This window comes from Pseudomonas sp. NFACC24-1, from assembly GCF_900115235.1.
GTDB lineage: Bacteria > Pseudomonadota > Gammaproteobacteria > Pseudomonadales > Pseudomonadaceae > Aquipseudomonas > Aquipseudomonas fluorescens_AA.
This window is the reverse complement of record NZ_FOVS01000002.1, coordinates 57,672-169,798: the sequence shown is the minus strand read 5'-3', so window position 1 is coordinate 169,798 and position 112,127 is coordinate 57,672. Positions and strand designations below refer to the sequence as shown.

Annotated in this window: 111 protein-coding genes and 3 pseudogenes (2 of these 114 cut by a window edge); 49 read left to right on the top strand and 65 right to left on the bottom strand. The window is 59.8% G+C overall.

All coding sequences use genetic code 11. From position 1 onward, the window contains the following. The 4 genes from gcvP to BM317_RS02955 form a co-directional block, all read right to left on the bottom strand. On the bottom strand, window positions 1-646 hold the 5' end (the start) of the coding sequence (gene gcvP, locus BM317_RS02970) for an aminomethyl-transferring glycine dehydrogenase (RefSeq protein WP_092473024.1). The gene continues 2,204 nt to the left of window position 1, outside the view; only the first 646 of its 2,850 coding nucleotides appear in the window; the start codon lies at window positions 644-646; its stop codon lies off the left edge, out of view. A 10-nt stretch (window positions 647-656) separates the two neighbouring features. Then, entirely contained in the window at window positions 657-1,040 is a 384-nt protein-coding gene (gene gcvH, locus BM317_RS02965; RefSeq protein WP_060740920.1) for a glycine cleavage system protein GcvH, read from the bottom strand. Window positions 1,041-1,468: 428 nt separating this feature from the next. Continuing rightward, on the bottom strand, window positions 1,469-2,977 hold the full coding sequence (locus BM317_RS02960) for a sigma-54-dependent transcriptional regulator (protein WP_092473022.1): 1,509 nt from the start codon (window positions 2,975-2,977) through the stop codon (window positions 1,469-1,471). A 216-nt stretch (window positions 2,978-3,193) separates the two neighbouring features. Beyond that, window positions 3,194-4,099 carry a LysR family transcriptional regulator gene (locus tag BM317_RS02955; RefSeq protein WP_092166449.1) on the bottom strand — a complete coding sequence of 302 codons (906 nt, stop codon included), beginning with the start codon at window positions 4,097-4,099 and terminating at the stop codon, window positions 3,194-3,196. Window positions 4,100-4,212: 113 nt separating this feature from the next. Between BM317_RS02955 and BM317_RS02950 the strand changes: the two genes are divergently transcribed. Further along, window positions 4,213-5,091 (top strand): MBL fold metallo-hydrolase, encoded by an 879-nt coding sequence (locus BM317_RS02950; RefSeq protein ID WP_092166450.1) that lies wholly within the window; start codon window positions 4,213-4,215, stop codon window positions 5,089-5,091. 202 nt (window positions 5,092-5,293) lie between these two features. Next, complete coding sequence (locus tag BM317_RS02945) at window positions 5,294-5,908, top strand: NAD(P)-dependent oxidoreductase (protein WP_092473020.1); 615 nt, start codon at window positions 5,294-5,296, stop codon at window positions 5,906-5,908. Window positions 5,909-5,928: 20 nt separating this feature from the next. Here the strand turns inward: BM317_RS02945 and BM317_RS02940 are convergent, their stop codons facing one another. The 11 genes from BM317_RS02940 to BM317_RS02890 form a co-directional block, all read right to left on the bottom strand. Beyond that, window positions 5,929-6,258 (bottom strand): GlpM family protein, encoded by a 330-nt coding sequence (locus tag BM317_RS02940; protein WP_170842284.1) that lies wholly within the window; start codon window positions 6,256-6,258, stop codon window positions 5,929-5,931. A gap of 24 nt (window positions 6,259-6,282) precedes the next feature. Then, window positions 6,283-7,611, bottom strand: a complete 1,329-nt coding sequence (locus tag BM317_RS02935; protein ID WP_053124572.1) for a two-component response regulator AauR — start codon at window positions 7,609-7,611, stop codon at window positions 6,283-6,285. Further along, window positions 7,608-9,509, bottom strand: coding sequence for a two-component sensor histidine kinase AauS (locus tag BM317_RS02930; RefSeq protein WP_092166455.1), 1,902 nt, complete (start codon window positions 9,507-9,509; stop codon window positions 7,608-7,610). The genes BM317_RS02935 and BM317_RS02930 overlap by 4 nt, the downstream gene beginning before the upstream one ends. 158 nt (window positions 9,510-9,667) lie before the next feature. Continuing rightward, window positions 9,668-10,402 carry an amino acid ABC transporter ATP-binding protein gene (locus BM317_RS02925; RefSeq protein ID WP_003204983.1) on the bottom strand — a complete coding sequence of 245 codons (735 nt, stop codon included), beginning with the start codon at window positions 10,400-10,402 and terminating at the stop codon, window positions 9,668-9,670. Beyond that, entirely contained in the window at window positions 10,399-11,070 is a 672-nt protein-coding gene (locus tag BM317_RS02920) for an amino acid ABC transporter permease (RefSeq protein WP_092166460.1), read from the bottom strand. Before BM317_RS02920 ends, BM317_RS02925 begins: the two co-directional genes overlap by 4 nt. Continuing rightward, window positions 11,070-11,816 (bottom strand): amino acid ABC transporter permease, encoded by a 747-nt coding sequence (locus tag BM317_RS02915; protein WP_014339891.1) that lies wholly within the window; start codon window positions 11,814-11,816, stop codon window positions 11,070-11,072. The genes BM317_RS02920 and BM317_RS02915 overlap by 1 nt, the downstream gene beginning before the upstream one ends. Before the next feature lie 190 nt (window positions 11,817-12,006). After that, window positions 12,007-12,921 carry a glutamate/aspartate ABC transporter substrate-binding protein gene (locus BM317_RS02910; RefSeq protein WP_060740928.1) on the bottom strand — a complete coding sequence of 305 codons (915 nt, stop codon included), beginning with the start codon at window positions 12,919-12,921 and terminating at the stop codon, window positions 12,007-12,009. Window positions 12,922-13,369: 448 nt separating this feature from the next. After that, a complete protein-coding gene (glpD, locus tag BM317_RS02905; protein ID WP_092176290.1) occupies window positions 13,370-14,908 on the bottom strand; it encodes a glycerol-3-phosphate dehydrogenase in 1,539 nt (512 codons plus the stop codon). Window positions 14,909-15,232: 324 nt separating this feature from the next. Further along, window positions 15,233-15,988, bottom strand: coding sequence for a DeoR/GlpR family transcriptional regulator (locus BM317_RS02900; RefSeq protein ID WP_003204973.1), 756 nt, complete (start codon window positions 15,986-15,988; stop codon window positions 15,233-15,235). Window positions 15,989-16,072: 84 nt separating this feature from the next. Beyond that, window positions 16,073-17,578: a glycerol kinase GlpK gene (gene glpK / locus BM317_RS02895; protein ID WP_092176287.1), complete on the bottom strand. Its 1,506-nt coding sequence runs from the start codon at window positions 17,576-17,578 to the stop codon at window positions 16,073-16,075. An 86-nt stretch (window positions 17,579-17,664) separates the two neighbouring features. Then, entirely contained in the window at window positions 17,665-18,516 is an 852-nt protein-coding gene (locus tag BM317_RS02890; RefSeq protein WP_092176283.1) for an MIP/aquaporin family protein, read from the bottom strand. 322 nt (window positions 18,517-18,838) lie between these two features. Between BM317_RS02890 and ybaK the strand changes: the two genes are divergently transcribed. Both ybaK and BM317_RS02880 read left to right on the top strand, forming a co-directional pair. Next, window positions 18,839-19,312, top strand: a complete 474-nt coding sequence (gene ybaK / locus BM317_RS02885; protein ID WP_092473018.1) for a Cys-tRNA(Pro) deacylase — start codon at window positions 18,839-18,841, stop codon at window positions 19,310-19,312. Window positions 19,313-19,424: 112 nt separating this feature from the next. Next, a complete protein-coding gene (locus BM317_RS02880; protein ID WP_092176275.1) occupies window positions 19,425-20,216 on the top strand; it encodes a PhzF family phenazine biosynthesis protein in 792 nt (263 codons plus the stop codon). Between the two features lie 82 nt (window positions 20,217-20,298). Here BM317_RS02880 and BM317_RS02875 read toward each other — a convergent pair whose 3' ends face one another. Together BM317_RS02875 and argF are read right to left on the bottom strand one after the other, a co-directional pair. Continuing rightward, window positions 20,299-21,408 (bottom strand): ABC transporter ATP-binding protein, encoded by a 1,110-nt coding sequence (locus tag BM317_RS02875; RefSeq protein WP_092176271.1) that lies wholly within the window; start codon window positions 21,406-21,408, stop codon window positions 20,299-20,301. Then, entirely contained in the window at window positions 21,405-22,325 is a 921-nt protein-coding gene (gene argF / locus BM317_RS02870) for an ornithine carbamoyltransferase (RefSeq protein ID WP_092176267.1), read from the bottom strand. Before argF ends, BM317_RS02875 begins: the two co-directional genes overlap by 4 nt. A 403-nt stretch (window positions 22,326-22,728) precedes the next feature. Here argF and BM317_RS02865 point away from each other — a divergent pair, with 403 nt between their 5' ends. The 3 genes from BM317_RS02865 (at window position 22,729) to grxD (ending at window position 25,684) form a co-directional block, all read left to right on the top strand. Continuing rightward, a complete protein-coding gene (locus tag BM317_RS02865) occupies window positions 22,729-23,016 on the top strand; it encodes a hypothetical protein (protein ID WP_092176263.1) in 288 nt (95 codons plus the stop codon). Between the two features lie 131 nt (window positions 23,017-23,147). After that, window positions 23,148-25,256 carry a molybdopterin oxidoreductase family protein gene (locus BM317_RS02860; protein ID WP_092473016.1) on the top strand — a complete coding sequence of 703 codons (2,109 nt, stop codon included), beginning with the start codon at window positions 23,148-23,150 and terminating at the stop codon, window positions 25,254-25,256. Between the two features lie 89 nt (window positions 25,257-25,345). Then, window positions 25,346-25,684, top strand: a complete 339-nt coding sequence (gene grxD, locus BM317_RS02855) for a Grx4 family monothiol glutaredoxin (RefSeq protein ID WP_092176255.1) — start codon at window positions 25,346-25,348, stop codon at window positions 25,682-25,684. A 226-nt stretch (window positions 25,685-25,910) separates the two neighbouring features. On the opposite strand, the gene bfr is transcribed toward grxD, so the two are convergent. Both bfr and BM317_RS02845 read right to left on the bottom strand, forming a co-directional pair. Then, entirely contained in the window at window positions 25,911-26,384 is a 474-nt protein-coding gene (gene bfr / locus BM317_RS02850; RefSeq protein WP_003178701.1) for a bacterioferritin, read from the bottom strand. A 198-nt stretch (window positions 26,385-26,582) separates the two neighbouring features. Next, window positions 26,583-26,801, bottom strand: a complete 219-nt coding sequence (locus tag BM317_RS02845) for a bacterioferritin-associated ferredoxin (RefSeq protein WP_003178704.1) — start codon at window positions 26,799-26,801, stop codon at window positions 26,583-26,585. Between the two features lie 316 nt (window positions 26,802-27,117). Between BM317_RS02845 and BM317_RS02840 the strand changes: the two genes are divergently transcribed. Next, on the top strand, window positions 27,118-27,720 hold the full coding sequence (locus BM317_RS02840; protein ID WP_092176252.1) for a peroxiredoxin: 603 nt from the start codon (window positions 27,118-27,120) through the stop codon (window positions 27,718-27,720). Between the two features lie 219 nt (window positions 27,721-27,939). On the opposite strand, the gene rnt is transcribed toward BM317_RS02840, so the two are convergent. Then, window positions 27,940-28,617 carry a ribonuclease T gene (gene rnt, locus BM317_RS02835; protein ID WP_003204947.1) on the bottom strand — a complete coding sequence of 226 codons (678 nt, stop codon included), beginning with the start codon at window positions 28,615-28,617 and terminating at the stop codon, window positions 27,940-27,942. Next, window positions 28,614-29,660 carry a dihydroorotase gene (gene pyrC / locus BM317_RS02830; RefSeq protein WP_060740940.1) on the bottom strand — a complete coding sequence of 349 codons (1,047 nt, stop codon included), beginning with the start codon at window positions 29,658-29,660 and terminating at the stop codon, window positions 28,614-28,616. Before pyrC ends, rnt begins: the two co-directional genes overlap by 4 nt. 181 nt (window positions 29,661-29,841) lie before the next feature. Here pyrC and BM317_RS02825 point away from each other — a divergent pair, with 181 nt between their 5' ends. After that, entirely contained in the window at window positions 29,842-30,831 is a 990-nt protein-coding gene (locus tag BM317_RS02825; RefSeq protein WP_092176243.1) for a flagellar protein MotY, read from the top strand. 128 nt (window positions 30,832-30,959) lie between these two features. Continuing rightward, window positions 30,960-32,177 carry an argininosuccinate synthase gene (locus tag BM317_RS02820; RefSeq protein WP_003204943.1) on the top strand — a complete coding sequence of 406 codons (1,218 nt, stop codon included), beginning with the start codon at window positions 30,960-30,962 and terminating at the stop codon, window positions 32,175-32,177. A 318-nt stretch (window positions 32,178-32,495) separates the two neighbouring features. On the opposite strand, the pseudogene BM317_RS30675 reads toward BM317_RS02820, so the two are convergent. Beyond that, window positions 32,496-32,753: pseudogene (locus BM317_RS30675) on the bottom strand (hypothetical protein); the annotation flags it as partial. Window positions 32,754-33,222: 469 nt separating this feature from the next. Between BM317_RS30675 and BM317_RS02810 the strand changes: the two are divergent. Continuing rightward, entirely contained in the window at window positions 33,223-33,849 is a 627-nt protein-coding gene (locus BM317_RS02810; protein ID WP_053124532.1) for a response regulator transcription factor, read from the top strand. A 54-nt stretch (window positions 33,850-33,903) separates the two neighbouring features. Here the strand turns inward: BM317_RS02810 and BM317_RS02805 are convergent, their stop codons facing one another. The 8 genes from BM317_RS02805 to metG all read right to left on the bottom strand — a co-directional run bounded on the left by BM317_RS02805 (window position 33,904) and on the right by metG (window position 40,688). Beyond that, a complete protein-coding gene (locus tag BM317_RS02805; protein WP_072408699.1) occupies window positions 33,904-34,089 on the bottom strand; it encodes a PA3496 family putative envelope integrity protein in 186 nt (61 codons plus the stop codon). A gap of 107 nt (window positions 34,090-34,196) precedes the next feature. Continuing rightward, entirely contained in the window at window positions 34,197-34,835 is a 639-nt protein-coding gene (gene nth, locus BM317_RS02800; protein WP_053124528.1) for an endonuclease III, read from the bottom strand. Then, window positions 34,832-35,365, bottom strand: a complete 534-nt coding sequence (locus BM317_RS02795) for an Rnf-Nqr domain containing protein (RefSeq protein ID WP_092473014.1) — start codon at window positions 35,363-35,365, stop codon at window positions 34,832-34,834. Before BM317_RS02795 ends, nth begins: the two co-directional genes overlap by 4 nt. Then, window positions 35,358-35,966, bottom strand: coding sequence for an RnfABCDGE type electron transport complex subunit G (locus BM317_RS02790; RefSeq protein WP_092473013.1), 609 nt, complete (start codon window positions 35,964-35,966; stop codon window positions 35,358-35,360). Before BM317_RS02790 ends, BM317_RS02795 begins: the two co-directional genes overlap by 8 nt. Next, a complete protein-coding gene (locus BM317_RS02785) occupies window positions 35,963-36,943 on the bottom strand; it encodes an RnfABCDGE type electron transport complex subunit D (protein WP_092176228.1) in 981 nt (326 codons plus the stop codon). Before BM317_RS02785 ends, BM317_RS02790 begins: the two co-directional genes overlap by 4 nt. Continuing rightward, window positions 36,930-37,943, bottom strand: a complete 1,014-nt coding sequence (rsxB, locus tag BM317_RS02780) for an electron transport complex subunit RsxB (protein WP_092176223.1) — start codon at window positions 37,941-37,943, stop codon at window positions 36,930-36,932. Before rsxB ends, BM317_RS02785 begins: the two co-directional genes overlap by 14 nt. Then, window positions 37,940-38,512, bottom strand: coding sequence for an Rnf-Nqr domain containing protein (locus BM317_RS02775; protein ID WP_092473011.1), 573 nt, complete (start codon window positions 38,510-38,512; stop codon window positions 37,940-37,942). The genes rsxB and BM317_RS02775 overlap by 4 nt, the downstream gene beginning before the upstream one ends. A 130-nt stretch (window positions 38,513-38,642) precedes the next feature. Beyond that, window positions 38,643-40,688, bottom strand: coding sequence for a methionine--tRNA ligase (metG, locus tag BM317_RS02770; protein ID WP_092473009.1), 2,046 nt, complete (start codon window positions 40,686-40,688; stop codon window positions 38,643-38,645). Between the two features lie 353 nt (window positions 40,689-41,041). Here metG and apbC point away from each other — a divergent pair, with 353 nt between their 5' ends. Further along, window positions 41,042-42,136, top strand: a complete 1,095-nt coding sequence (gene apbC, locus BM317_RS02765) for an iron-sulfur cluster carrier protein ApbC (RefSeq protein ID WP_092473007.1) — start codon at window positions 41,042-41,044, stop codon at window positions 42,134-42,136. A 121-nt stretch (window positions 42,137-42,257) separates the two neighbouring features. Here the strand turns inward: apbC and BM317_RS02760 are convergent, their stop codons facing one another. Beyond that, complete coding sequence (locus BM317_RS02760) at window positions 42,258-43,016, bottom strand: SDR family oxidoreductase (protein ID WP_092473005.1); 759 nt, start codon at window positions 43,014-43,016, stop codon at window positions 42,258-42,260. Between the two features lie 167 nt (window positions 43,017-43,183). On the opposite strand from BM317_RS02760, the gene BM317_RS02755 reads away from it, so the two are divergent. The 4 genes from BM317_RS02755 (at window position 43,184) to groL (ending at window position 46,689) form a co-directional block, all read left to right on the top strand. Next, window positions 43,184-43,915, top strand: a complete 732-nt coding sequence (locus BM317_RS02755; RefSeq protein WP_092176202.1) for a HugZ family pyridoxamine 5'-phosphate oxidase — start codon at window positions 43,184-43,186, stop codon at window positions 43,913-43,915. A 66-nt stretch (window positions 43,916-43,981) separates the two neighbouring features. Next, window positions 43,982-44,458: an FxsA family protein gene (locus BM317_RS02750; RefSeq protein WP_060740954.1), complete on the top strand. Its 477-nt coding sequence runs from the start codon at window positions 43,982-43,984 to the stop codon at window positions 44,456-44,458. A gap of 244 nt (window positions 44,459-44,702) precedes the next feature. Then, a complete protein-coding gene (locus tag BM317_RS02745; RefSeq protein WP_024619193.1) occupies window positions 44,703-44,996 on the top strand; it encodes a co-chaperone GroES in 294 nt (97 codons plus the stop codon). Window positions 44,997-45,045: 49 nt separating this feature from the next. Beyond that, entirely contained in the window at window positions 45,046-46,689 is a 1,644-nt protein-coding gene (gene groL / locus BM317_RS02740) for a chaperonin GroEL (protein WP_053124505.1), read from the top strand. Window positions 46,690-46,800: 111 nt separating this feature from the next. On the opposite strand, the gene BM317_RS02735 is transcribed toward groL, so the two are convergent. Further along, window positions 46,801-47,544: a phosphatase PAP2 family protein gene (locus BM317_RS02735; protein ID WP_092175394.1), complete on the bottom strand. Its 744-nt coding sequence runs from the start codon at window positions 47,542-47,544 to the stop codon at window positions 46,801-46,803. Window positions 47,545-47,874: 330 nt separating this feature from the next. Here BM317_RS02735 and colR point away from each other — a divergent pair, with 330 nt between their 5' ends. The 5 genes from colR (at window position 47,875) to BM317_RS02710 (ending at window position 51,552) form a co-directional block, all read left to right on the top strand. Then, a complete protein-coding gene (colR, locus tag BM317_RS02730) occupies window positions 47,875-48,558 on the top strand; it encodes a two-component system response regulator ColR (RefSeq protein WP_025215158.1) in 684 nt (227 codons plus the stop codon). Next, window positions 48,548-49,825, top strand: coding sequence for a sensor histidine kinase (locus BM317_RS02725; protein ID WP_092175397.1), 1,278 nt, complete (start codon window positions 48,548-48,550; stop codon window positions 49,823-49,825). Before colR ends, BM317_RS02725 begins: the two co-directional genes overlap by 11 nt. Before the next feature lie 113 nt (window positions 49,826-49,938). Then, window positions 49,939-50,607, top strand: coding sequence for a class I SAM-dependent methyltransferase (locus BM317_RS02720; RefSeq protein WP_092175401.1), 669 nt, complete (start codon window positions 49,939-49,941; stop codon window positions 50,605-50,607). Window positions 50,608-50,611: 4 nt separating this feature from the next. Continuing rightward, the gene (locus BM317_RS02715) at window positions 50,612-51,322 is read left to right on the top strand and encodes a lipopolysaccharide kinase InaA family protein (protein WP_092473003.1); all 711 of its coding nucleotides are present in this window, start codon (window positions 50,612-50,614) and stop codon (window positions 51,320-51,322) included. Between the two features lie 2 nt (window positions 51,323-51,324). After that, complete coding sequence (locus BM317_RS02710) at window positions 51,325-51,552, top strand: hypothetical protein (protein ID WP_092175409.1); 228 nt, start codon at window positions 51,325-51,327, stop codon at window positions 51,550-51,552. 137 nt (window positions 51,553-51,689) lie between these two features. On the opposite strand, the gene BM317_RS02705 is transcribed toward BM317_RS02710, so the two are convergent. The 11 genes from BM317_RS02705 to BM317_RS02655 form a co-directional block, all read right to left on the bottom strand. After that, window positions 51,690-54,716, bottom strand: a complete 3,027-nt coding sequence (locus tag BM317_RS02705) for a multidrug efflux RND transporter permease subunit (protein WP_092473001.1) — start codon at window positions 54,714-54,716, stop codon at window positions 51,690-51,692. A gap of 13 nt (window positions 54,717-54,729) precedes the next feature. Next, window positions 54,730-55,878 carry an efflux RND transporter periplasmic adaptor subunit gene (locus BM317_RS02700; RefSeq protein ID WP_092472999.1) on the bottom strand — a complete coding sequence of 383 codons (1,149 nt, stop codon included), beginning with the start codon at window positions 55,876-55,878 and terminating at the stop codon, window positions 54,730-54,732. Between the two features lie 157 nt (window positions 55,879-56,035). Beyond that, a complete protein-coding gene (locus BM317_RS02695) occupies window positions 56,036-57,133 on the bottom strand; it encodes a DUF1513 domain-containing protein (RefSeq protein WP_092472997.1) in 1,098 nt (365 codons plus the stop codon). 2 nt (window positions 57,134-57,135) lie between these two features. Next, the gene (locus BM317_RS02690) at window positions 57,136-58,200 is read right to left on the bottom strand and encodes an imelysin family protein (protein WP_072408663.1); all 1,065 of its coding nucleotides are present in this window, start codon (window positions 58,198-58,200) and stop codon (window positions 57,136-57,138) included. Between the two features lie 28 nt (window positions 58,201-58,228). Further along, window positions 58,229-59,620: a di-heme oxidoreductase family protein gene (locus BM317_RS02685; protein ID WP_256574028.1), complete on the bottom strand. Its 1,392-nt coding sequence runs from the start codon at window positions 59,618-59,620 to the stop codon at window positions 58,229-58,231. A gap of 301 nt (window positions 59,621-59,921) precedes the next feature. Beyond that, window positions 59,922-61,262 carry a sensor histidine kinase gene (locus BM317_RS02680; protein ID WP_092175424.1) on the bottom strand — a complete coding sequence of 447 codons (1,341 nt, stop codon included), beginning with the start codon at window positions 61,260-61,262 and terminating at the stop codon, window positions 59,922-59,924. Between the two features lie 67 nt (window positions 61,263-61,329). Next, window positions 61,330-61,767 (bottom strand): Spy/CpxP family protein refolding chaperone, encoded by a 438-nt coding sequence (locus BM317_RS02675; RefSeq protein WP_072408657.1) that lies wholly within the window; start codon window positions 61,765-61,767, stop codon window positions 61,330-61,332. 321 nt (window positions 61,768-62,088) lie between these two features. Next, window positions 62,089-62,766, bottom strand: a complete 678-nt coding sequence (locus BM317_RS02670; protein ID WP_003178772.1) for a response regulator transcription factor — start codon at window positions 62,764-62,766, stop codon at window positions 62,089-62,091. Window positions 62,767-62,773: 7 nt separating this feature from the next. Then, window positions 62,774-63,184: an SH3 domain-containing protein gene (locus tag BM317_RS02665; RefSeq protein ID WP_092175427.1), complete on the bottom strand. Its 411-nt coding sequence runs from the start codon at window positions 63,182-63,184 to the stop codon at window positions 62,774-62,776. Between the two features lie 107 nt (window positions 63,185-63,291). Further along, window positions 63,292-63,591: a YciI family protein gene (locus tag BM317_RS02660; RefSeq protein ID WP_060740968.1), complete on the bottom strand. Its 300-nt coding sequence runs from the start codon at window positions 63,589-63,591 to the stop codon at window positions 63,292-63,294. A gap of 1 nt (window position 63,592) precedes the next feature. Then, window positions 63,593-64,189, bottom strand: a complete 597-nt coding sequence (locus BM317_RS02655) for a septation protein A (protein ID WP_003204874.1) — start codon at window positions 64,187-64,189, stop codon at window positions 63,593-63,595. A gap of 87 nt (window positions 64,190-64,276) precedes the next feature. Here BM317_RS02655 and BM317_RS02650 point away from each other — a divergent pair, with 87 nt between their 5' ends. From BM317_RS02650 to rluB, 5 genes are all read left to right on the top strand, one after another. Then, window positions 64,277-65,140 (top strand): PHP domain-containing protein, encoded by an 864-nt coding sequence (locus BM317_RS02650; protein WP_060740970.1) that lies wholly within the window; start codon window positions 64,277-64,279, stop codon window positions 65,138-65,140. A gap of 13 nt (window positions 65,141-65,153) precedes the next feature. After that, the gene (locus BM317_RS02645) at window positions 65,154-65,783 is read left to right on the top strand and encodes an L-threonylcarbamoyladenylate synthase (protein ID WP_053124883.1); all 630 of its coding nucleotides are present in this window, start codon (window positions 65,154-65,156) and stop codon (window positions 65,781-65,783) included. A gap of 132 nt (window positions 65,784-65,915) precedes the next feature. Next, window positions 65,916-66,614 carry a segregation and condensation protein A gene (locus BM317_RS02640; RefSeq protein ID WP_165826070.1) on the top strand — a complete coding sequence of 233 codons (699 nt, stop codon included), beginning with the start codon at window positions 65,916-65,918 and terminating at the stop codon, window positions 66,612-66,614. Window positions 66,615-66,625: 11 nt separating this feature from the next. Next, on the top strand, window positions 66,626-67,570 hold the full coding sequence (gene scpB / locus BM317_RS02635; RefSeq protein WP_092175433.1) for an SMC-Scp complex subunit ScpB: 945 nt from the start codon (window positions 66,626-66,628) through the stop codon (window positions 67,568-67,570). A 329-nt stretch (window positions 67,571-67,899) separates the two neighbouring features. Next, window positions 67,900-69,135 carry a 23S rRNA pseudouridine(2605) synthase RluB gene (gene rluB / locus BM317_RS02630; RefSeq protein WP_060740973.1) on the top strand — a complete coding sequence of 412 codons (1,236 nt, stop codon included), beginning with the start codon at window positions 67,900-67,902 and terminating at the stop codon, window positions 69,133-69,135. Window positions 69,136-69,316: 181 nt separating this feature from the next. Here rluB and BM317_RS02625 read toward each other — a convergent pair whose 3' ends face one another. Together BM317_RS02625 and BM317_RS30670 are read right to left on the bottom strand one after the other, a co-directional pair. Beyond that, window positions 69,317-70,282 carry a M29 family metallopeptidase gene (locus tag BM317_RS02625; protein ID WP_092175436.1) on the bottom strand — a complete coding sequence of 322 codons (966 nt, stop codon included), beginning with the start codon at window positions 70,280-70,282 and terminating at the stop codon, window positions 69,317-69,319. 93 nt (window positions 70,283-70,375) lie between these two features. Continuing rightward, window positions 70,376-70,513 (bottom strand): hypothetical protein, encoded by a 138-nt coding sequence (locus tag BM317_RS30670; protein WP_003178782.1) that lies wholly within the window; start codon window positions 70,511-70,513, stop codon window positions 70,376-70,378. Between the two features lie 939 nt (window positions 70,514-71,452). Between BM317_RS30670 and BM317_RS02620 the strand changes: the two genes are divergently transcribed. Together BM317_RS02620 and arfB are read left to right on the top strand one after the other, a co-directional pair. Continuing rightward, a complete protein-coding gene (locus BM317_RS02620; RefSeq protein WP_092175438.1) occupies window positions 71,453-72,868 on the top strand; it encodes an amino acid permease in 1,416 nt (471 codons plus the stop codon). A gap of 163 nt (window positions 72,869-73,031) precedes the next feature. Continuing rightward, window positions 73,032-73,445 (top strand): alternative ribosome rescue aminoacyl-tRNA hydrolase ArfB, encoded by a 414-nt coding sequence (gene arfB / locus BM317_RS02615; RefSeq protein ID WP_092472993.1) that lies wholly within the window; start codon window positions 73,032-73,034, stop codon window positions 73,443-73,445. Here arfB and BM317_RS02610 read toward each other — a convergent pair. From BM317_RS02610 to BM317_RS30665, 3 genes are all read right to left on the bottom strand, one after another. After that, complete coding sequence (locus BM317_RS02610; RefSeq protein ID WP_060740977.1) at window positions 73,442-74,641, bottom strand: MFS transporter; 1,200 nt, start codon at window positions 74,639-74,641, stop codon at window positions 73,442-73,444. The genes arfB and BM317_RS02610 overlap by 4 nt on opposite strands. A gap of 102 nt (window positions 74,642-74,743) precedes the next feature. Continuing rightward, window positions 74,744-74,974, bottom strand: a complete 231-nt coding sequence (locus BM317_RS02605) for a hypothetical protein (RefSeq protein WP_092175441.1) — start codon at window positions 74,972-74,974, stop codon at window positions 74,744-74,746. Window positions 74,975-75,011: 37 nt separating this feature from the next. Then, window positions 75,012-75,155 carry a hypothetical protein gene (locus BM317_RS30665; RefSeq protein WP_170842384.1) on the bottom strand — a complete coding sequence of 48 codons (144 nt, stop codon included), beginning with the start codon at window positions 75,153-75,155 and terminating at the stop codon, window positions 75,012-75,014. 344 nt (window positions 75,156-75,499) lie between these two features. On the opposite strand from BM317_RS30665, the gene BM317_RS02600 reads away from it, so the two are divergent. Next, window positions 75,500-77,125, top strand: a complete 1,626-nt coding sequence (locus BM317_RS02600) for a methyl-accepting chemotaxis protein (protein ID WP_092472991.1) — start codon at window positions 75,500-75,502, stop codon at window positions 77,123-77,125. A gap of 66 nt (window positions 77,126-77,191) precedes the next feature. On the opposite strand, the gene BM317_RS02595 is transcribed toward BM317_RS02600, so the two are convergent. From BM317_RS02595 to BM317_RS02585, 3 genes are all read right to left on the bottom strand, one after another. After that, window positions 77,192-78,214, bottom strand: coding sequence for a transporter (locus BM317_RS02595; protein WP_092472989.1), 1,023 nt, complete (start codon window positions 78,212-78,214; stop codon window positions 77,192-77,194). Window positions 78,215-78,408: 194 nt separating this feature from the next. Next, complete coding sequence (locus BM317_RS02590; RefSeq protein ID WP_060740979.1) at window positions 78,409-78,714, bottom strand: PepSY domain-containing protein; 306 nt, start codon at window positions 78,712-78,714, stop codon at window positions 78,409-78,411. A gap of 149 nt (window positions 78,715-78,863) precedes the next feature. Then, window positions 78,864-79,991, bottom strand: coding sequence for a glycerophosphodiester phosphodiesterase (locus tag BM317_RS02585; protein WP_092175449.1), 1,128 nt, complete (start codon window positions 79,989-79,991; stop codon window positions 78,864-78,866). Window positions 79,992-80,232: 241 nt separating this feature from the next. Here BM317_RS02585 and BM317_RS02580 point away from each other — a divergent pair, with 241 nt between their 5' ends. Next, window positions 80,233-80,559 (top strand): DUF2025 family protein, encoded by a 327-nt coding sequence (locus BM317_RS02580; protein ID WP_060740982.1) that lies wholly within the window; start codon window positions 80,233-80,235, stop codon window positions 80,557-80,559. A 190-nt stretch (window positions 80,560-80,749) separates the two neighbouring features. Here BM317_RS02580 and BM317_RS02570 read toward each other — a convergent pair whose 3' ends face one another. After that, complete coding sequence (locus BM317_RS02570) at window positions 80,750-81,064, bottom strand: antibiotic biosynthesis monooxygenase family protein (protein WP_092472987.1); 315 nt, start codon at window positions 81,062-81,064, stop codon at window positions 80,750-80,752. Beyond that, on the bottom strand, window positions 81,061-81,771 hold the full coding sequence (locus tag BM317_RS02565; protein WP_092472985.1) for a CTP synthase C-terminal region-related (seleno)protein: 711 nt from the start codon (window positions 81,769-81,771) through the stop codon (window positions 81,061-81,063). The genes BM317_RS02570 and BM317_RS02565 overlap by 4 nt, the downstream gene beginning before the upstream one ends. Window positions 81,772-81,785: 14 nt before the next feature. Between BM317_RS02565 and BM317_RS02560 the strand changes: the two genes are divergently transcribed. Further along, window positions 81,786-82,733, top strand: coding sequence for a LysR family transcriptional regulator (locus tag BM317_RS02560; RefSeq protein WP_092175464.1), 948 nt, complete (start codon window positions 81,786-81,788; stop codon window positions 82,731-82,733). 94 nt (window positions 82,734-82,827) lie between these two features. Next, complete coding sequence (locus tag BM317_RS02555; protein WP_092472983.1) at window positions 82,828-83,361, top strand: DUF1003 domain-containing protein; 534 nt, start codon at window positions 82,828-82,830, stop codon at window positions 83,359-83,361. Window positions 83,362-83,389: 28 nt separating this feature from the next. Here the strand turns inward: BM317_RS02555 and BM317_RS02550 are convergent, their stop codons facing one another. Beyond that, a complete protein-coding gene (locus BM317_RS02550; protein ID WP_092175469.1) occupies window positions 83,390-83,998 on the bottom strand; it encodes a TetR/AcrR family transcriptional regulator in 609 nt (202 codons plus the stop codon). A 189-nt stretch (window positions 83,999-84,187) separates the two neighbouring features. Here BM317_RS02550 and BM317_RS02545 point away from each other — a divergent pair, with 189 nt between their 5' ends. Then, window positions 84,188-85,246 (top strand): MBL fold metallo-hydrolase, encoded by a 1,059-nt coding sequence (locus BM317_RS02545; RefSeq protein WP_092175473.1) that lies wholly within the window; start codon window positions 84,188-84,190, stop codon window positions 85,244-85,246. 17 nt (window positions 85,247-85,263) lie between these two features. On the opposite strand, the gene BM317_RS02540 is transcribed toward BM317_RS02545, so the two are convergent. Both BM317_RS02540 and BM317_RS02535 read right to left on the bottom strand, forming a co-directional pair. Then, on the bottom strand, window positions 85,264-85,581 hold the full coding sequence (locus BM317_RS02540) for a helix-turn-helix domain-containing protein (RefSeq protein ID WP_060740988.1): 318 nt from the start codon (window positions 85,579-85,581) through the stop codon (window positions 85,264-85,266). Between the two features lie 82 nt (window positions 85,582-85,663). Beyond that, window positions 85,664-86,125, bottom strand: a pseudogene (locus BM317_RS02535) (helix-turn-helix domain-containing protein); the annotation flags it as partial. On the opposite strand from BM317_RS02535, the pseudogene BM317_RS02530 reads away from it, so the two are divergent. The 3 genes and pseudogenes from BM317_RS02530 to BM317_RS02520 all read left to right on the top strand — a co-directional run. After that, a pseudogene (locus BM317_RS02530) lies at window positions 86,094-86,610 on the top strand (TSUP family transporter); the annotation flags it as partial. The pseudogenes BM317_RS02535 and BM317_RS02530 sit on opposite strands and share 32 nt — an antisense overlap. A gap of 39 nt (window positions 86,611-86,649) precedes the next feature. After that, window positions 86,650-87,000, top strand: a complete 351-nt coding sequence (locus tag BM317_RS02525; RefSeq protein ID WP_092175476.1) for a hypothetical protein — start codon at window positions 86,650-86,652, stop codon at window positions 86,998-87,000. Between the two features lie 29 nt (window positions 87,001-87,029). After that, a complete protein-coding gene (locus tag BM317_RS02520) occupies window positions 87,030-87,725 on the top strand; it encodes a DUF6933 domain-containing protein (protein ID WP_092175480.1) in 696 nt (231 codons plus the stop codon). A gap of 34 nt (window positions 87,726-87,759) precedes the next feature. On the opposite strand, the gene BM317_RS02515 is transcribed toward BM317_RS02520, so the two are convergent. Further along, entirely contained in the window at window positions 87,760-88,749 is a 990-nt protein-coding gene (locus BM317_RS02515) for a hypothetical protein (protein ID WP_092472981.1), read from the bottom strand. Window positions 88,750-89,045: 296 nt separating this feature from the next. Here BM317_RS02515 and BM317_RS02510 point away from each other — a divergent pair, with 296 nt between their 5' ends. Beyond that, entirely contained in the window at window positions 89,046-89,396 is a 351-nt protein-coding gene (locus BM317_RS02510; RefSeq protein WP_092472979.1) for a helix-turn-helix domain-containing protein, read from the top strand. A gap of 395 nt (window positions 89,397-89,791) precedes the next feature. Here BM317_RS02510 and BM317_RS02505 read toward each other — a convergent pair whose 3' ends face one another. The 3 genes from BM317_RS02505 to BM317_RS02495 form a co-directional block, all read right to left on the bottom strand. After that, on the bottom strand, window positions 89,792-90,538 hold the full coding sequence (locus BM317_RS02505; protein ID WP_256574027.1) for a DUF5677 domain-containing protein: 747 nt from the start codon (window positions 90,536-90,538) through the stop codon (window positions 89,792-89,794). Window positions 90,539-90,958: 420 nt separating this feature from the next. Next, window positions 90,959-91,468, bottom strand: a complete 510-nt coding sequence (locus tag BM317_RS02500; protein ID WP_092473168.1) for a BRO-N domain-containing protein — start codon at window positions 91,466-91,468, stop codon at window positions 90,959-90,961. 335 nt (window positions 91,469-91,803) lie between these two features. After that, entirely contained in the window at window positions 91,804-92,256 is a 453-nt protein-coding gene (locus tag BM317_RS02495) for a very short patch repair endonuclease (protein ID WP_092472977.1), read from the bottom strand. 28 nt (window positions 92,257-92,284) lie between these two features. On the opposite strand from BM317_RS02495, the gene BM317_RS02490 reads away from it, so the two are divergent. Further along, complete coding sequence (locus BM317_RS02490) at window positions 92,285-93,868, top strand: DNA cytosine methyltransferase (RefSeq protein WP_092472975.1); 1,584 nt, start codon at window positions 92,285-92,287, stop codon at window positions 93,866-93,868. 65 nt (window positions 93,869-93,933) lie between these two features. Here the strand turns inward: BM317_RS02490 and BM317_RS02485 are convergent, their stop codons facing one another. From BM317_RS02485 to BM317_RS02475, 3 genes are all read right to left on the bottom strand, one after another. Further along, the gene (locus BM317_RS02485; protein WP_092472973.1) at window positions 93,934-94,992 is read right to left on the bottom strand and encodes a response regulator; all 1,059 of its coding nucleotides are present in this window, start codon (window positions 94,990-94,992) and stop codon (window positions 93,934-93,936) included. Beyond that, a complete protein-coding gene (locus BM317_RS02480) occupies window positions 94,985-97,171 on the bottom strand; it encodes a sensor histidine kinase (RefSeq protein ID WP_092472971.1) in 2,187 nt (728 codons plus the stop codon). The genes BM317_RS02485 and BM317_RS02480 overlap by 8 nt, the downstream gene beginning before the upstream one ends. A gap of 195 nt (window positions 97,172-97,366) precedes the next feature. After that, window positions 97,367-98,614 (bottom strand): ribonucleotide-diphosphate reductase subunit beta, encoded by a 1,248-nt coding sequence (locus BM317_RS02475; protein WP_092472969.1) that lies wholly within the window; start codon window positions 98,612-98,614, stop codon window positions 97,367-97,369. A 28-nt stretch (window positions 98,615-98,642) separates the two neighbouring features. Here BM317_RS02475 and BM317_RS29800 point away from each other — a divergent pair, with 28 nt between their 5' ends. Continuing rightward, complete coding sequence (locus tag BM317_RS29800) at window positions 98,643-98,984, top strand: hypothetical protein (RefSeq protein ID WP_139197865.1); 342 nt, start codon at window positions 98,643-98,645, stop codon at window positions 98,982-98,984. A 119-nt stretch (window positions 98,985-99,103) separates the two neighbouring features. Here BM317_RS29800 and BM317_RS02470 read toward each other — a convergent pair whose 3' ends face one another. Continuing rightward, entirely contained in the window at window positions 99,104-99,319 is a 216-nt protein-coding gene (locus tag BM317_RS02470) for a hypothetical protein (RefSeq protein WP_092472967.1), read from the bottom strand. Between the two features lie 30 nt (window positions 99,320-99,349). Next, a complete protein-coding gene (locus tag BM317_RS02465) occupies window positions 99,350-99,613 on the bottom strand; it encodes a DUF2790 domain-containing protein (RefSeq protein WP_092472965.1) in 264 nt (87 codons plus the stop codon). A 478-nt stretch (window positions 99,614-100,091) separates the two neighbouring features. Here BM317_RS02465 and acs point away from each other — a divergent pair, with 478 nt between their 5' ends. The 10 genes from acs to astD all read left to right on the top strand — a co-directional run. Further along, window positions 100,092-102,047: an acetate--CoA ligase gene (gene acs / locus BM317_RS02460; protein ID WP_092169829.1), complete on the top strand. Its 1,956-nt coding sequence runs from the start codon at window positions 100,092-100,094 to the stop codon at window positions 102,045-102,047. Between the two features lie 1,002 nt (window positions 102,048-103,049). Further along, window positions 103,050-103,823, top strand: coding sequence for an ABC transporter substrate-binding protein (locus tag BM317_RS02455; protein ID WP_072408612.1), 774 nt, complete (start codon window positions 103,050-103,052; stop codon window positions 103,821-103,823). 90 nt (window positions 103,824-103,913) lie between these two features. Beyond that, window positions 103,914-104,603, top strand: a complete 690-nt coding sequence (locus BM317_RS02450; protein ID WP_060741004.1) for an ABC transporter permease — start codon at window positions 103,914-103,916, stop codon at window positions 104,601-104,603. Further along, window positions 104,600-105,298 (top strand): ABC transporter permease, encoded by a 699-nt coding sequence (locus BM317_RS02445; RefSeq protein ID WP_060741005.1) that lies wholly within the window; start codon window positions 104,600-104,602, stop codon window positions 105,296-105,298. Before BM317_RS02450 ends, BM317_RS02445 begins: the two co-directional genes overlap by 4 nt. Before the next feature lie 56 nt (window positions 105,299-105,354). Continuing rightward, window positions 105,355-106,119: an ABC transporter ATP-binding protein gene (locus tag BM317_RS02440; protein WP_053124413.1), complete on the top strand. Its 765-nt coding sequence runs from the start codon at window positions 105,355-105,357 to the stop codon at window positions 106,117-106,119. Window positions 106,120-106,232: 113 nt separating this feature from the next. Then, window positions 106,233-107,213: a GlxA family transcriptional regulator gene (locus tag BM317_RS02435; protein ID WP_060741007.1), complete on the top strand. Its 981-nt coding sequence runs from the start codon at window positions 106,233-106,235 to the stop codon at window positions 107,211-107,213. A gap of 452 nt (window positions 107,214-107,665) precedes the next feature. Then, window positions 107,666-108,886, top strand: a complete 1,221-nt coding sequence (locus tag BM317_RS02430; protein WP_072346413.1) for an aspartate aminotransferase family protein — start codon at window positions 107,666-107,668, stop codon at window positions 108,884-108,886. A gap of 205 nt (window positions 108,887-109,091) precedes the next feature. Beyond that, entirely contained in the window at window positions 109,092-110,111 is a 1,020-nt protein-coding gene (gene aruF, locus BM317_RS02425) for an arginine/ornithine succinyltransferase subunit alpha (protein ID WP_092472963.1), read from the top strand. Window positions 110,112-110,154: 43 nt separating this feature from the next. Further along, window positions 110,155-111,180: an arginine N-succinyltransferase gene (gene astA / locus BM317_RS02420; RefSeq protein ID WP_092169841.1), complete on the top strand. Its 1,026-nt coding sequence runs from the start codon at window positions 110,155-110,157 to the stop codon at window positions 111,178-111,180. After that, window positions 111,177-112,127 carry the 5' portion of a succinylglutamate-semialdehyde dehydrogenase gene (gene astD, locus BM317_RS02415; RefSeq protein ID WP_170866242.1) on the top strand. The gene runs 519 nt beyond the window's last position, so the window shows 951 of its 1,470 coding nt (coding positions 1-951); it begins with the start codon at window positions 111,177-111,179; the stop codon falls past the right edge of the window. Before astA ends, astD begins: the two co-directional genes overlap by 4 nt.

Here is a 112,127-nt window from a genome sequence, read left to right as displayed (position 1 = left end):
ATTGCAGCAGCGCGCCAAAGAAACCGCTGACGTCGCTCAGTTCGCGCTCATCGCCCACCACCACGTCGATGCCCAGGGGCTCGGCACGGGTGCGCAGCACGTCGAGGGTTTGCGGGTGGCTGTGCACGGAGGCGAAGAAGGCCTTGCTGCCCTTGTTCTTGCTCAGGCGCTTGCAGAAGGTCATGGCTTCGGCGGCGGCGGTGGCTTCGTCGAGCAACGAGGCGTTAGCGATCGGCAGGCCCGTGAGGTCGCTGATCAGGGTCTGGAAGTTCAGCAGCGCTTCGAGACGGCCCTGGGAGATCTCTGGCTGATACGGGGTGTAGGCGGTGTACCAGGCCGGGTTTTCCAGCAGGTTGCGCAGGATCGGTGCCGGCGTGTGGCAGTTGTAGTAGCCCTGGCCGATGTAGGTCTTGAACAGTTGGTTCTTGGCGGCGATGGCCTTGATCGAGGCCAGTGCGTCGGCTTCGCTCTGGCCGTCGCCCATGTCCAGCACGCTGGTGCCCTTGATGCTTTCCGGGATGACGCTGGCGCTCAACGCTTCCAGGGAGTCGTAACCCAGGCGTTCGAGCATGGCTTGCTCGTCGCTGGAACGCGGGCCGATGTGGCGGGCGATGAATTCGTTGGCGGTGCCGAGATTAACGGTCATGGTGCGCTCCTCAGGCTTCGGCGTTGGCTTTGATCAGGCGATCGTAGGCGTCTTGATCCAACAGCTTAGCCACTGCATCGGCGTCAGTCGGTTTAAAGCGGAAGAACCAGCCTTCGCCCAGCGGATCTTCGTTGACCAGTTCCGGGCTGGCGTCGAGTTTGTCGTTCACTTCGAGCACTTCACCGTCCAGGGGCATATACACACCGCTGGCGGCCTTGACCGATTCCACGGTAGAGGCCTCGGCGCCTTTGTCATAGGCCTGCAATTCAGGCAGTTGCACAAAAACCACGTCGCCTAATGCGTTCTGCGCGAAAGCGGTAATGCCTACGGTGACGCTGCCGTCGGCTTCGGTGCGCAGCCATTCGTGATCTTCAGTGAAACGCAACTCGCTCATGGAAACTCCTGGGGCCAGATTCGTCTGGTGGACGCGAAGAAAGGCGCGAGGCTTGGCTCGGCCGAATGGTTATATCCATAGCAAGAATGCGGCCAATGTTATTAATGTCTTATGTATCAATGGCTTGAATGGTTTTGGCGAGTCTTGGATTGACTTGTCTGTAGCGAAATCGCTACAGCTGTGGGCCTGGAAAAAATCGTTGTGGGATCAAAGCCTTGCACGGTGCAGGTTAGCGCAAGGTGTAGCGATATCGTTCCGCTGTAGCGCTTTCAGTACAGGTGGAGGTCGTTTTTGACGCGATTTTGACCACGACGCAGACCCCCCTGTGGGAGCGGGCTTGCTCGCGAAGACGGTGTGCCAGCTAATTAGATGTTGACTGACACACTGCTTTCGCGAGCAAGCCCGCTCCCACAGGGGACCGAGCAAGGCTATGGTTTGTTGGAAATCCCATACTTGCGCAACCGATGGGCAATCGCGGTGTGGGAGGTTTGCAGGCGGCTGGCGAGCTGGCGGGTGGAGGGGTAGTTGGCGTAGAGGCTTTCGAGCAGGTGCTTCTCGAAGGTTTCCACGGCCTGTTCCAGGCTTTCGACTTCCACATCGCCCTGGCGCGCCACGGAGGTGCCGGCGATGTCCAGGTCGCCGATGTCCACCAGGCTGCTTTCGCAGATGGCGGCGGCGCGGAAGATCACGTTCTGCAATTGCCGCACGTTGCCCGGCCAGCGGTTGCCCAGCAGCGCCGGATAAGTACCGGGAGCCAGGCGGCAGACCGGGCGCTGGATCTGCGCGCAGGCCTGCTGCATGAAGTAGCGCGCCAGCAGCAGAATGTCCTGGCCACGCTCACGCAGGGGCGGGACCTCGACGTTGAGCACGTTCAGGCGATAGAACAGGTCTTCGCGGAACGAGCCTTCGCTGACCATTTTCTCCAGGTTGCGGTGGGTGGCGCTGAGGATCCGCACGTTGACCTTGATTTCCCGGTCGCCGCCGACCCGGCGAAAGCTGCCATCATTCAAGAAACGCAGGAGCTTGGCTTGCAGGTACGGCGACATCTCGCCGATTTCATCGAGGAATACCGTGCCCTGGTTCGCCAACTCCATCAGCCCTGGCTTGCCGCCCCGTTGCGCCCCGGTGAAGGCGCCGGGGGCGTAGCCGAACAGCTCGCTTTCCGCCAGGTTCTCCGGCAGCGCGGCGCAGTTCAGGGCCAGGAACGGCGCACTGTGACGGGCGCTGATGGCGTGACAGGCCCGGGCCACCAGTTCCTTGCCGGTGCCGGTTTCGCCCTGGATCAGCAGCGGTGCATCCAGGGCCGCGACCCGCTGGGCCCGGGCCTTGAGGGTGCGGATCGCCGGGGATTCGCCCAGCAGCGCGTCGAAGCCTTCGGCGTGATCGTGATGCAATGCCGACAGGCGCTCGCCGATGCGATTGGGCTGATAGAGCGTCAGCAGCGCGCCGGCGTCGGTGATGGGGGTGGCGTCCAGCAGCAAGGTCTGGCCGTTGAGGGTGACCTCCCGTAAGGGCAGGCGGAAACCATTTTCCAGCAGGGCGCCGAGCAATGCCTCGTCACTGAACAGCTCGGCCACGCTTTCCCCGGCCGGTTCACGACCATACAGGGCGATCAGCGCCGGGTTGGCCAGCAACACCTTGCCGACGCTGTCCAAGGCCAGCACGGGGTCGGTCATGGCGGCGAGCAAGGCATCGAGCTGCAAGTGCCGACGCTGGCCCGGCAAGATGTCCACCACGGTGACCGCCTGCACACCGCGCACGCTGAACAGGGCCTCGCGCAGCTCGTCGAGCACTTGCGGGCTGAGGGTCGGCGCGTCGATGTAGACGTTGGGGGGCACCATCTCCACCGCATCCAGGTTGAGATTGCGCCCACCGAGCAAGGCCAGGACTTCCTGGGTGATGCCGACGCGGTCGATGAAACTGACGTGGATACGCATGGGGCGGTTTTGGGTTCTGGGTTGCGGAGGGTGGCCAGTATGCCTTGGGGCGGGCTGTTGGTGAAATCCTGGTGCAAGGCTTGAGAAATACATCGAACTCCTGTGGGAGCGGGCTTGCTCGCGAAAGCGGTGTATCAATCGACATCTGCTTTGCTGACACTACGTCTTCGCGAGCAAGCCCGCTCCCACAGGGGGGCTCGGTGAGGCCAATACTGGCTACAACCCCACATCCCACTCCGGCGTCTCGGGAAACTTCAGCACCAGAAAATCCAGCAGGCTGCGCAGCGCCGAGGGCATGTGCTTGCGTGAGGCATACACCGCGTACATGTTCATCCGGCGCGGTTCGGCATGGGGCAGTAGGCGGATCAATTCGCCGCGCTTGATGTGGGCGCCGGCCTGGTAGCTGGGCAGCATCGCCACGCCTGCGCCGGCTATCGTGGCTTGAAGCAATGTGCTGGCTTCGTTGGCGCTGATGTTGCCTTGCACTGGCACCGAGACCTGCTCGCCGTCCTGCTCGAAATGCCACAGGCTCTTGCCGACGTAGGAGTGGGTCAGGCAGTTGTGCCGGCTCAGGTCTTCCACGCGCAGCGGTGTCGAATGCTCGTGCAGATACCGCGGCGAGGCGCAGATCACCGAGCGGCAGACCGTCAGGCGGCGGGCGATCAGGTTCGGGTCCAGGTCGTTGCTCATGCGGATCGCCAGGTCGATGCGCTCGTCCACCAGGTTCACGGTGCGGTCGAGCATCTGCAGGTCGATGCTCACCCCTGGGTAGCGCTTGACGTACTCGGCCATGGCGCTCGCCAGTTGGGCCTGGCCGAACGAGGTGCTGGCGCTGATGCGCAACAGGCCCCGTGGCGCGCCGTCCGGGGTGCCGACGGCGGCTTGCATGTCGCCGGACAGCTCCAGCATCTGCCGGCAGCGCGGTAGGATCTCGGAGCCTGCGGCCGTCAGGCTCAGCTTGCGGGTGGTGCGGTGCATCAGCCGGGCGCCGACCCAATCTTCCAGCTCCGCCAGGTAGCGCGATACCACCGGCCGCGACAGGTCCAGATGCTCGGCCGCCGCCGATTGGCTGCCCAGGTCGACCACCGTGACGAACACCCGCATTGCTTGTAGACGATCCATGATTTGCCCGATTTCAGAAACAAACTATGTTCCAGCATCGCATTTTTTGAAACGAGTCAGGTAACTAAGCTCCGTCTCATTCCCCTGGCGGGTTTTTCGACAACGGAGCACACATGACCGGCTTTATCCCACTCAAACGCCTGCTGCTGGCAACTGCCGCCCTGGCTTTCACGGCCCAGAGCTGGGCCGCCGGCTTGACGCTCGACGTCTACAACCCTGGCGCGGCGGCGGTTTTCCCGGTGACTTCGGTGTTAGTCAGCGGTGAAAAAGAGGCGATTCTGGTGGACGCCCAATTCGGCATGTCTCAGGCCGCCGAGGTGGTGGAAAAAATCCGCGCCAGTGGCAAGCGATTGACCACGATCTACATCAGCCATGGCGATCCAGACTACTATTTTGGTCTGGAGACCCTCACCGCCGCGTTCCCTGAGGCCAAGGTGCTGGCGTCGGCGCCGACCGTCGAACACATCAAGCACACCATGGACGGCAAACTGAAATACTGGGGGCCGATCCTGAAAACCGATGCGCCGGCCAAGGCCATCGTGCCCCAGGTGCTCAAGGGCGACAGCCTGACCCTGGAAGGCCAGCGCTTGCAGGTCGTCGGCCTCGATGGTCCGCAGCCGGACCGCAGTTTCGTGTGGATTCCATCGATCAAGGCCGTGGTGGGCGGTGTCGTGGTGGCCGAGAACATTCATGTGTGGATGGCCGATACCCAGACGCCGCAGTCTCACAAGGATTGGCTGGCGACGCTGGACACTATCGAAAAGCTGCAACCGGCCACTGTCATCCCCGGCCATTACCTGGGCGAAAGCGCCCGCTCCCTGGTCCCGGTGAAATTTACCGCCGATTACATCAAGGCCTTCGACGAGGAGGCCGCCAAGGCCAAGGATTCCGCCGCGCTGATCCATGCCATGAAACTACGCTATCCGGACCTGGGTGAAGACAACTCCCTGGAGCTCAGTGCCAAGGTGGCGAAGGGCGAGATGAAGTGGTGAATACCGATCTGTGATCGGAGCACCGTTGTGGCGAGGGGATTTATCCCCGCTGGGCCGCGAAGCGGTCCTAAGAAGGCTGACCAAGTTATATCAGGCCTGTGGCATGTGATGCATTTAGGGGACTGCTTCGCAGTCCAGCGGGGATAAATCCCCTCGCCACAAGAGCATGTATTTCAACATCGCTAATCACTGGAGAGACACCATGAGCAAAATCGCAATCATCGGCGCCACCGGGCGTGCGGGTAGCCAACTGTTGGAAGAGGCCTTGCGCCGCGGTCACAGCGTGACGGCCATTGCCCGCAACACCGCGAAAATCGGCGAAAGGGCCGGGGTGGTCAGCAAACAGTTGGACGTATTGGACAGCGAGGCGCTGATCGCCGCGATCGACGGGCATGACGTGGTGATCAGTGCCACGCACTTTGCCAGCGTGCCGGCCGACAAGGTCATCGCACCGGTGAAAGCCGCCGGGGTCAAGCGCTTGCTGGTGGTCGGCGGGGCCGGTTCGTTGCTGCTGCCGGATAACAGCCGGGTGATCGACAGCGACGGCTTCCCGGAGGAGTACCTGGCCGAAGCCAGCGCCGGTGCCTTGTTCCTGGATGTGCTGCGCAAGGAACAGGACCTGGACTGGACCTTCCTCTCGCCTTCGGCGGAGTTCGTGGAAACCGAGCGCACGGGCCAGTTCCGTGTCGGCAAGGATCATCTGCTGTTCGACGCCGACGGGCGTAGCTGGATCAGCTTTGCCGACTACGCCATTGCGATGATCGATGAAGTGGAAGCGCCGCAGTTTTCGCGGACGCGGTTTACCGTCGGCTATTGAGCCGTAGGTTTTTACAGGGATCAGCCGTGAACACGTACCCAGACGGTGACCAGCACCGTCGCTGCCATCAGCCAGGCGACGGCTGCCACGGCCAATGAGGCTTCGAGGCGCAGGCGGTCGACCATGACGTACAGCGTTGCGAGATAGACGAAGTACGGAATGATCGACCACATGCCAAACACGATGGTGGTCTTCAGATCGTCCACCGAGCGGCCTTTGCCAACTATGTAGTGGGCAATCAGGGCGAAGGTGGGAAACAGCGGCACCAGCCCGGCGATGTAGTAATTCCTGGTCTTGGCCAGCATCGCCAGGATGACCACCACGGCTGCACCCAGCGCCGCCTTGAAAATCAGGTCCACACGTTCACCCTTCGGTTAGTGGCTCAGGCCATATTTTTTGACTTTGTCGAACAGCGTGGTCTTGGCCATGCCCAGTTCCTGGCTGGCCTGGGTCAGGTTGCCGCCGCTGCGCTGCAGGGCGTCCACCAGCAGATTGCGCTCGAACGCTTCCACCGCTTCGGCGAAGGCCAGGCCCTGGCTGCCGCTGCTGGCACCAGACCTCTTGAACGCCGGCAGGCCGAGGGCGTAGCGCTCGGCGACGTTGCGCAGTTCGCGCACGTTGCCCGGCCAGTCGTGGCTCATCAGGTTCGACAGGGTCTGGTTGTCCAGCTCCGGCACCGTGCGGTCGAAGCGCAGGGACGACTGCTGGAGAAAATGCTCGAACAATTGCAGGATGTCTTCGCGCCGCTCGCGCAAGGGCGGCAGTTCCAGGGTCACCACGTTGAGGCGGTAGTACAGGTCGCTGCGGAATTGTCCGGACCGGCCCATTTCGTCCAGGTCGGACTTGGTGGCGGCGATCACCCGACAATCCACCGCCACGCTCTGGTTCGAGCCCAGGCGTTCGAGGGTGCGTTCCTGCAACACGCGCAGCAACTTGATCTGCAAGGGCAGGGGCATGCTTTCCACTTCATCGAGAAACAGCGTACCGCCATCGGCGTGCTCGATCTTGCCGATCCGGCGTTTGCCGGCACCGGTGAAGGCGTTGGCCTCGTGGCCGAAGATCTCGCTTTCGAACAGGTTCTCCGGCAGGCCGCCGCAGTTCAGCGCGACGAACTGCTTGTCGTGGCGTCGGCTGAAATCATGCAGGCAGCGGGCGACCAGTTCCTTGCCGGTGCCGGTTTCGCCTTCGATCAGGACGTTGGCCGAGGTGTCGGCGACGTTGGCGATCAGCGCGCGTAGATGTTGCATGGCTGGCGAGCGGCCAATGATCCGGCCTTCCAGGGAATCGCGTTCGGCCAGTTGCCGACGCAGCGATGACACTTCCCGGGCCAGGCTGCGCTGTTCCAGGGCGCGACGGGCGACGTCCACCAGGCGCTCAGGGGAGAAGGGTTTCTCCATGAAGTCATAGGCGCCTTTTTGCATGGCCCCGACGGCCATGGAAATGTCGCCGTGGCCGGTGATCAGCACCACCGGCAGGCTGCGGTCCCGCGCCTTGAGACGAGTCAACAGTTCCAGGCCGTCGATGCCCGGCAGCCGAATGTCGCTGATGACGATGCCGGCAAAGTTATCGTCGACTCGCTCCAGGGCCTCTTCGGCGCTGCCCACGCCGATGCAGGGAATGTCTTCCAGGCTCAGGGCCTGCTGGCAGCCCAGCAGGACGTGGGGGTCGTCTTCGACGATCAGTACGCTCAGGTCGTGGTTCATAGCGGCTCGGCAGGTGAAAGGCTGACCAACGGTAGATTGAGGACAAACGTAGTGCCACGCTCAAGCGGGTACTCGACGCCCAGGTGTCCACCCGCGGCGGCGGCCAGGCTCGCCGAGAGCGTCAGGCCCAGGCCCAGGCCCTGTTCGCCAGGTTTGGTGGTGAAGAACGGTTCGAACAAGTGCTTGCGGGCTTCGGCATCGATGCCGTGACCATTGTCCCGCACCCGCAGGCGATACTTGCCATCGGCGGCCTGGCCGTCGAGCCACAGTTTCGGCTCGGGTTGCGTTTGCATGGCGTCCAGGGCGTTGCCGATCAGGTTCACCAGGATCTGTTCGAGGCGGGTCTGGTCGATTTGCAATTGGACGTCATCGAAACCGCTGTGGATCTGGATGTCCAGGTTTTCCAGGCGCCCGCCCAGCAATTGCAATGCGGCCTCGACGGCCTTGCCCAGGCTCGCCCGGCCCTGGTCATCGCCGCGCCGGGCGAAGGCGCGCAGGCTGGCGGTGATCCGGCCCATGCGGTCGATCAATTCGTTGATGGTCTTGAGGTTGGTGCTGGCGATGTCCAGCTGGCCGCGCTCCAGGAAACGCACGGTATTGCCGGACAAGGTGCGCAGCGCCGCCAGCGGCTGGTTGAGTTCATGGGCGATGCTGGTGGACATCTGGCCGATGGCCGCCAGTTTACCGGCCTGGACCAGTTCGTCCTGGGCCCGGCGCAAGGTCTCTTCGGCCTGGCGCCGCTCGCGGATCTGGCCCTTGAGTCGTTCGTTGCTGGCGCGCAGGTCAGTGGTGCGTTCGGTAATCCGACGCTCGAGCTGGTTGTTGGCTTCCTGCAAGGCTTCCCGGGCGGCGAGGCGGGTGGCGATGACCTTGCGTCGTTCGTTCCAGGCGATCAGCAGGAACGCCACCAGGGCGAAGGCCACGGCCACCAGGATGCCTTGGTTGATCGCCTGGCGACGCAGGTCTTCAAGGGGCGTCAGCAAGGTGAAATTCCACGGGGTATCGCTCAAGGGCCGGGTCTGCGACAGGTAGCTGATGGCGCGTTCGTCGGACACCAGTTCGGTGTTGGCCGGGAAGGTCAGCTTCTCCATGCCCTCGGCCAGGCGTTCCCGGGCCAGGGGCACCAGTTCATTGAGCGGGAACCAATAATATTGCAGGCTGCGGGCCAGGCGTTCCTTGGTCTCGTCGCTCAGGGGCCGCACCGACTTGAGTCGTCGCGCCGGGTCGCTGGACAGGATGATGATGCCGTTCTCATCACTGACGAACGCCTCCAGCCGCGCTCTCTGCCAGCGCTCTTCCAAGGCTTCTAGGCGCACCTTGACCACGGCCACGCCAATGATCTTGCCCTGTTGCTCCAAGCCATGGGCCAGGTAGTAGCCGGGTTCGCCATTGGTGCTGCCGATGCCGTAGAACCGTCCCGGCTGGCCGCGTACGGCGTTCTGGAAATAGGCGCGGAAGGACAGGTCTTCGCCCAGGTAACTGTCGACATCGCGCCAGTTGCTGGTGGCCATCACCCGACCGGTGGTGTCCATCACGTAGATGGCCCGGCTGCGGCTACGCCGGTTCAGGCCTTCGAGGTATTCGTTGACGGTCTTGCGATGCTCGGGCGTGGGGTCGTCGAGCAATTGCGAGACACTCGATTCAAGCTCCAGCAGGCTGGGCAGGTAGGTGTACTTGCTGATCTCGCTCTCGACCGCACGGGCGTGCAGCTCCAACTGGCGCTCGCCATTCTCGGCGAGGCCACGTACGCCATAGTGCTCGCTGATCCAGAAGCCGAGGTAACCCAGGCCGATCATCAGCGCAATGACCAGGGGCGGCAGGAACAGATGGCGGATCAGGCGGGGTTTCACGGCGAGTGATGGCGGCGCGGCGCGATAGAGGGTGGGGTCGCATTTCATCACAGAAGCCTTGGGTCAACCACAACACAAATCTACAAGCCAACTCCGATCCCTTGTGGGAGCGAGCTTGCTCGCGAAAGCGGTGTGTCAGCCACATTGATGTTGAATGTGCTGCCCTATTCGCGAGCAAGCTCGCTCCCACAGTGGGGAGCGGTGTTTTAGTGCTGCAGGATTTTCTCAAGGAAATGCTGCGCGCGTTCGGAGCGGGCGCTGATGTCGCCGAAGAACTCCTCTTTCTTGCAGTCTTCGATGATCTGGCCCTGGTCCATGAAGATCACCCGGTTCGCCACTTTGCGGGCGAAGCCCATTTCGTGGGTCACGCACATCATGGTCATGCCTTCGTGAGCCAGCTGCACCATCACGTCGAGCACTTCGTTGACCATTTCCGGGTCAAGGGCCGAGGTCGGTTCGTCGAACAGCATCACCACCGGGTCCATCGCCAGGGCACGGGCAATCGCCACCCGTTGCTGCTGGCCGCCGGAGAGCTGGCCCGGGTGCTTGTGGGCGTGGGCCGAGAGGCCGACCCGCTCGAGCAGTTGCAGGCCTTTCTTGGTGGCTTCTTCCTTGCTGCGGCCCAGCACCTTGATCTGCGCGATGGTCAGGTTTTCGGTGATGGTCAGGTGCGGGAACAGTTCGAAATGCTGGAACACCATGCCCACCCGCGAACGCAGCTTCGGCAGGTTGGTCTTCGGGTCGGCGATGGAGGTGCCATCGACCACGATGTCGCCTTTCTGGAACGGTTCCAGGGCGTTCACGCACTTGATCAGCGTGGATTTGCCCGAACCCGATGGCCCGCACACCACCACAACCTCACCCTTGCTGACCTCGGTGCTGCAATTGGTCAGTACCTGGAAGTCCCCATACCACTTGTTGATGTTCTTGATAGAGATCATACGGCGAACCTTTTTTGCAGACGCTTGACCAGCAGCGAGGCGGCAAAGCTGATTGTGAAGTACACGAGACCTGCGATGATCAGGAACTCATTGGAGCGGCCGATGATGTCGCCATTGGCCCGCGAAGCATTGAGGAAGTCCACCAGGCCGACCGTGTAGACCAGCGAGGTGTCCTGAAACAGGATGATGCTCTGTTGCAGCAGCAGCGGGGTCATCTTGCGAAACGCCTGGGGCAGGATGATCAGGCGCATGGTCTGGCCATAGTTCATGCCCAGTGCCTGTGCCGCGCCCATCTGGCCCTTGGGGATCGACTGCACGCCGGCCCGCACGATTTCGCAGAAGTACGCCGCCTCGAACATCATGAACGCCACGACGCAGGAGCCGAACGCCCCGATCGGCGTGTCTTCGCCGGTGATCCAGCGCAGCACGAATGGCACGGCCAGGTAGAACCAGGTAATCACCAGCAGCAGCGGGATCGAACGGAAATAGTTGACGTAGGCGCCGGCGATGTTGGAGACCAGCTTGTTATGGGACAGGCGCATCAGCGCCAGGATCGTCCCCAGGATGATCCCGCCGACGACACCCAGAGCCATCAGCTTGAGGGTCATGACCATGCCGTTCCACAAGCCGGGAATGGCCGGTATGACGCCAGTGAAGTCGAATTCCATTATTTACCCCCCACGGAGATCAGGCCGGGCACCGCGACTTTCTTCTCGACCATGCGCATGAGCAGCATCAGGCTCATGTTCAGGGTGAAGTAGATCAGCGTCGCCAGGGTGAAGGCTTCGAACAGGTTGGCGGAGAACTCGGCGGTCTGCTTGGTCTGCGCGAGCAACTCCATCAGGCCGATCAGCGAGGCCACCGAGGAGTTCTTGAAGACGTTGAGGAATTCCGAGGTAAGCGGCGGAATGATGATCCGATAGGCCTGGGGCAGCAGCACGTTCCAGTAGATCTGCGGCAGCTTGAAGCCCATGGCTCGGGCGGCGGATTCCTGGCCGCGGGGCAGCGCCTGGATGCCGGTGCGCACTTGTTCGCAGACCCGGGCGGCGGTGAACAGGCCCAGGCATACGACGACGCTCAGGTAGGCCGAGGTGGTCGGGTTCAGGTCCTGTTTGTACCACTCCTGCATATCAGCGGGCAGCAGGTCCGGCACCAGGAAGTACCAGATGAACAGCTGAACCAGCAGTGGCACATTACGGAAGAGTTCCACGTAGCAGGTGGCGATCCCCGACACCAGCCGGTTCGGCACGGTGCGCATCACGCCGAGCACCGAGCCCAGCAGCAGGGCGATGATCCAGGCCACGACGGCGATAGCAATGGTCCAGCCCAGGCCGGCTACGTACCAGTCGAGATAGGTCTCGCTGCCCACGCCGGTGGACTTGAAGAACACGCCCCAGTCCCAGTTGTAATTCATTAGGGTCTCCCCTCAGATCGTTCGATATACAAATGCCCGCCTGGGGAAACTCCGTTCCCGCCCGGCTTGGAGGCCAGGCACACGCGATCGGCTCGACAGCCACCGGTTCGAGTGTTTCCAGATTTGCCAGCAGGGAGTGACCATCCCCTGAAAGGGCCGGGCCCCTTCAGGAGATAAGGTTAGTCAGAAATCAGGATTTCTTGTCGTCAGCCGCTTTATCGGTCGGCTTGGCGATCAGTGCCTTGAGTTCGTCGCTCATCGGGAAGTTCAGGTTCAGGCCTTTTGGCGGGATAGGCTGCATGAACCATTTTTCGTAGATCTTGTTGATCTCGCCCGAAGCGTAGGTGGCCTTGATGGCGTCATCCACAGCTTTTTTGAACGGCTCGTCGCCCTTGCGCATCATGCAGCCGTAGATTTCGTAGGACTGTGGTGTACCGGTCACGGCCCAGTCGTCGGCTTTCTTGGCCTTGGCGGCTTCGCCGGCCAGCAGGGCATCGTCCATCATGAAAGCAACGGCGCGGCCGCCTTCGAGCATCTGGAAGGACTCGCCATGGTCCTTGGCGGAGATGACGTTCATGCCCATTTGCTTGTCGGCGTTCATGGACTTGAGGAGGCGCTCGGACGTGGTGCCGGCGGTGGTCACGACGTTCTTGCCCTTGAGGTCGTCGAAATCCTTGTACTTGGAATCTTTCTTGGTCAGCAGCCGAGTGCCGATCTCGAAGATGCCAACGGAGAAGTCAACCTGCTGCTGACGCTCGACGTTGTTGGTGGTGGAGCCGCATTCCAGGTCCACCGTGCCGTTCTGCACCAGCGGGATACGGGTTTGCGAGGTGACCAGGTTGTACTTGACCTGCAGGTTGGGCAGGTCCAGGTCTTTCTTGATCGCTTCGACGACTTTCAGCTGGATGTCGTGGGAGTAGCCGACCGGCTTGCCGGAAGCGTCCGCGATGTAGGAGAACGGAATGGAAGCGTCGCGATGCCCAAGCGTAATGACGCCGGACTCTTTGATCTTTTTCAGTGTGCCGGTCAGTTCGGCTGCGAAAACCGGAGTGCTGATCAGAGCGGCAGCAATGGCTGCGCCCAGGAGATGGGGAACGATACGCATCGATGTTTCCTCGACATTGTTTTTTTTATTTCGGCCGGTTTGTCGGCCCTGAGTACTTCGAGATACCTGGCAGCTCCTGGTGTGTTGGCGTACAGGCATTCGTCTCGAGAAGTGTAGAGCATGACTCGTGCCAGACCAGGTCGGCCTGTTTAACTTGTTGTTTTATATGGTGATTAATGTTTTGTTTCAGGTTTTAGGCGGACTGTTTTATCCGGTTAGCCGAACTGACTGGCGGGTCGTGTTCGGAAAACCGAATGGCTTGAGCTTGCCCCCGATTCATTGTGGGAGCGAGCTTGCTCGCGATAGCGGTGTGTCAGTCCCATGGATGTTGAATGTGCTGGCCTCATCGCGAGCAAGCTCGCTCCCACAGGGGGCAGCGGTGGACGCCAGATAGCAAAAAGCCCCTGAATCGCTGGATTCAGGGGCTTTGGGTTTTGCGGGATATCGGTCAGGCCGCTTCGATCTTGCGACGGTTATGCTCGACCTTATCCAGGTACTGCTGCAGCTTCTCCTGCTCGACCGGGGTGGTGAACAAGCCCAGCTTGCTGCGGCGCCACAGGATGTCCTGGGCATCGACGGCCCACTCGTCGCTGCACAGATAATCGACTTCGCGGGTGTAGAGACCAGCGCCGAGGTGTTCGCCCAGGTCGCCCAGGTCATGCACGCCTTCGAGCATGCGCCAGGTACGGCTGCCGTAGGTGGTGGCCCAGCGGCGGGCGATGTCGGTCGGCAGCCAGTCGAACTTGTCCCGCAACGCCGAGCACAGCGCTTGCGGGGTGGTCATGTTTTCGCCGCCGGGGAGGGCCTCTACGGCGGTCCAGCTTCCGCGCATCTGCGTGAAGTAGGGCGCCAGTTGCGCCATGGCAGATTCGGCCAACTTGCGATAAGTGGTCAGCTTGCCGCCGAACACCGACAGCAAGGGGGCTTCTTCGCCACCACCGGAAAGCGCCAGGGTGTAGTCCCGGGTGACGGCCGATGGGTTGTCGGACTCGTCGTTGCACAGCGGGCGTACGCCGGAATAACTGTGCAGGATATCGTCGCGGCTGATCTGCTTCTTGAAGTGGGCGTTGACCACCTTCAGCAGGTAATCGGTTTCGCCTTCGGTGATCGCTACCTTGGCCGGGTCACCGGTGTATTCCCGATCAGTTGTGCCGATCAAGGTGAACTGGTTCAGATACGGAATAGTGAACACGATGCGTTGGTCTTCATTCTGAAGAATGTGCGCGTGCTCGCCTTCGTAGAGTTTCGGCACGATCAGGTGGCTGCCCTGGATCAGGCGGATACCGTAGGGCGACTCCATCTTCAGATCGTCGCGAATGAACTTGGCAACCCAAGGACCGGCGGCGTTCACCAGCGCCTTGGCGCGGATCGAAAACAGGCTGCCGTCGGCGCGTTCCAGGTGCAAGTGCCACAGGCCTTTGCTACGGCGGGCGTTCACACAGCGGGTGCGGGTGTGGACATGTGCACCTTTTTCCCGGGCGGCCATGGCGTTGAGTACCACCAGTCGCGCATCGTCGACCCAGCAGTCGGAATATTCGAAACCTTTGGTGATTTCGCTTTTCAGTGGGCTGTCGGCACCGAATTTCAGGCTTTTGGAGCCTGCGAGCAGTTCACGTTTGCCCAAGTGATCGTAGAGGAACAGGCCGGCGCGAATCATCCAGGCCGGGCGCAGGTGCGGGCGGTGGGGCAGCACGAAGCGCATTTGCTTGACGATGTGCGGGGCCTTGGTCAGCAGCACTTCGCGTTCGGCCAGTGCTTCGCGCACCAGGCGGAATTCGTAATGTTCAAGGTAGCGCAGGCCACCGTGGATCAGCTTGCTGCTGGCCGACGAGGTATGACTGGCCAGGTCGTCCTTTTCACAAAGGAACACCGAAAGACCGCGCCCGGCAGCGTCTGCGGCAATCCCCACGCCATTGATACCGCCGCCAATGACGGCGACGTCATAGATCTCGGCGAGAGGGGGCGTAGGCAAGGTAGAAGTGGGCATCGGCTGGCCTCGGGTTCTTTTCGTAATATTTGAATTCGAACATAAATGTTCATTTGCGAAAATACTAGCCCATAAATACAGCAACAGCCAGCTGACTTCGATTGAAAATACTGATCAAAAGAAGCTGAAAGGAAAATTTTCGAACACGAAGACGACTTGACGCAGGCAGGAAGGCCATTTGTGGCGAGGGGATTTATCCCCGTTGGGTTGCGAAGCAACCCTAGACTCTGGCGACTCGGTGTATCAGGTAAATTGAGTGGCATTGGGGTTGCTGCGCAACCCAACGGGGATAAATCCCCTCGCCACAGAGGGACTTGGATGCAGTCAGACCACCTCCAACCGAATCTTGTGCTGGCTCAACAGCTGCGCCAGGGCCGGCACCGGTTGCTGGTCGGTCACCAGGCAGTCGATCAAGCTGATGGGGCCCAGGCGGACCATGGCATTGCGTCCGAACTTGCTGGAGTCCGCCGCCAACAGCACTTGCCGGGCGTTGGCGATGATGGCTTGGGAAACCCGCACTTCCTGGTAGTCGAAGTCCAGCAGGCTGCCGTCTTCATCGATCCCGCTGATACCCACCAGGGCGAAGTCGACCTTGAACTGGTTGATGAAGTCGACGCTGGCCTGGCCCACCACGCCGCCGTCACGCCGTACGTTGCCGCCGGCGATCAGGACTTCGAAGTCATCCTTGGCGCTGAGGATCGAAGCCACGTGCAGGTTGTTGGTGATGACCTTCAGGTGGTTGTGGTTGAGCAGGGCTCGGGCGATGGATTCGGTGGTGGTGCCGATGTTGATGAACAGCGAGGCGTGATCGGGGATCTGGGCGGCGATGGCTTCGGCGATGCGTTGTTTTTCGTCGCGCATCTGGTCGGCGCGCATGGCGTAGGCGGTGTTTTCCACGCTTGAATCGTAGGCGGCGCCGCCGTGGTAGCGGCGCAGCAGGTTCACTTCCGCCAGTTGGTTGATGTCGCGGCGGATGGTTTGTGGGGTGACGACGAATAACTGCGCCATTTCCTCGATGCTGACATAGCCGCGTTCGCGGACCAGTTCGAGGATTTGCTGCTGGCGGGGAGGCAGATTCATGGGGCTTCCTTTGGGCTGCCGTACAAAATTTGCCCATGATGCCGCAGGAATCCGATCCCGACCAGTTTCAGAACCTTATCAGGCTTATTCAGCGTCTTCGTGGGGCTCCCAATCGCGGGTGCGGCTGACCGCTTTCTGCCAGCCGGCATAGAGTTTTTCTTTCGCCGCCTCGTCCAGTTGCGGTTCGAATTCGCGCTCGATCACCGCTTTGCCGCGCAGTTCTTCCAGGCTGCCCCAGAAGCCGCACGCCAGGCCGGCCAGGTATGCCGCACCCAGGGCCGTGGTTTCACGCATTTTTGGCCGCTCGACCTGGGTGCCGAGGATGTCGGCCTGGAACTGCATCAGGAAGTTGTTAGCCACCGCGCCACCGTCGACGCGCAGGGCCCTGAGGCGTTCGCCCGAATCCTGTTGCATGGCGTCGAGCACGTCGCGGGTCTGGTAGGCGATCGACTCCAGTGCTGCGCGAATGATGTGATCGACCCGTACGCCGCGGGTCAGGCCAAACAGTGCGCCACGGGCATAGGGGTCCCAGTACGGCGCGCCCAGGCCGGTGAAGGCGGGCACCAGGTACACACCGTTGCTGTCCTTGACCTTGTTGGCAAAGTATTCGGTATCCAGGGCGTCGTTGATGATCTTCAGTTCATCACGCAGCCATTGGACGGTGGAGCCGCCGTTGAATACAGCGCCTTCCAGGGCATAGGCCACTTCGCCACGGGGGCCGCAGGCAATAGTGGTGAGCATGCCGTGATTGGATTTCACGGCCTTTTTCCCGGTGTTCATCAGCAGGAAGCAGCCGGTGCCGTAGGTGTTTTTCGCCTGACCCGGCTCCACGCACATCTGCCCGAACAGGGCTGCCTGCTGGTCGCCGGCGATGCCGCCGATGGCGATACCGCTTTTGGTGCGGCCATAGATTTCCGAGGACGACTTCACTTCCGGGAGCATTTCCCGGGGGATGTCGAGGATCTCGAGCATCTTCGCGTCCCATTCCAACGAGTGAATGTTGAAGAGCAGGGTGCGCGAGGCGTTGGTGTAGTCGGTGACGTGGACCTTGCCGCCGGTGAATTTCCAGATCAGCCAGCTATCGACCGTGCCGAACAGCAGCTCACCGTTGCGCGCACGCTCGCGGCTGCCTTCGACGTTGTCCAGGATCCATTTGAGCTTGGTGCCGGAGAAGTACGGGTCGGTGACCAGGCCGGTGGTCTGGCTGATGTATTGCTCGTGGCCGTCGCGCTTGAGCTGTTGGCAGATCTCGGTGCTGCGGCGGCACTGCCAGACGATGGCGTTGTAGATCGGACGGCCGGTGGTCTTGTCCCAGACCACGGTGGTTTCCCGTTGGTTGGTGATGCCGATGGCGGCCACCTGGTCATGGTGCAGGCCGGCCTGGGCCAAGGCTTCGACCATGACCGCGCTCTGGGTGGCGAAGATTTCCATCGGGTCGTGTTCGACCCAGCCGGCCTGCGGGTAGTGCTGGGCGAATTCGCGTTGGGCGGTGCAGACCACATTGGCATCACGGTCGAAGATGATCGCGCGCGAGCTGGTCGTACCCTGGTCGAGGGCAATGATGTAGTTCTTGTTCTGGGTGTCGGTCATTTCGATTGCCTCGGGTCTTTCATAAAGGGAGACGTAAGAAGAAGCCACGGCGCAGGCTTCGAATGGCAGGGCCTGCGCCGACTGTTTCAGGATGTTCTGGGCTTGCCGTCAATGGCCGGTTCTGCATCCTTTGTAGCTGTTACAGCGCTGGGCAGGTGGCGGGCAATCAGCCCGCGATAGGCCGCAGCACCGAGGCACGCACCCACGATCGGCGCAAAAATCGGAACCAGGAAGTACGGGATGTCGCGTCCACCCGTGAGGGAAATTTCACCCCAGCCTGCGAAGAAAGTCATCAGTTTAGGACCGAAGTCCCGCGCCGGGTTCATCGCAAAACCCGTCAGCGGCCCCATGGAACTGCCAATCACGGCAATCAGCAGGCCGATCAGCAACGGCGCCAGTGGGCCACGGGGCAAGCCGTTGTTGTCATCGGTCAAGGACATGATCACCCCCATCAGGATGGCGGTGATGATCGCTTCCACGAGGAAGGCTTGGCCAGTGGAGAGTGCCGCGTGCGGGTAGGTGGAGAACACCGAAGCCAGTTCGAGGCTCATTTCGGTGCCGCGAACCATGTGCCGGGACTGTTCGAAATCGAAGAATAGATTGCTATACAAGGTGTAGACCAGGAGGGCGCCGCAGAAAGCGCCGGTCACTTGGGACGCTATGTAGAAAGGCAGCTTGCGCTTTTCGAAGTCGGTGAATATGCACAGGGCGATGCTGACGGCGGGGTTGAGATGGGCGCCGGAAATGCCTGCGCTCAGATAGATCGCCATGCTGACGCCGACGCCCCAGATGAGGCTGATTTCCCACAAGCCGAAGCTCGCACCCGCGACCTTGAGCGCCGCGACGCAACCAGTGCCGAAAAAAATCAGCAGCCCAGTTCCCAGGAATTCGGCCAGACATTGGCTGGACAGGGACGGCTGTTGTAAAGCAGTTGTCATTCAAACCTCGGTCTTTTGTTGTTTTGCAGCGCGTTCGATACAGCACGATTGTGCGATTTCCACCGAGGCAGGATCCCATCCTGAACTCGGGTTGCTGCTTGAGACCTGCAATGTTGCTTTCAGTTTCGAAAAAATATAGACAAGAAACGCTGGTGTCAAAGGTCGAAAGTGAACCATTGGTCACATTTCAACTATTCGCGCTGTGAATGACTCTGCCCCAAGAGAGGCAACAGTGGTACGGGCAGTGCAGCCGCAAAGCCTTTTTGCAGACGATGGCTTAGAATCCGCTCACTCTTTTTTGATTTCGTTATCAGGAGCGGTCATGACACCCGCGTTGGATCTGCTTAAGAAAGTGCGCGCCGAACATCGTATCCACAGTTATGAACACGATCCCAAGGCGGCGTCCTATGGCTTGGAGGCGGCGGAAAAGCTCGGGCTGGATCCGGCGCAGGTGTTCAAGACGTTGTTGGCGGCCAGTGAAAAAGGTGAGCTGTTGGTGGCGGTAGTGCCCGTGGCCGGGAGTCTGGATTTGAAAGGCCTGGCCCACGCCGCCGGCGTGAAGAAGGTCGAGATGGCTGACCCGGCCGCCGCGCAGCGTTCGACCGGTTATTTGCTCGGCGGTATCAGCCCGCTGGGGCAGAAGAAGCGTTTACGCACGTTTATCGACAATTCCGCACAGCCACTCGCCAGTATGTTCGTCAGTGCGGGGCGGCGTGGATTGGAAGTCGAGTTGGCGCCTTCGGTATTGAAGGAGCACACCGGGGCAGTGTTTGCTGATATCGGGCGTGCTGGATAGAGCAGGGTGGCCGCTGCGCAGCCTGTAGGGTGAAAATTCTGCTGATCTGTCACTGGATAAGCCATGCCGCTACACCCCATGCTGGCGCATCAGAAAAATAAGGAGAAGTGCCATGCAGCTTGCGTTTCATCAGGTCGATGCGTTCAGTGACCGGCCGTTCGGCGGCAACCCGGCGATGGTCTATCGGCTCGACGGCTGGCTTGCCGACGACCTGATGCAGAAGATCGCCGCCGAGCATAACCTGGCTGAAACCGCGTTCCTGGTGCGTGAAGGTCAGCATTGGCATATCCGCTGGTTCACCCCCACCACCGAAGTCCCGCTGTGTGGCCACGCCACGTTGGCCAGCGCTTATGTGCTGTTCGAGGTCTATCACGAAACTGTCGAGCGCCTGGATTTCATCTGCCGGTCCGGTTCGTTGAGCGTGACGCGCGAGGGGGATCGGCTGTGGTTGGATTTTCCGGCCGTGGTGCCTGCCGAGTTGGGCGTGTCCCTGGCCGTGCAGAGTGCCTTGGGCGTCGAAGCGGTGGATGTGCTGAGTTCCAACGAGTTGTTCGTGGTGCTGGAGTCGGAGCAAGCGGTGCTCGACTGCAAGCCGGACATGGTGGCCCTGGCGAAACTGCCCTGGCCCGGCGCCATCGTCACCGCGCCGGGGAGCAAGCATGATTTTGTCTCGCGCTATTTTGCCCCGGCGATCGGCATCAACGAAGACCCGGTGACCGGCTCGACCCATTGCAGCCTGATTCCCTATTGGTCCAAGCGCCTGGGCAAGCACGGACTGACGGCTTATCAGTGTTCGGCCAGGGGCGGGGCGTTGTTTTGTCGGTTGGAGGGGGAGCGGGTGAAGATCGGCGGGAACGCGACGTTGGTGGCCAGCGGGACGTTGAGGCTGCACTCAAGTCAATGACATCAAAATGTGGGAGCGAGATTGCTCGCGATAGCGGTGGTTCAGCCTGCGTCGATGCCGAATGTGTCCGCTCCCACAATGATCAGTTGGCCGCGCTGTAGCGTCGCACACCGCTGTCCACCGGTGGGATATGTGCCGCGGTGCTGCCCGAAGCCTGGAACAGCACCAGGTGTTCAGCCGCCACGCGGATGCCCACGGCGGCGCCAACCTGATGGTCGGCATGGCTGGGGAAGATCGATTCCAGTTGCGCACCTGTGGGTAACTGCAGGCGGTACAAGGTTGAAGCACCCAGGAAGGTCTTGCCAACGATTCTGGCGGTAAGCGGGCTGTCCGGAGCGTAGACGATATCGTCTGGGCGCAGCAGCACGTCCACCGCGCCGCCGATGGGCCAGGTGTAGGCCCGGTTGCCGCGCAGCAGGCCCAGCTCGGTCCGTACCGATTCCGGGCTGTCCAGCTGGCCGCGAATGAAGTAGCCCTGGCCAACGAAACTGGCGACGAATGGGGTCAGTGGTTCGTGATACAGGTTGTAGGGCGTGTCCCACTGTTCCAGGCGACCTTCCCTGAATACGCCGACATGGTCACTCACGGCGAACGCTTCTTCCTGATCGTGGGTGACCAGGATCGCGCTGGTGCCGCGGGCCTTGAGAATGTCTCGCACTTCATGGCTGAGCTTGCGGCGCAGCTCGCCATCGAGGTTGGAGAACGGTTCATCGAGCAACAGCAGCTGCGGTTCCGGCGCCAGCGCACGGGCCAGGGCCACGCGCTGCTGTTGGCCGCCGGACAGTTCATGGGTAAAACGGCTGCCCAGGTGTTTCAGGTTGACCAGTTCCAGCAATTCTTCGACGACGCGATCCTTGTTCGGATGCTTGCGAATGCCAAAGGCAATGTTCTGGGCCACGCTCAGGTGGGGGAACAGGGCGTAGTCCTGGAACACCATGCCGATGCGGCGTTTTTCCGGGGCGAGGGTGAAGCCGGCGCGGGAGATGGTTTCCCCGGCCAACTGGATTTCACCCTCGTGCACCGGTTCGAAGCCGGCAATGGCGCGCAAGGTCGTGGTCTTGCCGCACCCGGACGAACCGAGCAGGCAACCGATATCACCGGCATTGAGGTGCAGGTTGAGGTTCTGCACGACCCGCTGGTCCTGATAACCGCAGGCCAGGTTGTGCAAGTTCAGCAGCAGGGCGTGGCTCATGCGTGGTGATACGCCGGCTCGACCAGGAACTCGAGCAAGGCCTTTTGCGCATGCAGGCGATTCTCGGCCTGGTCCCAGGCTACCGAACGCGGGTCATCCAGCAGGTCCATGCTGATCTCCTCGCCACGGTGTGCCGGCAGGCAGTGCATGAACAACACCTCGGCATCCGCCAGGTCGAGAAGGGCCCGGTTGACCTGCAGGGGCGCGAACAACTTCAGGCGCCTGGCGGTTTCTTCTTCCTGGCCCATGGAGGTCCAGACGTCGGTGCTCACCAGGTGCGCACCGGCCACGGCCTGTTTCGGGTCACGGACGATGGACACCCGGTCCCCGGCCTTGGCCAGCAACTCGGCATTGGGGTCAAAACCTTCGGGGCAGGCAACGCGAAGTTGGAAGTCGAATTGCATCGCCGCTTCTATATAGCTGTTGCACATGTTGTTGCCATCGCCGATCCAGGCCACGGTCTTGCCCTGGATCGAGCCACGGTGCTCGAGGAAGGTCTGCATGTCGGCCAGCAACTGGCAGGGGTGCAGGTCGTCGGACAGGCCGTTGATCACCGGTACGCGGGAATGGGCCGCGAACTCGGTCAGGGTGCTGTGGGCAAAGGTACGGATCATCACCGCGTCCAGCATGCTCGACATGACGATGGCGCAATCGCCGATGGGTTCGCCACGGCCCAGTTGGGTGTCGCGGGGCGACAGAAAAATCGCCTGGCCGCCCAGTTGGATCATGCCGGCTTCGAAAGAGATGCGGGTGCGGGTCGATGATTTCTCGAAGATCATCCCCAGCACGCGGTTTTTCAAGGGCTCGAACAGTACGCCGCGATTACGCAGGTCCTTGAGCTCCACGCCTCGACGGATCACGCCGAGCAACTCATCGGGCGTGAAATCCATCAGGGAGAGAAAGTGCCTTGCGCTCATGATTGACTACCTTTTTGTAACTGACCGCAGATGCTCAAAGCCTTGTTTAATGAAAAAACGGGCGAGACCTGCGGCAAAAGCCGCACGGGGCGACGAAATAGGGGAAGGCGCGATCTTATAATTAAATGTCGCGTCTTACCAATAGGGCTACGGTTTTTGGGGATTTCAGCGAAGCCATCACGCGAATGCGATGACGTATTTGAGGCCGGTTTCCTGACTGCAGCGGCCCATTTGTACACTGGCGCCGCTCGGCTTGGCAATCAAGCGCGGCCGGGCGCGCCATGGATGGTGGCGGTTTATGCCATGTCCTTCGACTCTTGCGCCTGCCTGCTGGTGGTTGTGAAACATTTCCTAATGCAAAGGCCTGGGTTATAAATGAGCCTCAGCGGCACAGGAGCCCGAAATGGATTCGAAAGAGCGACAATTGATGGAATTGCTGGGGCTGACCGCACGCTCGCTGACCCACCTGACGGCATCGGTGACGTCCATGTCATTCGAATTGCTGCGCAGCGAGGATGAAGTGACCAAGGCCGCCGGCCGCCGGATGATCGATCGCATGGCCACGATCAGCAGCGGCCTCGACGAGCATTGGCGATTGATTGGCGAACTGACCGGCGTGCCCATCGCCCAGGAGCAGGTGGAAACCGTCGAGGAAATCCAACTCCTGGCGCCGCCCCCCGAGGGCCCTTGATCGCACCTCATCGGCGGGCCTGATGCCCGGCAATTCACAGGACGAACGTCGCTGGCGCTGCCGGGAAGCGCGGGCCATAGTTTTGTTCCCGCGGCCGAAAGTGCCCGCCACGAATAAAACAGAGACTGGCCATGACCAAGACTCTCCACCACCGTGCGTGCCATCTGTGTGAAGCCATCTGCGGCTTGACCCTCGAAACCACCGAAACCGACGGCCAGGGCCTGGCGATCACCTCGATCAAGGGCGATGCGCTGGACACCTTCAGTCGCGGTCACATCTGCCCCAAGGCAGTGGCCCTGCAAGATATCCAGAACGATCCGGACCGCTTGCGCCAACCCATGCAGCGCATCGGCAACGAATGGCACCCCATCGCCTGGGACGATGCCTTCGCGTTGGTGGCCGCGCGCCTGGCGGATATCCAGGCGCGCCACGCCCAGAACGCGGTGGCGGTCTACCAGGGCAACCCCAGCGTGCATAACTATGGGCTGATGACCCACAGCAACTACTTCCTGGGCCTGTTGAAGACCCGCAGCCGTTTCTCGGCAACCTCGGTGGACCAACTGCCCCATCACCTGACCAGCCACCTGATGTATGGCCACGGCTTGCTACTGCCGATTCCGGACATCGATCACACCGACTTCATGCTGATCCTGGGCGGCAACCCATTGGCCTCCAACGGCAGCATCATGACCGTGCCGGACGTGGAGAAGCGCCTCAAGGCGATCCAGGCCCGTGGTGGCAAAGTGGTGGTGGTCGATCCGCGCCGCAGCGAAACGGCGGCCATTGCCGACCAGCATGTCTTCGTGCGTCCCGGGGGCGATGCCGCGCTGCTGTTTGGCTTGCTCGATACCCTGTTCAGCGAAGGCCTGACCCGTGACAGCCATCTGCCGGTGGACGGCCTGGACGAGGTGCGCGCGGCCGTTGCTGCTTTCACGGCTGAAGCGATGAGCCCGCTTTGTGCGGTGCCGGCCGCGCAGATCCGGCAATTGGCCCGGGACTTCTCCGCCGCCCCGTCAGCGGTGTGCTACGGGCGGATGGGGGTGTCGACCCAGGCGTTCGGTACGCTGTGCCACTGGCTGATCCAGGTGATCAACCTGGTGACCGGCAATCTGGATCGGGTGGGCGGTGCGCTGTGTACCGAGCCGGCGGTGGACCTGGTGGCGACCACCTCGGGTGGGCATTTCAATCGCTGGCAGAGCCGGGTGTCCGGGCGTCCCGAGTACGCAGGGGAGCTGCCGGTGTCGGCCCTGGCCGAGGAGATGCTGACCGAGGGCGAAGGCCAGATTCGGGCGCTCGTCACCGTGGCCGGCAACCCGGTGTTGTCTACACCCAACGGGCGGCAATTGGAGCAGGCCCTGGATGGGCTGGAGTTCATGGTCAGTGTCGATCTGTACATCAACGAAACCACCCGTTACGCCGACCTGATCCTGCCCTCGACCTCGGCCCTGGAAAACGATCATTACGACACCACTTTCAACCTGTTCGCGGTGCGCAACGTGACCCGCTTCAACCGGGCGATCCTGCCCAAGCCCGAGGGGGCGCTGCACGACTGGGAAATCTTTGTCGGCCTGGCCAAGGCCTTCGCTGCCCGGACCGGCAAAGCGCTCAAGCCGACCATGCCGCCGGCGCAGATGATCGATCTTGGCCTGCGCAGCGGAGCGTATGGCGACGCCTCGCCGCACAAACTGTCTCTGGCGACCTTGTTCGACCATCCCCATGGCATCGACCTCGGCGCACTCAAGCCCAACCTGGCCCCGCGCTTGAAAACCGAAAACCAGCGAGTGCAGGCCGCGCCGGCGGTGATTCTCGCCGACCTTGCGCGCTTTGCCGCGTTACAGGCGCCAGAACCGGATGAGCTGCTGATGATTGGCCGCCGCCATGTGCGCAGCAATAACTCCTGGATGCATAACTTCCATCGACTGGTGAAGGGCAAGCCACGTCATCAATTGCTGATGCACCCGGATGACCTCGCCTCCCGCGGCCTTGCCGACGGGCAGCGTGTGACGGTCAGTTCGCGGGTGGGGGCCATCGAAGTCGAGGTGCTGGGCAGCCTGGACATGATGAAAGGCGTGGTCAGCCTGCCCCACGGTTGGGGTCATGCCCGGCCGGGCGTGCAGATGACCATTGCCAGCGGACAGCCAGGCTCCAGCGCCAATGACCTGACCGATGATTGCCAGCTCGATGAGTTGTCCGGCAACGCGGCGCTCAACGGTGTACCGGTGAAGGTGGCGGCTGCGTAGAATTGTCTCTGAGCAGCACGTTCTGCTTTCCGTTACAATGCGCCACCGTGTCGACAACTGACGTCGCAAAGTTTAAGCCGAGGTGCTCCGTGGATATCATCGAAACGATTAAAGACCAGATTGCCAACAACACCATCCTGCTTTACATGAAAGGCTCGCCGAACGCGCCACAATGCGGTTTCTCGGCCAAGGCTGCTCAGGCTGTGATGGCGTGTGGCGAGAAGTTTGCCTACGTGGACATCCTGCAGAACCCGGAAATCCGCGCCAACCTGCCCAAGTACGCCAACTGGCCAACCTTCCCGCAATTGTGGGTGGGCGGTGAGCTGATCGGCGGTAGTGACATCATGACCGAGATGGCCGCCGACGGTTCCTTGCAGACCACGATCAAGGCAGCGGTAGAAAAAGCGGCGAACAAGACCGAAGCCTGATACGCGATGATCCGTTTGCCACATATGATGGGGTAAACGCGGACGTGTGGGAGCGGGCTTGCTCGCGAATGCGGTGGATCAGCTAGCACTTTTTTACCTGACCCACCGCATTCGCGAGCAAGCCCGCTCCCACAGTGGGTTTTCGGTGGCCTGGGAATCCAGGCAATAAAAAGCCCCGCCTCTCGAAAGAGGGCGGGGCTTTTTAGTGGCCTGCTGCCGGGGAAGGTTACTCTTCGCCCATCTGCGATTGCAGGTAGTTCTCAAGACCGACTTTGTCGATCAGGCCCAGTTGGGTTTCCAGCCAGTCGATGTGCTCTTCCTCGGATTCGAGGATGTCTTCCAGCAGTTCACGGCTACCGAAGTCGCCAACGCTTTCGCAATGGGCAATGGCGGCCTTCAGGTCGGCGTGGCCGGTGCGCTCGATGCGCAGGTCGCACTCGAGCATTTCCCGGGTGTGTTCGCCGATGTGCAGTTTGCCCAGGTCCTGGACGTTCGGCAGGCCTTCGAGGAACAGGATGCGCTTGATCAGTTTGTCCGCGTGTTTCATCTCGTCGATGGACTCGTGGTACTCGTGCTTGCCCAGCTTGTTCAGGCCCCAATCCTCGTACATGCGCGCATGCAGGAAGTATTGGTTGATCGCGACCAGCTCATTGGCAAGGATCTTGTTGAGATGCTGGATGACTGTAATGTCGCCTTTCATGATGAGGCCTGCCCTGTAATAGCTGTGTATAGGGCGGAGTTTGAGCCGCGCATTTACCAGTGTCAAACCTAAGTTATTGAATAATAAATGAAAATTAATCGGAATAAGAATGTTTGTGTTCCGCGTCTGGACGCTAAGCATTTGATTTACAGACATAAAAAAACCGGACATTGAGTCCGGTTCCTTGAAAAGCTGTCTTTACGCGGCAGTAAATTCTACCGGGTAGGGGATCGAGGCCTGTGCCGTTTGCACCTTGGCGAGGGTTTCACGCACCACTTCCTTGGCCAGGCAGGCACATTTGCCGCATTGGCTGGCTACGCCGGTGGCCTGGCGGACTTCGCGATAGCTGCAGCAACCTTCATAGATCGCTTCGCGGATTTGTCCGTCGGTGACGCCAGTGCAGAGGCATACATACATAAGTGAGAACCGTCGCTGGTTGTGACTCAATTGAGACGGATCTTAATGTTAACGAGAATGATTGTCAAAGTGGTTTCTCAAGGTCTTGCGCCTGAGCGATGCCAGGCTGACGAACGGTTTTTTCCTTGGCCAACAAAGGCGGTACGCAGCGGGGCGGCGATTTTTCGATACCACCGAAAAACCGTTGAAGACAGTCCAAATGTGCGGTGTATGATGGTCGGCCCTTGCAAGCGGGTTCGTGTCACAGGGCTGTCGCCTGAGGGTGGCAGGCTGGCCCGGACTTTGTTTTCACGCTAATTACATCAGGAGATATCCAATGAGCGTACTCGTAGGCAAACAAGCCCCTGACTTCACCGTGCCAGCCGTGCTTGGCAACGGCGAAATCGTCGACAGCTTCACCCTGTCCTCGGCCATCAAAGGCAAATACGGCCTGGTGTTCTTCTATCCGCTGGACTTCACCTTTGTCTGCCCGTCCGAGCTGATCGCACTGGATCACCGCATGGAAGACTTCAAGGCGCGCAACGTTGAAGTGATCGCTGTTTCGATCGACTCGCACTTCACCCACAACGCCTGGCGCAACACCCCGATCAACAATGGCGGTATCGGTCAGGTGAAATACACCATGGCTGCCGACATGAAGCACGAAATCGCCAAGGCCTACGACGTTGAGTCCGAAGGTGGTGTGGCCTTCCGTGGCGCCTTCCTGATCGACGACAAGGGCGTTGTCCGTTCGCAGATCATCAACGACCTGCCGCTGGGCCGTAACATGGAAGAGTTGATCCGTCTGGTCGACGCGCTGCAATTCCACGAAGAGCACGGCGAAGTCTGCCCGGCCAACTGGAAAAAAGGCGACAAGGGCATGACCGCATCGCCTGAAGGCGTTGCCGCTTACCTGGGCGAGCACAGCGACAAGCTGTAAGCGCTTCCAGGCATAAAAAAACCGGCCCTCGATGGGCCGGTTTTTTTATGGGTGTTCCAAAGCAGAATACAGTCCTGTGGCGAGGGGATTTATCCCCGCTGGGCCGCGAAGCGGCCCCAAACCTGTCAATTGAGTTTGCCTGGCTCACCTTTCTGGGACTGCTGCGCAGTCCAACGGGGATAAATCCCCTCGCCACAAAAGGCCAAGCTTGGCTCTATGTCAGTCGTCGAAATCCTGCCAGCCGCCCATCTCTTTCCACCGGTTGACGATGCCGCAGAACAGCTCGGCGGTCTTCTCGGTGTCGTAGCGGGCCGAGTGTGCCTCACGGCCATCGAAATCGATGTCGGCTGCCTGGCACGCCTTGGCCAGGACGGTCTGGCCATACGCCAGGCCAGCCAGGGTCGCGGTGTCGAAGCTGGAGAACGGGTGGAACGGGTTGCGCTTCATGTCCAGGCGCGCGACGGCGGCGTTGAGGAAGCCCAGGTCGAAGCTGCTGTTGTGCCCGACCAGGATCGCGCGCTTGCAACCGTTGGCCTTGAGCGCCTTGCGCACACCACGGAAGATGTCGGTCAGGGCCGTTTCTTCGCTGACGGCCATGCGCAGCGGGTGATCGAGCTTGATCCCGGTGAACTCCAAAGCCGCCGCTTCGACGTTGGCGCCTTCGAACGGTTCGACACGGAAGAAATAGGTGTGGTCAGGGAACACAAAGCCTTTTTCGTCCATGCCGATGGTGGTCGCGGCGATTTCCAGCAAGGCGTCGGTGGCGGAATTGAAACCACCGGTTTCTACATCGACGACGACCGGCAGATAACCACGGAACCGCGCGGCCATGGGGTGACGGGCGCCGCCCGAACCACCGTTGCCGTCCAGTTCGTCGTCGAAATGATCTTCACTCACGCGTTTTCCTCCAGCAGGCGCCAGCGCAGTTTTTCACCGGCGCGCAGCGGGATGACGGTCTGCTCGCCGAAAGGCAGGCTGACGGGGGCGGTCCATTCGTCACGGACCAGGGTAATACGGTCGGTGTTCACCGGCAGGCCATAGAAGCGCGGGCCATGCAGGCTGGCGAAGCCTTCGAGTTTTTCCAGCGCATTGCGCTGTTCGAACGCCTCGGCGTACATCTCGATGGCGGCATAGGCGGTGTAGCAGCCGGCACAACCACAGGCCGCTTCCTTGGCGTGACGGGCGTGGGGCGCCGAGTCGGTGCCGAGGAAAAACTTGGCGCTGCCGCTGGTGGCGGCGTCCAGCAAGGCTTCCTGGTGGGTATTGCGCTTGAGGATCGGCAGGCAATAGAAGTGCGGCCGGATCCCGCCCACCAGCATGTGGTTGCGGTTGTACAGCAGGTGGTGGGCGGTAATGGTCGCGCCGACGTTGGCCGGGGCCTCGTTGACGAACTGTACGGCATCGCCGGTGGTGATGTGTTCGAACACCACCTTGAGGGTCGGGAAACGCTCCACGACACGGCGCATGTGCTCGTCGATGAAGATCTTCTCGCGGTCGAACACATCGACGTCGCCCCGGGTAACCTCACCATGGATCAACAACGGCATGCCGACTTCGGCCATGGCCTCCAGTGCCGGGAAGATCTTGTCGATGCTGGTGACACCGGAATCGGAGTTGGTCGTCGCGCCGGCAGGATACAGCTTGGCGGCATGGACAAAACCGCTGGCCTTGGCGTCGCGAATCTCTTCGGGCTGGGTGCGGTCGGTGAGGTAAAGCACCATCAGCGGTTCGAAGCGGCTGCCAGCCGGGCGCGCGGCGAGAATACGCTGGCGATAGCCATCGGCCTCGGCGGCGTTGCGCACGGGCGGAACCAGGTTAGGCATGATGATTGCGCGCCCGAAGGTGCGCGCGACATCGGCGACGGTATGGGTCAACACAGCACCATCGCGAAGATGAATATGCCAGTCGTCGGGACGCAGCAGGGTCAGGCGGTCGGACATTGGGGGGCTTCCAGGCGGGTCAAACTCTGGGGAATGCTACCGGAAAAGACCGATTCAGGCACCCGCTATCAAGTTCTGCCACAACTTACCGATAGCTCCTACAGGTGTGCCACGAATCCGTGCGATGCCCCATGCCCTCAAGCATGCGTCGATCTTTGTATAAAAGTCAGTGGAGCCTCCCGTGCGCCAGCGTTATCTAGCCTTGCTCAGTGTGTTTGCCAGCCTTCCCGCCATGGCGCTCACTTTCCAGACCCGTCTGGAGAGCATCGAGTGGACGGTCGAAGGCGACAAGTTCGAGTGCCGGCTCAGCCAGCCGATCACCGATTTCGGCACTGGCGAGTTCGTGCGCCGGGCGGGCGAGCAGGCCACGTTCCGCCTCAAGAGTTATAACCCGATGCTGGGCGGCGGTTCGGCCACCTTGTTGGCGGCGGCCGCACCGTGGCAACCGGGGCGCGGCGATATCAACCTGGGCTCGGTCAGCATTGGCAGTGGCGATGTATTGTTCAACAGCTCCCAGGTCCAGGCCGGACGCTTGATCAGTGGGCTGATGGACGGTCGTAGCCCTGTGGTACGGCGCAACACCGAGGACGGTCGAGTGTCGGAAGTCCGCTTGCTGCCGGTGCGTTTCAACAAAGCCTTCAGCGATTATCAGAGCTGTGTGGCCAAGTTGTTGCCGAAGAATTTCGAACAGGTGAAGCAGACCCAGATCGGCTTCCCCGGCGAGGAAGTCGAACTCGATGCCCGGGCCAAGGCCCAGTTGCAGGTGATGCTCGACTTCATCAAGGCCGATCCGAGCGTCAATCATGTCGAGCTTGACGGTCACTCCGACAACAGCGGCAATCGCCTGACCAACCGCGAACTGTCGCGCCGCCGGGCCCTGGCAGTCCAGGATTTCTTCAAGGCCAATGGTTTCCAGGAGTCGCAGATTACCCTGCGCTTCCACGGCGAGCGTTATCCCTTGGTGCCCAACACCAACGCCGCCAACCGGGCCAAGAACCGTCGCGTGGTCGTGCGCCTCGAGCGCGTGGCGGCTAGCGAAGCACCGGCACCCCAGGCTCCCGCCGCGCAGCCCGCACCGGCTGCGGCCCCTGCCAAGGTGCCGGCGCCCACCGCGGCGCCGGCCAAGACACCGGCACCCACGCCCGTCGGGACGACTGCGCGGACCTCCTGATTCGATTTTGACCGTCGCGCGTTCGACATAATCTGTCGCTTCGTCGTCATAAGCTGTCGCGCCCCTGTAAATTATTCGCGCTGGACGTTAGACTTCACGGCTTTCCGTACAACCCGTGGAGTGATGGCATGGCGGACGTAAACAAGGTCGTTCTGGCGTATTCCGGCGGCCTGGACACTTCGGTGATCCTGAAGTGGCTGCAGGACACTTATAACTGTGAAGTGGTGACCTTCACCGCTGACCTGGGGCAGGGCGAGGAAGTCGAGCCTGCACGCGCCAAGGCCCAGGCCATGGGCGTCAAAGAGATCTACATCGATGACCTGCGCGAAGAGTTCGTCCGCGACTTCGTGTTCCCGATGTTCCGCGCCAACACCGTTTACGAAGGCGAGTACCTGCTGGGTACGTCCATCGCCCGTCCGTTGATTGCCAAGCGCCTGATCGAAATCGCCAACGAAACCGGCGCCGATGCCATTTCCCACGGCGCTACCGGCAAAGGCAACGACCAGGTGCGTTTCGAGCTGGGCGCCTATGCCCTCAAGCCGGGCGTGAAAGTCATCGCCCCGTGGCGTGAATGGGATTTGCTGTCCCGTGAAAAACTGATGGACTACGCCGAGAAGCACGCGATTCCAATCGAGCGTCACGGCAAGAAGAAATCCCCGTACTCGATGGATGCCAACCTGCTGCACATCTCCTATGAAGGCGGCGTGCTGGAAGACACCTGGACCGAGCACGAAGAAGACATGTGGCGTTGGACCGTCTCCCCGGAGAAGGCCCCCGATACTCCGCAATACCTGGAGCTGACCTATCGCAATGGCGATATCGTCGCGCTGGACGGCGTGGAAATGAGCCCGGCCACTGTGCTGGCGACCCTGAACCGCATTGGCGGCGAACACGGCATCGGTCGTCTGGACATCGTCGAGAACCGCTATGTCGGCATGAAGTCCCGCGGCTGCTACGAAACCCCGGGCGGTACCATCATGCTGCGCGCTCACCGGGCGATCGAATCGATCACCCTGGACCGCGAAGTGGCTCACCTCAAGGACGAGCTGATGCCCAAGTACGCCAGCCTGATCTACACCGGCTACTGGTGGAGCCCTGAGCGTCTGATGCTGCAGCAGATGATCGACGCCTCCCAGGCTCACGTGAATGGCGTGGTACGCCTGAAGCTGTACAAGGGCAACGTGATCGTCACCGGGCGCAAGTCCGACGAGTCGCTGTTCGACGCCAACATCGCGACCTTCGAAGAAGACGGCGGTGCCTACAACCAGGCCGACGCGGCTGGCTTCATCAAGCTCAACGCCCTGCGCATGCGCATCGCGGCGAACAAGGGTCGCAAGCTGTTCTGACCCTGGCGATAAAAAAACGGCCTGCCTTGAGCAGGCCGTTTTTTTTGCCCTCTGTTTTGCGCGGGTAGCCTATTGGCTGCAGCACTGTCTCCTGATGGCTCATCCATCCTGCCCGTGGCTTGCAAGGTCTGTGTGGTGGTAAATGACGTACACGACGGTGCCGGCGTGCTTCAAATGCTCAGGTCGGCAAGTTTCGCTCAGGCGGCGGCATAGCATGCAAAAGGTGTCCGGCGGTTCATGCCTGGGGCGATGAAGACCTATCAGTCGCCGCCGTTGGTCCTTGCCCGCTCGACGCAACATTCGTTTGCGCCGACACGTCGCGTCATCCATGGTCTTTATGAAGTGTTTGCTCTTGCGGAAATCCGAAGGTGAATACAAGGAGCGATAATTGAAGTTGAGGGTGATGAAAAAAAGCAGCAATAAGTAAAAGGGAAAGCTGATCAGGAACCAGAGATAATATTCACGGTCCTGGTCATCGAGAAAAGGCAGGGAAATAGCCGCGGACGTTTCGGATAAAGTTGCGAATATGGCGATAAGGGTCATGGGGTTGGTGATGGTCTTCAAAGGTTTGTTCATGGTTAAGGCTCATGGAATATTCATGCTCGGTGAGTGGGTTGAAAAAATAAATATCATTAGTTGATAGGTTATTGCTGAAACCATCAGGGTATCGATTTTTTTATATCGGATGCCTGAACGTCTCTTATATATGAATTTCCATTGCTGAAGTGAGGGGAGGCAGTTTTAACAGTAAATAATTCAGTTACTCTTTATGAGTGAAGTGCTTTCCGTTGAGCGGTCCGCAGGCAGGCATGGCGACGAAAGAGCGCATTATTCATCGGGGTACCGGATGCTCAAGGGCGGTCGGTCCTTCTCTGTAAAAAATTGAGGACACATTTTTCCCGGCGGGATTTGTAGGAGTTTTCTGTATAGCTTGTAGGATCTGTCTCTCGGTGCGAGCGGTCAGGGGGGGGCGGCATGCCAAGGTAGAAATGACTAGGCTATTGTGCGTGCTCTAAAAATTCGAACAGCGAAGTTGGATTTGCCCATGAATAAAGTGCTGATCGTGGATGATCATCCCGTCATTCGTCTTGCTGTACGTTTGCTGATGGAGCGTCATGGTTATGAGGTCGTTGCCGAAACCGACAACGGCGTCGATGCGTTACAACTTGCTCGTGAACTTATGCCCGATATCGTCATTCTCGATATCGGTATTCCGAAGCTGGACGGGTTGGAGGTCATTGCCCGTTTGACGGCCATACCATCGTCAATGAAGGTATTGGTACTGACTTCCCAGGCGCCTGGACATTTTTCAATGCGCTGCATGCAGACAGGGGCGGCCGGGTATGTCTGCAAGCAACAGGACCTTACTGAATTATTAAGTGCAATCAAGGCAGTGCTGTCCGGCTACAGTTACTTTCCCAACCAGGCATTGCATACGGTGCGATCGAGCCTGGGTAATGCCAGTGAGTCCGATATGGTCGATCGGTTGTCGGGGCGGGAGATGATGGTCTTGCAGCAACTGGCGCGCGGCAAGACCAACAAGGAAATCGCCGATGGAATGTTCTTGAGCAACAAGACCGTCAGTACTTACAAGACCCGTCTGTTATTGAAGCTCAATGCCCGTTCGCTGGTCGACCTGATCGAGCTGGCGCAGCGCAATGGGTTGGTGTGAGGCTGCTGTCACGCGTACTCAGTAAAAAGCCTCCATCAGGGAGGCTTTTACGTGTCAGAGGTCAAAGTCGTAATCGGCCAGTTGCTTCTGTAAACGACGCTCTTCCAGCAGGTTATCGATGGTGCGGCGCTTGCTCAGGTTGGTTTTCGCTACTTCCGGCACGACCGCAGGTTCACCGTCGTCGGCCTCAACGGCGATGAATTCGTCTTCTACATCCAGTTGTTCTTTGCCAGCACTCATGGGTTCGACTCCAGGCTAAGACTGCCATTGGCGCTCCTTATATCGATAAACCACGGGCTGGTAAAAAAGATTTTTTCAATCGATAGATCGATAAAAGCAATAGCGTCTCAATCGTCCGAGGTCTTGTGCTTGTATTCGCATAAATCTTCGATTCGACAGCTGCCGCAGCGGGGCTTGCGCGCCAGGCAGACGTAGCGTCCATGGAGGATGAGCCAGTGATGGGAGTCCAGCAGGTATTCCTTGGGGACAAACTTCATCAGCTTCTTCTCCACCTCCACCACGTTTTTGCCGGGGGCCAGCCCGGTACGGTTGCTGACGCGGAAAATGTGGGTGTCGACCGCCATGGTCAACTGCCGGAAAGCGGTATTGAGCACGACGTTGGCGGTTTTGCGGCCGACGCCTGGAAGGGCTTCCAGCGCTTCACGGGTCTGCGGGATTTCGCTGCCGTGGCGCTCGATCAGCAGGCGGCAGGTTTCGATCACGTTTTTGGCCTTGCTGTTGAACAGACCGATGGTCTTGATGTACTCGGATAACCCTTCGACGCCCAGGGCGTAGATCGCCTCCGGGGTGTTGGCGACCGGGAACAATTTAGCCGTGGCCTTGTTGACGCCGACGTCGGTGGACTGGGCCGACAGGATGACCGCGATCAGCAACTCGAACGGCGAGGAATAGGCCAGTTCGGTTTTCGGTTCCGGGTTGTCCTCGTGAAAGCGACGGAATATTTCCAGGCGTTTTGCGGCGTTCATGGGCTCGGCGTTTCCTCGGTGGTTGAAGGGGATTTGGCTGTCGTCCAGGCCTGTCGAGCCGCCAGCAGCAGCCCGAGCAGAATGAACCCGCCCGGGGCGAGCAAGGCCAGGGGCAGGCCGCTGCCGATCAGCTCCCGCAGGGCGCCCAGGCTGACCATCAAGAGACCGAACACCCCAGCCAGCCTGAGGCGTCCAGGCAAACGAGACTCAACGAAGAAACCCGCATGTTCCAGCGCCACGCAGCTCAAGGCGATCCAGCCCAGGTAAAGGCTCAGCGGTCGATACAGTTCCAATGCCCAGGCCTGGACGACAAAACCTATGCAGGTGGTCAGGGTAGCGGCCAGCACGATGGCGGCGAGCAGTTGTTGCGCGGTTGTCAGGCGTTGTCGGACACACCCCATCGCCAAGCTCTGGCAGAAGAGCATCAAGGCCCAGGCCAGCCATAGCACCAGCGCGGCCATCAGCGAATCGCTGGCGCCCACCAGCGGGACGAGCAGCAGGCCGTGTGTCAGGCCCCATGGCTTATTCATTGGCAGGCACTCCCAACTGAGCCTTGTGCTCGTCGAAGTAACGCAACGCGTCGTGAACCGCTTGGACCACCGCCCGGGACGTCACCGTTGCGCCGGCCAGTTGATCGAACTGTCCCTGGTCCTTCTTCAGGGCCCAGCCGCTGTCGTCAGGCGCCTGGCGTGATTTGCCGATGAAGACCTGCATCCAGGTGTTCGGCCAGCCGGCAATCGCCGCGCCCAACCCGGGTGTTTCGGCTTGGCGCAGCGTCTTGACGCCCAGCAGCCGGCCCTGTGGGTCGATGGCGACCAGCAATTCGATGCTGCCTTCATAGCCCGGCGCCTGGCTACGCAGCAGCACGGCGCTGGGCTGGCCATTGCGGGTCGCCAGATAACCGCCCAGCAGCGAGCTATGGGCCAAGGTCACCGAGGCGGTGAAAACGGGGTGCGCCAATGGCTGATTGTCGTAGAGGTCGGTGGGCAGCACCTCAAGCAAGGTCCTGTTCGCCAACGCTTGCCGCTGGGCCTCGATGCGCCCAGCGGTGCCGAGGTGTGTGAGGTAAGTGGCACTGCTACCGAGGCCGATCAACAGGATCAGGATTGCCACGCCGCGGGGATTCTTCATGTCAGTGGCCGCCGTTGTCGCGCCTCGGCAAACCGGTCCAGTGCCGGCACGCCGAGGTTCATCAGCAACACCGCGAACGCTACGCCATCGGGGTAGCCACCCCAAGTGCGGATCAGGTAGACCAGCAGCCCCATGCCCGCGCCAAACAGCAGGCGGGCGAGAGGGGCCTTGGCGCCCGAGACTGGCTCGGTCGCGATAAAAAACGCGCCAAGCATGGTTGCGCCGCTGAACAGATGAAACAGCGGTGAGCCATGGGAGTCGGACCCCGACCCGTTCCAGCACAGCAGGCTGACGATAAACAGGCTCGCCAGCAGACCCACCGGCGCATGCCAGCTGAACACCCGTTGCTGCAACAGAAACAGACCGCCTGCCAGGAAGGCCAGATTGACCCATTCGGCACCGCGGCCACCGAAACGCCCGAACGCCGGATCGCTGGCGAACAGTTCATCGATGGTCAGGCTCGTGTTCGTCCTCAGGCTGTCCAGCGCGGTGGCCCCGGCCCAGGCGTCGGGCGCCGGATGAGTGCCGAACACCTGTTGCAAGCCTTCAAGCAGGCCCAAGCTGTGGGACGCGGGACTCATATAGGCGGGAAACGCCACCAACACCAAGGCATAGCCGAGCATTGCCGGGTTGAACGGGTTGCTACCGACGCCGCCCCACAGGTGCTTGCCGAACAGCAAGGCGCAGGCGGCCGCGGTGACGGTCAGCCACCAGGGACAATACGCCGGCAAGGCCAGGGCCAACAGCGTGGCACTGACCAGCGCGCTGCCATCGTTCAGCTCGGGTTTGAGCGGTCGGCGGCGCAAACGCAGGACCAACGCCTCGACCGCCAGCGCAGTGAGGCCGGACAACAGCAGGTTGAGCGCCACGCCCCAGCCCTGAAACCACAGTAGCGCCAGTACGCCGGGCAGTGTCGCCAGCAACACCCGCGTCATCGCTGGCCGCAGCCGTTCGTCCATGGGCTCAGGAAGCGGCATGGACGTCCACCTGGCGTTCGGCATCCTTCACCGCTTGCTCCAACGCCTGCAGTTGTTCATCCGATGCCGCTGCCGTACGGGCTTTGCTGAGTTCGGCGCGGCGCATCGCCAGTTGGATCTTGGCCCGCTTCAGTTCGGCGCTTTGTGCCGGAGCCGGGGCTGGAGTGGTCACTGGTGCGGCGTTTTCCAGTTGGCTCAGGGCCTGCTCGGCCGCTTCGAACTGGCGTTGCAGCAGGATCAGTTGCGACTGCTGCTCGAAGGTTGGTGGATGGCCGAACGCTTTCAAGGATTTGTTCAACTGCGCCCGACTCATGGCCAGGTCAACCTTGGCTTTTTTCAAGGCGGCATCGGCGGTGGCGGCTTTTTGCGCGCGCACGCGTTCCAGTGCGGCTTGTACGGGATCGAGCGGCCGCTCCTGTTCCTTGGCCTGGGCCGCGCGCTGGGTACGGGCCAAGCGCTCCGCCTGACGCTGTTCTTCTTCGCGGCGCAGGCGCGCATTGCGCTGTTCGAAGCGGCGCCGGGCGTGGTTGCGCTTGGCCGTTCGCGCCTGTTGCTCGGCGGCGCTGAAGGCCAGGCCGCCGACAATCGGCAACACGTTTGCCGTCGGCAGAGGCCGCATTTCGATGCAGTCGACCGGGCAGGGCGCCACGCACAGGTCACAGCCGGTGCATTCGTCGATGAGGACGGTGTGCATCAGCTTGGCCGCGCCGACAATCGCGTCCACCGGACAGGCCTGGATGCACTTGGTGCAGCCGATGCATTCGGCTTCGCGGATGAAGGCGATTTGCGCCGGAGCCACGCCGCGGCTGGTGTCCAGTTCCAGCACTGGTATTTTCATCAGCTCGGCCAGGGCCGCGATGGTTTCGCGCCCGCCGGGCGGGCATTTGTTGATCGGCTCGCCTTGGGCGATGCCTTCGGCGTAGGGCTTGCACCCGGGGTGGCCGCACTTGCCGCATTGGGTCTGCGGCAACAGGGCGTCGATACGTTGAATCAGGCTCATGTTTTGACCAGCCCGCGCAATCCGAGAAAGGCCACCGCCATCAGTCCGGCACTGATCAACTGAATCGGCAGGCCCCGAAAGGGCAAGGCAATAGCGTGATTGAAGGTGCGCTGGCGCAGATCGTCGAACAGGCCCAGCACCAGCCAGAAGCCTAGCCCGGCCCCCAGGCTCAGCGCCACGGCGTGGCCCAGGCCTCGGTCTTCCTGACCGTTGAGCAGCGTGACGCCCAGGATGCCGGCATTGCCGAGCAACAGCGGCCACAACCCTTCGAATGACCATGCTGGCAGCCAGCGCGCCAGCAGGCGCAGCAAGGGCCCGATCAGCAGCACGCTCAAGGGCAGCCAGACCAACAGGCGCAGGAATGTCAGATTCGCTGGCACGAGCACCCCATGGTCGACCAGATAACCCAGGGTGCCGACGATCAGCATCAGGCACGCCGTTGCCAGGCCCAGGGCGTGCACCTGCCTTCTGCCGTTGGCTGCCAGCAGCGGATCGACGCCCAGCGGCCAATGCAACACCAGGTTGTTGATCAGGGCAGCGCTGAACAGCGTGAGGACGATTTCGGTCATGGGCGTGTGGGCGACAAAGGGCCTGTTACAAGATTAGGCATTATCCGGCACGCCGGGAGTGCGGGCCAGATATGAAAATCCCACAGCCACCTGCAAGGCGACTGTGGGATCGGTGCAGCACGCGGTCGCGTTACTTGATCCGCTGGCCCGGCTTGGCGCCGCTGTCAGGGCTCAACAGGTAGATTTCCTCGCCACCGGGGCCCGCCGCCATCACCATGCCTTCGGAGATACCGAAGCGCATTTTGCGCGGCTTGAGGTTGGCGATCATCATCGTCAACCGACCTTCGAGCTTGGCCGGGTCCGGGTAGGCACTCTTGATACCGGAGAACACATTGCGTTGCTCATCGCCGATGTCCAGGGTCAGGCGCAGCAGCTTGTCGGCCCCTTCGACGGCCTCGGCCTTGACGATCAGCGCCACGCGCAGGTCAACGGCGGCGAAAGCGTCGAAGTCGATTTCCGGCGACAACGGATCCTTGGTCAACTCACCGTTGCCGGTCGGGCCGCCGGTGTCGGTCTGGCTGGCGGCCAGGTCTTCCTTGGACGCGTCGATCATGGCTTGGACCTTGGTGGCATCGATACGGGTCATCAACGGCTTGAACGCGTTCAACTGATGGTTGCTCAGCAGCGTCTGGTGGTCGTTCCAGGTCAGCGGCGCGACGTTCAGGAAGGCTTCGGCATCCGCGGCCAGCAACGGCAGCACCGGCTTGAGGAAGATCACCAACTGGCGGAACAGGTTGATGCCCAAGGCGCAGATGGCCTGGACTTCGTCCTGCTTGCCTTCCTGCTTGGCCAGCGACCATGGAGCCTTGTCGGCGATCCAGGCATTGGCACGGTCGGCCAGGGCCATGATTTCGCGCATGGCGCGGGCAAAGTCGCGGCTCTCGTAGGCATCGGCGATGCTCGGCGCCGCCGCCAGGAAAGCGTCGGTCAGTTCCGGCGCAGCGTTACCGGCGACCAGGACCCCTGCATTCCCCTTGTGGATGAACCCGGCGCAACGGCTGGCAATGTTGACAACCTTGCCCACCAGGTCGGAGTTGACCTTCTGCACGAAGTCTTCGAGGTTCAGGTCCAGGTCGTCGACGCCGCGGCCGAGCTTGGCCGCGTAGTAGTAGCGCAGGTATTCCGGCGACAGGTGGTCCAGGTAGGTCCGGGCCTTGATGAAGGTGCCGCGGGACTTGGACATCTTCTGGCCATTGACGGTCAGGTAGCCGTGGACGTTGATGCCGGTGGGCTTGCGGAAACCGGCGCCTTCGAGCATGGCGGGCCAGAACAGCGCGTGGAAGTTGACGATGTCCTTGCCGATGAAGTGATACACCTCGGCCGTGGAGTCCTTGCCCCAGAACGCGTCGAAGTCCAGTTCAGGCGTGCGGTCGCAAAGGTTCTTGAAGCTCGCCATGTAGCCGATGGGCGCATCCAGCCACACGTAGAAATACTTGCCGGGCTCGCCGGGGATTTCGAAGCCGAAGTACGGCGCATCGCGGGAAATGTCCCACTCTTGCAGGCCGGAATCGAGCCATTCGGCGAGCTTGTTGGCCACCGCGTCGTGCAACGTGCCGCTGCGGGTCCAGGTTTGCAGCATCTCCTGGAAATCCGGCAGCTTGAAGAAGAAGTGCTGGGAGTCCCTGAGCACCGGGGTGGCGCCGGAAATCGCCGATTTCGGGTCCTTCAGGTCGGTCGGTGCGTAGGTGGCGCCGCATTTTTCACAGTTGTCGCCGTACTGGTCTTCGGTGCCGCATTTCGGGCAGGTGCCCTTGATGAAGCGGTCGGCCAGGAACATGTTCTTTTCCGGGTCGAAATACTGGGTGACCGAACGGGTAGCGATGTGCCCGGCGTCACGCAGCTTCAGGTAGATCTGGCTCGACAGCTCACGGTTTTCTTCGGCGTGAGTGGAGTGGAAGTTGTCGAAGTCCACCAGGAACTCGGCAAAGTCGGCGCTGTGTTCGGCCTGGACGTTGGCGATCAGTTGTTCCGGGGTGATGCCTTCCTTTTCCGCACGCAGCATGATGGCCGAACCGTGGGCGTCGTCGGCGCAGACATAGATGCACTGGTTGCCGCGATGTTTCTGGAAGCGCGTCCACATATCGGTCTGGATGTATTCCAGCATATGGCCGAGGTGAATCGAACCATTGGCATAGGGCAGGGCGCTGGTGACGAGAATCTTGCGTGGCTCGGACATGGGGCTCGGCTACTTGATGAAACGGAGGTCGGCCACTATAAAGCGCTGGGAAATATATTTCACCCCACTGGCCTGTTTCCGCATGCATCGGTTGGGAACGGCGAAAGGCCTGAGCCAGGCACAATCTGTGGCGAGGGGATTCATCCCCGCTGGGTTGCGAAGCAACCCCAAGACCCGGCACCTCGGTGAGTCAGGCTCGTCAGGTTCGAATGTTTTGGGACTGCTGCGCAGTCCAGCGGGGATGAATCCCCTCGCCACAAAAGGTGTTCGCCCTGCTGTAATCGGGTCGCCACGCGCAAGCGCGGGGCGTAGGATAGCGGCCTGTTTTTCAAGTCTTGCTATCGGAGTTGCCCATGAGCGCCGTCAACCGCGCAGCGGTGGAAACCGTCCTTCGCCAGTACACCGACCCCTACCTGAACCAGGACCCGGTCAGCGCCGGATGCGTGCGCGCCATCGACATCCAGGGCGATCGCGTCAGTGTCCAGCTGGAAATCGGCTACGCCGCCGACCTCTTCAAGAGCGGCTGGGCGCAGATGCTGCAAATGGCGATCGAAGGCCTGGACGGCGTGACAGCCGCGACAGTCAAGGTCACCAGCGTGATCGCTGCCCATAAGGCCCAGGCGCAGGTGCCGGGGCTGGCCAACGTCAAGAACGTGATCGCCGTGGCCTCGGGCAAGGGCGGGGTGGGCAAGTCCACCACCGCCGCCAACCTGGCCCTGGCCCTGGCCCGTGAAGGGGCGAAGGTCGGGATTCTCGACGCGGACATCTACGGCCCGAGCCAGGGCATCATGTTCGGGATCGCCGAGGGCACCCGGCCCCAGATCAAGGACCAGAAGTGGTTCGTGCCGCTGCAATCCCATGGCGTGGAAGTCATGTCCATGGCCTTCCTGACCGACGACAACACGCCGATGGTCTGGCGCGGGCCGATGGTTTCCGGGGCCTTGCTGCAACTGGTCACGCAAACCGCGTGGGGCGACCTGGATTACCTTGTGATCGACATGCCGCCGGGCACCGGCGATATCCAGCTGACGCTGGCGCAGAAAGTCCCGGTGGCCGGTGCGGTGATCGTCACCACTCCCCAGGACCTGGCCCTGCTGGACGCGCGCAAGGGCGTGGAGATGTTCCGCAAGGTGAACATCCCTGTGCTGGGCGTGGTAGAGAACATGGCCGTGCACATCTGCTCCAATTGCGGACATGCCGAGCACCTGTTCGGCGAAGGTGGCGGGGAAAAACTGGCGACCCAGTACGGCGTCGAATTGCTGGCTTCGCTGCCGCTGTCGATGGTGATCCGTGAACAGGCCGACGGCGGCAAACCGACGGTCATCGCCGAACCGGACAGCCAGATCGCCATGGTCTATCAGGAACTGGCCCGCCACGTGGGCGCGCGGATTGTGTTGCAGGAGGCCGCTTCACCGGCGATGCCGAACATCACCGTCAGCGACGATTGATCGCACGCTGGCCCTTGTGGGAGCGGGCTTGCTCGCGAATGCGGTGTGTCATTCAACAGATAAGTTGACTGATCTACCGCATTCGCGAGCAAGCCCGCTCCCACATTTGTTCAGGGTGACTTCAGATCCGCAACCCGCCATCCATCTCCAAGATCCGACCGGTGTAGTAGTCATTTTCGAAGATATACGCCGCCGAATGGGCGATCTCCTCGGGCTTGCCCATGCGCTTGAGCGGAATCCCCGAGGTCATTTTCTCCAGGGCTTCGGGTTTCATGCCCAGGGTCATCTCGGTTTCGATGAAGCCCGGGGCGATGCCGGCGACACGGATGCCGTAGCGCGCCAGTTCCTTCGCCCAGGTCACGGTGGCGGCGGCCACACCGGCCTTGGCGGCCGAATAGTTGGTCTGGCCAACATTGCCGGCGCGGGAAATCGACGAGATATTGATGATGGCGCCGCTGTTTTTCAGTTCGACCATTTTCGCCGCCACTTCACGGGTGCACAGGAACACGCCGGTGAGGTTGACGTCGATCACGGCCTGCCACTGGGCCAGGCTCATCTTGGTCATTTCGCCGTCCTTGACCTTGAGCAGCAGGCCATCGCGCAGGATCCCGGCGTTGTTGATCAAGCCGTGGATCGCGCCGAAGTCCTCGGCCACCCGGGCAACCATGTCGATCACCTGATCTTCATTGGCGACATTGCATAGGTAGGCGCGGGCCTCGACGCCCTTGGCTGCGCAGGCGGCCACTGCCTGGTCGAGTTTTTCATGGTTGAGGTCCACCAGCGCCAGCTTTGCGCCTTTGTCGGCGAAATACTCGGCCATGGAACGGCCCAGGCCCTGGCAACCGCCGGTGATAATGATTACTTTGTCAGTGAGTTGCATTCTCATGTTCCAGATGGCGCAGCGGTGGAGGAGGACCTGTTGGGCGGTTTCTCGAATTTGTGACGGTGCAGCCCGACTGCACACGCGAACTGTCCCCTAGGTATATCGGAACATTACTCCAGTCGCCCGACCGTTTTCTAGACGGATTTCATAAGAGGAGTCATAAATTGAGCGTTGAAGCTGCCAGACATGCCCGGGAACTGCTGCTCAAGGAATACCGTGGAATGCTCTCCACTCATTCCAAATCCATGCCCGGCTTTCCGTTCGGCTCCGTCGTCCCGTATTGCCTGGACGCACAAGGCTGGCCGCTGATCCTGATCAGCCGCATTGCCCAGCACACTCACAACCTGCAAAAAGACCCCAAGTGTTCGATGCTGGTGGGCGAGCGCGGTGCCGAGGATGTGCAGGCCGTGGGGCGCCTGACCTACCTGGCCGAAGCCCGGAAGCTCGAAGACAGCGCCGCCATCGAAGCGGCCGCCGAGCGTTATTACCGCTATTTCCCTGACTCGCAGAACTACCATAAAGCCCATGACTTCGATTTCTGGGTGCTCGAGCCGGTGCGCCATCGCTACATCGGCGGCTTTGGCGCCATTCACTGGATCGACCGGCTCACCCTGGCCAACCCCTTCGCCGGCAAAGCCGAAGCCAGCATGATCGAGCACATGAACGCCGATCACGCCAAAGCCATCGCCCATTACGTGGAACTGGCCGGCCTGCCGAAAAGCGAACCGGCGCAACTGGTGGGCATCGACAGCGAGGGCATGCACCTGCGCATTGGCCTGGGCCTGCACTGGCTGGCGTTTGCGGCACCTTGCAACACGCCGACACAAGTGCGCGAAGCCTTGGTTTACTTGGCTCACGCCGAGCAATGGCCAAAAAATGCCGAGGCCGACGCTTGAATTCACGAAAGGGCGACGTCATTTAGGGTTTCATAGCAAGGCATTCTTGCGTTGAGGAACCATTTGATGCGCCCTTTTTTGTTGCTCTTTCTGCTGTTTCCGGTGTTGGAGCTGTTCGTATTCGTCAAGGTCAGCGGTGCGATCGGGTTTTTCCCGGCGTTGTTGCTGGTCATTCTCGGCTCGATGCTCGGCGTGTTCGTGCTGCGCATCGCCGGCCTCGCCACGGCATTGCGTGCCCGTGAAAGCCTGAACCGTGGCGAGCTGCCTGCCCAGACCATGCTCGAAGGCCTGATGCTGGCATTGGGTGGCGGCCTGTTGATCCTGCCAGGCTTTATCAGCGACGTGCTGGGCCTGGTCATGCTGTTGCCGTTCACCCGTCGGCTGCTGGCCAATAAAATGCGCCAGCGCGCCGAAGAGCAGGCGATGCGCCAGCGGGCCTTCGCCGATGACCTGCAGCCCCGTGGCGGGCCGGCTCCGCGAGAACCCCTGGGCCGTGAGCCCAACGTGATCGAAGGCGAATTCGAACATCGCGACCCCAAGTAAAAAACCGCGACACGGCACCTTCGGGTGCCGTGTTCGTTTTCGGTTCCGAGAAGTAAAAAATTTCATGCCGTGCCCTTGTAATCGCCTTGTGCGCCCTTATGTATGGGTCACCGCAAGGTTTCCGGTGGCAACACCGGACAGACTTCCGCGGTTCGCTTGACGAACCGCACCCGGCACAGCCGGATTCGTTAAACCCGCCGGGACTACACCGGCCGATGAAAACCACAATTAGGAGAGATCGACAATGAAGCTTCGTCCTCTGCATGACCGCGTCGTCGTCCGTCGCAGCGAAGAAGAAAAGAAAACCGCTGGCGGTATCGTCCTGCCAGGTTCGGCTGCTGAAAAGCCAAACCAGGGTGAAGTCCTCGCTGTAGGCCCAGGCAAGGCCCTGGAAAACGGTGAAGTACGTGCGCTGTCCGTGAAAGTGGGTGACAAGGTTGTGTTCGGCCCTTACTCCGGTAGCAACACTGTGAAAGTTGATGGCGAAGACCTGCTGGTTATCGGCGAGAGCGAAATTCTCGCTGTTGTCGAAGGCTGATTTCCCGCTCATTTTCCCGCGACTACAAAGTATTTAAGGAATATCGATCATGGCTGCTAAAGAAGTTAAATTCGGCGATTCCGCCCGCAAGAAAATGCTCGCCGGTGTCAACGTCCTGGCTGACGCAGTAAAAGCGACCCTGGGCCCGAAAGGCCGTAACGTGATCATCGAGAAGAGCTTCGGCGCTCCGACCATCACCAAGGACGGCGTTTCCGTAGCCAAGGAAATCGAGCTGAAAGATCGCTTCGAAAACATGGGCGCGCAGCTGGTCAAAGACGTTGCCTCCCGTGCCAACGATGACGCCGGTGACGGCACCACCACCGCGACCGTACTGGCTCAGTCGATCGTCAACGAAGGCCTGAAAGCCGTCGCTGCCGGCATGAACCCGATGGACCTCAAGCGCGGCATCGACAAGGCGACCATCGCCATTGTCAAAGAGCTCAAAGCCCTGTCCAAGCCATGCGCTGACACCAAGGCGATCGCTCAGGTCGGCACCATCTCCGCCAACTCCGACAACTCCATCGGCGACATCATTGCCGAAGCCATGGAAAAAGTCGGTAAAGAAGGCGTGATCACCGTTGAGGAAGGCTCGGGCCTGGAAAACGAACTGTCGGTTGTAGAAGGCATGCAGTTCGACCGTGGCTACCTGTCCCCGTACTTCGTCAACAAGCCGGACACCATGACCGCCGAGCTCGACGGCCCGCTGATCCTGCTGGTGGACAAGAAGATCTCCAACATCCGCGAAATGCTGCCCGTGCTGGAAGCCGTTGCCAAAGCCGGCCGCCCACTGCTGATCGTGGCTGAAGACGTTGAAGGCGAAGCCCTGGCGACTCTGGTTGTGAACAACATGCGTGGCATCGTTAAAGTCGCAGCCGTCAAGGCTCCAGGCTTCGGCGACCGTCGCAAGGCCATGCTGCAGGACATCGCCGTACTGACCGGCGGTACCGTGATCTCCGAAGAGATCGGCCTGAGCCTGGAAAGCACTACCCTGGAGCACCTGGGTAACGCCAAGCGCGTGATCCTGTCCAAGGAAAACACCACCGTGATCGACGGTGCCGGCGTCGAGGCTGACATCCAGGCTCGCGTGACCCAGATCCGCGCACAAGTGGCCGAGACTTCGTCCGACTACGACCGTGAAAAACTGCAAGAGCGCCTGGCCAAGCTGTCCGGCGGCGTTGCAGTGATCAAGGTTGGCGCCGGTTCCGAAGTTGAAATGAAAGAGAAGAAAGCCCGCGTTGAAGACGCCCTGCACGCTACCCGCGCAGCCGTCGAAGAAGGCGTGGTACCTGGCGGTGGCGTGGCACTGGTTCGTGCCCTGCAAGCCATCAGCGAACTCAAAGGCGACAACGATGACCAGAACGTGGGCATCCAGTTGCTGCGTCGCGCTGTAGAAGCACCGCTGCGCCAGATCGTTGCCAACTCCGGCGACGAGCCAAGCGTTGTGGTCGACAAGGTCAAGCAGGGTTCGGGTAACTATGGTTACAACGCTGCTACCGGCGAATACGGCGACATGATCGAAATGGGTATCCTGGACCCGGCCAAAGTGACTCGTTCGGCTCTGCAAGCGGCTTCGTCGATTGCCAGCCTGATGATCACCACCGAGGCGATGATCGCTGAAATCAAGGAAGACGCTCCAGCTGGCGGCGGCATGCCAGACATGGGCGGCATGGGTGGCATGGGCGGCATGATGTAAGCCAGCCTTACCCCTGTAGCGAAAAACCCCGCCTGCGAAAGCAAGCGGGGTTTTTTATTGCCTTGGATTCATGACGCGGTGCCAATCTCCCACATTGGGATGCGGTTCAGTTCAGGCATTGGCGGGACGGGTGACAGCGACACGCTCAGCCGTGGCGGCTGGTCGGTACAGGATGTAGTAGTAACACCCCAGGCAAATCAGCCAACAGAACACCGCCGTCCACACGTTATGGGAAAAGAAGTGCGCCCCTTGCATCATCCGCCCCAGGGAAAACACCGTGCCCAACGTAAAGGCGAATACCAAGGCCCGGCGGGCCAGGCGCGGGCGGCGGTCGCGCAGGACGAAGAACAGCGCAAACAATGTGAACCCGGTGGCGGCGTGACCGCCGGGCCAGCATCGACCGGGTTTGTCGGTGGCCGGGCGTGGGCTGAGCAGCTCACTGTAGGTTTCCTGGCCGCCGAACTCCTTCAGGCTCCAGGGGCATTGCACCGCCGTCACCGCTTTGATCGGTGTGACGAAGGACGTCGCCAGCGCCAGGGACAGCACCAGGCAACCCAGTTCCCGTTTGAACGGTTTGAGCCGGGCGATGAAAAACGTACCGATGAACCCGAGGATCGCCAGCACGGAGAACGCGATCACCACCTCCTTGGCTCGATCGTGCAGGATGTCCTCCAGAAAAAAACTGTGCCGACCGATAAAACCACCCGCCATCGGGTCGTAAAACAGCTTGGCCACGTCCATGTCCAGGGTGGTCAGTTCCAGCAGCACCAGAATGGCTGCGACAATGGCAGGCAGGCCCAAGGCAACCCGGAAATTCAGCGGTCTGGAAGCGGGGCGGATGGCGGTGGAGACCATGGCAATACCTTTGATGGGAGTTTTCTTAAGCAGCGCGTTGCGCAGTCTGGCCTGCGTCGCGTTGGGGCGGTGTGAATGTTGGGTGAAAAACTCGTCAATGACCGTGCAGCCCTGTTCCTGGGTGCACTTGGCCTTTGTGGGAGCGAGCTTGCTCGCGAAAGCGTCGCTACATTCAACATGGATGGCGGCTGATCCACCGCATTCGCGAGCAAGCTCGCTCCCACAGGGGGACCTGCACTGCTACGGCGGATACAACCCTAGCCGTGGGCCACGCTTGGCCGTAAGCTGCGCGGGCCAAGCCAGCCGTTAACTGTGTACGCAGAGGTGCCCATGCGAATTCTATTGGTCGAAGACAACCGCGACATCCTGGCCAACCTGGCCGATTACCTGGGGCTCAAGGGCTACACCGTCGATTGTGCCCAGGACGGTTTGTCGGGGTTGCACCTGGCGGCGACCGAACACTACGACCTGATCGTGCTCGATATCATGCTGCCAGGCATCGACGGCTACACCTTGTGCAAGCGCCTGCGCGAAGACGCCCGACGCGATACGCCGGTGATCATGCTCACCGCCCGGGATCAGTTGGATGATCGCTTGCAGGGCTTCAAGTCCGGCGCCGATGACTACCTGATCAAACCGTTCGCCTTGTCGGAACTGGCGGCGCGGATCGAAGCCGTCATGCGTCGAGCCCAGGGCGGTGGCCGGCGTGCCTTGCAGGTCGGCGACCTGAGCTACGACCTCGATACCCTCGAAGTGACGCGCGAAGGCAAGCTGCTCAAGCTCAACCCCGTGGGCCTCAAGCTGCTGGCGGTATTGATGCAGAAAAGTCCCCATGTGCTGCGCCGCGAAATCCTCGAGGAAGCGTTGTGGGGCGATGATTGCCCGGACAGCGACAGCTTGCGCAGCCATGTCCATCAACTGCGCCAGGTGATCGACAAACCGTTCGACAAGCCGTTGTTGCACACCGTGCACGGCGTCGGCTATCGCCTGGCCGAGGGCCGCGATGGAGTTTAAGCAGAGCCTCGCCCAACGGATCATCATCGCCTTTGCGCTGATGAGCGCATTGGTGGCAGGCGCTTTCGCCATGGGCATCGTGGCGACGGTCCATTTGGTCGAAGAGAAACTGATTTCCGCCGGGCTTGGCGGTGATTTGCAACGCCTGCTATTGATGGACAGTGTCTCGGACTGGAACCATCGGCCGGAACCCGACCAGTTGTTTTATTTCAGCGGCGGCCCGGGGGACTTCGAGTTGCCCAAGGATCTGCGCCATCTGGAGCGCGGTTTCCACGAGGTGTTTCGCGAGCAGTTGTCCTATCACGCCATGGTCGAGATCGTTGACGGCCGACACTATGTGTTGCTGCAAGACCAGAGCGACTTCGAAGAGCGCGAACGGGTGCTGTTCGCCGTGGTGCTGGTGGGCTTCGTGCTCAGCCTGGCGCTGGCGGTATTTCTGGGCTGGGTCCTGGCACGTCGGGTGATGGCGCCCGTGGTCCGCCTGGCCCGGCAAGTGCGTCATCGCGATCAGCTCCTGGGGCTCGCGCCGCCGCTGGCCCCGGATTATGCCGCCGATGAGGTGGGTGAACTGGCGGTGGCGTTCGACGCCACACTGGGGCGTTTGCGCCAGGCCTTGACCCGCGAGCGGTTGTTTACCAGCGACGTGAGCCACGAGTTGCGCACACCGTTGATGGTCCTGGCGACCTCGTGTGAGTTGCTGTTGGAAAACCCGGCGCTGGACCCGCGCGGTCGTACCCAGGTCGAGCGCATCAATCGGGCCAGTGAAGAGATGCGCGAGCTGGTGCAGACCTTCCTGATGCTCGCCAGGGCCGAGCGTGAAGACAACGGCATGTCGCCTCGGCTGACCCTGGGGCAGGTGGCCGAGAACCTCCTTGGCGTGTGGCGTGCCCCCATCGAATCCAAAGGCCTGACGTTGATCTTCGAACCTGGGCAAACCGTCGACACTCTGTATAACGCCACGTTCCTGACGGCCGTGATGGGCAATCTGTTGCGTAACGCCCTGCACTACACCGACCAGGGATACATCCGCCTTTCGCTGACCACCACCGGATTCGTGGTCGAGGACAGCGGCGTGGGGATCCCGGAGGAGAAGCGCGAGGCGATGTTCGAGCCGTTTGTGCGCGGTAACGAAAAACGCGGCGAGGGCTTGGGATTGGGCTTGTCCCTGGTGCAGCGCATTTGCGAGAACCAGGGCTGGACAGTCAGCCTCAGTACGATGGAGCCCAATGGTTGCCATTTCGAGGTGGAATTGAATCCAAAGGGCTAAACCTCTATGCCGAAAAGTCTTGTAAACATTGGAGCGTTTACCTGACTTTATTTTCACAAAGGCATGACATTCCGATTCATAAGGTGGGCCGATCAGTCATCGAGGCCCGCCTAATGTCCAAACCTATCAAGCTGGAATTTTCTGAAAAATACGATGAGCAGCACGCCAGGGAATATTTTCATAAGCATCGCCGTGGCTTGAGTCGCCGTCTTTCCAACCAGCGAGACCAACAACTGGCCCGGCGTGCATTGGCCCTGGTCGGAGACCCCGGCCTGGTCCTGGACCTGCCCTGCGGTGCCGGGCGCTTCTGGTCTCTGTTGGCCGAAAAACCCAACCGAGTCATCATCGGCGCCGACAATTCCGAGGCCATGCTCAGTACTGCATTGGAGGCCCAACCGACCGACGTGGTGAAACGGGTACGGCCCTTGCACACTTCTGCGTTCGACATCGCCTTGCCTGATAACGCCGTCGACAGTATTTTTTGTATGCGTTTGTTGCATCACATCGGTGAACCCTCGCACCGACTGGCGATTCTGAAGGAATTCGAGCGTGTCAGCCGTGACAGCGTGATCGTTTCATTGTGGGTCGATGGCAATTTCAAGGCCTGGAAACGCAAGCGTCTGGAGCGCACCCGTGGGCAGAAAGACTACCAGAATCGATTTGTGTTACCGACAGATACAGTAGAGGAAGAGTTTCGACAGGCTGGGTTTCGCATTCAGGAACGGCTGGATTTCCTACCGCTCTATGCCATGTGGCGAGTTTATGTATTACGCAAGAGGTAACAGCATGGTTGTGCAGGCAGTAGAGACAACTGGCATTTCCCGCAACAGCTTCGAACATTTTTGGAACCAGCAAGGTGAGTGGGTGGAAGAACCCAACGTGCGACGTGGCGGTGAAAGCGGCGTGCAGCGGATCAACAGCATCGATGGCGACCTGATGTATGCCAAGCGTCAAACGGGGCACATTTATCGCAGTTGGTTGTATCCGCTCGGTCGACCGACCGTACTGCGTGAGCAAGACGCGCTGCTGGCGTTGACCCAGTTGAATGTCCGCGTGCCAGAGCTGATCTTTTGTGGTGCCCAGCGTGACCCCGTCCACAAGTGGCGTGCGCTGTTAGTGACCCATGCGCTGGATGGCTTCGAGGAGATCGAGCATTGGTATGCCGGCGGCGGACGTGAGCGCCATGGCGAAGCGGTGCATGATCAAATCCTCCAGGCCCTGGCTGAGAACCTGGCCCGCATGCACAAGGGCCGTTGGCAGCATGGCTGCCTCTACATCAAGCATGTTTTTGTGCGGGTGACAGGAGAGGGCGAAGCGGCCAAGGCCGAAGTGGCCCTGCTGGATCTGGAGAAATGTCGCCAGCGCCTGACGGCCCGGCGTGCGGCCTCCCATGACCTGAAGCAACTGCGGCGCCATTCGTCGTTCCGCGATGCCGATTGGAAAAAACTCGTCTACTTTTATGAGGCGGCGTTTGGCAGCGCTATCAAAGGTTTATAGCCATGAAACTAGAAATTGCTAGAGGTTTGTTTTTAGTCGGAGCCCTGGCAGTTACGTCGATGGCGGTGGCTGTATGGGAACAGCCTCGTTCGCAGATCCTCAGTGCCTCCAGTACGGGTGCGCATTGTCCCCTGCCGCGTGTGGCAAAGGCGAGCGAAGCGATCCGACCGGACGATGATCTGCTGCTGTTCATGTTCAGCCTGTCCCAAGGGATGAGGCCTCAGAGTTGAACATCACGAAGCCAAAAAGGCCTCGCCTGTGCGAGGCCTTTTTTTTCCTGCCGCAATCTCCAGTCGAGCTCTAAAACCTGTGGCGAGGGAGCAAGCTCCCTCGCCACAAAAGCCATCCGGTTCCCTTCTGGCCGCCTTCAGGGTTTATCGGGCCTGGCCAGCAGTGTGTAGACGCAGGGCAGCACAAACAGGGTGAACAAGGTGCCAATCGACATGCCCGTGGCGATCACCGTGCCGATGTCGAAGCGGCTCACTGCCCCGGCGCCGGTGGCGAAGATGAGCGGCACCATGCCAAACACCATCGCCGCAGTGGTCATCAGCACCGGTCGCAGACGAATCGACGCGGCTTGTTCCACGGCTTCGCGCGGCGACAGGTTCTGTTCCCTGCGCAACTGGTTGGCGAACTCGACAATCAGGATCCCGTGCTTGCTGATCAGGCCGATCAACGTCACCAGGCCCACCTGGGTGTAGATGTTCATGCTCGACCAGCCGAGGAACAGCGGAATCAGGGCTCCGCAAATGGACAACGGCACGGTCACCAGGATCACCAGCGGATCCCGGAAGCTTTCGAACTGCGCGGCCAGCACCAGGAAGATAATCGCCAGGGCCAGGGCAAAGGTCACCCACAACGCGCTGCCCTCCTGTACGAATTGGCGTGAAGCCCCGGCGTAATCGAAGGCGAACCCCACCGGCGCTTCCTCCCGGGCGATCTGGCGGACGGTCTCGATGGCCTCGCCCATGCTCACGATGGGAAAGCCTGAAATCGTCACCGCATTGAGCTGCTGGAACTGGTTCAGTTGCCGCGGTCGCGCCCGGTCGCTGACCTTGATCAGGGTCGATAGCGGTAGCGATTCACCCTTGGCATTTTTCACGTAGTAATTGTTCAGCCAGTCCGGGTTGTCCCGGAACGGCCGTTCGACCTGGGCGATGACCTTGTAGCTGCGGCCTTCGAGGGTGAAGCGATTGATCTCCGATTCCCCCAGCAGCGTCGCCAGGGTGCCGCCCAGGTCCTGCATGGAAACGCCCATCTGGGCGGCCTTGGCGCGATCGATATCCACCACGACTTCTGGCTTGTCGAACGCAAGGTCGATGTCCATGAAGGCGAACTTGCCGGATTCCAATGCGCGCTTTTTGACCCGGTCGGCAACCTCCAGCAGCGTTGCGTAGTCCTTCGGGGAGTTGATGACGAACGCGAACGGCAAGCCTTCGCCGGTGCCCGGCAGCGAGGGCAGGTTGAAGCCGAAGATCTGCAAGCCTGGCACGCTTTCCAGCTTGGCCTGCACCTCGGGCAGGATTTCCATCTGGGTGCGGTCGCGTTCGTTCCAGGGCTTGAGCAGGAAGCCGCCGATGCCGGACTGCACACCGTTATAGCCATTGATCTGGAAGGAGGAGTAGTACTCCGGGAACTCCTTGAAAATGGTAATGAAGTGATCGGTATAGGTGTTCAGGTAGTCGAGGTTGGTGGGCTGCGGGGCGTTGGCCATCATGAAGATGATGCCCTGGTCCTCGTCGGGGGCCAGCTCGGACTTGCTGAACATGACCAGTACCGGGATCAGCAGCAGCACGATCACCGCGAACACCAGCACCACCGGTCGGGTGTTGAGCGTGCCATGGAGCATGCGCTGGTAGCGGCTCTTCAAGCGTTCGAAGAGCATGTCCAGCCGATGGGCCAGCCCCGAGGGGTTCTCATCGTGGCGCAGGAGCAGGGCGCACATCATGGGCGATAGGGTCAGGGCGACGATCCCGGAGATCACCACTGCCCCGGCCAGGGTCAAGGCGAACTCCTTGAACAAGGCGCCCGTCAGGCCCTCAAGCAGGCCGATCGGTGCATACACCGCCGCCAGGGTGATGGTCATCGAGACCACCGGCATGGCGATTTCCCGGGCACCTTCTATCGCGGCGTCGAACGGGGTCTTGCCTTCCTCGATGTGCCGGTGAATGTTTTCCACCACCACGATGGCGTCGTCCACCACCAGGCCGATGGCGAGCACCATGGCCAGCAGCGTCAGCAGGTTCATGGAGTAGCCCATCAACTGCATGAAGAACATCACGCCGATCATCGACAGCGGGATGGTCACCACCGGGATGATCACCGAACGCAGGGCGCCGAGGAACAGGAACACCACGACGATGACGATCAGCACCGCCTCGAACAGGGTCTTCACCACCTCGTCGAGGGAAGCCTGGATGAACAGCGTGGCGTCGTAGGCGATCTCGGCCTTGAGGTTGGTCGGCAGTTGCGCCTCCATCTCCGGCATGATCTTGCGCACTTCCTTGATCACATCCAGCGGGTTCGCGCCCGGCGTGGCCTTGATCCCGATGTACACCGAGGGCGTGCCACCAAAGGAACTGATGGTGTCGTAGTTCTCGGCGCCCATTTCCACGCGGGCCACGTCCCGCAGCAACACGCGGCTGTCGCCGTCGGTCTTGAGCGGGATCGCGGCGAAGGCCTCGGCGGACTTGAGTTCGGTGTTGGCGTTGATGCTGGTGACGACGTATTCGCCTTTCACTTCACCGGCGGCGGAGAGGAAGTTGTGCTGGCGCACGGCATTGGTCACGTCGGCGGCGGTCAGGCCGAAGCCGGCGAGCTTGACCGGGTCCAGCCACAGGCGCATGGCGAAGACCTGGTTGCCGAGGATCTCGGCCTCGGCCATGCCGGGCAATGTCGCCAGCTTGGGCTGGATCACCCGTGACAGGTAGTCGGTGATCTGCGGGTTGTTCAGTTCCTTGCTGAAGAAGCTGATGTACATCAGTGCCGAGGCATCGGCGGCCTCGCGGCTGAGGACCGGGTCCTCGGCATCCTGGGGCAACTGGTTCTTGACCTCGTTGGCCTTGGCCAGCAGTTCGGTAAAGAGCCGGTCGCTGTTGGAGCCGATGCGGGCATAGACCGAAATCACCGAGAAGTTCTGGCGACTGACCGAGGTCATGTAGTCGATGCCCTCGGCACTGGCCAGGCTCTGCTGCATCGGTTGGGTGATGTAGCCCTGGATGGTCTCGGCGTTGGCCCCGGGGTAGGCGGTGGTCACCGTGATCAGGGCGTTTTCCATTTGTGGATACTGGCGCAGGGGCAGCTTGCTCCAGGCCTGGAAGCCCAGCAGTACGATCAACAGGCTGACCACGGTGGCGAGCACCGGGCGACGGATGAACGGATCGGTAAAAGCCATGGGGGTTCCTTGATCAGTCCGCGCGCGGCGTGCTGTTCTGTTCGGTCAGGGTCTTGTCGTCGCTGATGGCGATCGGCGTACCGTTATCGAGCTTGATCTGGCCGGCGATCACGACTTGTTCGCCGCTCTGCACGCCCTTGGAAACCAGCACCTGCCCGTCGCGTCGCTCGCCGGTTTCAACGAAACGCCGTTCGGCGATCAGGGCGGGCTGGCCCTTGTCGTCTTTCTCGACGGTGCCGTCGGCGCCTTTCTTTTGCGTCACCACGTACATGGAGTTGCCGTAGAGGGTGTAGGTCACGGCGCTTTCCGGCACGACGATGCCGGCGGCCACGTCCGGCAGGATCACCTGCAGGTTGGCGAACATGCCGGGCAGCAGCTTGCCGTCGGGGTTGGCCAGGGTGGCGCGCACCAGGACATTGCGGGTGCTGTCCTCGACCTTGGGGTTGATCGCGCTGATGGTGCCGACGAAGGTCTGCCCGGGATAGGCCGAGACGCTGACGTTGACCGATTGGGCAACAGCGAGCCGGGGCACGCTTTGCTCGGGCACGTAGAAGTCCACGTACAGGCTGCTGAGGTCTTGCAGGGTGGCGATCACCGTGCCGCTGGCCAGGTAGTCGCCGACATCCACCTGGCGAATGCCGATGGTGCCGCTGAACGGCGCCAGGATGTGTTTCTTGGCCAGCGATGCCTTGAGCTGGTTGACCGTGGCCTGGTTTTTCTTCAGTTGCGCCGAGAGCCGGTCGAATTCGCCCTTGGAGATCGCCTGGCTGCCCACCAGCTGGCGGCCGCGACCGAAATCCACTTGCGCCAGGCCCAGGTCGGCCTCGGCGGTTTCCAGCAGGGCGCTTTCGACCTCGCTGTCCAGTTGCAGGAGCGGCTGACCGGCCTTGACCTTTTGCCCGGACTGGAACTGCACTTTCTGCACGGTCCCGGCGATTTCCAGGCTCAGGTCCACCCCTTGCAACGCCTTCAGACTGCCCACGGTAGGCAGGCGAGCCTGCCAGGGTTGCTGGGTGGCCGTGGCCACGGCGACGCTGATCGGAGGTTTCGGCTCGGAGAACGACTGGATCTCCTGATAAACGGAAAAGGCCTTGTAGCCGGCGAGCAACAGCACTACCAGCAGGACAACACCCAACATGATCAGCATGCGGCGTCGCAGCATGTTCCACTTCCTTGGAAAAGAATTGAGAGAAAATACAGATAGGCGGGCACATTACCCTGAGTGTGCGGGCTATTCCAGATGCTGACGGGCCCGTGGTGCGTGGGACTTTTCCGAAAAAAAACAGGGAGCTTGGCGCCGATGGCGCTTCGCTCCTTGTTCAGGCCAGATGTAAATGGTTGTCCCAGAGCCCTGCCGGTAGATCCAGGGGTTTTGCAACCAGTTGTGTCTGACGGCAATCGTAATAGCGGCAACGTCCCTGGCCCGACGTCACGACAAAACCGTCGGCTACCGCGCCCACGCCGGCACAGTCCGGCAAGGGTGCATCCAGGCGGACTTCGCCACTGTCCAGGTCCCAGATGAAGAAGCGGTTGCCGCGCGGGGCGGTCACGGCCACCAGGCGCAGGTCGCTGTGCACAGCGACGCTGGCGGTGTAGTGCCCCATGGCCTGCAATTGTTCTTCGGGCACCGGGAATGCCTGGAACGGCTGCCCTGGCCGCTTGATCGCCACCAGTTCCGACGATTCGTGGGCCGCGCCCATGAACTGCTGGCCGGAGACGATGGTGCCGTCACTGGCGATGCCGAGGTGGCGCACGCTGTTCATCGATTGGGTCAGGGTTTCCTTGCTCAGCAGGGTGCCATCGCGTTGCATCAGCACCAGGCTTGGTTCCATGGCGTCGAGGTTCATTTCGACCCGGCTTTCGGCCTCGGTGCGAATGCCGCCGTTGGCCACCACCAGCGTCTCGCCATCGGGCATCCAGGACACCTGGTGAGGGCCGATGCCATGGGTGGACATCTCGCCGCTGTGCACCAGCCGCTCGCCTTCGAAACGGTAAACGCCCAACAGGCCGCGTCCCGGGTCGGTGGTGTCGTTCTCGGTGGCGTACAGCCATTCGCCGCTGTCATGGATGACCGCGTGGCCATAGAAATGCCGGTTCGGCAACGAGGCGATGGTTTGCAGCAGCGCCCCGTCGCGCAGGTCGATCAAGTAGCTTTCGGTGCCCGGGCGACGGGCGACGAACAGCGCAATCGGCTGCGTCGGGTGATGGATGATGTCATGGCAGCGTTGGCCGACGCGGGTGGCGAACACCCGGGTGCCGTCCAGTCGATAGCCGACGGCGTAATGCTTGCCGTCGCCATCGTCCCGTGCCGAAAGCAAGAGTGGGTGCTTGTCCTTTTGCTTGAACAGCGTCCAGCCGCCCAGGGTGACGGCGCCGAGCAGCAAGCTGCCCAGTGCCAGGACCTGACGTCGAAACATGATCAGTCACCGTCGTTGGCATTGAAGCCCAATTGAATGCCCAGCGCCTTGGCCAGTTCGCCTTCGTGCAGGCGATGGACGACGTTGAGGCTGTCGTACAAATCGTTGAGTTGCTGGCGCCCGGCATCGTCGTTGAGCATTTCGGTCAACGAGCGCTGGCTGCTGGCGAACAGTTTCAAGGAGGCATCGTAGGCGGCGTCGATCTTGTCCGCCAACGGTTTCTGGTCGCTTGGCAGCAGGCCGCGCAGGCCCTTGTTGTCCACGCCGGCCCAGACGGTCCTGGCCGCGCTCAGGCTGGCTTCCAGCCCTTGCAACGACGACTGGCTGCGCCAGGCATCGGCCTGGAATGGCTGAGGTACGCCCTTGCTCTGGCGGCCCATCGGCGTACCGAGTTTTTTCTTCAGCGTGTCCAGGGCCGTGACCTGGACCCGCAGCAGATCGGCGATGGCCTCGTGGGAGTCGGCATAGCGCTGGTTGGGGAACTTGCTCATCTGGGCGAGCATGCCGTCGTTGGCGTTCCAGCCCGACAGGATCTCTTCGGCCAGTTGTTTCTGGCGTTCGCCGATGGCGGTCAGCAGTGGGCAGTACTTGGCTTTCTGCGCACTGTCGGCCATGTCGATCTTGGCGTCGAACAGCAGGTACTCATAGGCCGAAAGACCCTGGACCACGACGCTGGACTTGGCCAGGCCGGCGGCGTCGATCTGTGGCTGGCTGTTGACCAGTTGCTCGACCTGGCGACCCACCAGGTTTTTCTTGTCCGGCCAGAACTGCACCTGCCAGGCACGGTTGCCTTCTGCCAGCGGGCCGATCAACAGGGGTTGCAACTCGGCCCAGGCTTTTTGCGCCTTGAGGAAGTCGGCGCGGGCGGTGTCCAGGTTTTCCTTGCCTTGGCAGAACGCCAGGGCGCTGGTCGCCAACTGCCGGTCGGCCTCGACCCAGCGGCTGTAGGTCGGCAGGATCACTTGCTTGGCGATAGCGGCCGAGGTGACCGCTTGCGGGTCCTGGGGCGAGCAGGCACCGAGGGCGAGGGCGGCGAGGCTGGTGAACAACAGCTTGGGACGGAACATGTCAGGCTCCCATTTCTGGAAAAGGCATTTAAAGGGAATTCAGAAAGGCCAGCAACGCAGCGCGTTGCTCGGCATTGAACGCTAAAACCTGGCGTTGCGCCGCTTGTGCTTCGCCGCCATGCCACAGCACGGCTTCGAGCAGGTTGCGGGCACGACCGTCATGCAGGAACTGGGTGTGGCCGTTGACGGTTTCAGTCAGGCCGATGCCCCACAGCGGCGGGGTTCGCCAATCACGGCCGCCGGCCTTGAATTCGCTGCGGTTGTCCGCCAGGCCTTCGCCCATGTCGTGCAGCAGCAGGTCGCTGTAGGGGCGGATGACCTGGTTGGCAAGCTCCGGTTCAGCGGCGTTGGCGGCGGTGGTGTATTTGGGGGTGTGGCAAGACTGGCAACCGGCCTGGAAAAACAGATTCTTGCCCGCCAATACCTGGGGAGAATTCACGTCGCGACGGGCCGGTACGGCGAGGTTGCGGCTGTAGAACAGCACCAGTCGCAGAATGTTGTCGCTGACTTCCGGCTCGCCGTCCGGGCCGTTGCCACTGGGGGCGCGCTTGCAATCGACCTGGGTCTCGGTGCAATCGTCGAAGGGCCGCAGGCTCGTCGTCAGGCCCATGTCACCGGAGAACGCATGGACGTTCTGTTGGTTGAGGTTGGGTTGGCCGGCCTTCCAGCCAAACCGTCCAAGTACGGTTTTCTGTTGGGCATCGTCCCAGACCTGGTTGGGACGACCGGCAATGCCGTTGTTTTCCCGCGCCTGGGCTTTGGCGTTGGCCAGGATGGCTTCGTCGGGGATCGCCTCCAGCAACCCCAGGCCGATCATCGGCGGAGCGACACGGGCGGAAAAGCGCGTGTCCGGGTGCATCGGCCCATAGGCCAATTGGGTGATCTGCAGGTTTGGCTTGCGCAGCTCCACGACGGTGCCGTCCTTGAAGCGCACCGGGACGGGGCTGTAATCGACCCGGACTTTGCCTTCGGGAGCGACACCGGGGACGGACATGTCCTGCAACTGCCCGCCGTAAACCGGTTCAGGTACGACCCCCAGTTGTTCGATGACCTTGGCGTAGGGCGGTGCGTCGGGGATCGACAGGCGCACCAGCATCGAGACCGCGCTGGCGGCATCCGGCGCTGGCGGATGACCGCGACCGTCCTTGATGTGGCAGTTCTGGCAGGCGTTGGTGTTGAACAAGGGGCCGAGGCCATCCCGGGCGGTGGTGGTCGAAGGGGCAATTACCCAGGGGCTGCGGAAGAAACTGTTGCCGACGCTGAAATCCACGCGCCGCGAAGGCGGCAGGTTGGCCGAGGGCAGGGAAAAGGCGTTCTGATCGCTCTTGCGAACCGTCGCGGCGCCACCGGAACGGGCTTCACCCGGTTCGGCCTGGGTAAAACGCGGGGCATCATCGCAGGCACTCAGGCCCAGGGCCATGAACAGTGCACATAAACGAAGAGGCAACGACGGCATCGGGCGACCTGGAGATAGGTGAAAAGAGGGCGCAAAGTCTAACAGGGCGGGGCAGTTTGAATAAGAGGAATTATCGTTTGGTTTGAGGCGTAGTTTGATCCATTGTGGCGAGGGGATTTATCCACGTTGGCGCGCGCAGCGCCCCCAAAAATGTGACGGTCCCCACGTCCTATCAGGCAGCTCAGGGGCCGCTTCGCAGCCCAGCGGGGATAAATCCCCTCGCCACAGATCTATCATGTGCCCGGTCCTGCCAGTTAGATGAAGATTACGGCTGGACAACAGCCCCCGGCACCAACGGCAATTCCAGGGTTGCGACGAACCCACCGTCAGGATGATTGCCCAACACCAGCGCACCACCATGGCGCTCGGCGGCACGACGCGCAATCGCCAGGCCCAGGCCATGGCCGGCGGCGGTCTGGCCGGGGGCGCGATAGAACGGCTCGCCCAATTGCCCCAAGTGTTCGGCCTCCACGCCTGGCCCGTGGTCGCGCACGCTGATCCGAATCCGGTCGCCCTGGCGCGCCGCGCGCATTTCGATGGGTTGTCCGGCCGGATTGAAACGCTGGGCGTTGCGCAGCAGGTTGTCCACGGCCCGCTCGATCATGGTCGGCCAGCCCTTGAGGGCCAGGTTCGGCTCCGTGTCCAGTTGCACGTTTTGTTCAGGTGAAGCCAGCTGTGCATCTTTTTGCAAAGTGACCAGCAGGCCGTTGAGGTCCACGTCTTCGGCGCTGGCATTGTCGGCGTCAACCCGGGCCAGGACCAGGATTTCGCTGATCAACGCTTCCAGGCGATCGCATTCGCGGGTCAGGCGTGGCCAGAGTTTTTCACGTTCCTCGGGGCTGGCCCGTTCAGCCAATGCCAGGGCAATGCGCAGGCGGGCCAGGGGCGAGCGCAGTTCGTGGGACACGTCCCGCAATAGCTGCCGTTGGCTCCCGATCAAGCTTTGCAGGCGCGCGCCCATGCGGTTGAAGTCGGTGGCCAGTACGCCAAACTCATCCCGACGGTTGGCGAGCTTGGCGAGGCTGTTCTGTTGGTACGTGGTCTGTCCCAAATCGTGCACTGCACCGCGCAGGCGACTCAGTGGGCGGGTGATGGAGAGGGTCACCAGCAGGCTGAACAGGGTCAGCACCACCAGCGCGATGCCCAATGCACTGAGGGGCCAGAGCAGACTGCCGCGGTGCCAGGCGTCCAGTTCGGGATGGGGAATGCGGTAGATGAACAGGTACGTGTCGCCACTTTTGGCGCTGGTGAACTCGTCGGTCAGCCGCCGCCAGGGCAGGCGTCGGTCGTCGTTGTTCTGCCGAGCCTCAAAGGCCGCGGCACGATGGGGGAAGGTGCCGCGTACCACCGGGTCGCCGCTTTCGTTGAACACCTGGACGTCGATGTGATACTGGCGCTTGCGCTGTTGCAGGATGTCCTGGGCGGCATCCTCGCCCTGGCTTTCGTAGGTTTGCGTCCACTCTTCGGGCAGGGTATTGAGGCCAGGGTGACGGCTGAGGATCCAGGCATCCTGGTTCAGCATATGGCCCATCAGGATCGAAAGCCCTGCAACCAAGGCGATGGCCAGCCAGAAACTGGCCAGGATGCGCCAGAACAATGAACGCACGATAAATCCTCGAAAACAAAGAAAGCCCAACGGCGATTGACCGTTGGGCTGGGCAAGCTTCAGCGCATTATTGCGCTTTTTGCGGTTGTTGCGCTTTCCAGGCTTTGAACTCAGCCCACTCGGCGCGACGTTCGGCCTGTTTCTTCTGGATCGCGTCGAATTCCTTCTGCTGCTCAGGCTTCAATAAGCCACGGATCTGGGCATCGACTTTCTCATGCCGGGCCTGCATTTCGTCCTGCATGGCTTTCTGGTCGGCTGGCGACAGCTTGGCCAGGTACTTGTCGACCAGTTCCCGTTGTTCGTGGCGCTGTTCGCCCATGATCCGGCGAATCTGCTGGCGTTGTTCGCGGCTCAGGTCCAGTTGGCTGTAGGGGCCTTTGTCGTGCATCTGGCCGCCGTGACGCGGGCCGTCCATCGGACCCATCGGGCCGGGGCCTTCGGGCATGGCCATGGCGACAGTCGGCAGGGCGGCAGCGAACATCAGAGCGATAAGAGTCTTGCGCATGGTGTGTCTCCTTGTCTCATTCCCGGTCAGTTCCGGATGTGTGCAGATTACGGAGATCAAGGTCAGCGGCGGTCAGGGGGGCGTAAAGCTTGGGTAAAGACGTTTGGGGGCGGACCTGACAAAACCGTAGACGCAAAAAGTGCGGCGAGGAGATTATCTGTGGCGAGGGGATTTATCCCCGCTGGGCCGCGCAGCGGCCCCCTTGGTTTTATCTGATACATCGTGGTGGCAGGCACATCTGGGGGCGCTTCGCACCCCAGCGGGGATAAATCCCCTCGCCACAAAAGGATCCCCGGTCCAAGCACGGAATCGGTGCAGCGTTCAAAGGCTGTAGTAATAACCCCGGCTACGCAGCGCCACGATGCGTGGGCGACCGTCGGGGTGGGGGCCGATTTTCTTGCGCAGGTTGCTCACGTGCATGTCGAGGCTGCGGTCGTACAGGGTCAGCTTGCGGCCCAGGGCGATCTGCGCCAGTTCCTGCTTGTCCAGGGGCTCGCCCGGTTGCTTGAGCAGTGCTTCGAGCAGGCGACTTTCGGAAACGGTGAGGGTCTGTTCCTGTTCGTCGATGCTGACGACGCCACGCACCGGACTGAAGGTCAGGTCACCCAGTTCGATCTGGCTGGACACTGCCGCCGGATGGCTGCGGCGCAGCACGGCGCGCAGGCGGGCGGTCAGTTCCCGTGGGTCGCAGGGCTTGGCCAGGTAGTCGTCGGCGCCCAGTTCCAGGCCAAGGATACGGTCCAGCGGCTCACCCCGGGCCGACAGCATCAGCACCGGCAGCTCCGGGTGATCGTTGCGCAGCTGCTTGAGCAGTTCCAGGCCGCTGCCGTCGGGCAGCATCACGTCCAGGACCACGGCAGCCGGGGCGGTTTCGGCCAAGGCCTTGCGGGCACTCTGGCCATCGTGACAGGCGCGGACCTGAAACCCTTCCTGGCTCAGCCAACTCACGAGGAGCTCACACAGCTCCTGGTCATCATCTATCAGTAACAGCTCGCTCATGACTCACTCAATTTAGCCATTGCCGACGTTGTCTACGTCCACCGCTGGCAAAGATACCGCAGAGCAAGGCCAATAGCGCTACCCCGGCACCAATGACGAACCATTGCTGTTGATCGGTCAACAGCCGTGGCAGCGGGCTGGCCTGGGCTTCCTTGAGTTGCAGCTTCAGGCGCTGGTTCTCCTGGCGCAGCCGGCCCAGCACAGCGCTTTCGCGCTCGCTGTCGGCATTTTTCAGTTGTCTGCTCAGCTCTTCGCGCTGGCGTTCGCTGTCTTTCAAGCGTTGCTGCAACTCGGCGATCTGGCTGCCGGCGCTCAGGGACAGGGGCGCCGAATGACTGCCCTCGGGGCTTTCCTCGCCATGGGCGGGCGCTCCGATCGCCAACGAGACCAACAACAGGCACAACGGACCTTTGCGCATTGCAACTCCTGAATTCCAATCGAGATTAGACAGGTTGTCGGCCGGCGAACGATAAAGATGAGCAACGGCGGCAATGAGCCGCGAAGGCCCATCGCGCCAGGGGGGATTTACGGCAGGACTTGCTTGAACGGCTTGACCACGACATTGGCGTAGACGCCGGCCGCCACGAACGGATCGGCCTCGGCCCAGGCTTGGGCGGCGACCAGGGAGTCGAACTCGGCCACGATCAGGCTGCCGCTGAAGCCGGCGGCACCCGGGTCATTGCTGTCCACCGCCGGGTGCGGGCCGGCCAGCACGATGCGACCTTCGGACTTGAGCTGTTGCAGGCGCTCCAGGTGTGCCGGGCGCACGGCCAGGCGTTTTTCCAGGGAGTCGGCGACGTCGGTGGCAATGATTGCGTAGAGCATGTCAGTCCTCGGTTTTAGGCGTGGTGGGGTCGGCATCGTGCAGGTGACGGGACAGGTAGATGCCCTGGCCAATCAGGAACAGCAGCGTCATGCCCAGGCTGCCGAAGACCTTGAAGTCGACCCAGTACTCCTGGAACGTGAACGCAACGAACAGGTTGGCGGCACCGCAGAACAGGAAAAACGCGATCCAGGCGATGTTCAACCGGGTCCAGATCAGTTCCGGCAGGTTGATGGCATGGCCCATGATGCGCTTGATCAGCAGTCGGTCACCGATGAAGTGGCTGCCGATGAACGCGAGGGCAAACAGCCAGTTGACCACCGGGGCCTTCCATTTGAGGAAGGTTTCGCTGTGGAACGCCAGGGTCAGGCTGCCGAATACAAGGCAGGCGATCAGGGTCAGCCACTGGCTCTTCTCCAGCTTGCGCTGGGACACGAACAGCGCGCCGTAGACCACCAGGGAGCTGATGATCAGCACTGCGGTGGCGCTGTAAATACCGCCTACAGTCAAGGAGTGGCCGGCGAAATCGACGGCCCGGGGATCAAGTTTGTAGACGATGAAAAACAGCAGGAGCGGGATGAAGTCGATGAATTGTTTCACAGTGGCAGCCAGAAGCAGGATGTGGCGGCATAATAACAAACATCCTTGGCCGCGATAGGGCCAGCTGATTTGAGGTAACAAACTCTCGTGAATGTTGATTTGCACTGCCATAGCACGGCCTCCGATGGCGCCCTGGCGCCTGCGGTTCTGGTGGCGCGGGCGTTCGAGCACGGCGTGCGAGTCCTGGCCCTGACCGATCACGACACCCTCGAAGGCCTCGACGAGGCCCGCAGCGCCGCCACGGCGCTGGGCATGCAGCTGGTCAACGGGGTCGAGTTGTCGTGTACCTGGGGCGGGGCGACCATCCATGTGCTGGGCTATGGTTTCGATGTGAATGCGCCGGCGCTGGTCCAGGCCATCGCACAGCTGCGCGACGGGCGCTGGCTGCGGTCCGAAGAGATCAGCCGCAAGCTGGCCCTCAAGGGCATGCCCGGTGCGCTGGACGGCGCCCGGCAGATCCAGCAGGAACTGGGCGACAGCGGTAACGCACCGGCCCGGCCCCACTTTGCCGACTGGATGGTGCGCGAAGGGTTCGTCAAGGATCGCGCCGAAGCGTTCCGCAAATGGTTGGGCGCCGGCAAGCTGGGGGACGTCAAGCAGCACTGGCCGACCCTGGAAGAAACCGTCCAGACCCTGCGGGCCGCTGGCGCCTGGGTCAGCCTGGCGCATCCATGGCACTATGATTTCACCCGCAGCAAGCGCCGGCGCCTGGTCGCCGACTATATTCAAGCGGGGGGCCATGCCATCGAGGTGGTCAACGGCCATCAGCCTGCCGAGCAAGTGGGCAGCTTGGCGATCCTGGCCCGAGAGTTCGGCCTGCTGGTCACCGCCGGCAGTGATTTCCATGGCCCTGGGGGCTGGTCCGAGATCGGCGAATACCGCCCGTTGCCGGAAGATCTGCCACCACTCTGGTGTAGATTCAAACATGATCCCGTTACCGCCGCCGTCTGAACAGGTAGAACACGTGAGTCAATTTTTCCAGATTCATCCGGAAAACCCGCAGGCGCGCCTGATCAAACAGGCCGTGGAAATCATTCGTGGTGGTGGCGTGGTGGTCTATCCCACCGACTCGTCCTACGCCATCGGTTGCCAGATCGGCGACAAGAATGCCGTGGAGCGCGTCAGACGCCTGCGTCAACTGGACGACAAGCACAATTTCGCGCTCATCTGCAGCGACCTTTCGCAGTTGGGCCTGTTCGCCAAGATCGACACCGGCACCTTCCGCTTGCTCAAGGCGCATCTGCCGGGGCCGTACACGTTCATTCTCAATGCCACCCGGGAAGTCCCGCGGCTGTTGCTGCACCCGAAAAAGCGCACCATCGGCCTGCGGGTGCCGAGCCATCCCATCGCCTTGGCGCTGCTGGCGGAACTGGGTGAGCCGCTGATGAGCGTGACGCTGATCATGCCCGGCGAGACCGAGCCGTTGACCGATCCCTATGAGATGCGCCAGATACTCGAGCATCAGGTGGACCTGATCATCGACGGCGGTTTCGGCGGCATGTCGGCGTCCACGGTGATCAACCTGGCCGATGGCGAGCCCCAGGTGGTGCGCGTCGGGTGCGGCGATCCGACGCCGTTCATGGTCGAGGCCTGAATGTCCGCCGTGGAAACCGCCGTGGACAATGCCGACAGCCAGGCCGGCGCGCAGCAGGAGTTGCCGTTCGCCATGGTCTATGGCCAGGCGGTCATGGAAATGCCCCTGGACCTGTACATTCCGCCGGATGCGCTGGAAGTGTTCCTCGAAGCCTTCGAGGGCCCGCTTGACCTGCTGCTGTACCTGATCCGTAAACAGAACATCAATATCCTCGACATCCCCGTGGCGGAAATCACCCGCCAGTACATGGGCTACGTCGAGTTGATGCAGTCGGTACGCCTGGAACTGGCGGCCGAGTACCTGGTGATGGCGGCCATGCTGGCCGAGATCAAGTCGCGGATGCTGCTGCCGCGCTCGGCGGAGGTCGAAGCGGAAGAGGACGACCCGCGGGCGGAGTTGATCCGGCGCTTGCAGGAGTACGAACGCTTCAAGGTCGCCGCCGAAGGCCTCGATGGCTTGAACCGGGTGGGGCGCGATGTGGTGGTGCCCAAGCTCGATGCGCCCGAAGCGCGGGCGCGCAAGTTGCTGCCGGATGTGAGCCTGGAAGAGCTGCTGATGTCCATGGCCGAGGTCCTGCGCCGAGGCGATATGTTTGAAAGTCACCAGGTCAGCCGCGAAGCGCTGTCCACCCGTGAGCGCATGAGCGATGTGCTGGAGCGGCTCAAGGGCGGCGGCTTCGTGCCGTTCGTCGAGCTGTTCACCGCCGAGGAAGGGCGGCTGGGGGTGGTGGTGACGTTTATGGCGGTCCTGGAATTGGTCAAGGAATCCTTGGTCGAGCTGGTGCAGAATGAGCCGTTCGCAGCGATCCACGTGCGGGCACGAGCCGAATAACGAGCAAATCAATGAATCTGACTGAACCCCGCGAGCTGGCCCCCTTGCTTGAAGCTTTCCTGTTGGCCTCGGGAAAGCCGCAATCGATGGAGCGCCTGTTCGAACTCTTCGAAGAAGGCGAGCGACCTGAGCCGGCCGTATTCAAGAAAGCCCTGACGCTGCTGGGCAAGTCCTGCGAAGGACGGGCTTTCGAACTCAAGGAAGTGGCGTCCGGTTATCGCCTGCAGATCCGCGAGAAGTTCGCACCCTGGGTCGGACGCCTGTGGGAGGAGCGGCCGCAGCGTTACTCCCGCGCCATGCTCGAAACCATGGCGTTGATCGCCTATCGCCAACCGATCACCCGGGGCGAGATCGAGGATGTACGGGGCGTGGCGGTCAACAGCCATATCGTCAAGACGTTGCTGGAGCGCGAGTGGATCCGCGTCGTCGGCTATCGCGATGTGCCGGGCAAACCGGCGATGTTCGCCACCACCAAGGCCTTTCTCGATCACTTCAACCTGAAGAACCTGGATGACCTGCCGCCCCTGGCCGAACTGCGGGAGCTGGAACCCGAACCGGTACTGGAGTTCGACGACGTGCCGGTGCCCCAGGGCTTGCAGGAACTGGCGGATGCCAGCGCCGAGCCTGAGGAACCGAAGGAAGAGACCAGTTTCCACTCGTTGTTGCTGGAGCTGGACACCATGGAGGAGGGCTTGAAGACTGATTTCGACGATCTGCTGCGTGAGGGGCCTGGTCCCGGGGATGAGCCACCCGAGGCCGATAGCGAGGTGGAACCTGCACCAGAGCCAGAAGCAGAACCGGAAGAGGACATCCTCGGCGTTGCCGAGGCCCGGGAAAAACTGTTGGCCGCCGTTGCCGCCCTCCAGCCGCCGGAACCCGAACTGAGCGACGAAGAAGCCGAAGCCCGGGCCCTGGCCGAGGCGATCGAGAACGAACGACGCCAGTTCGACGATTGATCCAACTTGTGCGCAGACCTGAGTGACACATCACCGTCCCCTGTGGGAGCGGGCTTGCCCGCGAAGGCGGTGGGTCAATAACATTGATTGGCCTGACACTCCCTCTTCGCGAGCAAGCCCGCTCCCACAGGGGGTCATGCGGTGCATCATGCTGCATTGCGCCACCGGTCGGCGGAAAAAGCGCCGAGTCTGTGTTGATCAGCTAGTCTCAGATGCGCAATCGCCTCAACAGGCGTATGATTCGCGACCCTTTGGCGATCCCTTCGTCCAAGACCCGTTTTCAAAGCGTCAGGCCAGGCCTGACCCGACCACACCGGGAGGTGCCCAGAATGAAAGACCAAGACCAGAACGACAGCCAGGAAATCGGCCCAGCAGGCGAGAAGCTGCAAAAAGTCCTCGCCCGTATCGGCGTCGGTTCGCGCCGTGACGTGGAAGCCTGGATCACCCAAGGCCGGATCAAGGTCAATGGCAAAGATGCCACCTTGGGCCTGCGTGTCGACATGCACGACGCCATCACCATCGATGGCAAGGTGATCAAGCGCGAAGAGGCCGCCGAAACGGTGCGCCGCGTGATCATGTACAACAAGCCCGACGGCGAGATCTGCACCCGCGACGATCCGGAAGGCCGTCCGACCGTGTTCGACAAGATGCCGCGTCCGAAAGAAGGCCGCTGGATCAACATCGGTCGCCTGGACATCAACACCACCGGTTTGCTGATGTTTACCACCGACGGTGAGCTGGCCAACCGTTTGATGCACCCGTCCTACGAGATGGACCGCGAGTACGCCGTGCGTGTGCGTGGCGAAGTCGACGACGAGATGATTGAGCGCCTCAAGGCCGGCGTTGTGCTGGAAGACGGCCCGGCGCGTTTCACCGACATCAAGCAGGCGCCCGGCGGTGAAGGTTTCAACCACTGGTATCACTGCGTGGTGATGGAAGGCCGTAACCGTGAAGTGCGGCGTTTGTGGGAATCCCAGGGGCTGGTGGTCAGCCGCCTCAAGCGCGTGCGTTTCGGCCCGGTGTTCCTCAACTCCGACCTGCCGATGGGCCGCTGGCGCGAAATGAGCCAGTACGAAGTCGACATCCTGGCCGCCGAAGTGGGTCTCAAGCCGGTGGCAATGCCGCAGATGACCGCCAAGAGCAAGGACAAGCTGGAGCGGATGCAGCGTAAATCCTCGCGCCCGATGGGCAAGACCGAGCGCGTGCGTACGTTGCGTCCGGCTGCTGAAGGTGTGGCGACCGGTCCGCGTCCTTCCCGCGAGCCGCAGATCGAAGGTGAACGCCCGGCCCGCAAGCCTGCGCCTCGTCAGGACGGTGAGCGTGGCCCACGTACGCCGCGTCCGGCCAATGGTCGGACCGAGCGCGGTGAAGGTCGCGGTGCTCCGGCGGGGCGCGGTACGCCCGTCGCCGATCGCCCGGCCGACACCAAGCGTCCGGCCAAGCCGGCGCCGAAAAAACGCCCGGGTATCGTCCTGGCCGACCGCGACGCGCCATCGGGCAAGCGCCGTGGTGCACCGGCAGGTTCGGGACAGCGTCCGGGGTTCGGGCGTCGTAAGCCGGAGTGAGGCAGCTATGAGCTTCTAGCTGCAAGCTGCAAGAAAAAACGGCAACCACTAGGTTGCCGTTTTTGTGTCTGGCGTTATTGATACGCTGCCGGTGCGGCCGTCTTCGCGAGCAGCTCCACACCGCGATCCAGAGGCTGCTCGCTCTTTCTTGCCGCTTGAAGCTCACCGCTTGCAACTGCCCCTAAAGCACAAACCGCCCATCAAACATCGGCTCGTTATCCAGCGCCAATACGCCGCTCTCGAAAATCAGATCCAGATGATGGCTGCCTTTGGCCCCGCCACCCAGTCCCAGGTGCAAGCCGCAGTGGCGCTCCTCGAAACCGGCATTGCGGGCATACAGGCTCTTGACCCCTTCGTTGGTGCCGATCCCCAATTCCTCGATACGGCGATTGGATGGGTTGGCGTCCAGGTATTTGTTGAAGTCGTGCTCCAGGCCAGGTACATCGGTGGCGATTTTCTGGATGGTGGAGTCTTCGATCCACAGCTCCAGCGGCGATTGCAACACGCCGTATTTGCGTGCGAACGGGATGGTGCTCAGGAAAGTCCCGACGAACTTCACCCGGCCATTGATGGTGTCACTGTGGGTGGCGATTTCGCCGGGGGCCAGGTCGTAGTTGCCGAGGCCGTTGATGTCGGTCCACTTCTTCACGCCGCTCAAGGCTGTGTCGAAATATGAACCGCGGTCATCCTGGAAACTCAGGCTCGTTGCCTGGGACATGCGTCGGATCAGGTGACTGTTGAGCCCGGCGATGCGCTGGGGAATCACGCTGAAGGTGTCGTAGAAATAATCGCCGTAGTCCTTGAACAGCAGCGATTTCTTCCAGTTGTCGGCCATCACGCCTTGCAGCGCACGGACAAAGTCCGGGCCGTCGGGACGTGGGTTGGGCAGGGTGGAAGAGTCGTAGAAGAAAATATACAGATCGCTGTCGGCAATGGCCTTGGACAGGCGCTCCGTGGGCTCGAGGTCCAGGCGCATGGCACTGAACCGGAAGGGTGAGCCGCTGCCTGCCTGTTCGGCGATGGCGCCGGTCAGCGCTTCGTAGTCAGCGGTATGACCGAGCAACACCTTGGCGGGCTGAATGCCGGCCAGGGCGGGATGGTGTTCGAGATAGTAAAGGAAATGTGAGATGGCTCGTTGTGTGTCCATGCTTATTCTTCCCTGACAAGTTCATTTGACTTCCCTGACAACCGGCAAAAAGTGGCGGAGCCGACCGGCCGGATCGCCTCCGCCGGGCGGTGCCTACAGAGGCCACATCGCCGTGCCGAACGGAACGACGGCGTCGGCTTGCATCATTTCAACGGCGGCTTCATGGGTCGGGGCCTCAAACCATTCGTCCAGTTGCAGTTCGGTTTCCAAGTCTTTGTCCAGTGCTTGCATAGTGAATCTCCTAGATGACTTTTACGGAAATCAGCGGACCGATTCGGCGAGTGGAAACAGGCCGGTGACGGCACCGCAGAACTTGTCGGCACGATGCCTTGGCAAGTCGCTGAAAAACCTAGTCGAGGGTTTTTTGGATTGCAAAAAAATAATTTATTTTTTTTCGTTTGAACTTTTTGTTCCATTTTTAACGACAACATTACTCATTCAAAAACAGCCGCCTGGGTGTTTTTTTTAATAGGTAGCTACCTACCGTCAATTTGCAGTCAGCCTACGGAAAATTCCTACTTGGAAAGTTTGCGTGACGGGTTGTAAAGAAATGCTGACGAAAAAGGCCGGCCGAAAGGGGCCGAAACGTTGTTTCCCCAAAGCGTAAGAAAAAACTTCCGTAAGCCCCGCCCTGCAGGGTTTTCCAAGGCTCTGGCCCGCTTGTTTCGAATCGATGGGCAGGGTGAGATGCGCCCCATGCCTGTCGTGCAGGTGAATAACAAGAAGGAGGCGCAATGAACGCCGCAGCTCCAGTGCATTTCTCCCGTCGTGGCGTTTTTAGCGCTACACCCTTCAGGGGCTCGCAAGGGCCTGGACACTTTTTTGCAGCCGCCCGGCATGTTCGAGGCGGACCCATGCAATCCCGGCAAACGACACGCTGATCCGGTGGTGTCTGGCAGCAGGGGGTCAGCGGTGTACAATGCGCCGCGTTTTACTGTGACCCTTCGCGTACCCACGCACTTTCAAGGTTATCCACCTTGTTCACTCCGCCACGCCACAAGCGTGTCGGGTTCGATTTCGTCACAGATAAAAACAAACAGGTGACGCATGACCGTTGTAAAAACGCTGAAGTCCTGGTGCCTGCGCTGGGGTTTGATCGGTGCTGCTTGAGATCCGATTCGAGCGGCAACGTCTAACGAACATCATCAAACCTTGCGTGAGACCCTTTTCATGAGTGGACAAAACTCGCATTCGGGCGAGCTGAAACGCGGCCTGAAAAATCGCCACATTCAATTGATCGCCCTCGGTGGCGCGATCGGCACCGGCCTGTTCCTCGGCTCGGCGGGGGTGCTGAAATCAGCCGGCCCGTCGATGATCCTCGGCTACGCCATCTGCGGCTTCATCGCCTTCATGATCATGCGCCAGTTGGGCGAAATGATCGTCGAAGAGCCCGTCGCCGGGTCCTTCAGCCACTTCGCCCACAAGTACTGGGGTGGTTTCGCCGGGTTCCTGTCGGGTTGGAACTGCTGGATTCTCTACATCCTGGTGGGTATGTCCGAGCTGACCGCGGTCGGCAAGTACATCCATTACTGGGCCCCGGACATCCCCACCTGGGTGTCGGCGGCGGCGTTTTTCATCCTGATCAATGCGATCAACCTGGCCAATGTCAAAGTCTTCGGCGAGGCTGAGTTCTGGTTCGCGATCATCAAGGTCGTGGCGATTGTCGGCATGATTGCCTTGGGCAGCTATTTGCTGGTCAGCGGTCATGGTGGCCCGCAGGCGTCGGTGACCAACCTGTGGTCTCATGGTGGGTTCTTCCCCAACGGCGTGAGCGGCCTGGTGATGGCCATGGCGATCATCATGTTCTCCTTCGGTGGCCTGGAAATGCTCGGTTTCACCGCCGCTGAGGCCGACAAACCGAAAACCGTGATCCCCAAGGCCATCAACCAGGTGATCTACCGTATTCTGATTTTCTACATTGGTGCGCTCGTGGTGCTGTTGTCCCTGACGCCTTGGGACAGCCTGCTGGCCACCCTTAACGCCTCCGGCGATGCCTACAGCGGCAGCCCGTTCGTGCAGGTGTTCTCGATGCTGGGCAGCAACACCGCGGCGCATATCCTCAATTTCGTGGTGCTGACCGCCGCGCTGTCGGTGTACAACAGCGGCACCTACTGCAACAGCCGCATGTTGCTGGGCATGGCCGAGCAGGGCGATGCGCCCAAGGCCTTGTCCAGGATCGACAAGCGCGGCGTGCCGGTACGTTCGATCCTCGCGTCGGCGGCGGTCACGCTGGTGGCGGTGCTGTTGAACTACCTGGTCCCGCAGCATGCGTTGGAGTTGTTGATGTCGCTGGTGGTCGCGACCCTGGTGATCAACTGGGCGATGATCAGCTACTCGCACTTCAAGTTCCGCCAGCACATGAACCAGACCCACCAGACGCCACTGTTCAAGGCGCTGTGGTATCCGTACGGCAACTACATCTGCCTGGCGTTCGTGGTGTTCATCCTGGGCGTGATGTTGCTGATCCCCGGCATCCAGATCTCGGTCTACGCGATTCCGGTGTGGGTGGTGTTCATGTGGGTGTGCTACGTGATCAAGAACAAGCGCAGTGCGCGGCAGGAATTGGCTGTGGCGGCTGCCAAGTAAGCACGAAGCCCTGTGGGAGCGAGCTTGCTCGCGATTGCAGTGTGTCAGTCACCCTTGATATTGCTGACCCACCGCCATCGCGAGCAAGCTCGCTCCCACAGGGTTAGGCGTTGTCGGGGGGATTCGGGGTATTCTGTGGGGCCTGATAGCGGACCCTTTTCCCATGCTGGCGATTTCCAACACCGTGCACATCCCGGACGCCGAGATCGAGCTGACGGCCATCCGCGCCCAAGGGGCCGGGGGGCAGAACGTCAACAAGGTCTCCAGCGCCGTGCATTTGCGCTTCGACATTCCGGCCTCGTCGCTGCCCGAGTTCTACAAGGAACGGTTGCTGGCCCTGCGCGACAGTCGCATCACCAGCGACGGTGTGCTGATCATCAAGGCCCAGCAATACCGCACGCAGGAACAGAACCGGGCCGATGCGCTGGAGCGCTTGTCCGAACTGATCCTCAGCGCCACCAAGATCGAAAAGAAGCGCCGCCCGACCAAGCCGACCCTGGGTTCGAAAAAGCGTCGCCTGGAGTCCAAGACCAAGCGCGGCTCGATCAAGGCCGGGCGCGGCAAGGTGGATTTCTAGTCCTTCTCCCGCGCTTCACGGTACCGGGGCGCCTGCCGGTACAGGTAGACACTCAGTGCCAATCCGCCCAGGGCCGCCAGGGCGGCGAACAGAAAGATCGAGGCAAAGCCGAAGCCGGCGGCAATCGCACCGGCCAGTGGCCCGGTGATCCCCAACGACAAATCAATGAACAGCGAATAGGCGCCCACCGCCGCCCCACGACTGGAGGCCGGCACCAGGTTGACCGCTTCCACGCCCAGCGCCGGAAACACCAGGGAAAAGCCGAAACCGCTCAACGCCGCGCCCGCCAGGGCCCAGTGGGCATCCGGTGCGAGCCACAACAGCAACAGGCCGAGGGTTTCCACCGACAGGCAGGCAATCGCTACGCGAAAGCCGCCCAGACGGTTGATCAGGTTGCCGAACAGCAGGCGCGCGCCGATGAAGCTGGCGCCGAACAGGCTCAGGCACAGCACGGCGTTATCCCAGTGCTGCGTGGCGTAGTACAGGGTGATGAAGGTCGCGATCGTGCCAAACCCGATGGAACCCAGGGCCAGGCCGCAGCCGTGTGGCAGCACACGTCCCAGCACATGCATGAACGGCAGGCGTTCGCCGGCGACGATGGGCGCCGCGGTTTTGCGCCAGGCCAATGCCAGCCCCAGCAAACCCAGCAAGATGATGCTGACGCCCATGCTCCACAGCCCCAACGCATTGACCAGCCATACCCCCAGCGGCGCACCGATCGCCAGCGCGCCGTAACTGGCGATGCCGTTCCAGGAAATCACCTTGGCGGTATTCGCTGCACCGACCCGGCCAATGCCCCAGCCAATCGAACCCGAACCCACCAGGCTTTCGGCACTGCCCAGCACCAGGCGACCGATCAACAGGCTGATCAGGCTGAGTGTCGGCAGGTGGGGCGTCCAGGCCGACACGAGCATGAACACACCGCTCAGCCCACAGCCGGCGAGGCCGAACATCACCGCGCGCTTGCTCCCCAGGTTGTCGATGATTCGCCCGGCGTAAGGGCGACTGAGCAGGGTGGCCAGGTACTGCACGCTGATCACCAGCCCGGCGATCACCGCGCCGAAACCCAGTTCGCCATGGACGAAACCGGGCAGCACGGCCAGGGGAATGCCGATATTCAGGTAGCCGATGAAGGTGAACAGGACAATGGAAACGACTTGCAGCGTGACCGCCAGGGGGCGCTGGGAATCTGACATGGGAAAGAGGTCCACGGAGCAGCAGGATAGATAGGCTGCTTATGATAACGGCGAGCGCGGCGTCCGGGCGTGGAAAAGTAAAACTATTTGCCCAGTGGTGGTTCAGCCGTCGTGCTGTTCGCTGACCAGGCGCGTGGTGACCAGTGCGGCGATGGCGTTTTCTTCGCTGCCGAAACGGGCCAGCAGGGCCGCTTGTTTCTCGGCGGGGAGGCGGGTCCAGATCTCGACCATTTTCTCGGCGGTGCCGATCAGGACGCTGGCCTGGGCTTCGCTGAAGGGAGGGGTGTCATCGGTCATGGAGGTACTCGGGTTCAGGCAGTGTGGAAAGCGCATCTTAGCGCTTTCCACACGGTCTGGTGGTGCGGGTCAATCAGTCTTCGCTGTCGGCCTGGCGGCGTTCAGTGGCTTGCTTGGGCTCGGGTTGCTGGGCATCAGGTTGCCCCCCGGCTTGTAGCGTGGTCGTCTGCTCAGTGTCGTGCAGGCTTGGGAAGGGGAGATTAGGGATCTCGTGCATATCGCGCTCCTCGCAAAGTCTGTGGATAGATCTGGTAGATCCGCGCTTTTACAAAGCGTGGGCAGGATACCCCAGGAGAAATGACAAAAAGACTTTTAAATCCCGTTGTGCCGACAAAAGGGATTGTCTGGACAAGTTATGACCAATTTCACTTTACGGTGGCTTGGGCGAGCTTTCCTGGCGGTCGACACCAGGGATTACCGATGGTCGGCAAGGCTCAAGAGTGCGCCCGCAGGGCCGATGGCGTGTGTATATCGCGCTGCATTCGGTCGTGACACCGGACATGGAGGTCGGGGCATGTCGCTCTGTGAGTTCGGCTCTTCCACTGCCATGAGATTCCCACCATGTTTCTACAAAAATCCTTGAGAGCCCAGATTCTTGCTCTGCTCAGCGGCAGTTTGCTGGCGATGCTGTTGATCGCCCTGGCGTCCTTTCATTTCCTGTCCGAGGGTGTCCAGAATTATCGCCACCTGATTGATGGCCCGTTGCGCGCCTCGCAGTTGATCGACGAGGCCAACCTGCAATTCAAGGTACAGGTCCAGGAGTGGAAAAACGTCCTGTTGCGTGGCAAGCAGCCAGCGGACCTGAATAAGTACTGGAAGCAATTCGAAGAGCGCCAGCACGATGTCCAGGGCATTCTGGGTGAGTTGATCGGGCACAAGGATCTCCCAGCCCAAATCAAGGCACGCATTGAGCGCCTGAGGGACGAACACCGTCAGTTGGGTTCGGCATACCAGAAGGGCCGGGACGCGTTTGTGGCGGCCGGTGCTGACGCGGCGGCCGGTGATGCGGCGGTCAAGGGCGTCGACCGTGCTGCCAGCGAGCAGATGAGTGTGTTGGTGGCTGAGTTGCGCCAGATGGGCCGCGAGCAATCGGTGTCGATCAGTGCCGGGGCGGATCGCACGATTATGCTGGGCACCGTAGTGATGCTGGTTTCGGGCCTGCTGATCGGGTTGTTCAGCCTGTGGCTGGTCAATCGCAATCTGGTGCAGCCCATCCGCAACCTGATCGAATACGTGACCCAATTGAGTCGCGGCCGTTTCGCCGAGCGGGTAGTCAGCAGTCGCCAGGACGAACTGGGCGATCTCGCCCTGGCGGCCAATACCTTGCGCGATTTCCTCTCCGAAACGTTCACGCGCCTGCAACGCAGTGCCACGGAATTGGACAGTGCCAGCGGTGAGCTCAATGCCATCGCCAGCCTGATGAGCCAAGGCACCAGCGAACAATTCGAACGCACCGATCAGGTGGCAACGGCCATGAACGAGATGTCCGCCACCGCCCAGGAAGTTGCCCGCCATGCCGCCGATGCGGCGCGGGCTGCCGATGATGCCGATCATTCGGCGCAGCAGGGCGAGAAAGTGATGCAGGGCACTATCCACACCATCACCCAGATGCGTGGCGAAATCGCCAACACGGCCACGGTGATCCGTCGCCTGGAAACCGACAGCGGGCGCATCGGTAAAGTGCTTGAAGTGATTCGCGGGATCGCCGAGCAGACTAACCTGCTGGCACTCAACGCAGCCATCGAAGCGGCACGGGCGGGTGAGGCCGGTCGCGGTTTCGCGGTGGTCGCTGATGAGGTTCGCAACCTGGCCCAGCGCACGGCGTCATCGATCATCGAAATCAATCAGATCATCCAGACCGTGCAGACTGGCGCAGTGGACGCGGCCCAGGCCATCGAAAGCGGGCAGTCGCGCAGTGAAGAAAGTGTCGAGCAGGTGACCCAGGCCGGCGCCATGTTGGAGCGCATCACCCAGGCGGTGGAAGCGATTCGCGACATGAACCGCCAGATCGCCACCGCCGCGGAGGAGCAGACCTCCGTGGCCGAAGACATCTCGCGCAACCTCACTGAAATCACCTGCATCGCCAGCACCAACCTCGACAATGTGCAGCGCACCGAAGCGGCCAGTCGGGATTTGCATGGGTTGTCCGGGCAGTTGAATGAAGTGACGGCGCGGTTGAGTGCTTGACGGCTTGTGGCGAGGGAGCACGCCCCCTCGCCACAAAAGCTTATGCGAACCCGAGGTGGATCAATTTCAATAATCGCGCCGCTTGCGAAACGCCCATCGGCCTGCAATCACGGTAAAGGTTGCCACCAGCGCCACCAGGATCCAGAAGCCCTCGGGGTCACCCGCCAGCGGTACGCCGCCGACGTTCATGCCGAAGAAACCGGCAATGATGTTGATGGGCAGCGCCAGGACCGTGACCACGGTCAGGGTGAACAGCGTACGGTTGCTTTGTTCGTTGAGGTTGGCAGCGATCTCTTCCTGCAGCAGCTTGATCCGCTCGCCCAGGGCGGTGAGGTCGTTGATGATCAGGGCAAACTCCTCGGTGGACTTGCGCAGCTCCTTGACGTCTTCCTTCTGCAACCATTGCGGTGGGCGGTTGAGCAAGCGCAGCAACGAGCCCGGCTCCAGGGCCAGCAAGCGTTGCAGGCGCACCAGCACGCGGCGCTGGGCACCCAACTCGGAGCGGTTGGTGGACAGTCGCGAAGAGAGCAATTGATCCTCGATCTGGTCGACGCTGAGGCTGGTCTTGCGCACGATCTGAGTCAGCACTTCGCCTTGGTCGCGTAGCAGATGCACGAGCAGTTCCAGGGGTGAGCGAAAGCTCTCGCCGGCCTTGACCGATGAGCGCAGCTTGTCGACCGAATGCAAAGGTTGCAGGCGCGCGCTGATGATCAACCGACTGTGCACGCAAACCCACAGTGTGGAGACATCCGAGGACACCAGGTTGCTGAGGTTGAACACCACGTCGTTGACCACGGCCAGCAATGCCGAGTCGACATGTTCGATCCGGGTCGAGCGTGAGCCTTCGTGCAAGGCTTCGAAAAACTCCTCGGGCAGGGCCAGGTGACTTTTCATCCAGCGTTCGCAGGCGGCGTGAGCCAGGTTCAGGTGCAGCCAGAGAAACTCATCCGGGTCTTGCGGTTGTTGCAGGCTTCGCAGGGCCTGGGCCGAATCGATCTCCCGGCCACGCTCGCCGGGGCGGAAACGAAATCCGTAAAGCAGGCCGAACAGGTCAGGATCGCGATGGCTTTGGTCGATGCTGTGGTTCATGAGGGCTCGCTGGCGGGGAGTGCCTGTCGCGGCGACAACAGGTTCACTTGAGCGGCATCATTGCAAGCTTTCTTGAAGGTTTTGTGACAGGTATGTCGCGGTGCTGGACCTGTGGAGTTCATAGCGGATTTTCACATACGCCAAACAAAAAGCCGCGCAACTCGAAAGTTGCGCGGCTTTTTTTTGTCGATGGATCAAGTGTCTTGCTTGTTGCTCAGGACTTTGCCGGTTGTAGCGTCGAAGTCAACGTCAAACTCTTTGCCATCGGCGGTTTTCAGTTCCACTTCATACTCATAACCGTTGAAGTGGTTATCGAGGTCGGTGTCTGTGATGGTGGCACCTGGGTGCAACTTCAGGGCTTCTGCGTTCATCGACTCCAGGGATTTGATCTTGCCTTCCTTGACCAGTTGCGGAACCTGGTCGATTCGAACGTCAGCCTGGGCCAGGCCAGCGGTGAGGGTCAGGGCGGCAGCGGTGAACAGGGCAGTCAAAGTTTTCATATGTCTTTCCTTGGTGTCGTTAAAGGGTGAGTCGTTTAAGTGGGTTCAGATTATCTCTGGCAACTTAATTCACGCTTAATTCGGAAAACTTTTTAAAAACAGGATTAAGCCCATGGAACTAACGCCACTGTTCCATGGGCGTGTTCGGATCAGTAGCCGTTCTTCTCCAGCAACTGCGCCACGCTGCCCGTATCGGGACGCTTGAAGTACTTGAGCAACTCACTGGCCCGGTTGGTGAAAATGCCATCCACGCCAGCGTCCATCACTTTCTTGAAGTCCACCGGCTCATCCACGGTGTAGACATGCACCAGCAAACCCTGGGCATGGGTGTACTGGTTCATCCATGGCTGTACCAGATCCGAGTAACTCTGGCTGCCGCCATGGGTCAAGGCCGCGGACGGACCGGTGCCCACTGCACCCTGGGCCTTGGCGTACTGGACCCATTTCTCGAATTCCGCCCTGTCCTTGGGTTCCTGCTTGGCATAGTAGACCGCCTTGTCCGTTTCACCGGATTCGGCAAACGGCACCTTGGACTTGGGTTCGATGTTGCCCTCGCCGACCCACAGCAAGAGGATCTTCGGCACCTTTGGCATCTCTTTGTGCAACAGTTCCAGGCTGCTCTTCTCGAAGGTCTGCAAGACCACCTTGCCCTTGCCTTGACCGACCCCGATGGCGCTTTTTGCGAGCTTCGAGCCGGAGGGGCTCAACCAGCCACGGTCCTGCAATTTGTCCTTGAGGTCACGTTCGATGCCGGGAAACAACTTCGGCTCCTTGGTTTCGATATACAGTCCCGGTTTGTGCTGTGGGTTGCCCTGGGCAATGTCGATCACTTCATCGAGGGTGAGGATCTTCAGGCCGGCGAACGAAGGGCGGGCGCGGTCCGGGTAGGCGGTGTTGAACCAACTGCCGGCATCGAGGGTTTTGAGTTCCGCCATGGTGAACTCGTTGGCAGTGCTGTCCTTGCGTTCGGGAAACTTGGTGGCGACATCTGTGGTGCGCAGCAGGCTGTCGTCATGCAGGACGAACAACACTCCGTCCTTGCTGCGTTGCAGGTCCAGTTCCAGGTAGTCGGCGCCCAGGTCGCGAGCCAGCTTGTAGGCGGCGGCGGTGGATTCCGGCGCGTCGAAGGAGGCACCGCGGTGGGCGATGACCGCCGGATGCGGAATGCCTTGAAGGGTTGCCAGGGCCTTGGGGCTCGGGGCTTCGGAGGCTTGTGTCTGGCCCAAGCCGAGCAACAGGCTCAGCACCAAGGCGCTGCGGGTGAAGGTGACAGGCATGCTCGAGATCCTTTCGTGATTTTCAAAGGCTTCTCTTTTAACAATTGAACGCGTTCGGCGCTATCGCTACACCGCTATAAACCTGTGCAAAGCAGATTTTTCCCACGCATTTCAAGGCCGCTTTGCAGTACCCTTGGCCGCACAGTTTCCCCGCAGAGGGAAACCTTAATTCCAGCATCCGCTTGCCCTGCGTGTAAACCATTGATCAGACGTCCCGAGGGACGCATCCATGAGGTTTACCATGCGCACCACTTCGACATTCATCTGCCAGGCCGCCGACCAGCTCAAGGGTTTTGTCGGCCTGAACCGCAAGACCGGCCAGTACATCGTGCGGTTCAGCGAAGACGCCTTCGGCATGGACGTTGCCGACGACGGCATCATTCCCACCAGCGAATTTGTCTGGGCCCCCGCAGCAGACGGCGCCATGGCCCTCAAGCGCGAGCGGATCCAGCTGTTGCTGGACCAGAACATCGACGACCGCATCAACCTCACCGAACCTTTGCGGGTGTACATGGCCCGCAGCGATCTGCCGGAAATCGTGGCGGTGCGGCAGTTGGTGGAAGGCTGAGGCCAGGATCTAGAAACACTGTGGGAGCTCAGCTCCCACAGTGGATTTGTGGTGAAGGCAGATCTGTGAACACCCGAGATTCAGTGTGGGAGCGGGCTTGCTCGCGAAGATGTCGGCACATTCAACATCGCTGCAAGCTGACCCGCCGCTTTCGCGAGCAAGCCCGCTCCCACAGGTTTGTATCCTGGCATCAGGTTGGGCGTTGGAAGGCATAGTCCCGTTCGACCTTGCACACCCTCGTATGGCAATGGGTATACCAGGTGGAGCGACCGCGCTCACGGATCGCGCGGTGTTCGGGATGCTGCTTCCAGGCCAGGATCGCGGCTTCATCGCTCCAATACGACACAGTGATCCCCAAACCATCGTCGCCACGGGCCGATTCGACACCTAAAAATCCGCGCTGCTCCCGAGCCAGGGCCAGCATGCGCTCGGCAGCTTCGGCGTAGCCTTGGTCCCCCTCGGTACGCAGGGAGGTGAAAATCACGGCGTAACAGTGGGCGCTCATGGCATTTTCCTCGCGCAGGCTTCGACAAACGCGCGGACCAGCGGCGGCACCCGGCCTTCCAACGCCGCTCGTTCAGGCTGGAACAGCGTGGCGACAAAGAACGGATGGTCCTGCAGCTCCACCGCTCGCAGGTCGCCGGCCGAATCCCGGGCGACGGCGTGCAGGCGCTGGCTCAGCAAGTCTTTTTCAAACTCCGGATTGACCCCGAAGCGGCAACGGTAGCCCTCGAACGCGGTCTGTCGGCCATAGGCCTTGGCGATCAACGAGCCCGCCTCGAGTTGAAGGCTGTCGATAGTTTCCACCAGGGCACAGCTCAGCGGCGTCAACAGTGCCCGTTCAGCCTCGGGAGAGGTTTCACCATGGACGGCGTCGACCCAGCCCATCACGTGACGGGCATATTCCAGCACGGCATGCTGAAAACCACCGCAGGTGCCCAGGAAAGGGCGACGCTGTTCGCGGGCAAAACGAATGGCTTGCAAGGCGCCGGCTTCGTTTTGGTAGGGGCTGCCGGGCACGCACCAGACACCGTCGAAATCCTTCAGCACAGCGTTGTCGGTAATGAGCGGCGTTGCCAGCCATTGCAAGCGAAGGGCATGGCCGGTTTGTGTGCCAGCCAGCTCAAGTGCGAGGGGGATCGCCCGATGAGCGGTGATGTGTGGGTCGTGGTCGCCGACCAGGGCGATGGTTAACGGATGCTGTTTTTCCATGGGAGGCTCGCCGCTTGTTGATTCCTGGTGGCCACTATAGATTGGCGTTCACGCAATCAATATTGGCGTTTATCCAAGTGATCAATGCAGCAACGCACTATCGTCTGGACTATCCCGATCTGTCCCTGATCCTGGCGCTGGTCCGTGGCGGCTCGCTGGCCCGGGCCGCTCGGCTGCTGCAGGTGGACGTGTCCACGGTGTTTCGTTCGGTACGTCGGCTGGAGGCAGCCCTGGGCCAGCCCTTGTTCGAGAAAAGCCGTTCCGGGTACTTGCCCACGAGCCTGGCCCAGGCATTGGCCGAACAGGCCGAGCGCGCCGAGCAGGCATTGGAGGCGGCACGGGTGGGGGTGGAGCAGGGCGGTGAGGTCATCAGCGGGACGGTGCGCCTGACGTGCAGTGATTCAGTCCTGCAAGCGTTGTTGCTGCCGGCGCTGGCGCGTTTCATGCCTGCTTATCCGGCGTTGAGCCTCGAGTTGAGCACCTCGAATGACTTCGCCAACCTCAGCCGCCGGGATGCCGACATTGCGTTACGACTGACCCGTACGCCGCCGGAGCATCTGGTTGGTCGCAACCTCGGCAATGTAACGTTCCGGGTATGTGCCGGCGTCACGTACCTGCGCTCGGCGAATGTGGACGACCTGGCTGCCGTGACCTGGATCGCGCCTGACGATTTTCTCCCCGATCACCCCACCGTGGCCTGGCGCCGCCAGCATCTACCCGGCGTGGTGCCCGCCTATCGCTGCAACAGCATGCTCTCGGTCACCGAACTGGTGCGGGCGGGTTTGGGGGTGGCGGCGCTGCCGGACTTTCTGATCGACGAAAACCAGGGCCTGATGCCAATCGGTGAACCGTTGCTGGGATATGACACGGCTTTGTGGCTTCTTACCCGCCCAGACTGCCGGGCCTTGCGTTCGGTGGTGACCTTGTTCGATGAGTTGGGGCGCAATCTGCGGTGGCGTTGACTTTGTAACGCGCAGGCTGTGCATGACTCAATGGATGATGCTCCCGCAACGGTTATAGTGCCTAGAGCACCAGCCCCTGGCAGAGAACATCACGATGACGAAGTCTTCCCAAACCACGCCCTCCGCACCCGTTGACCACTTGCGTTTTCATCGCCCTCACGCTCATCTGGCGCCGACTTTTGGCAATGACCGCTTTGCGCTGAGGGCGGAGGCGTTCGCGCGTTTTTTCGGGACGCCGATGTTTCTCGGTGCGCAGACTTTAATCGTGCTGCTATGGGTCAGCCTGAACCTGATGGGGGTCTTTCACTTCGATGCTTACCCGTTCATCTTGCTGAACCTGGCGTTCAGCCTGCAGTCGGCCTATGCCGCCCCGCTGATTTTGCTGGCGCAAACCCGGCAGGCCGCTCGGGACAAGGCCCAGGCGGAAGCCGATGCGCAACATCGCGAAGCCTTGGCCGTCGCCAACAGCGAGCGCCAGGCCGAAGCCGCACAGAACACGGCGCAGTTGCTCCAATTGTTGGAGCAGAACACCCGCCTGACGGAAATGACCAAGGCGTTGACCGAGCGTATCGACAGCTTGACCACCGAAATGCACCAGAAGGTTGTGCACAACCCATCGATGCAATAGCCCTCGTTACGTGGAGGACTTCCCGTGATCAGGCCTGGTAACGACTCAGGAACATGTCGAGTGCCGATTCGATCACACGGGTCTGCTCCTCCTGGGTCAGGCTCGGTTGCCCCATGGAAACCTGCGGCCAGAAGGCGAACGTCTTGAGCAGCCCATGCATTTGTTGGGCGGCAAATGCCGGCTCCACAGGCTTCAACCGACCATCGGCCTGAGCCTGGCGAATCCAGGCCGTCAGGCCTTCTTCACGCTGCCCCATGCGCGACACCATGTCCTGGGCCCGCTCCGGGGAATGAATCGTTGCGGCGATGGCGATGCGCGCCAGGTCGAGGAAGTTCTCGTCCGCCAGCAGGTGCAGCTTGGCTTGCAGCAACGTTTGAAGCTGCTCCCGCAGCGGCGTTTGCGAGCTGTAGGGCATGTCTTGTTCTGCGGTGATGCTGTTCCATAACCGATTCAGAATGTCGGCAAACAGTTCTTCCTTGCTGGGGAAATGGTTATACACCGTGCGCTTCGATACGCCGGCAGTCGCCGCGATCTTGTCCATGCTGGTGATCTCGAAACCGCTGCTACGGAATTCAGCAATCGCGGCCTGGAGGATGGCTTCGCGTTTTCGCTCGGTAAGGCGCTGCGGTACGGTCATGGGCATTCGTCGGTTGAGAGAAGAGAACTTACACTCGGCAGTTTACTTGCTCCCGGCATTCATGCAATCTAGAAACTACACCGAGTGGTGTAGTTTCTGTGTCAAACGGCTGAGCGTGCATGCAACGGCCATCCAGCGTCCCACAACGGCGAAGCGCAATTGCGACGACGTCCTTGGAGTTATCGCACCATGACCATTCCCTCTTTTTCGACCGATAGCCCGTCTGCCCAACATTTATCCCGGCACGAACAGGGCAAGTATCGCAATCACGCCTTCACTCCGCGGCAAGGGTTCGGCACGACCCTGCGCATCATCTGGAACATGACCTTCCACAAGCCGCGCGCTACCCGGCCGGCGGGCACCATCGAGGTTCAACCGCTGACGCGCGCCGCGTTGCTGGCCGCGCCGAATCACAGCGTCTTCCGTCTCGGCCACTCCACCGTGTTGCTCAAGCTGCGGGACAAATTCTGGCTGACCGACCCGGTGTTCTCCGAACGTGCTTCACCCGTGCAATGGGTCGGCCCCAAGCGTTTTCACCAGCCGCCCATCAGCCTGGAAGAGTTGCCGCCGATTGAAGCGGTGATCCTTTCCCACGATCATTACGACCACCTCGATCATCAGGCAATCCTCAAGCTGGCGGCCAAGACTCGCCACTTCCTGGCTCCCCTTGGCGTGGGCGATACCCTGATCAAATGGGGTATCGATGCCAGCAAGGTGCGTCAGCTGGACTGGTGGCAAGGCACCGAGGTGGACGGCATCGAGTTCATCGCCACGCCCTCCCAGCATTTTTCCGGTCGCGGCCTGTTCGACAGCAACAGCACCTTATGGGCCTCGTGGGTGATGATCGACGGCGCCACGCGAATTTTCTTCAGTGGCGACACCGGCTACTTCGAGGGTTTCAAACGCATTGGCGAACAATACGGCCCCTTTGATCTGACGCTGATGGAAACCGGCGCCTATAACGTCGATTGGCCCCATGTCCACATGCAGCCGGAGCAGACACTGCAGGCTCATATCGACCTGAAGGGCCGCTGGCTGCTGCCGATCCACAACGGCACGTTCGACCTGGCGATGCATGCCTGGTATGAACCTTTCGATCGCATCCTGGCCCTGGCCTGGGAGCGCAACGTTTGCATCACCACACCGCAAATGGGCGAAGCATTCACCCTGGCGCAGCCGCAACGTGGCCGCGCCTGGTGGCTGGACGTAGAACCCTCGGCGTACCAGGACCAGGCCGGTATCGCCTAGCATGTGCGCAGACGGTGTTATTCGATCATCGCGTAATCGGGCCGCCCCATCGGGTCCGGCGTCGCGCCCTTGATGTTCATGCCGCGCCCCGGTGCGAAGCCGGGGAAGAACACCAGCCCCTCGGCCTCCAGGCGAAACGCCAGGGCCAGGCGGGTAACATCGAGCAACTCGCCACCGGCCTCGAAGCGGCGGATGGCCTGGACCGAGACGCCGGATTGCCGGGACAGCTCCTCGACACTCCAGCCCAGCATGGCTCGGGCCTGCGCACTGTGAGCCGGGGTGAATTGATAGACAGCGATGCGTTCCAGGGTGGTTTTGATTGCGAGAGAGGCCATGGGGTGCTCCAAAGCTGTGGGATTCAAAAAATACTGTGTTTTTGTACAGTTGTTTTGAATCCTGATCAATCTCATTTTTTGATCAATGACCGGTGGTCTTCTCCTGCCAGGCGCTCGGTGCGTGACCCTGCACCCGACGGAACATGGTGGAAAACGCAGCGGGGCTGTCGTAGCCCAGATCCAGGGCTATACACGTCACCGAATCCCCTTCGGCCAAACGGGCCAACGCCGCCATGACACAGGCCTGCTGCCGCCACTGGCTGAAACTCAGTGTGGTCTGCCGGCTGAACAGGCGATTGAATGAGCGCAGGCTGATATGCAATTGCGCCGCCCATTGCACGGGCGAGGCATGGGTGTCGGGGTGTTTCAGGAACGCCTGGCACAGGCCGAGCAGGCGCGGGTCTTGGGGCAATGGAAGGTGCAGTGGCAGATGGACGCTGCGCAGCAGTTCGTGCAGCAGCAGATCGATCAGCGCGTCATCGCGTCCAGCCTCGTCGTAGTCCGGCGCAAGCGCCACGGCTTCCACCTGGATGAGCGGCGAGATTATCCGCTACGCCTTCATTGCCTACTTGGGCCTGACCATTCTGGATTGCCTGCAGCGGCGAGGTTTTCTGACACGCGCCAGGGATGCCGACCCACGACCCCTGTCGACAATGGAAACGACGTTGGGGGTTACCGCTGTCGGAATCATTGCCACATTCCTGGGGGGGAAGTGTCATGACCGTGCCGCTGCTGCGCCGATGTGGTTTGAACATGTCCCAGGCTACGTCCATGGCTAATCCGCTGAGCCTGCCTGTCGCTCTGGCCGGCACCGTGACCTGCATGGCCTTGGCCGCTTTCACCGGAGCAGACCTCGGGCCGTGGTTCGTCGGTTATGTCGATTTGCTGGCCTTCGCTGTACTCACGCTAGGGGCGTTATTGGGCATCCGCCTGGCAACGCCGTGGATCGGGCGGATACCGGATCGACTTCATGCTTGGGTCTACATTGGATTGTTAGGTATCGTGATGCTGATAATGTTGACAGAGTAAGGCTTCTGTACGGCGTTGCTCATCTAGTAAGGGGGCTCCATGCCAACATCCGACAGTGACTGGAAAAACTACAACCACCTTTACGATCTGGCGCTGGACCGCTTTTGCCAAGGTGTTCTTGCTAATGCCCAGACGATCGCTCAGAACGACGCGCTATCAGCTCAAGCGCGATATCGTACGCTCTATCGCTTTATGCGCAATCGGGACAAGGACATGGCAATGGCATTCAATGTAGGCCGACGCCGAGAGATTTCCTTATCGCTCAGATTGATGATTGCCTATGACCTGCTGGACGATCAGGAATTGGCGGTTCTGAGTGACGAGTTACGTGAAAGGATTTCCGACGCTGTTCGCCAGCCGTATGAGATTGAATGGGCTGAAGACGCCTAGTTTTTTCAAGTATTTTCCTGAGGACCTGAATGTTGATCTTCAACTGTACTGAAGCGGCCTGCGCCTTCTTCAGCCGCGTAAACAAAGGTAAGAAAATCACGCCAGTGGGAAAGCCACCCTCATCCGTCATAGAGGATGATGAGGTGGGTGAGCTCGCCGAACAGTGGCTGGTTCATGCAATCACCGTGCAACGCAAACATGTGTTGTTCGTCATCCATGTGCAAACCCGTTATTGCATGATTTTCGCCGATGCTAAAAAAGCTGATGTCGAAGGTTTTATTCAACGGTTTTCAGAGCGATGGATCAATGGCTTGATGCGTCACGCGGGACAGCACGACCTCCTTCGCTGGGTCGATGACGAGCCGATGATGGAGCGCTTCCAGAAAAGTTGCCGTGAGTATGTTTTTTACAAACGCGGTCATCGCGGTGCGCAAAAGCACATCAACGAAATTTCCTGGATTTTCGAGGACTGTGCCGCCGAATGGGGCACGTTACCCGCAGATGAATACGCTGCGGGCCGCTTCGATGGCGATATGAACGACACCCCGAGAAGCAGCAAAGGTCATAAGGGCTATTACTTTCCGGATGAGGAAATGATCGTGCACTGGTTGCGGCGTTACGGCGGTCTGGATGAGTCCGCCGCCCAGGCAGCCCGTGAGCGGCGTATGGAAGTGAAACGAGAGATATGGGCGTTCGAACGGCAACTTGCTCAAGGAGCGCAATGAAGAAGGCGTAGCGCTACAACCACCCTGGACGAAGTTACTTGTCGGCCAATCCCGGCGCCTCCCGAATAATGAAGTGGTCCAGGTTCTCGATATTGGCGCTGAACACCCCGAACGTCTGGTCGGGGTTTTTCTTGCTCGGCACCTGCTTGAACTCCGGCGTCACGCCATAAAAGAAGCAGTACAACGGCGCATCACTGTCGATGGCGTGCTTGATTTCTGCCAGGAACGCTTTGCGCTTGCGGTAGTTGTCGATCAGCTTCTTGCTCAGGTAAACATTGACTGAGTAAGGCTTCTTTTTTGCCTCGTCCGCTTGCTTGAACCAGGCCTTTGCTTCGAAATCGATGCGAAAGCTCAGCGTGTAATCCTTGATCTCCTTGATCTTGCCCCAGTAGATCAAGCCCTTGTTGTCCTGCAAGTACTCGATCTTCTTGAAGAACGATCCATAGGGCGCCGTGTGCTCGCCGATCTTCAGCGGCATGCGCTTGAGCAAATCCTTGTTATCGAAATTCGAGACGAAACATTCCACCGGGTGGGCGAAGACACTGGTCTTGTCCGGTGTCGAGTCCTGGGCGGAATGAGTGTTGTCACCGTGGGGCGATACAGAGAGGGACGTAGGGCGAGTCGCTTCAACATCCTTCGGCAGATCGGACGGTTTACGCACGTACTGACGCCGAGTCAGCAACAGCTCCGACGGAAAATGCTCTTCGCGGTCGTCGTCCGTTTCCGCCTCGCCACTCTGCGCACCCAACCCCGGTGTTTTCGGACTGACATAAGGGCAGCCCTCGATATGCTGGGTCGTTGGTTGGTTCTTGAAATGTGGCGTGCGAATGTAATTGACGCTCTTGGCATTGAGCGTCGTCAGCCGATTCTCCTCATCAAACGCCGCCCGACAGGCATCGTTGGGGCACTGGAACTGTTCTTTCGCGGAGTCGAACGCCACCGTCTCGTCGAAATTCAGATCGCGCACGTCATAGATCGACAGCTTGTCGTCGAGGCTGCGGCAGTAGGCGAGGTCGAATTTCATTGCGGACTCGGGGCCTTGAGGGGGAAAGGATATTAATAGCGGGAGACGGGGTGGGTTGCACTGATTGTTTTCAACTCGGTGCAACATCTGCAGCAATGCCCCGGCCATGGACAGCGCCCGAGATTTTATTGATATCCTCAGCTCGACACCAACCCTGTGGCGAGGGGATTTATCCCCGCTGGGCTGCAAAGCAGCCCCAAGACAACCGGCATAATAATGCCGGTTACGCGGTGAAACCCTTGGCTAATCGGAATTATATTGCTGAAAGATGAGCGCCCGGTCGAACGAGAAAATCAATGAAAGAATACACCCCCGAAGGTCGCCAGGCACTGCTTGAAGATATCTCGACCCAGCACGCGACGGGAAACGAAACCCTGGGAACCGCCGTTCGCCGGCTACGATTCGAGGTCACCGGTTTGGACCAGGAAACCTTTGCACTGATGTGCAAGATGTCGACCAAAGCCCTGTACCAGATCGAGAAGGACAAGGGTAATCCGACCCTCAGCACCATTGACGCCATCATGAGGAAGTTCGGACTGCGTCTCGGGCTGACCAGAGCGCCACAAACCATTTACACGCCGCCGCTTGGGCAGGAAAAGCCTGCCTCTAATGCACCCATTCGTGGCACTAAGCCTCGTCGTCAATAGGCGGGTCAACAGGCACTTCAACAATGCAAGCTTGGTCGAATTCCCCCATGGTCGCCTCGTCGATAGCGTCGATTTTCAGCAGTGCTTCAGCCGAACTGTGAATCGACTCGAAGGCCTCACTTTATTTTTTCCGTCATTGCATATCCCCATGTGTTCTTTTTCGCCCAACAGAAACAGGGTGTTTCCTGAAACCACTATTCCGCATCCCAAAGCCGTGGAAACCTGCCCGCGATTCTCAAAACAACACAGCAACCAAGCCCTACACCAACCTATGACCCGATACCTGTGGCGAGGGAGCTTGCTCCCGCTGGGCTGCGATATAGGTAGCCCGTTCCTTGGGCAACAAAAATCGCCGCCCGAGCGTGGATATCAGCTGTTGTTACTCAATTGTCAAACTAGGCTGTAGTGTCGTCCGATTTGTTGTAACGATGTACTTGCGACTCGGCAAACTCTCGATGGTAAATGTCTGCTTGCCCATTCAGCGCCAGGACATTCTGAACAATATCCTTTCTCGAAGAATCAATACCGGTTGCATACACCATTGCCCGCCAGCAAAGGAATAAAATTGAAACCGGTTCCGTAGCAAGGCCGGCAAAATGCGCGTTCTCAAGAAGTGCCCTTTCTTGTGGTTCTCTTGTAGCACGATCCCAGATGAGGTCCATTGCTGTCTGGTCTGCATGTATGAAGTGACTGCTGATACCATAGCCATGTAAAAAAGACTTGTACCCTCGTAAATCAAGCCCATCATCGTGGAACTCACAAAGAACACGGGCCATTTCGGTAAATGACCACTTTTGCTTAAGAGCGTTTCGCTTGGACTTTGGCCACTTTGCGCGAAGCTCGGCCTCTTGGTCGGGGCTCAGAATAACACCGCCAATGAGCATCTGAGTGTCTTGATTATTTGACTCGGTAGCAAAGGGTTTAGCCCTCTCTGAACGCTGAAGATCTTCGATTTGATTCAAGAATACGGAGTATTCGTCTATACGTAATCCGCGCTCATCTGGGGGCGCGATACTTACAAATAAGAACCGAGTAGCACACTCAAGTGCCGACCGCATTATGATATCGCAGTCCCAGAGCTTCCATTCCTGAAGAAGGAGGTTTATGGACTGGCATCTCTCTGAGTAGTAATGTAAAACCATTCCCGCGTGCGAGGAATATTTAGGGTCGATTTCTCTCGTTTTCTCAATAACTCGCTGCAACTCGTCTCGTAGCTGGGAATATACGTCTAGGGATGAATAAATGAGGTGTTGCATGGTTAATCCCTAGAGTTAGGTGGATGTTATATTTAGAAAAGTATTGTTCTATCATTTCGTTGCCCATAAATTTCTTCTGCAATAATCCGAGCCGCTGAACGCTTTTGTCATCTCCCTTGTAGGGTACATCAGTGTATCCCGAGGAAGCCCGCCTCTTTTATGTCATCAATTGAGCAGCCAAACATGGAAAGTTCTTCTCCCGTAAAGATCGCTGCGGATAGGGCGTGCACTGGGCCTTAAAGCAGCTCCAAATTCCCTGGAGGCAATAGAAACCGTCGCCCGAGCGAGGACGACGGCATCTCAATGTCAAAACCCTCTCAAAACCCGCGATGCTTTCCGCCACCAAGATTCATGCTGACTAAACGGATCATCCACCAGCACCGCGGGCATATCCCGCAAGCGAATCCATGGCTCATCCTGCCAATGCAGCATGCAGAGCGACATCTTCGGCCAGTCCAGCACGCTCAACGTAGGCCGCTCCACCTTATGTGAGCAGCGCTCATCCCGCAGCGTAGGCACTACCTGATGCGTGATCCACTCACGCAGTAACCGATACTCGGGACAGTAGTGATAAACCAGCAACGCATAAACGCCTGACTCGCTCAGCATCAGACGCTCTTCGGTCAACCCGTGGACATGCACGAGCATCATCCGACGTTGGTCAGGGTCAAGCTTGCGGGTCATGCGTTCATCGAGGTGCTTGCTCATCAAACGCCCTAAATCGGAGGCGCTGAACCAGGCCTGGTTTTCAACCAGGAGGGCATGCAGGTGGATATTGTGTCGAATAAATTGAGTAGGAATTAGCGGGTCAGACATGGCAGGCCCCAGAAACGGCTGTGCATGAGCTGACGTGCGGGTAGGGCTGGTTACCTTCATCTTGAAGGTCAGGTTTGCAGGCATATCCTTTACCTCTGGCTGCTTTCTTAGGGCATTCGTTATGGGTGTCGGGAGCTAAGAAACCCACCAGAGACGGGCCGGACATATTCCCCTTTCGGGTCTTGTATTCGCCCACTCCCGACATAACGGGGAATTTTCGCAGGCGTAGAGAAACCGCAGGCGAAAAAAAGCCGCTGACTGTCGGGTGCGGAGGGCCGCTCTGGTTGTAGAGTTTCTTAGGCTCAGGAGGAGGTTAGGAGAAGACTCCTTGAGGGTCAAGTGCTGCGATCCGACGAGACTGATTGGGACATACGGATGGATATCGTTTTCAGTTCTGTGAGCAGGCTTACCAGTACAGCGCTACCTAGCTTAAGATCGCACTCCCAAATGACTAACACGGACCAGCCCTGACTGCGAAGCTGACAGAGGTTTTTCAAATCACGCTCAACATTTTTTGCAAATTTCTGTTGCCAAAATTCTGTACGCGTCTTTGGCGTCGTTGCGAAGGTGCAATTTGGATGGCGATGCCAGAAACATCCATGGACAAATATACAGGTCCTTAGCTTGGGCATTACAATGTCTGGATTTCCAGGAAGGTCTTTCCGATGAAGGCGGAAGCGGTAGCCATTTGCATGAAGAAATTTTCTGACGATCATTTCGGGGTAGGTATTTTTGCCTTTGATGGTGCTCATCATTCTGGACCGCGTTGCCTTGTCGACCACATCCATTTCGTAAACCCTCAAGTAGAAATATCTAATGAGTAATCATGAACCTTGGCAGATAGTAGATCTATTTGCTGGCCCTGGAGGCTTGGGGGAAGGTTTTGCTTCTGTTGATGACGGTAAAGCATTTAAGACTATAGTTTCCGCTGAAGTGGATCCTGCAGCCCGATCCACTTTAAGGTTACGTGCGTTTTTTCGACAGCTGAAGAGAAGCAATTCCGAGGCGCTAGAGGATTATTATAGATTCTGTGAGTCCTCAGAGCGAGCTCTACCATGGACTGCAAAGAGCAAAGAGGAGTGGGATGCCGCTAATATAGAGGCCCGTTTGATAAAGCTCGGGAGTCCTGAGGGAAATAAAGATTTAGATAGCGTTCTGGATAATGAGCTTAAACATAACGAACCGTGGGTTCTGATCGGTGGTCCTCCTTGCCAAGCATACTCTTTGGTGGGCAGGTCTAGAAATAGAGGGAAGGCGGAGTATAAGCCAGAAGAGGATCATCGTCATTTTCTTTATTTAGAATATTTAAGGATAATTCAAAGTAAGCGGCCTGCTATATTTGTAATGGAGAACGTCAAAGGTATTCTCTCGTCTAAAATAAATGGTGAGCTGATTTTTTCAAAAATTTTACAGGATCTTGCTGACCCCGACTCTGCCCTTGGACTTCCGGATACGGGGAAGACAAAATACAAGATATGCTCATTGGTGACAGGTGAAACATATGAAAGTGGAAATGACATTGATTCGGTAAACTTCAGTAACTTTGTAATAAAGGCAGATGAGTATGGGATTCCCCAAGGCCGTCATCGAGTAATTTTGGTTGGGGTTTCGGAAGACTTTCCCAATGGGTTGAATGGGGTGTGTCTAAAGCCTAGTAAGGGCGTGGGAGTTGGGGATTTAATTGGGAAACTTCCCCCTTTGCGGAGTACGCTAACTAAAGCAGTAGACTCAGTCGACGCTTGGTATGCAGAAGTCATGCGGCATATAGAAGAGCTTTATCTTGCGTGTTCGTTAAAAGAAGATAAGGATCCGCTTTTAGAAAAAAGTCTTAAAATTGCTCTCTCTTCTTTTCAGGGAGATTGTTACGGGAGTGGGTCTAATAGAGAAAAAACGTCTCCCGGATGGAATGGTGATACGGGAAGAGTGGATCTTGATAAATGGTTCAAGGATGATAAATTAAGTGTATGGCTGAATCATCAGGCGCGTGGACATATGAGCTCTGATCTGAGGAGATATGTTTATGCGGCAATTTTTGCTGACGCACATGGTCGATCTCCAAAGGGACACGCTGAATTTGATCTCCCTGGTCTAGCTCCTGATCATAAAAACTGGAAAACGGGAAAGTTTTGTGATCGATTTAAGGTTCAGATAAAGTCGGCGCCTTCATCGACGATAACGAGCCATATTTCCAAAGATGGCCATTATTTTATCCACTATGATGCGAAACAGTGTCGCAGTTTAACTGTGCGTGAGGCAGCCCGAATTCAAACTTTTCCAGATAATTATTTTTTTATGGGGAATCGTACACAGCAATACCATCAGGTCGGAAATGCTGTTCCACCGCTTTTGGCACTACAGATAGCAGAGGTGATAAAGAAAATCTTGATGAGTCGGGTTTAGAAGACATGATTTAGCAATTTTGAAGAGTCCCTGTACAACAGTACAGGGAGCCAAATTTTTTAGGGTTAACTGGAGAAGCCAGGCGTGCCAATTCTGCTGAAATAGCTACCGAAACGTTCTACCAAAGATGGTACAAAGAGCGGAGATAGAGATGCGAACCTTAAAGTAGGCAAAACGCTCATTGCTTCTGCTGTAGGTAGAGATTTGATGTTGTGGAATTGCACCATCCACGGCCCATGAGCATTTCCCTCGTTGTCTCGAAGAGGGAAAAGAAAGTGTTGTTTTGGTGAGCCTTCATGTTGGATTATTCTATTTTTGTCTTTGTCTTTGGTTTCAGTCCAGACTTTGATATGTTCAACGCAACGCGCTAACAGAATAGTATCCACTTTTTTTGGATTGGCCAGATCGCATCGTGGACTGACAATAATCCACTTCTCTCCATCGATGGTTACTAGATCACCAGTGTCTAGCCGATCCTTTAGTGGAGGCATAAAATAAGCCTCTTCTGGATGAGCCATGTCCTCATCAGCACTTAGCAATGCATCGTGTACATGAGCCAAAATATGACGGGCGACAGGTTTGGAGATGTCTTCCCCGGAGGTTTTAGCACCATCAGTCCAAAATTTCCATCGTTGCCAAATTTGACTAAAGAAGACGCGCGCTGTTTCACCTCTGAAGGCAATTTCAGTTTCTCTTATACCCAAAAATACGCTTTTATTTTCCTCTATCCACTCTAGGACTTTGTGTTGGCCGTTGCTTTTGTCAATGACTTTAACGAAATATTTTGAGAAGTCTTCAGCCTCTTGTATTTGACCTGTATAAATTACTACCCCAATGGGCTGGGATGAGACAATGAATTTTACTATTTTATTGCCTTCAGAGTTTAACTCGGCTGCCTCGCCTTCTCCCCTTAAGCCTAAGTCTACTATGACTGCATCGAAGCGCCTGGCTTCAAGAAGAGCTTCACTTGCAGCTATAGAAGTTGCTGTAACGAAATCAATTCCAAAACCCTGTTTTTCCTTGTCATGGTTGTGTCTTTCGAAAACACGTCCCCATGAGTCGATCATGGATTGTTCGTCTTCTATTATTAATAGGTATAACGTAGGTAATTTGAGCTCAGTCATTTTTGATCGCTACCATTTCAATTATAAAGGTCGTTTCTTCTGCGGAGTCATCGAATGCAAGGTCAGCCTTGCTAGCTCTAAGTGCTTCGCGAGCGATAGCGAGTCCAATACCTGATCCTTCAGGCTTTAAAGAAAAGCCAGCATTGAAAAGCTTGGGTATGTAGCGCTCATCAATCGTTGGGCCATTATTAGAAACCAATATTTGTAAATACTTATCTTGTTCTTTTGTCTGGATTGTGATGGTTCTATTGTCAGATGTTGATGTTGATAGCCAGTGTGTAGCGTTGTCTAGAAGATTAAGTAATGCAGCCATAAGGTCGCCGTCATGGCCTAAAAAAAATAAATTCTTGCTTGCTGGGTCGAACTTTACATTGATTTTTTCAGTTTTGAAATCTTTGGTGAATAGCTTTAGACAGCGATTAATTGTTCCAACAATATCTTGTTTGCTAGGAGCACCTCTTTTTTTTCCTGATACAGGATTTAAGGACTTAAACAACGAACTTAAACCTCCTGCGGAGCTTAGGATGTTTTTAGCATTCTCAGGAAGGTTTGCTCGGATATACTCACCGAAAGTACTTTCTTCAAGTAGTCTGGGAGAGTCCTTGACGATTTCTTCCGACCTGGTAGATATGTCAGATAAATATCTTCTACCGTCATGTAATACCTGCGTTATCACTAGGCCTAGAGATGAGTGTGAAATTAATGCTTGCTGATACGTCTCTAGATCCTCGATTGCAGTTTTAAGAGCTGTGGTTTCCTTAATAAACGCCTTTTCAATCTTGTCTCTGTAGATCGTAGGTAACTCTGCAATTGCTTTAGCTGTAGCCTCCATTGTGGAGCTACTATGAACGTTGTTTGTACTGCCAATAGGTTTTCTACTTAGTCCGGCTCGTTCTCGAAAATCTTGACGAATCGATTCAATATGAGAAAGTAGCTCTGCTATTTGCCGTTTTAGTCTTGCGAAGGCGCCATTATGTTCCAGTCCCTCTCGACTGCTTCGCTCGATTAAACCAGATAAATTTTCATCATCTATTGTAACAATGCCAGCGAGTTGATTTAAACCCAGCTTTTTTGATGGGTTTTGAACGCGCATACGCTCCAATTCAAGCCAATCTGTTTCCGCATCGCCATAGGGTCTAATTCTGAACCCATCGCGATATATTCCGACGCCTATATTTTCATTAAGGAGTTTTCTTGACTCCATGCGCCCCATAGCACCAAATCCTAGGCCTTGGAACAAGCTTTGTATCGCATCGCTCTCTCTGTCGTAGATGTTGAGTCGTATTTTTACGGGGCCACAGCTGTCTTCTTCTGGATACAGCTTGCTCGCTGGCAAGTGTAGGGGATGTTGTACCCGGTCTCCTCTATCATTTAAAAATGTACCAATGAATCCACCGTCGGCGGAAAACTCTCCTTCAAGTTTGTAATGAAAAAGGCTCTCTATGGATAGGGGGGTTATCACCTGTTCTGGACTGCGAGGTGAGTTTTTTTCGAATGGGTTGAGTAGTAGGTCGTGACCGTCGAAATTGTGTGTGTCTTTGTTAAAAGCGCTGATATCTAAAAATATTTTAAAGTCGGAATCTTGAGAGGAAAGGGGGGATGCCATTCTTCTAAGTTCCTTGATTAGATTTTCAAGTTTTTTCTGGGACCAAGTATCTTTCAGCTCGCTAATTGTTAAAGTGACGCCGGGTTTCTCTGCAGCAATGGTGGGTGTTATTTCTATATCAACTTCATCAAGATATTTTGCTTGTTCGAATTGCTGCCAATCAACTTTCATTAATGATGTTTCGAGAGTGTGATCAGCTGTTAAGGTGGTGCTTTCTAACTCGAGGCGCTTTCCTAGTCTAGCAGTAGCAAAGCGACCGACACCTTTTGCTCCGAGCATTTTCCTGTGTTTTATTGGGCTTGTTTTTCGTGTTACTTTGTCACTTGTCGCAGGTTCCAGCCACTTATCTAAGAGATCATTTGAGGTCATTCCGTGACCAGCATCGGAAACTATTATCCAGCTGGGCTCATTTTCCCAGTCCCCATTTTGTGGCGGGATAATTTTTATTTTTACGTATGGAGAGTCGGCGTCATAAGCATTTTTAACCAGCTCGATAAGTGCTGCTTCTGGCCCGCTTATAAGCTGATCGCCAATAGTTCTTACTATTCGCGCCCTAGGTCGTAGCTTAGCCATACGTCTCTCCTTGTTAGGCTAAAAAAATATGATGATGACAGTAAGCTACTATTGGTTGGTAGAGGCTGTCCAGCAAGGAATCGTAGCTTTGATTTTTCGTTTGCCATACCGCGCTTCGGATACCTACATCGGGCGTCAACTCGCTGCTTTGGCTTATTTGGGAGTAAAAAAAACTGCCTTTCGGCAGTTTTTTGATCAATCCCAGCTCAGCGCCCCACCCGTCTGATACTCAATCACTCGCGTCTCAAAGAAGTTCTTCTCTTTCTTCAAGTCCATGATCTCGCTCATCCAAGGGAACGGGTTAGTCGTGCCTGGATACTCTTCTTTCAGACCAATCTGCGACAGGCGACGGTTAGCGATGAACTTGAGGTAGTCCTCCATCATCGCCGCGTTCATGCCCAACACGCCGCGAGGCATGGTGTCGCGGGCGTATTCGATCTCCAGCTGCGTACCCTGCAGGATCATCTGGGTCGCTTCTTCCTTCATCTCGGCATCCCACAGGTGCGGGTTTTCGATTTTGATCTGGTTGATCACGTCGATGCCGAAGTTCAGGTGCATGGATTCGTCGCGCAGGATGTACTGGAACTGCTCGGCGACGCCGGTCATTTTGTTGCGGCGGCCCATGGAGAGGATCTGGGTGAAGCCGCAGTAGAAGAAGATGCCTTCCAGGACGCAGTAGTAGGCGATCAGGTTGCGCAGCAGCTCTTTGTCGGTGTCCGGGGTGCCGGTTTCGAACTTCGGATCGGAGATCGAACGGGTGTATTTCAGGCCCCAGGCGGCTTTTTTCGCGACCGATGGGATCTCGTGGTACATGTTGAAGATTTCACCTTCGTCCATGGCCAGCGATTCGATGCAGTACTGGTAGGCGTGGGTGTGGATCGCCTCTTCGAAGGCCTGGCGCAGGATGTACTGGCGGCATTCCGGGTTGGTGATCAGGCGGTACACGGCTAGGACCAGGTTGTTGGCGACCAGGGAGTCAGCGGTGGAGAAGAAGCCCAGGTTGCGCATCACGATGCGGCGTTCGTCGTCGGTCAGGCCTTCCGGGTTTTTCCAGAGGGCGATGTCGGCGGTCATGTTGACTTCTTGCGGCATCCAGTGGTTTGCGCAGCCGTCCAGGTACTTCTGCCAGGCCCAGTCGTATTTGAAAGGTACGAGCTGGTTGAGGTCGGCGCGGCAGTTGATCATGCGCTTTTCATCGACGGCGACACGGGCGGAGGCGCCTTCGAGTTCGGCGAGGCCTTCGGCGACATCGAGTTTGTCGAGGGCGGCCTTGGCGCGAATGATCGCGGCCGAGTCGTTGGCCGTCACGGCCCGGGCTTCGAGGGCGGCGGCACCGCCGGCGCTGTCGAGGCGGTCCATGTTGGCTTCAGAAGCGTGGCCGGCGTTGGCGCCTTTTACAGCAACTTCGCCGTCTTCTTTGTCGAATTCGTCCCAGCTCAGCATGACGTGTCGTCTCCTGCGTGAGGGCCAGATGCCCGATGAAGGCCTACTGGCCGCGGTGGATCTTGAAAAATCGTTTGTTGCAGCAGCTGACGCAGGCAATAAACAGAAAAATGTACGGGTCGTTCCGAAGCGGCGCAGAACGCCGGGAGGCATTTGGCGCTGGCGTGGGCTTCAGGCAGCCTTGATCCCCTGTAAGGGAATATTGCAGGCCCGTTTGAGGCGGCATTATAAGGACTTTTTTGCCTACGTGCTGCGGCGAAATGGCTCACAGAAGGCGTCGCGAAGGGCATATCTGCGTGGGAGCGAGTATTTACAAGGCTTTGGCCGCCGAAGATTTTTTTTGCCTGGGTCGAACGGCGGTTGGTTTTGATCAAAAAACGAGCGTTTTTTGTGGTTTTGCACTACATGTTGTGTTTTCGGAGGGTTTTCAGCGGTTTCAGACACAACCAGGCCCGATCGAAACCGGGCCGTGGAAAATGCCAGTAATGATCAATCGGTACGGGCCGAACCGGTGCGGTCGTTGCCATCGGCTGCGACCGTGGTCGGGTCGGTGTGGTTGTGATCGTCGGTGGCGACCGTGGCAGCATCCGTGGGGTTGTAGCGGTCGGTGGCGGCGGCGGAACCGGTGCGATCGAAACCGTCGGCGGCGAAGCTATTGGCGGCCAGTATGGACAGGGCCAAGGCGAAGAACAGTTTGCTTTTCATGGTGGTTGCTCCTGGTTCGTTCGAAGTCGATCAGCCGTTGGAGCAGCCGTTGCCCATGACGCTGTAGCGCAGGATATGGCGCTGGCCCTTGGAGTCGTCGTATTCCATCTTCGCTGGCACTACTTCGCAGACATTGGGGATGTCGCTCATGGAAATGACTTTGGCGATATCCAGGTGGGTGGAGTAGGTGTACTCCTCAATGGCGGGTTTTTGCTGTGCGACATCGGTCGGGACCTCGTCTGCCATCGCGCTGGCGCAAAGGCTGCCGAGGACCAGAACCCATAAAGCTTTCATCTAATTCACCTTTCTTCAGGTCGAGTGGGGTCACGCAACCTTTTTGGGGTTGCGTGTGGAACGTGTATTGGAAGTTGGATTAACGGCCTTCGTGGGGGCTGTGTTGCGTTAATCGTGTTTGCCGGTTGGCGAGATGAATTTTAGGGAGTGGGGCTGGGCGCAAAAAGCCTTGGTTTTGATAAACACTGTTGGTTGATCTGGTAATAATCGCTGCAGGTGGTGGGGTTGTCTGTGGCATCTATGTTGGAGGTGCTGCCGTCATCGCGAGCAAGCTCGCTCCCACATTGGATCTGTGGTGTAGGACAAACTGTGGGAGGGGGGCTTGCTCCCACACAGGGAAAAGCCTGGCGGGAGGGGGTTTCAGGTTAGTACCGACATTTTGTAGGGACTTGTTACTACCATCGTCGAATGGTTCTATAGGCCCGCCCCGGGCTACAACGGGACCATACAAAAACAACTATTCACCGAGGTAAGAAAGATGAGTGCGGCTTCTGTGTATCCCGTTCGTCCCGAGGTTGCGGCCAATACGCTGACTGACGAGGCGACCTACAAGGCCATGTACCAGCAGTCGGTCGTCAACCCGGACGGCTTCTGGCGCGAGCAGGCCAAGCGCCTCGATTGGATCAAGCCTTTCACCACGGTGAAGCAGACCTCCTTCGACGATCACCATGTCGATATCAAGTGGTTCGCCGACGGCACCTTGAACGTGTCCTACAACTGCCTCGACCGTCACCTGGCCGAGCGCGGCGATCAAATTGCGATTATCTGGGAGGGTGATGACCCGTCCGAGAGCCGCAACATCACCTATCGCGAACTGCACGAAGAAGTCTGCAGGTTCGCCAACGCCCTGCGTGGCCAGGACGTGCATCGCGGCGACGTGGTGACCATCTACATGCCGATGATCCCTGAGGCTGTGGTCGCGATGCTTGCCTGCGCCCGGATCGGTGCGATTCACTCGGTGGTGTTCGGCGGTTTCTCCCCTGAAGCACTGGCGGGGCGGATCATCGACTGCAAATCCAAAGTGGTGATCACCGCCGACGAAGGCGTTCGCGCCGGCAAGAAGATCCCGCTCAAGGCCAACGTCGATGACGCGTTGACCAACCCGGAAACCAGCAGCATCCAGAAAGTCATCGTGTGCAAGCGCACCGGTGGTGGCATCAAGTGGAACCAGCACCGCGACATCTGGTACGAAGACCTGATGAAAGTGGCCGGCACCGTTTGCGCACCGAAGGAAATGGGCGCCGAGGAAGCGCTGTTCATCCTCTACACCTCCGGTTCCACCGGCAAGCCCAAGGGCGTGCAGCACACCACCGCAGGCTACCTGTTGTATGCAGCGTTGACCCATGAGCGCGTGTTCGACTACAAGCCAGGCGAGGTCTACTGGTGCACCGCCGACGTGGGTTGGGTCACCGGCCACAGCTATATCGTCTACGGCCCGCTGGCCAACGGTGCGACCACGCTGCTGTTCGAAGGCGTGCCGAACTACCCGGACATCACCCGGGTGGCCAAGGTCATCGACAAGCACAAGGTCAATATCCTCTACACCGCGCCAACCGCCATCCGCGCGATGATGGCCTCGGGCACCGCCGCCGTCGAAGGCGCCGATGGCAGCAGCCTGCGCCTGTTGGGTTCGGTGGGCGAGCCGATCAACCCGGAAGCCTGGGACTGGTACTACAAGAATGTCGGCAAGGAACGTTGCCCGATCGTCGACACCTGGTGGCAGACCGAGACCGGTGGCGTGCTGATCAGCCCATTGCCAGGCGCCACGGCGTTGAAGCCGGGTTCGGCTACTCGCCCGTTCTTTGGTGTGGTGCCGGCGCTGGTGGACAACCTCGGCAACCTGATCGAAGGCGCCGCCGAAGGCAACCTGGTGATCCTCGATTCGTGGCCAGGCCAGGCGCGTACGCTGTACGGCGATCATGACCGCTTTGTCGACACCTACTTCAAGACCTTCAGTGGCATGTACTTCACCGGTGACGGCGCCCGTCGCGACGAGGATGGTTACTACTGGATCACCGGTCGAGTGGATGACGTGCTCAACGTGTCCGGCCACCGCATGGGTACGGCCGAGATCGAGAGCGCCATGGTCGCCCACCCGAAAGTCGCCGAAGCGGCGGTGGTGGGTGTGCCGCACGACATCAAGGGGCAGGGCATCTATGTCTACGTCACCCTCAATGCCGGCGAAGAAACCAGCGAGGCCCTGCGCCTGGAACTGAAGAACTGGGTGCGCAAGGAGATCGGTCCGATTGCGTCGCCGGATGTGATCCAGTGGGCACCAGGGCTGCCGAAGACCCGTTCCGGCAAGATCATGCGCCGCATCCTGCGCAAGATCGCCACGGCGGAGTACGACGGGTTGGGTGATATCTCCACCCTGGCCGACCCGGGTGTGGTGGCGCACTTGATCGAGACACACAAGACCATGAACGTTGCCTGACGGCGGTTTGTGACCTCAAGAAGCCCCGCCTGGCATTTGCCTGGCGGGGCTTTTTTGTGCGCGTCATATAGCCCTTGTGGTGAGGGGATTTATCCCCGCTGGGCTGCGAAGCAGCCCCAAGATCCTCAACTCATTCTTCCTGATACACCGAGTTGCCTGGTTTTAGGGGCTGCTTCGCAGCCCAACGGGGATAAATCCCCTCGCCACAGGTTGGGGGGGCGAAAGGCCGCGGTGCCTGGCTTGGGGCTGCTTTGCAGCCCAACGGGGATAAATCCCCTCGCCACAGGTTGGGTGTTCGAAAGGCCGGGGTGCCTGGTTTTAGGGCTGCTTCGCAGCCCAGCGGGGATAAATCCCCTCGCCACAGGTTGGGTGTTCGAAAGACCGGGGTGCCTGGCTTTGGGGCTGCTTCGCAGCCCAGCGGGGATAAATCCCCTCGCCACAGGTTGGGGGTTCGAAAGGCCGCGGTGCCTGGCTTGGGGCTGCTTCGCAGCCCAGCGGGAGCAAGCTCCCTCGCCACGGGTTCGGCGAATGAATAAATATCGGCGTTTGAAGTGGGAGGTGTCTGAACGTTACCGGTGTTTCGAAATGTGTAACCAAAGGCGCCACAACGGGGCGATGTGAAACGCGAAGCCCCGGCATAGGGCGGCTTCGGGCGTTCTGGAAAATAAGCCGACACGCTGTGCTTGCCGGATTAGAAGGGTTTGCGAATAATGGGCCCGCTATTTGCAGCATAGATCGGTTTCCCTTCTTTTGCTCTTGCATGAATTTGCGGGGCTGTCAATATGCTCGAACCGCTTTCTCGGTGCTTCTGTAATTTGTTGTCGCATTGAAGAAATATCGGCTTCGGGCCTGTCGTTAGAATGCCGATCACTCGCTCGTCGTGGCTCGCGTCGAATAAACCGTGAGCTTCCCAGGACGCAGCACCCACGTTCGTTCCACCCATTCGCATATTGGGCTGTTGCTCACTCTGCCGTTTTTGCCCTTTACCGATGGAGTCCCAAGATGAAGAAACTTGTGCTGCTTGGCGCCCTGGCACTGTCCGTGCTGTCCCTGCCGACCTTCGCTGATGAGAAACCCCTGAAGATTGGTATCGAAGCGGCTTACCCTCCGTTCGCCTCGAAAGCCCCGGATGGCAGCATCGTCGGTTTCGACTACGACATCGGCAATGCGCTGTGCGAAGAAATGAAGGTCAAGTGCGTATGGGTCGAGCAGGAGTTCGACGGCCTGATACCGGCGCTGAAGGTGCGCAAGATCGACGCGATCCTGTCGTCCATGTCCATCACTGAAGATCGCAAGAAGTCCGTTGATTTCACCAACAAGTACTACAACACCCCGGCCCGTCTGGTGATGAAGGCCGGTACCCAGGTCAGCGACAACCTGGCCGAGCTCAAGGGCAAGAACATCGGCGTGCAGCGCGGTTCGATCCACGAGCGTTTCGCCCGTGAAGTCCTGGCCCCGCTGGGTGCCGAGATCAAGCCGTACGGTTCGCAGAACGAAATCTACCTGGACGTCGCCGCCGGCCGCCTCGACGGCACCGTGGCAGACGCTACCCTGTTGGATGACGGCTTCCTCAAGACCGATGCCGGCAAGGGCTTCGCATTCGTAGGTCCAGCCTTCACCGACGAGAAATACTTCGGCGACGGCATCGGTATCGCGGTTCGCAAGGGCGATGCGCTGAAAGACAAGATCAATGGCGCGATCACCGCCATCCGCGAGAACGGCAAATACAAGCAAATCCAGGACAAATACTTCGCCTTCGACATCTACGGCAAGTAACGACGTCCCGCCACTCGTGCGAAATGGCGCAAGCAACAGGATCTCTGCGGTTTGCGCCATTTTTTCATCCCACTTTCGAGGACCTGAATCATGTTGAAAGGCTACGGGGCTGTCATCCTCGATGGCGCATGGTTGACGCTTGAGCTCGCCTTGTCGTCCATGGCCCTGGCCATCGTCCTGGGTCTGATCGGCGTTGCGTTGCGCCTTTCTCCGGTGCGCTGGCTGGCGTGGCTGGGCGACCTGTATTCCACGGTCATTCGCGGCATTCCCGACCTGGTGCTGATCCTGCTGATTTTCTACGGCGGCCAGGACTTGCTCAATCGCGTGGCGCCGATGCTCGGCTATGACGACTACATCGACCTGAACCCCCTGGCAGCCGGTATCGGCACCCTGGGCTTCATCTTCGGTGCGTACCTGTCGGAGACCTTTCGCGGTGCATTCATGGCGATTCCCAAGGGCCAGGCCGAGGCGGGCATGGCGTACGGCATGAGCGGCTTCCAGGTGTTCTTCCGGGTGCTGGTGCCGCAGATGATCCGCCTGGCGATTCCGGGCTTCACTAACAACTGGCTGGTATTGACCAAGGCCACCGCGCTGATTTCCGTGGTGGGCCTGCAAGACATGATGTTCAAGGCCAAGCAGGCGGCGGATGCTACTCGCGAGCCTTTTACCTTCTTCCTCGCAGTGGCGGCGATGTACCTGGTGATCACCAGTGTCTCGTTGCTGGCGTTGCGTCACCTTGAGAAGCGCTACTCGGTAGGCGTAAGGGCGGCTGATCTATGATCTTCGACTACAACGTCATCTATGAAGCCTTGCCGCTGTATTTCAGTGGCTTGCTGACCACCCTCAAATTGTTGGCCCTGTCGCTGTTCTTCGGCCTGCTGGCGGCGTTGCCCCTAGGGCTGATGCGGGTGTCCAAGCAGCCGATCGTCAACATGACGGCCTGGCTCTACACCTACGTGATCCGCGGCACGCCGATGCTGGTGCAGCTGTTCCTGATCTATTACGGACTGGCGCAGTTCGCGATCGTGCGCGAAAGCTTCCTCTGGCCGTGGTTGTCCAGCGCGACGTTCTGTGCGTGCCTGGCGTTTGCCATCAACACCAGCGCCTACACCGCCGAAATCATCGCCGGCAGCCTGCGGGCCACGCCCAATGGTGAGATCGAAGCGGCCAAGGCCATGGGCATGTCGCGCTACAAGCTGTATCGCCGGATCCTGCTGCCGTCGGCCTTGCGTCGGGCGCTGCCGCAATACAGCAACGAAGTGATCATGATGTTGCAGACCACCAGCCTGGCATCCATCGTGACCCTGATCGACATCACCGGCGCGGCGCGCACGGTGAATGCGCAGTATTACTTGCCGTTCGAGGCCTACATCACGGCCGGCGCTTTCTACCTATGCCTGACCTTCATTCTGGTGCGCCTGTTCAAACTGGCCGAGCGCCGCTGGCTGGGTTACCTGGCCCCGCGCAAGCACTGATAACGCATCGATCCGATCGACTGCTCAACGACTGACGTTTTGTGAGAACCGACCGCATGTACAAGCTTGAAGTCCAAGACCTGCATAAACGCTATGGCAGTCACGAAGTGCTCAAGGGCGTGTCCCTGAAGGCCGCCGCTGGCGATGTGATCAGCATCATCGGCTCCAGTGGCTCCGGCAAGAGTACTTTCCTGCGTTGCATCAACCTGCTCGAGCAGCCCCATGCCGGCAAGATTCTGCTCAACAACGAAGAGCTGAAACTGGTCGCCGGCAAGGATGGCGCCATGAAGGCCGCGGACCCCAAGCAACTGCAGCGCATGCGTTCGCGGCTGTCGATGGTGTTCCAGCATTTCAACCTGTGGTCCCACATGACCGCGCTGGAAAACATCATGGAGGCGCCCGTGCACGTACTGGGCGTGGCCAAGGCTGAAGCGCGGGAGAAGGCCGAGCACTACCTGAACAAGGTCGGCGTGGCCCATCGCAAGGATGCCTACCCGGGCCACATGTCCGGCGGCGAGCAGCAGCGCGTGGCGATTGCCCGTGCGCTGGCGATGGAGCCTGAGGTGATGCTGTTCGACGAACCGACTTCGGCGCTGGATCCGGAACTGGTAGGCGACGTGCTCAAGGTGATGCAGGCCCTGGCCCTGGAAGGTCGGACCATGGTGGTGGTGACCCACGAAATGGGCTTTGCCCGCGAGGTCTCGAACCAACTGGTGTTCCTGCACAAGGGCATCGTCGAAGAAAGCGGCAACCCCCGTGAAGTGCTGGTCAATCCGCAATCGGAGCGCCTGCAACAATTTCTTTCGGGCAGCCTCAAGTAATCGCTCCCGTTTCGCACCTGTTTTGGGTCATGCTGCGCTCCGCGCGCCAGATGGTCTAATTTGGTTGCAGCCGCTTTTGGCTTTAACACTGTTTTCGCTTCGGATCGCCCGCCATGACTGCCCATCGAATTGGTTTCCTGATTTGGCCCAGCACTAAAGCCTTGACGCTGGCGCTGGCCGAGGAGGCCTTGCGTGTCGCTCAGCGGGTGCATCCGGATGTGGTCTACGAGCTGTCGTTCTTGCAGGCCGAGCCGCCGGCCGCCGGCGCCTGGCAATTGCCGGGCGAGCCTTGGGCCGGCAAGCTCGAGGGGTTCCAGAAGCTGTTCCTGCTGGCCGATGAGCCGCCGACCGCCCTGGCCTCGCCCCTGAGCAGCGCCCTCAAGCAACTGGTGCGTGCCGGTTGCGTGATCGGTGGTTTGTCGGCGGGTGTCTATCCCTTGGCCCAGTTGGGTTTGCTCGACGGTTACCGTGCCGCTGTGCATTGGCGTTGGCAGGATGACTTCTCCGAACGTTTCCCCAAGGTCATCGCCACCAGCCATCTGTTTGACTGGGATCGCGATCGCCTGAGCGCTTGCGGCGGCATGTCGGTGCTGGACCTGTTGCTGGCGGTCCTGGCCCGGGATCACGGTGCGGAACTGGCTGGCGCGGTGTCGGAAGAGTTGGTGGTCGAGCGCATTCGTGAAGGTGGCGAGCGCCAGCGCATCCCGTTGCAGAACCGCCTCGGTTCCAGCCATCCAAAGCTCACCCAGGCAGTGCTGCTGATGGAGGCCAACATCGAAGAGCCGCTGACCACCGACGAAATCGCCCAGCATGTGTGCGTGTCTCGCCGGCAACTGGAGCGGATCTTCAAGCAATACCTCAACCGCGTGCCCAGCCAGTATTACCTGGAGCTGCGCCTGAACAAGGCTCGGCAGATGTTGATGCAGACCAGCAAATCCATCATCCAGATCGGCCTGTCCTGCGGTTTCTCCTCGGGGCCGCACTTTTCCAGCGCCTACCGCAACTTCTTCGGCGCCACGCCGCGGGAAGATCGCAACCAGCGGCGCAGCAGCAGCCCGTTCGAATTGTCCTCGGTGCCTTCCGAGCGCGGCTAGGCTGGCACAACATCTGTGGCTAGGGCAGGCACGAGTCCCTGTGGCTAGGCTGGCACAACATCTGTGGTTGGGGCAGACACAACACTCTGTGGCGAGGGGATTTATCCCCGCTGGGCTGCGAAGCGGCCCCAAGACAGTCAATGCAATCTATCTGGCACCCCGAGTTGCCTGGCTTTGGGGTCGCTTCGCAACCCAGCGGGGATGAATCCCCTCGCCACAGGGGGGGGGGGCAGCAAGTAGGGGAAATGTGATTGTCGCTGCCTCAAACCTCGCGCCAACGTTTAAACTGCGCCTTTGCGACGCTATTTGTCGCATTGCCGTAAACCCGCGCAAAACGTGGGTTGGCGCTATAAGAAGTTGTCGCTTGGCGGCAAGGCCGGGCTGAAAACTGTCCTTACAATCCTTACCAAGCCCGCCAGTTCCAGGCGGGTGTTCCTCATCAGGAGACTCCGATGTCCGTTGAGCAAGCCGCGGTACAACGCGCCGATTTCGACCAGGTTATGGTTCCCAACTATGCACCTGCTGCCTTCATACCTGTGCGTGGTGCCGGTTCCCGCGTATGGGACCAATCCGGTCGTGAGTTGATCGACTTTGCTGGCGGTATTGCAGTCAACGTACTGGGCCACGCCCACCCGGCGCTGGTCGGCGCACTGACCGAACAGGCCAACAAGCTGTGGCACGTCTCCAACGTCTTCACCAATGAGCCGGCCCTGCGCCTGGCCCACAAGCTGGTCAACGCGACGTTTGCCGAGCGTGCGTTTTTCTGCAACTCCGGCGCCGAAGCCAACGAGGCCGCCTTCAAGCTGGCCCGTCGTGTTGCGTTCGATCGTTTCGGCAGCGAAAAATACGAAATCATCGCCGCGCTCAATAGCTTCCACGGTCGCACCCTGTTCACCGTCAACGTCGGCGGGCAGTCGAAGTACTCCGACGGTTTCGGGCCTAAAATTACCGGCATCACCCACGTTCCTTATAACGACCTGGCCGCATTGAAGGCCGCCATCTCGGACAAGACCTGCGCCGTGGTGCTGGAGCCGATCCAGGGCGAGGGCGGCGTGCTGCCGGCCGAGCAGGCCTACCTGCAAGGCGCCCGCGACCTGTGCGATGCCCACGACGCGCTGCTGGTGTTCGACGAAGTGCAGACCGGCATGGGCCGCAGCGGTCATCTGTTCGCCTACATGCATTACGGCGTGGTCCCGGACATCCTCACCAGCGCCAAGAGCCTGGGCGGTGGTTTCCCGATTGCGGCGATGCTCACCACCGAAGCCCTGGCCAAGCACCTGGTCGTCGGCACCCATGGCACCACCTACGGCGGCAACCCGCTGGCTTGCGCGGTGGCCGAGGCGGTGATCGATGTGGTCAATACCCCTGAGGTGCTCGGTGGTGTCAAAACCAAGCACGCCAAGTTCAAGGCGCGCCTGGAGCAGATCGGCGAGAAGTACGGCCTGTTCACCCAAGTGCGTGGCCTGGGCCTGCTGATCGGCTGCGTGCTGAACGATGCCTGGAAAGGCAAGGCCAAGGACATCTTCAACGCCGCCGAACAGGAAGGCCTGATGATCCTGCAAGCCGGCCCGGACGTGATTCGTTTCGCCCCGAGCCTGGTAGTGGAAGATGCCGACATCGACGCCGGCCTGGACCGCTTCGAGCGGGCCGCGGCGAAGCTGACCCAGGCCTGATCCCTTAGGGCCGGACAGGATCCAAATGTGGGAGCGGGCTTGCCCGCGAAGGCGATCGATCAGTCAACATCTTCGTTGAAAGTGATGGCCTCTTCGCGAGCAAGCCCGCTCCCACGCTTGAACGGATGCGGTAGTCGGTCCGGTATTTTTTTCATGTATCGACCCTTATGGTCGAACCCTTTATTTCAAGTTAAGGAGTGACACCATGCTGGTGATGCGCCCCGCGCAAATGGCGGATCTGGGCGAGGTACAGCGTCTGGCTGCGGACAGTCCGATCGGTGTCACTTCCTTGCCGGATGATGTGGAGCGCCTGAGCGACAAGATCGCCGCAAGCGAAGCCTCGTTTGCCGCCGAAGTCAGCTTCAACGGTGAAGAGAGCTATTTCTTCGTCCTTGAAGACACCACGACCGGCAAACTGGCGGGCTGTTCGGCCATCGTCGCGTCGGCCGGTTATTCCGAGCCGTTCTACAGCTTTCGCAACGAGACCTTCGTTCACGCCTCCCGTGAGCTGAAGATCCACAACAAGATCCACGTGCTTTCCCAATGCCACGACCTGACCGGTAACAGCCTGCTGACCAGTTTCTACGTGGTGCCGGAGCTGGTGGGCTCGCCATGGTCGGAACTCAACTCGCGGGGGCGGCTGCTGTTCGTCGCCAGCCATCCGGAGCGGTTCGCCGATTCGGTGGTGACCGAGATCGTCGGCTACAGCGATGAGAATGGCGACTCGCCGTTCTGGGACGCCATCGGTCGCAACTTCTTCGACCTCAACTACGCCGCCGCCGAGCGCCTGTGCGGGCTGAAGAGCCGTACCTTCCTCGCCGAGCTGATGCCCCATTACCCGATCTACGTGCCGCTGTTGCCGGATGCCGCCCAGGAAGCCATGGGCCAGGTGCATCCGCGGGCGCAGATCACCTTCGACATCCTGATGCGCGAGGGTTTCGAGACCGATCACTACATCGACATCTTCGACGGTGGCCCGACCCTGCATGCCCGCGTCTCGGGCATCCGCTCGATCGCCCAGAGCCGCGTGGTGCCGGTCAAGATCGGTGAACCGGTCAAGGGCGCCGGCCGCCAATACCTGGTGGCCAATGCCCAGTTGCAGGATTACCGCGCCGTGCTGCTCGAACTCGACTACGCGCCGGGCAAACCGGTGACCCTGGATATGGAAGCGGCCGAAGCCTTGGGCGTTGGCGAAGGCGCCAGCGTGCGCCTGGTGGCGGTTTAATGAGTTTCGCGGGTGGCGCAAGCGGCCCGTTTGAGGAGATAGCATGATCGTTCGTCCCGTACGCAGCAGCGATTTACCCGCTCTGATCGCCCTGGCCCGCAGCACGGGCACCGGCCTGACCACCTTGCCGGCCAACGAAGAGCGCCTGGCCCATCGGGTCGGTTGGGCCGAGAAGACCTTTAGCGGCGAAGCCGGGCGCGGTGATGCGGACTACCTGTTCGTGCTCGAAGACGATGACGGTCGCGTGGTGGGCATTTCCGCCATCGCCGGTGCCGTGGGGCTGCGTGAGCCCTGGTACAACTTTCGGGTCGGCCTGACGGTCAGCGCTTCCCAGGAATTGAACATCTATCGGGAAATCCCGACCCTGTTCCTGGCCAACGACCTGACCGGCAATTCCGAGCTGTGCTCGCTGTTCCTCCACGCCGACTACCGCAGTGGCCTCAATGGCCGGATGCTGGCCAAGGCGCGGCTGTTGTTCATCGCCGAGTTCCCGCAGTTGTTCGGCAACAAGATCATTGCCGAGATGCGCGGCATGTCCGACGACAACGGACGTTCGCCGTTCTGGGAAAGCCTGGGCCGGCATTTCTTCAAAATGGAGTTCAGCCAGGCCGATTACCTTACCGGCGTGGGCAACAAGGCGTTCATCGCTGAACTGATGCCCAAATTCCCGCTGTACACCTGTTTCCTGTCCGAAGATGCCCGGGCCGTGATTGGCCAGGTTCATCCGGACACTGAACCGGCCTTGTCGATGCTCAAGAGCGAAGGTTTCAGCTATCAGGGTTACGTCGACATCTTCGACGCCGGCCCGGCGGTGGAGTGCGAAACCGGCAAGATCCGCGCGATTCGCGACAGCCAGGCGCTGGTGCTGGCCATTGGCACGCCGGGCGATGACGCCACGCCGTTCCTCATCCATAACCGCAAGCGCGAAGACTGCCGCATCACCGCTGCACCGGCGCGTTTCGCCGCAGGCACTCTGGTGGTCGATCCGCTGACCGCCAAACGTCTTCAACTCAATGCCGGCGATCAGGTGCGTGCCGTTGCGTTGTCCGCTGCCCGGGAGTCGAAATGATGAAGTCGTTGTACATCGCAGGTAGCTGGCTGGAAGGCCAGGGCGACCTCTTTGAGTCGTTGAACCCAGTGACCCAGCAAGTGTTGTGGTCGGGCAACGGTGCCACGGCGGCGCAAGTGGAATCGGCGGTGCAGGCCGCGCGCCAGGCGTTCCCGGACTGGGCACGGCGCTCGCTGGATGAACGCCTCCAGGTGCTGGAAGCTTTTGCCGCGGCCCTGAAAAGCCACGCTGACGAACTGGCCCAGTGCATCGGTGAAGAAACCGGCAAGCCGTTGTGGGAAGCGGCGACCGAAGTGACCAGCATGGTCAACAAAGTCGCCATTTCGGTGCAGAGCTACCGCGAGCGGACCGGCGAGAAGAGCGGCCCCCTGGGCGACGCCACCGCCGTGTTGCGCCACAAGCCTCACGGCGTGGTGGCGGTCTTCGGCCCCTACAACTTTCCCGGTCACTTGCCCAATGGCCACATCGTGCCAGCGCTGCTTGCCGGCAACAGCGTGTTGTTCAAGCCAAGCGAGCTGACGCCGAAAGTCGCCGAGCTGACAGTCAAGTGCTGGGTCGAGGCCGGTCTGCCGGCGGGTGTGCTGAACCTGCTGCAAGGCGCGCGGGAAACCGGTATCGCCCTGGCGGCGAACCCGGGTATCGACGGGCTGTTCTTCACCGGCTCCAGCCGCACCGGCAATCTGCTGCATCAACAATTTTCCGGGCGCCCGGACAAGATCCTTGCGCTGGAAATGGGCGGTAACAACCCGCTGGTGGTGGATGAGGTGGCGGACGTCGATGCGGCGGTCTACACCATTATCCAGTCCGCCTTCATTTCCGCCGGGCAGCGCTGCACCTGTGCGCGTCGCCTGCTGGTGCCGGAAGGCGCCTGGGGCGATGCCTTGCTGGCGCGCCTGGTGGCGGTCAGCTCGACCCTTGAAGTCGGTGCCTTCGACCAGCAACCGGCA

Excerpts from the sequence above, each read along its gene's own strand:
- BM317_RS02520 (WP_092175480.1), top strand. The coding sequence starts at position 87,030 with ATGTTGATCTTCAACTGTACTGAAGCGGCCTGCGCCTTCTTCAGCCGC.
- BM317_RS02880 (WP_092176275.1), top strand. The coding sequence starts at position 19,425 with ATGCAGCTTGCGTTTCATCAGGTCGATGCGTTCAGTGACCGGCCGTTC.
- BM317_RS02685 (WP_256574028.1), bottom strand. The coding sequence starts at position 59,620 with ATGGCCCTGGGCCTGAGTGCCTGCGATGATGCCCCGCGTTTTACCCAG.
- pyrC (WP_060740940.1), bottom strand. The coding sequence starts at position 29,660 with ATGTCCGACCGCCTGACCCTGCTGCGTCCCGACGACTGGCATATTCAT.
- BM317_RS02505 (WP_256574027.1), bottom strand. The coding sequence starts at position 90,538 with ATGGTTTTACATTACTACTCAGAGAGATGCCAGTCCATAAACCTCCTT.
- BM317_RS02920 (WP_092166460.1), bottom strand. The coding sequence starts at position 11,070 with ATGGAATTCGACTTCACTGGCGTCATACCGGCCATTCCCGGCTTGTGG.
- BM317_RS02470 (WP_092472967.1), bottom strand. The coding sequence starts at position 99,319 with ATGAAAAGCAAACTGTTCTTCGCCTTGGCCCTGTCCATACTGGCCGCC.
- BM317_RS02515 (WP_092472981.1), bottom strand. The coding sequence starts at position 88,749 with ATGAAATTCGACCTCGCCTACTGCCGCAGCCTCGACGACAAGCTGTCG.
- BM317_RS02445 (WP_060741005.1), top strand. The coding sequence starts at position 104,600 with ATGATCTTCGACTACAACGTCATCTATGAAGCCTTGCCGCTGTATTTC.
- BM317_RS02675 (WP_072408657.1), bottom strand. The coding sequence starts at position 61,767 with ATGCGCAAGACTCTTATCGCTCTGATGTTCGCTGCCGCCCTGCCGACT.
- BM317_RS02545 (WP_092175473.1), top strand. The coding sequence starts at position 84,188 with ATGACCATTCCCTCTTTTTCGACCGATAGCCCGTCTGCCCAACATTTA.
- BM317_RS02550 (WP_092175469.1), bottom strand. The coding sequence starts at position 83,998 with ATGACCGTACCGCAGCGCCTTACCGAGCGAAAACGCGAAGCCATCCTC.
- BM317_RS02595 (WP_092472989.1), bottom strand. The coding sequence starts at position 78,214 with ATGAACCACAGCATCGACCAAAGCCATCGCGATCCTGACCTGTTCGGC.
- BM317_RS02950 (WP_092166450.1), top strand. The coding sequence starts at position 4,213 with ATGACCGGCTTTATCCCACTCAAACGCCTGCTGCTGGCAACTGCCGCC.
- BM317_RS02925 (WP_003204983.1), bottom strand. The coding sequence starts at position 10,402 with ATGATCTCTATCAAGAACATCAACAAGTGGTATGGGGACTTCCAGGTA.
- BM317_RS02900 (WP_003204973.1), bottom strand. The coding sequence starts at position 15,988 with ATGAATCTGCCTCCCCGCCAGCAGCAAATCCTCGAACTGGTCCGCGAA.
- BM317_RS02500 (WP_092473168.1), bottom strand. The coding sequence starts at position 91,468 with ATGTCTGACCCGCTAATTCCTACTCAATTTATTCGACACAATATCCAC.
- BM317_RS02585 (WP_092175449.1), bottom strand. The coding sequence starts at position 79,991 with ATGCCTGTCACCTTCACCCGCAGCGCCTTGGTGCTGAGCCTGTTGCTC.
- BM317_RS02725 (WP_092175397.1), top strand. The coding sequence starts at position 48,548 with ATGGAGTTTAAGCAGAGCCTCGCCCAACGGATCATCATCGCCTTTGCG.
- BM317_RS02475 (WP_092472969.1), bottom strand. The coding sequence starts at position 98,614 with ATGCTGAGCTGGGACGAATTCGACAAAGAAGACGGCGAAGTTGCTGTA.
- BM317_RS02565 (WP_092472985.1), bottom strand. The coding sequence starts at position 81,771 with ATGGAAAAACAGCATCCGTTAACCATCGCCCTGGTCGGCGACCACGAC.
- metG (WP_092473009.1), bottom strand. The coding sequence starts at position 40,688 with ATGTCCGAGCCACGCAAGATTCTCGTCACCAGCGCCCTGCCCTATGCC.
- BM317_RS02860 (WP_092473016.1), top strand. The coding sequence starts at position 23,148 with ATGACCAAGACTCTCCACCACCGTGCGTGCCATCTGTGTGAAGCCATC.
- BM317_RS02605 (WP_092175441.1), bottom strand. The coding sequence starts at position 74,974 with ATGCGCTTTCCACACTGCCTGAACCCGAGTACCTCCATGACCGATGAC.
- nth (WP_053124528.1), bottom strand. The coding sequence starts at position 34,835 with ATGAACGCCGCAAAACGCCTGGAAATATTCCGTCGCTTTCACGAGGAC.
- bfr (WP_003178701.1), bottom strand. The coding sequence starts at position 26,384 with ATGAAAGGCGACATTACAGTCATCCAGCATCTCAACAAGATCCTTGCC.
- arfB (WP_092472993.1), top strand. The coding sequence starts at position 73,032 with ATGCTGGCGATTTCCAACACCGTGCACATCCCGGACGCCGAGATCGAG.
- BM317_RS02490 (WP_092472975.1), top strand. The coding sequence starts at position 92,285 with ATGAGTAATCATGAACCTTGGCAGATAGTAGATCTATTTGCTGGCCCT.
- rsxB (WP_092176223.1), bottom strand. The coding sequence starts at position 37,943 with ATGAGCCTGATTCAACGTATCGACGCCCTGTTGCCGCAGACCCAATGC.
- BM317_RS02495 (WP_092472977.1), bottom strand. The coding sequence starts at position 92,256 with ATGGATGTGGTCGACAAGGCAACGCGGTCCAGAATGATGAGCACCATC.
- colR (WP_025215158.1), top strand. The coding sequence starts at position 47,875 with ATGCGAATTCTATTGGTCGAAGACAACCGCGACATCCTGGCCAACCTG.
- acs (WP_092169829.1), top strand. The coding sequence starts at position 100,092 with ATGAGTGCGGCTTCTGTGTATCCCGTTCGTCCCGAGGTTGCGGCCAAT.
- BM317_RS02695 (WP_092472997.1), bottom strand. The coding sequence starts at position 57,133 with ATGTTTCGACGTCAGGTCCTGGCACTGGGCAGCTTGCTGCTCGGCGCC.
- BM317_RS02795 (WP_092473014.1), bottom strand. The coding sequence starts at position 35,365 with ATGAATAAGCCATGGGGCCTGACACACGGCCTGCTGCTCGTCCCGCTG.
- glpD (WP_092176290.1), bottom strand. The coding sequence starts at position 14,908 with ATGCCCACTTCTACCTTGCCTACGCCCCCTCTCGCCGAGATCTATGAC.
- BM317_RS02875 (WP_092176271.1), bottom strand. The coding sequence starts at position 21,408 with ATGAGCCACGCCCTGCTGCTGAACTTGCACAACCTGGCCTGCGGTTAT.
- BM317_RS02720 (WP_092175401.1), top strand. The coding sequence starts at position 49,939 with ATGTCCAAACCTATCAAGCTGGAATTTTCTGAAAAATACGATGAGCAG.
- groL (WP_053124505.1), top strand. The coding sequence starts at position 45,046 with ATGGCTGCTAAAGAAGTTAAATTCGGCGATTCCGCCCGCAAGAAAATG.
- BM317_RS02810 (WP_053124532.1), top strand. The coding sequence starts at position 33,223 with ATGAATAAAGTGCTGATCGTGGATGATCATCCCGTCATTCGTCTTGCT.
- BM317_RS02625 (WP_092175436.1), bottom strand. The coding sequence starts at position 70,282 with ATGGACACACAACGAGCCATCTCACATTTCCTTTACTATCTCGAACAC.
- BM317_RS02660 (WP_060740968.1), bottom strand. The coding sequence starts at position 63,591 with ATGCTCTACGCAATCATTGCCACCGACGTCGCCGACTCCCTGGAAAAA.
- BM317_RS02455 (WP_072408612.1), top strand. The coding sequence starts at position 103,050 with ATGAAGAAACTTGTGCTGCTTGGCGCCCTGGCACTGTCCGTGCTGTCC.
- BM317_RS02915 (WP_014339891.1), bottom strand. The coding sequence starts at position 11,816 with ATGAATTACAACTGGGACTGGGGCGTGTTCTTCAAGTCCACCGGCGTG.
- BM317_RS02510 (WP_092472979.1), top strand. The coding sequence starts at position 89,046 with ATGAAAGAATACACCCCCGAAGGTCGCCAGGCACTGCTTGAAGATATC.
- BM317_RS02715 (WP_092473003.1), top strand. The coding sequence starts at position 50,612 with ATGGTTGTGCAGGCAGTAGAGACAACTGGCATTTCCCGCAACAGCTTC.
- scpB (WP_092175433.1), top strand. The coding sequence starts at position 66,626 with ATGAATCTGACTGAACCCCGCGAGCTGGCCCCCTTGCTTGAAGCTTTC.
- BM317_RS02665 (WP_092175427.1), bottom strand. The coding sequence starts at position 63,184 with ATGCGCAAAGGTCCGTTGTGCCTGTTGTTGGTCTCGTTGGCGATCGGA.
- BM317_RS02805 (WP_072408699.1), bottom strand. The coding sequence starts at position 34,089 with ATGAGTGCTGGCAAAGAACAACTGGATGTAGAAGACGAATTCATCGCC.
- BM317_RS02600 (WP_092472991.1), top strand. The coding sequence starts at position 75,500 with ATGTTTCTACAAAAATCCTTGAGAGCCCAGATTCTTGCTCTGCTCAGC.
- BM317_RS02430 (WP_072346413.1), top strand. The coding sequence starts at position 107,666 with ATGTCCGTTGAGCAAGCCGCGGTACAACGCGCCGATTTCGACCAGGTT.
- BM317_RS02960 (WP_092473022.1), bottom strand. The coding sequence starts at position 2,977 with ATGCGTATCCACGTCAGTTTCATCGACCGCGTCGGCATCACCCAGGAA.
- glpK (WP_092176287.1), bottom strand. The coding sequence starts at position 17,578 with ATGACCGACACCCAGAACAAGAACTACATCATTGCCCTCGACCAGGGT.
- BM317_RS02820 (WP_003204943.1), top strand. The coding sequence starts at position 30,960 with ATGGCGGACGTAAACAAGGTCGTTCTGGCGTATTCCGGCGGCCTGGAC.
- BM317_RS02735 (WP_092175394.1), bottom strand. The coding sequence starts at position 47,544 with ATGGTCTCCACCGCCATCCGCCCCGCTTCCAGACCGCTGAATTTCCGG.
- astA (WP_092169841.1), top strand. The coding sequence starts at position 110,155 with ATGATCGTTCGTCCCGTACGCAGCAGCGATTTACCCGCTCTGATCGCC.
- BM317_RS02450 (WP_060741004.1), top strand. The coding sequence starts at position 103,914 with ATGTTGAAAGGCTACGGGGCTGTCATCCTCGATGGCGCATGGTTGACG.
- BM317_RS02790 (WP_092473013.1), bottom strand. The coding sequence starts at position 35,966 with ATGAAGAATCCCCGCGGCGTGGCAATCCTGATCCTGTTGATCGGCCTC.
- BM317_RS02935 (WP_053124572.1), bottom strand. The coding sequence starts at position 7,611 with ATGAACCACGACCTGAGCGTACTGATCGTCGAAGACGACCCCCACGTC.
- BM317_RS29800 (WP_139197865.1), top strand. The coding sequence starts at position 98,643 with ATGCCCGATGAAGGCCTACTGGCCGCGGTGGATCTTGAAAAATCGTTT.
- BM317_RS02865 (WP_092176263.1), top strand. The coding sequence starts at position 22,729 with ATGGATTCGAAAGAGCGACAATTGATGGAATTGCTGGGGCTGACCGCA.
- BM317_RS02890 (WP_092176283.1), bottom strand. The coding sequence starts at position 18,516 with ATGACAACTGCTTTACAACAGCCGTCCCTGTCCAGCCAATGTCTGGCC.
- BM317_RS02710 (WP_092175409.1), top strand. The coding sequence starts at position 51,325 with ATGAAACTAGAAATTGCTAGAGGTTTGTTTTTAGTCGGAGCCCTGGCA.
- BM317_RS02580 (WP_060740982.1), top strand. The coding sequence starts at position 80,233 with ATGCGCACCACTTCGACATTCATCTGCCAGGCCGCCGACCAGCTCAAG.
- BM317_RS02910 (WP_060740928.1), bottom strand. The coding sequence starts at position 12,921 with ATGCGTATCGTTCCCCATCTCCTGGGCGCAGCCATTGCTGCCGCTCTG.
- BM317_RS02540 (WP_060740988.1), bottom strand. The coding sequence starts at position 85,581 with ATGGCCTCTCTCGCAATCAAAACCACCCTGGAACGCATCGCTGTCTAT.
- BM317_RS02525 (WP_092175476.1), top strand. The coding sequence starts at position 86,650 with ATGCCAACATCCGACAGTGACTGGAAAAACTACAACCACCTTTACGAT.
- BM317_RS30665 (WP_170842384.1), bottom strand. The coding sequence starts at position 75,155 with ATGCACGAGATCCCTAATCTCCCCTTCCCAAGCCTGCACGACACTGAG.
- BM317_RS02845 (WP_003178704.1), bottom strand. The coding sequence starts at position 26,801 with ATGTATGTATGCCTCTGCACTGGCGTCACCGACGGACAAATCCGCGAA.
- BM317_RS02775 (WP_092473011.1), bottom strand. The coding sequence starts at position 38,512 with ATGACCGAAATCGTCCTCACGCTGTTCAGCGCTGCCCTGATCAACAAC.
- gcvH (WP_060740920.1), bottom strand. The coding sequence starts at position 1,040 with ATGAGCGAGTTGCGTTTCACTGAAGATCACGAATGGCTGCGCACCGAA.
- BM317_RS02930 (WP_092166455.1), bottom strand. The coding sequence starts at position 9,509 with ATGAAATGCGACCCCACCCTCTATCGCGCCGCGCCGCCATCACTCGCC.
- BM317_RS02750 (WP_060740954.1), top strand. The coding sequence starts at position 43,982 with ATGCGCCCTTTTTTGTTGCTCTTTCTGCTGTTTCCGGTGTTGGAGCTG.
- BM317_RS02620 (WP_092175438.1), top strand. The coding sequence starts at position 71,453 with ATGAGTGGACAAAACTCGCATTCGGGCGAGCTGAAACGCGGCCTGAAA.
- BM317_RS02700 (WP_092472999.1), bottom strand. The coding sequence starts at position 55,878 with ATGCTGCGACGCCGCATGCTGATCATGTTGGGTGTTGTCCTGCTGGTA.
- argF (WP_092176267.1), bottom strand. The coding sequence starts at position 22,325 with ATGAGCGCAAGGCACTTTCTCTCCCTGATGGATTTCACGCCCGATGAG.
- aruF (WP_092472963.1), top strand. The coding sequence starts at position 109,092 with ATGCTGGTGATGCGCCCCGCGCAAATGGCGGATCTGGGCGAGGTACAG.
- BM317_RS02705 (WP_092473001.1), bottom strand. The coding sequence starts at position 54,716 with ATGGCTTTTACCGATCCGTTCATCCGTCGCCCGGTGCTCGCCACCGTG.
- BM317_RS02570 (WP_092472987.1), bottom strand. The coding sequence starts at position 81,064 with ATGAGCGCCCACTGTTACGCCGTGATTTTCACCTCCCTGCGTACCGAG.
- apbC (WP_092473007.1), top strand. The coding sequence starts at position 41,042 with ATGAGCGCCGTCAACCGCGCAGCGGTGGAAACCGTCCTTCGCCAGTAC.
- BM317_RS02760 (WP_092473005.1), bottom strand. The coding sequence starts at position 43,016 with ATGCAACTCACTGACAAAGTAATCATTATCACCGGCGGTTGCCAGGGC.
- BM317_RS02745 (WP_024619193.1), top strand. The coding sequence starts at position 44,703 with ATGAAGCTTCGTCCTCTGCATGACCGCGTCGTCGTCCGTCGCAGCGAA.
- BM317_RS02435 (WP_060741007.1), top strand. The coding sequence starts at position 106,233 with ATGACTGCCCATCGAATTGGTTTCCTGATTTGGCCCAGCACTAAAGCC.
- BM317_RS02690 (WP_072408663.1), bottom strand. The coding sequence starts at position 58,200 with ATGTTCCGTCCCAAGCTGTTGTTCACCAGCCTCGCCGCCCTCGCCCTC.
- BM317_RS02840 (WP_092176252.1), top strand. The coding sequence starts at position 27,118 with ATGAGCGTACTCGTAGGCAAACAAGCCCCTGACTTCACCGTGCCAGCC.
- BM317_RS02945 (WP_092473020.1), top strand. The coding sequence starts at position 5,294 with ATGAGCAAAATCGCAATCATCGGCGCCACCGGGCGTGCGGGTAGCCAA.
- BM317_RS02955 (WP_092166449.1), bottom strand. The coding sequence starts at position 4,099 with ATGGATCGTCTACAAGCAATGCGGGTGTTCGTCACGGTGGTCGACCTG.
- rluB (WP_060740973.1), top strand. The coding sequence starts at position 67,900 with ATGAAAGACCAAGACCAGAACGACAGCCAGGAAATCGGCCCAGCAGGC.
- ybaK (WP_092473018.1), top strand. The coding sequence starts at position 18,839 with ATGACACCCGCGTTGGATCTGCTTAAGAAAGTGCGCGCCGAACATCGT.
- BM317_RS02590 (WP_060740979.1), bottom strand. The coding sequence starts at position 78,714 with ATGAAAACTTTGACTGCCCTGTTCACCGCTGCCGCCCTGACCCTCACC.
- BM317_RS02485 (WP_092472973.1), bottom strand. The coding sequence starts at position 94,992 with ATGACTGAGCTCAAATTACCTACGTTATACCTATTAATAATAGAAGAC.
- BM317_RS02465 (WP_092472965.1), bottom strand. The coding sequence starts at position 99,613 with ATGAAAGCTTTATGGGTTCTGGTCCTCGGCAGCCTTTGCGCCAGCGCG.
- BM317_RS02670 (WP_003178772.1), bottom strand. The coding sequence starts at position 62,766 with ATGAGCGAGCTGTTACTGATAGATGATGACCAGGAGCTGTGTGAGCTC.
- BM317_RS02610 (WP_060740977.1), bottom strand. The coding sequence starts at position 74,641 with ATGTCAGATTCCCAGCGCCCCCTGGCGGTCACGCTGCAAGTCGTTTCC.
- BM317_RS30670 (WP_003178782.1), bottom strand. The coding sequence starts at position 70,513 with ATGCAAGCACTGGACAAAGACTTGGAAACCGAACTGCAACTGGACGAA.
- BM317_RS02555 (WP_092472983.1), top strand. The coding sequence starts at position 82,828 with ATGACGAAGTCTTCCCAAACCACGCCCTCCGCACCCGTTGACCACTTG.
- BM317_RS02480 (WP_092472971.1), bottom strand. The coding sequence starts at position 97,171 with ATGGCTAAGCTACGACCTAGGGCGCGAATAGTAAGAACTATTGGCGAT.
- BM317_RS02785 (WP_092176228.1), bottom strand. The coding sequence starts at position 36,943 with ATGCCGCTTCCTGAGCCCATGGACGAACGGCTGCGGCCAGCGATGACG.
- BM317_RS02440 (WP_053124413.1), top strand. The coding sequence starts at position 105,355 with ATGTACAAGCTTGAAGTCCAAGACCTGCATAAACGCTATGGCAGTCAC.